The 113,985-nt window shown below is 73.4% G+C and carries 107 protein-coding genes and 1 pseudogene (1 of these 108 only partly in view); 60 read left to right on the forward strand and 48 right to left on the reverse strand.

From position 1 onward, the window contains the following. Positions 1-468: 468 nt before the first annotated feature. Positions 469-2,607 (reverse strand): aldo/keto reductase, encoded by a 2,139-nt coding sequence (locus ES689_RS00005; protein WP_146898552.1) that lies wholly within the window; start codon positions 2,605-2,607, stop codon positions 469-471. A gap of 91 nt (positions 2,608-2,698) precedes the next feature. Between ES689_RS00005 and ES689_RS00010 the strand changes: the two genes are divergently transcribed. The 10 genes from ES689_RS00010 to ES689_RS00055 all read left to right on the forward strand — a co-directional run bounded on the left by ES689_RS00010 (position 2,699) and on the right by ES689_RS00055 (position 15,858). Continuing rightward, positions 2,699-3,688, forward strand: a complete 990-nt coding sequence (locus ES689_RS00010) for a LacI family DNA-binding transcriptional regulator (RefSeq protein ID WP_146898554.1) — start codon at positions 2,699-2,701, stop codon at positions 3,686-3,688. A gap of 226 nt (positions 3,689-3,914) precedes the next feature. After that, the gene (locus tag ES689_RS00015) at positions 3,915-4,931 is read left to right on the forward strand and encodes a LacI family DNA-binding transcriptional regulator (protein ID WP_146898556.1); all 1,017 of its coding nucleotides are present in this window, start codon (positions 3,915-3,917) and stop codon (positions 4,929-4,931) included. A gap of 145 nt (positions 4,932-5,076) precedes the next feature. Continuing rightward, positions 5,077-7,146 (forward strand): beta-galactosidase, encoded by a 2,070-nt coding sequence (locus tag ES689_RS00020; RefSeq protein WP_146898558.1) that lies wholly within the window; start codon positions 5,077-5,079, stop codon positions 7,144-7,146. A 76-nt stretch (positions 7,147-7,222) separates the two neighbouring features. Beyond that, entirely contained in the window at positions 7,223-8,518 is a 1,296-nt protein-coding gene (locus ES689_RS00025) for an ABC transporter substrate-binding protein (RefSeq protein WP_146898560.1), read from the forward strand. Then, complete coding sequence (locus tag ES689_RS00030) at positions 8,511-9,485, forward strand: carbohydrate ABC transporter permease (RefSeq protein ID WP_223269293.1); 975 nt, start codon at positions 8,511-8,513, stop codon at positions 9,483-9,485. The genes ES689_RS00025 and ES689_RS00030 overlap by 8 nt, the downstream gene beginning before the upstream one ends. Next, a complete protein-coding gene (locus ES689_RS00035; protein ID WP_150007976.1) occupies positions 9,482-10,405 on the forward strand; it encodes a carbohydrate ABC transporter permease in 924 nt (307 codons plus the stop codon). Before ES689_RS00030 ends, ES689_RS00035 begins: the two co-directional genes overlap by 4 nt. Before the next feature lie 76 nt (positions 10,406-10,481). Beyond that, positions 10,482-12,701, forward strand: a complete 2,220-nt coding sequence (yicI, locus tag ES689_RS00040; RefSeq protein ID WP_146898562.1) for an alpha-xylosidase — start codon at positions 10,482-10,484, stop codon at positions 12,699-12,701. Positions 12,702-12,981: 280 nt separating this feature from the next. After that, complete coding sequence (locus tag ES689_RS00045) at positions 12,982-14,262, forward strand: ice-binding family protein (protein WP_146898564.1); 1,281 nt, start codon at positions 12,982-12,984, stop codon at positions 14,260-14,262. A gap of 218 nt (positions 14,263-14,480) precedes the next feature. Beyond that, entirely contained in the window at positions 14,481-15,524 is a 1,044-nt protein-coding gene (locus tag ES689_RS00050; protein WP_146898567.1) for a helix-turn-helix domain-containing protein, read from the forward strand. A gap of 136 nt (positions 15,525-15,660) precedes the next feature. After that, positions 15,661-15,858 (forward strand): hypothetical protein, encoded by a 198-nt coding sequence (locus ES689_RS00055; protein ID WP_146898569.1) that lies wholly within the window; start codon positions 15,661-15,663, stop codon positions 15,856-15,858. A gap of 214 nt (positions 15,859-16,072) precedes the next feature. On the opposite strand, the gene ES689_RS00060 is transcribed toward ES689_RS00055, so the two are convergent. From ES689_RS00060 to ES689_RS00070, 3 genes are all read right to left on the reverse strand, one after another. Continuing rightward, a complete protein-coding gene (locus ES689_RS00060; RefSeq protein WP_146898572.1) occupies positions 16,073-16,504 on the reverse strand; it encodes a BLUF domain-containing protein in 432 nt (143 codons plus the stop codon). A gap of 341 nt (positions 16,505-16,845) precedes the next feature. Next, the gene (locus ES689_RS00065; protein ID WP_146898575.1) at positions 16,846-17,817 is read right to left on the reverse strand and encodes a helix-turn-helix domain-containing protein; all 972 of its coding nucleotides are present in this window, start codon (positions 17,815-17,817) and stop codon (positions 16,846-16,848) included. 83 nt (positions 17,818-17,900) lie between these two features. After that, positions 17,901-18,854 (reverse strand): SDR family NAD(P)-dependent oxidoreductase, encoded by a 954-nt coding sequence (locus ES689_RS00070; RefSeq protein WP_146898578.1) that lies wholly within the window; start codon positions 18,852-18,854, stop codon positions 17,901-17,903. 189 nt (positions 18,855-19,043) lie between these two features. On the opposite strand from ES689_RS00070, the gene ES689_RS00075 reads away from it, so the two are divergent. Then, entirely contained in the window at positions 19,044-19,892 is an 849-nt protein-coding gene (locus tag ES689_RS00075; protein WP_146898581.1) for an SDR family NAD(P)-dependent oxidoreductase, read from the forward strand. 12 nt (positions 19,893-19,904) lie between these two features. On the opposite strand, the gene ES689_RS00080 is transcribed toward ES689_RS00075, so the two are convergent. Continuing rightward, positions 19,905-20,573 carry a heme oxygenase (biliverdin-producing) gene (locus ES689_RS00080; RefSeq protein WP_146898584.1) on the reverse strand — a complete coding sequence of 223 codons (669 nt, stop codon included), beginning with the start codon at positions 20,571-20,573 and terminating at the stop codon, positions 19,905-19,907. A 269-nt stretch (positions 20,574-20,842) separates the two neighbouring features. On the opposite strand from ES689_RS00080, the gene ES689_RS00085 reads away from it, so the two are divergent. Beyond that, positions 20,843-21,187: a DUF3140 domain-containing protein gene (locus tag ES689_RS00085; RefSeq protein ID WP_146898587.1), complete on the forward strand. Its 345-nt coding sequence runs from the start codon at positions 20,843-20,845 to the stop codon at positions 21,185-21,187. A gap of 127 nt (positions 21,188-21,314) precedes the next feature. Here ES689_RS00085 and ES689_RS00090 read toward each other — a convergent pair whose 3' ends face one another. From ES689_RS00090 to ES689_RS00115, 9 genes are all read right to left on the reverse strand, one after another. Continuing rightward, entirely contained in the window at positions 21,315-21,770 is a 456-nt protein-coding gene (locus ES689_RS00090) for an SRPBCC family protein (RefSeq protein ID WP_146898590.1), read from the reverse strand. A gap of 180 nt (positions 21,771-21,950) precedes the next feature. After that, the gene (locus ES689_RS15460; protein WP_191330091.1) at positions 21,951-22,100 is read right to left on the reverse strand and encodes a hypothetical protein; all 150 of its coding nucleotides are present in this window, start codon (positions 22,098-22,100) and stop codon (positions 21,951-21,953) included. Between the two features lie 93 nt (positions 22,101-22,193). Continuing rightward, entirely contained in the window at positions 22,194-23,882 is a 1,689-nt protein-coding gene (locus tag ES689_RS16030; protein WP_146898593.1) for a serine/threonine-protein kinase, read from the reverse strand. Positions 23,883-23,963: 81 nt separating this feature from the next. After that, a complete protein-coding gene (locus ES689_RS00100; protein ID WP_146898597.1) occupies positions 23,964-24,440 on the reverse strand; it encodes a MarR family winged helix-turn-helix transcriptional regulator in 477 nt (158 codons plus the stop codon). 201 nt (positions 24,441-24,641) lie between these two features. Further along, positions 24,642-24,962: a hypothetical protein gene (locus ES689_RS00105; RefSeq protein WP_146898600.1), complete on the reverse strand. Its 321-nt coding sequence runs from the start codon at positions 24,960-24,962 to the stop codon at positions 24,642-24,644. Beyond that, on the reverse strand, positions 24,959-25,081 hold the full coding sequence (locus tag ES689_RS15980) for a hypothetical protein (RefSeq protein WP_255515916.1): 123 nt from the start codon (positions 25,079-25,081) through the stop codon (positions 24,959-24,961). The genes ES689_RS00105 and ES689_RS15980 overlap by 4 nt, the downstream gene beginning before the upstream one ends. Beyond that, positions 25,078-25,221 carry a hypothetical protein gene (locus ES689_RS15465; RefSeq protein ID WP_191330093.1) on the reverse strand — a complete coding sequence of 48 codons (144 nt, stop codon included), beginning with the start codon at positions 25,219-25,221 and terminating at the stop codon, positions 25,078-25,080. The genes ES689_RS15980 and ES689_RS15465 overlap by 4 nt, the downstream gene beginning before the upstream one ends. A 178-nt stretch (positions 25,222-25,399) precedes the next feature. Further along, on the reverse strand, positions 25,400-26,743 hold the full coding sequence (locus ES689_RS00110; protein ID WP_146898603.1) for a hemolysin family protein: 1,344 nt from the start codon (positions 26,741-26,743) through the stop codon (positions 25,400-25,402). Positions 26,744-26,969: 226 nt separating this feature from the next. Next, a complete protein-coding gene (locus ES689_RS00115) occupies positions 26,970-27,338 on the reverse strand; it encodes a VOC family protein (RefSeq protein WP_146898606.1) in 369 nt (122 codons plus the stop codon). An 85-nt stretch (positions 27,339-27,423) separates the two neighbouring features. On the opposite strand from ES689_RS00115, the gene ES689_RS00120 reads away from it, so the two are divergent. Next, the gene (locus tag ES689_RS00120) at positions 27,424-27,873 is read left to right on the forward strand and encodes a MarR family winged helix-turn-helix transcriptional regulator (RefSeq protein ID WP_146898608.1); all 450 of its coding nucleotides are present in this window, start codon (positions 27,424-27,426) and stop codon (positions 27,871-27,873) included. A gap of 109 nt (positions 27,874-27,982) precedes the next feature. On the opposite strand, the gene ES689_RS15470 is transcribed toward ES689_RS00120, so the two are convergent. Further along, positions 27,983-29,341: a hypothetical protein gene (locus tag ES689_RS15470; RefSeq protein ID WP_191330095.1), complete on the reverse strand. Its 1,359-nt coding sequence runs from the start codon at positions 29,339-29,341 to the stop codon at positions 27,983-27,985. A gap of 294 nt (positions 29,342-29,635) precedes the next feature. Between ES689_RS15470 and ES689_RS00130 the strand changes: the two genes are divergently transcribed. The 5 genes from ES689_RS00130 to ES689_RS00150 all read left to right on the forward strand — a co-directional run bounded on the left by ES689_RS00130 (position 29,636) and on the right by ES689_RS00150 (position 35,793). Continuing rightward, positions 29,636-30,499 (forward strand): ABC transporter ATP-binding protein, encoded by an 864-nt coding sequence (locus ES689_RS00130; protein ID WP_191330210.1) that lies wholly within the window; start codon positions 29,636-29,638, stop codon positions 30,497-30,499. Further along, a complete protein-coding gene (locus ES689_RS00135; RefSeq protein WP_146898611.1) occupies positions 30,496-31,500 on the forward strand; it encodes an iron-siderophore ABC transporter substrate-binding protein in 1,005 nt (334 codons plus the stop codon). Before ES689_RS00130 ends, ES689_RS00135 begins: the two co-directional genes overlap by 4 nt. Before the next feature lie 4 nt (positions 31,501-31,504). Further along, positions 31,505-33,640 carry an iron ABC transporter permease gene (locus ES689_RS00140; protein WP_146898613.1) on the forward strand — a complete coding sequence of 712 codons (2,136 nt, stop codon included), beginning with the start codon at positions 31,505-31,507 and terminating at the stop codon, positions 33,638-33,640. 263 nt (positions 33,641-33,903) lie between these two features. Next, positions 33,904-35,409, forward strand: coding sequence for a cryptochrome/photolyase family protein (locus tag ES689_RS00145; protein ID WP_223269294.1), 1,506 nt, complete (start codon positions 33,904-33,906; stop codon positions 35,407-35,409). A gap of 165 nt (positions 35,410-35,574) precedes the next feature. Continuing rightward, the gene (locus tag ES689_RS00150; RefSeq protein WP_146898616.1) at positions 35,575-35,793 is read left to right on the forward strand and encodes a hypothetical protein; all 219 of its coding nucleotides are present in this window, start codon (positions 35,575-35,577) and stop codon (positions 35,791-35,793) included. Positions 35,794-35,800: 7 nt separating this feature from the next. On the opposite strand, the gene ES689_RS00155 is transcribed toward ES689_RS00150, so the two are convergent. The 3 genes from ES689_RS00155 to ES689_RS00165 form a co-directional block, all read right to left on the reverse strand. Then, the gene (locus ES689_RS00155; protein ID WP_146898619.1) at positions 35,801-36,088 is read right to left on the reverse strand and encodes a hypothetical protein; all 288 of its coding nucleotides are present in this window, start codon (positions 36,086-36,088) and stop codon (positions 35,801-35,803) included. Positions 36,089-36,416: 328 nt separating this feature from the next. Continuing rightward, positions 36,417-37,019 (reverse strand): TetR/AcrR family transcriptional regulator, encoded by a 603-nt coding sequence (locus tag ES689_RS00160; RefSeq protein WP_146898621.1) that lies wholly within the window; start codon positions 37,017-37,019, stop codon positions 36,417-36,419. Between the two features lie 171 nt (positions 37,020-37,190). Beyond that, positions 37,191-37,439, reverse strand: a complete 249-nt coding sequence (locus ES689_RS00165) for a zinc-ribbon domain-containing protein (RefSeq protein WP_146898624.1) — start codon at positions 37,437-37,439, stop codon at positions 37,191-37,193. Between the two features lie 111 nt (positions 37,440-37,550). Here ES689_RS00165 and ES689_RS00170 point away from each other — a divergent pair, with 111 nt between their 5' ends. Next, positions 37,551-38,552, forward strand: a complete 1,002-nt coding sequence (locus ES689_RS00170; RefSeq protein WP_146898627.1) for an NAD-dependent epimerase/dehydratase family protein — start codon at positions 37,551-37,553, stop codon at positions 38,550-38,552. A 101-nt stretch (positions 38,553-38,653) separates the two neighbouring features. Here ES689_RS00170 and ES689_RS00175 read toward each other — a convergent pair whose 3' ends face one another. Beyond that, positions 38,654-39,127, reverse strand: coding sequence for a hypothetical protein (locus ES689_RS00175; RefSeq protein ID WP_146898630.1), 474 nt, complete (start codon positions 39,125-39,127; stop codon positions 38,654-38,656). Positions 39,128-39,256: 129 nt separating this feature from the next. Here ES689_RS00175 and ES689_RS00180 point away from each other — a divergent pair, with 129 nt between their 5' ends. Next, positions 39,257-40,357, forward strand: a complete 1,101-nt coding sequence (locus tag ES689_RS00180) for a VanZ family protein (RefSeq protein WP_146898633.1) — start codon at positions 39,257-39,259, stop codon at positions 40,355-40,357. An 82-nt stretch (positions 40,358-40,439) separates the two neighbouring features. Here ES689_RS00180 and ES689_RS00185 read toward each other — a convergent pair. From ES689_RS00185 to ES689_RS00200, 4 genes and pseudogenes are all read right to left on the reverse strand, one after another. Then, positions 40,440-40,706: pseudogene (locus tag ES689_RS00185) on the reverse strand (cation transporter); the annotation flags it as partial. Positions 40,707-40,816: 110 nt separating this feature from the next. Beyond that, positions 40,817-42,034 carry an FAD-dependent monooxygenase gene (locus ES689_RS00190; RefSeq protein ID WP_146898636.1) on the reverse strand — a complete coding sequence of 406 codons (1,218 nt, stop codon included), beginning with the start codon at positions 42,032-42,034 and terminating at the stop codon, positions 40,817-40,819. A 174-nt stretch (positions 42,035-42,208) separates the two neighbouring features. Then, entirely contained in the window at positions 42,209-42,508 is a 300-nt protein-coding gene (locus ES689_RS00195) for a transcriptional regulator (protein ID WP_146898639.1), read from the reverse strand. After that, entirely contained in the window at positions 42,505-42,993 is a 489-nt protein-coding gene (locus ES689_RS00200) for a hypothetical protein (protein ID WP_146898642.1), read from the reverse strand. The genes ES689_RS00195 and ES689_RS00200 overlap by 4 nt, the downstream gene beginning before the upstream one ends. A 71-nt stretch (positions 42,994-43,064) precedes the next feature. Between ES689_RS00200 and ES689_RS00205 the strand changes: the two genes are divergently transcribed. From ES689_RS00205 to ES689_RS00250, 10 genes are all read left to right on the forward strand, one after another. Then, positions 43,065-43,652 carry a DUF1349 domain-containing protein gene (locus ES689_RS00205; protein WP_146898646.1) on the forward strand — a complete coding sequence of 196 codons (588 nt, stop codon included), beginning with the start codon at positions 43,065-43,067 and terminating at the stop codon, positions 43,650-43,652. A gap of 114 nt (positions 43,653-43,766) precedes the next feature. After that, complete coding sequence (locus tag ES689_RS00210) at positions 43,767-44,117, forward strand: hypothetical protein (RefSeq protein ID WP_146898649.1); 351 nt, start codon at positions 43,767-43,769, stop codon at positions 44,115-44,117. A 98-nt stretch (positions 44,118-44,215) separates the two neighbouring features. Beyond that, the gene (locus ES689_RS00215; RefSeq protein WP_146898652.1) at positions 44,216-45,175 is read left to right on the forward strand and encodes a MerR family transcriptional regulator; all 960 of its coding nucleotides are present in this window, start codon (positions 44,216-44,218) and stop codon (positions 45,173-45,175) included. 159 nt (positions 45,176-45,334) lie between these two features. Next, positions 45,335-46,273: a helix-turn-helix transcriptional regulator gene (locus ES689_RS00220; RefSeq protein WP_146898655.1), complete on the forward strand. Its 939-nt coding sequence runs from the start codon at positions 45,335-45,337 to the stop codon at positions 46,271-46,273. Beyond that, complete coding sequence (locus ES689_RS00225; RefSeq protein ID WP_146898658.1) at positions 46,270-47,238, forward strand: aldo/keto reductase; 969 nt, start codon at positions 46,270-46,272, stop codon at positions 47,236-47,238. Before ES689_RS00220 ends, ES689_RS00225 begins: the two co-directional genes overlap by 4 nt. Then, entirely contained in the window at positions 47,232-48,629 is a 1,398-nt protein-coding gene (locus tag ES689_RS00230) for an MFS transporter (protein WP_223269295.1), read from the forward strand. Before ES689_RS00225 ends, ES689_RS00230 begins: the two co-directional genes overlap by 7 nt. Positions 48,630-48,718: 89 nt before the next feature. After that, positions 48,719-48,964 carry a VOC family protein gene (locus ES689_RS00235; RefSeq protein WP_146898661.1) on the forward strand — a complete coding sequence of 82 codons (246 nt, stop codon included), beginning with the start codon at positions 48,719-48,721 and terminating at the stop codon, positions 48,962-48,964. 68 nt (positions 48,965-49,032) lie between these two features. Then, positions 49,033-49,512, forward strand: coding sequence for a nucleoside deaminase (locus ES689_RS00240; RefSeq protein ID WP_146898664.1), 480 nt, complete (start codon positions 49,033-49,035; stop codon positions 49,510-49,512). Between the two features lie 316 nt (positions 49,513-49,828). Beyond that, on the forward strand, positions 49,829-50,239 hold the full coding sequence (locus tag ES689_RS00245) for a LexA family transcriptional regulator (protein WP_223269419.1): 411 nt from the start codon (positions 49,829-49,831) through the stop codon (positions 50,237-50,239). A 28-nt stretch (positions 50,240-50,267) separates the two neighbouring features. Beyond that, positions 50,268-51,554 (forward strand): Y-family DNA polymerase, encoded by a 1,287-nt coding sequence (locus ES689_RS00250; protein ID WP_191330097.1) that lies wholly within the window; start codon positions 50,268-50,270, stop codon positions 51,552-51,554. A 259-nt stretch (positions 51,555-51,813) separates the two neighbouring features. On the opposite strand, the gene ES689_RS00255 is transcribed toward ES689_RS00250, so the two are convergent. Next, on the reverse strand, positions 51,814-56,577 hold the full coding sequence (locus ES689_RS00255; protein WP_146898673.1) for a tandem-95 repeat protein: 4,764 nt from the start codon (positions 56,575-56,577) through the stop codon (positions 51,814-51,816). A 233-nt stretch (positions 56,578-56,810) separates the two neighbouring features. Here ES689_RS00255 and ES689_RS00260 point away from each other — a divergent pair, with 233 nt between their 5' ends. Next, complete coding sequence (locus tag ES689_RS00260) at positions 56,811-57,554, forward strand: hypothetical protein (protein WP_146898678.1); 744 nt, start codon at positions 56,811-56,813, stop codon at positions 57,552-57,554. A 616-nt stretch (positions 57,555-58,170) separates the two neighbouring features. Then, positions 58,171-58,473 (forward strand): cupin domain-containing protein, encoded by a 303-nt coding sequence (locus ES689_RS00265; protein WP_223269296.1) that lies wholly within the window; start codon positions 58,171-58,173, stop codon positions 58,471-58,473. Positions 58,474-58,620: 147 nt separating this feature from the next. On the opposite strand, the gene ES689_RS00270 is transcribed toward ES689_RS00265, so the two are convergent. After that, a complete protein-coding gene (locus ES689_RS00270; protein ID WP_223269297.1) occupies positions 58,621-61,170 on the reverse strand; it encodes a beta-glucosidase in 2,550 nt (849 codons plus the stop codon). Positions 61,171-61,308: 138 nt separating this feature from the next. On the opposite strand from ES689_RS00270, the gene ES689_RS00275 reads away from it, so the two are divergent. Next, a complete protein-coding gene (locus ES689_RS00275; RefSeq protein WP_146898687.1) occupies positions 61,309-61,902 on the forward strand; it encodes a TetR/AcrR family transcriptional regulator in 594 nt (197 codons plus the stop codon). A gap of 189 nt (positions 61,903-62,091) precedes the next feature. Here the strand turns inward: ES689_RS00275 and ES689_RS00280 are convergent, their stop codons facing one another. The 4 genes from ES689_RS00280 to ES689_RS00295 form a co-directional block, all read right to left on the reverse strand. After that, positions 62,092-64,227 (reverse strand): glycogen debranching N-terminal domain-containing protein, encoded by a 2,136-nt coding sequence (locus tag ES689_RS00280; protein ID WP_146898690.1) that lies wholly within the window; start codon positions 64,225-64,227, stop codon positions 62,092-62,094. A gap of 94 nt (positions 64,228-64,321) precedes the next feature. Further along, positions 64,322-65,257: a carbohydrate ABC transporter permease gene (locus tag ES689_RS00285; protein WP_146898693.1), complete on the reverse strand. Its 936-nt coding sequence runs from the start codon at positions 65,255-65,257 to the stop codon at positions 64,322-64,324. Then, on the reverse strand, positions 65,254-66,363 hold the full coding sequence (locus ES689_RS00290; protein ID WP_223269298.1) for a carbohydrate ABC transporter permease: 1,110 nt from the start codon (positions 66,361-66,363) through the stop codon (positions 65,254-65,256). The genes ES689_RS00285 and ES689_RS00290 overlap by 4 nt, the downstream gene beginning before the upstream one ends. After that, complete coding sequence (locus ES689_RS00295) at positions 66,360-67,595, reverse strand: extracellular solute-binding protein (protein ID WP_191330213.1); 1,236 nt, start codon at positions 67,593-67,595, stop codon at positions 66,360-66,362. The genes ES689_RS00290 and ES689_RS00295 overlap by 4 nt, the downstream gene beginning before the upstream one ends. A gap of 147 nt (positions 67,596-67,742) precedes the next feature. On the opposite strand from ES689_RS00295, the gene ES689_RS00300 reads away from it, so the two are divergent. The 4 genes from ES689_RS00300 to ES689_RS00315 all read left to right on the forward strand — a co-directional run bounded on the left by ES689_RS00300 (position 67,743) and on the right by ES689_RS00315 (position 71,221). Next, on the forward strand, positions 67,743-68,852 hold the full coding sequence (locus ES689_RS00300; RefSeq protein WP_223269299.1) for a LacI family DNA-binding transcriptional regulator: 1,110 nt from the start codon (positions 67,743-67,745) through the stop codon (positions 68,850-68,852). Positions 68,853-69,303: 451 nt separating this feature from the next. Beyond that, positions 69,304-69,486, forward strand: coding sequence for a hypothetical protein (locus ES689_RS00305; protein WP_146898699.1), 183 nt, complete (start codon positions 69,304-69,306; stop codon positions 69,484-69,486). Positions 69,487-69,637: 151 nt separating this feature from the next. Beyond that, entirely contained in the window at positions 69,638-70,363 is a 726-nt protein-coding gene (locus ES689_RS00310) for a Type 1 glutamine amidotransferase-like domain-containing protein (protein ID WP_191330100.1), read from the forward strand. Between the two features lie 264 nt (positions 70,364-70,627). Beyond that, positions 70,628-71,221 carry a hypothetical protein gene (locus ES689_RS00315; RefSeq protein WP_146898705.1) on the forward strand — a complete coding sequence of 198 codons (594 nt, stop codon included), beginning with the start codon at positions 70,628-70,630 and terminating at the stop codon, positions 71,219-71,221. Between the two features lie 193 nt (positions 71,222-71,414). Here the strand turns inward: ES689_RS00315 and ES689_RS00320 are convergent, their stop codons facing one another. From ES689_RS00320 to ES689_RS00335, 4 genes are all read right to left on the reverse strand, one after another. Further along, complete coding sequence (locus ES689_RS00320; protein WP_146898708.1) at positions 71,415-72,251, reverse strand: alpha/beta fold hydrolase; 837 nt, start codon at positions 72,249-72,251, stop codon at positions 71,415-71,417. A 211-nt stretch (positions 72,252-72,462) separates the two neighbouring features. Next, positions 72,463-73,800, reverse strand: a complete 1,338-nt coding sequence (locus tag ES689_RS00325) for an MFS transporter (RefSeq protein WP_146898711.1) — start codon at positions 73,798-73,800, stop codon at positions 72,463-72,465. A gap of 112 nt (positions 73,801-73,912) precedes the next feature. Then, positions 73,913-74,356, reverse strand: coding sequence for a hypothetical protein (locus tag ES689_RS00330; protein WP_146898714.1), 444 nt, complete (start codon positions 74,354-74,356; stop codon positions 73,913-73,915). An 82-nt stretch (positions 74,357-74,438) separates the two neighbouring features. Next, entirely contained in the window at positions 74,439-75,416 is a 978-nt protein-coding gene (locus tag ES689_RS00335) for a helix-turn-helix domain-containing protein (RefSeq protein ID WP_146898717.1), read from the reverse strand. Between the two features lie 90 nt (positions 75,417-75,506). Between ES689_RS00335 and ES689_RS00340 the strand changes: the two genes are divergently transcribed. From ES689_RS00340 to ES689_RS00350, 3 genes are all read left to right on the forward strand, one after another. Beyond that, a complete protein-coding gene (locus ES689_RS00340; RefSeq protein ID WP_146898720.1) occupies positions 75,507-76,256 on the forward strand; it encodes a triacylglycerol lipase in 750 nt (249 codons plus the stop codon). Between the two features lie 207 nt (positions 76,257-76,463). Continuing rightward, entirely contained in the window at positions 76,464-77,288 is an 825-nt protein-coding gene (gene nadE / locus ES689_RS00345) for an ammonia-dependent NAD(+) synthetase (RefSeq protein ID WP_146898723.1), read from the forward strand. A gap of 41 nt (positions 77,289-77,329) precedes the next feature. Then, positions 77,330-77,641 (forward strand): putative quinol monooxygenase, encoded by a 312-nt coding sequence (locus ES689_RS00350; protein ID WP_146898745.1) that lies wholly within the window; start codon positions 77,330-77,332, stop codon positions 77,639-77,641. Between the two features lie 87 nt (positions 77,642-77,728). Here ES689_RS00350 and ES689_RS00355 read toward each other — a convergent pair whose 3' ends face one another. Continuing rightward, positions 77,729-78,550, reverse strand: a complete 822-nt coding sequence (locus ES689_RS00355; RefSeq protein WP_146898748.1) for a hypothetical protein — start codon at positions 78,548-78,550, stop codon at positions 77,729-77,731. A gap of 275 nt (positions 78,551-78,825) precedes the next feature. Here ES689_RS00355 and ES689_RS00360 point away from each other — a divergent pair, with 275 nt between their 5' ends. Together ES689_RS00360 and ES689_RS00365 are read left to right on the forward strand one after the other, a co-directional pair. After that, positions 78,826-80,229 (forward strand): hemolysin family protein, encoded by a 1,404-nt coding sequence (locus ES689_RS00360; RefSeq protein ID WP_146898751.1) that lies wholly within the window; start codon positions 78,826-78,828, stop codon positions 80,227-80,229. Next, positions 80,226-81,266, forward strand: coding sequence for a hemolysin family protein (locus ES689_RS00365; protein WP_146898754.1), 1,041 nt, complete (start codon positions 80,226-80,228; stop codon positions 81,264-81,266). The genes ES689_RS00360 and ES689_RS00365 overlap by 4 nt, the downstream gene beginning before the upstream one ends. Before the next feature lie 28 nt (positions 81,267-81,294). Here the strand turns inward: ES689_RS00365 and ES689_RS00370 are convergent, their stop codons facing one another. After that, positions 81,295-81,969, reverse strand: a complete 675-nt coding sequence (locus ES689_RS00370) for a GntR family transcriptional regulator (RefSeq protein ID WP_146898757.1) — start codon at positions 81,967-81,969, stop codon at positions 81,295-81,297. A gap of 137 nt (positions 81,970-82,106) precedes the next feature. Between ES689_RS00370 and ES689_RS00375 the strand changes: the two genes are divergently transcribed. Continuing rightward, positions 82,107-82,469: a multidrug efflux SMR transporter gene (locus tag ES689_RS00375; RefSeq protein ID WP_223269300.1), complete on the forward strand. Its 363-nt coding sequence runs from the start codon at positions 82,107-82,109 to the stop codon at positions 82,467-82,469. Next, a complete protein-coding gene (locus ES689_RS00380; protein ID WP_146898760.1) occupies positions 82,469-82,783 on the forward strand; it encodes a multidrug efflux SMR transporter in 315 nt (104 codons plus the stop codon). The genes ES689_RS00375 and ES689_RS00380 overlap by 1 nt, the downstream gene beginning before the upstream one ends. 84 nt (positions 82,784-82,867) lie before the next feature. Here the strand turns inward: ES689_RS00380 and ES689_RS00385 are convergent, their stop codons facing one another. Then, positions 82,868-84,625, reverse strand: coding sequence for a glycerol-3-phosphate dehydrogenase/oxidase (locus ES689_RS00385; protein WP_146898763.1), 1,758 nt, complete (start codon positions 84,623-84,625; stop codon positions 82,868-82,870). A gap of 132 nt (positions 84,626-84,757) precedes the next feature. Here ES689_RS00385 and ES689_RS00390 point away from each other — a divergent pair, with 132 nt between their 5' ends. The 9 genes from ES689_RS00390 (at position 84,758) to ES689_RS00430 (ending at position 94,533) form a co-directional block, all read left to right on the forward strand. Next, the gene (locus tag ES689_RS00390; RefSeq protein ID WP_146898766.1) at positions 84,758-85,720 is read left to right on the forward strand and encodes a sugar-binding transcriptional regulator; all 963 of its coding nucleotides are present in this window, start codon (positions 84,758-84,760) and stop codon (positions 85,718-85,720) included. A gap of 106 nt (positions 85,721-85,826) precedes the next feature. After that, entirely contained in the window at positions 85,827-86,405 is a 579-nt protein-coding gene (locus ES689_RS00395; protein ID WP_146898769.1) for a type 1 glutamine amidotransferase domain-containing protein, read from the forward strand. Positions 86,406-86,499: 94 nt separating this feature from the next. Continuing rightward, positions 86,500-87,288, forward strand: a complete 789-nt coding sequence (locus ES689_RS00400; RefSeq protein ID WP_146898772.1) for a hypothetical protein — start codon at positions 86,500-86,502, stop codon at positions 87,286-87,288. A gap of 139 nt (positions 87,289-87,427) precedes the next feature. Beyond that, the gene (locus tag ES689_RS00405; RefSeq protein ID WP_146898775.1) at positions 87,428-88,630 is read left to right on the forward strand and encodes a GAF domain-containing protein; all 1,203 of its coding nucleotides are present in this window, start codon (positions 87,428-87,430) and stop codon (positions 88,628-88,630) included. Positions 88,631-89,415: 785 nt separating this feature from the next. Beyond that, positions 89,416-90,249 carry a response regulator transcription factor gene (locus ES689_RS00410; protein ID WP_223269301.1) on the forward strand — a complete coding sequence of 278 codons (834 nt, stop codon included), beginning with the start codon at positions 89,416-89,418 and terminating at the stop codon, positions 90,247-90,249. Next, a complete protein-coding gene (locus ES689_RS00415) occupies positions 90,246-91,613 on the forward strand; it encodes a HAMP domain-containing sensor histidine kinase (protein WP_146898781.1) in 1,368 nt (455 codons plus the stop codon). Before ES689_RS00410 ends, ES689_RS00415 begins: the two co-directional genes overlap by 4 nt. Before the next feature lie 61 nt (positions 91,614-91,674). After that, a complete protein-coding gene (locus ES689_RS00420; protein WP_146898785.1) occupies positions 91,675-93,027 on the forward strand; it encodes a glycosyltransferase in 1,353 nt (450 codons plus the stop codon). Continuing rightward, complete coding sequence (locus tag ES689_RS00425; protein WP_146898788.1) at positions 93,024-94,010, forward strand: SDR family NAD(P)-dependent oxidoreductase; 987 nt, start codon at positions 93,024-93,026, stop codon at positions 94,008-94,010. The genes ES689_RS00420 and ES689_RS00425 overlap by 4 nt, the downstream gene beginning before the upstream one ends. 181 nt (positions 94,011-94,191) lie before the next feature. Then, positions 94,192-94,533, forward strand: coding sequence for a hypothetical protein (locus tag ES689_RS00430; protein ID WP_146898791.1), 342 nt, complete (start codon positions 94,192-94,194; stop codon positions 94,531-94,533). A 48-nt stretch (positions 94,534-94,581) separates the two neighbouring features. On the opposite strand, the gene ES689_RS00435 is transcribed toward ES689_RS00430, so the two are convergent. From ES689_RS00435 to ES689_RS00450, 4 genes are read right to left on the reverse strand one after another with little or no spacing between them, the layout of a single operon-like run. Then, entirely contained in the window at positions 94,582-94,929 is a 348-nt protein-coding gene (locus ES689_RS00435; protein ID WP_123546825.1) for a LysR family transcriptional regulator, read from the reverse strand. 57 nt (positions 94,930-94,986) lie between these two features. Then, complete coding sequence (locus tag ES689_RS00440) at positions 94,987-95,814, reverse strand: ferritin-like domain-containing protein (RefSeq protein WP_123546824.1); 828 nt, start codon at positions 95,812-95,814, stop codon at positions 94,987-94,989. Between the two features lie 23 nt (positions 95,815-95,837). Beyond that, complete coding sequence (locus ES689_RS00445; RefSeq protein ID WP_146898793.1) at positions 95,838-98,240, reverse strand: SDR family oxidoreductase; 2,403 nt, start codon at positions 98,238-98,240, stop codon at positions 95,838-95,840. Next, the gene (locus tag ES689_RS00450; protein WP_146898796.1) at positions 98,237-99,058 is read right to left on the reverse strand and encodes a hypothetical protein; all 822 of its coding nucleotides are present in this window, start codon (positions 99,056-99,058) and stop codon (positions 98,237-98,239) included. Before ES689_RS00450 ends, ES689_RS00445 begins: the two co-directional genes overlap by 4 nt. Before the next feature lie 86 nt (positions 99,059-99,144). On the opposite strand from ES689_RS00450, the gene ES689_RS00455 reads away from it, so the two are divergent. The 5 genes from ES689_RS00455 to epsC all read left to right on the forward strand — a co-directional run bounded on the left by ES689_RS00455 (position 99,145) and on the right by epsC (position 104,362). After that, positions 99,145-99,966 (forward strand): SDR family oxidoreductase, encoded by an 822-nt coding sequence (locus ES689_RS00455; protein WP_146898799.1) that lies wholly within the window; start codon positions 99,145-99,147, stop codon positions 99,964-99,966. Further along, the gene (locus ES689_RS00460) at positions 99,963-100,979 is read left to right on the forward strand and encodes a 1-acyl-sn-glycerol-3-phosphate acyltransferase (RefSeq protein ID WP_146898802.1); all 1,017 of its coding nucleotides are present in this window, start codon (positions 99,963-99,965) and stop codon (positions 100,977-100,979) included. The genes ES689_RS00455 and ES689_RS00460 overlap by 4 nt, the downstream gene beginning before the upstream one ends. After that, positions 100,976-102,682, forward strand: a complete 1,707-nt coding sequence (locus ES689_RS00465) for an FAD-binding oxidoreductase (RefSeq protein WP_370512317.1) — start codon at positions 100,976-100,978, stop codon at positions 102,680-102,682. Before ES689_RS00460 ends, ES689_RS00465 begins: the two co-directional genes overlap by 4 nt. 188 nt (positions 102,683-102,870) lie before the next feature. Beyond that, complete coding sequence (gene cysK, locus ES689_RS00470; RefSeq protein ID WP_146898805.1) at positions 102,871-103,809, forward strand: cysteine synthase A; 939 nt, start codon at positions 102,871-102,873, stop codon at positions 103,807-103,809. Position 103,810: 1 nt separating this feature from the next. Further along, positions 103,811-104,362, forward strand: a complete 552-nt coding sequence (gene epsC, locus ES689_RS00475; RefSeq protein WP_146898809.1) for a serine O-acetyltransferase EpsC — start codon at positions 103,811-103,813, stop codon at positions 104,360-104,362. A gap of 163 nt (positions 104,363-104,525) precedes the next feature. Here the strand turns inward: epsC and ES689_RS00480 are convergent, their stop codons facing one another. Continuing rightward, on the reverse strand, positions 104,526-104,879 hold the full coding sequence (locus ES689_RS00480) for an MmcQ/YjbR family DNA-binding protein (protein ID WP_146898812.1): 354 nt from the start codon (positions 104,877-104,879) through the stop codon (positions 104,526-104,528). Positions 104,880-104,989: 110 nt separating this feature from the next. Between ES689_RS00480 and ES689_RS00485 the strand changes: the two genes are divergently transcribed. Next, a complete protein-coding gene (locus tag ES689_RS00485) occupies positions 104,990-105,844 on the forward strand; it encodes a histidine phosphatase family protein (RefSeq protein ID WP_146898815.1) in 855 nt (284 codons plus the stop codon). Continuing rightward, positions 105,828-106,697 (forward strand): NAD(P)H-hydrate dehydratase, encoded by an 870-nt coding sequence (locus ES689_RS00490; protein ID WP_146898818.1) that lies wholly within the window; start codon positions 105,828-105,830, stop codon positions 106,695-106,697. The genes ES689_RS00485 and ES689_RS00490 overlap by 17 nt, the downstream gene beginning before the upstream one ends. A 33-nt stretch (positions 106,698-106,730) precedes the next feature. On the opposite strand, the gene ES689_RS00495 is transcribed toward ES689_RS00490, so the two are convergent. The 7 genes from ES689_RS00495 to ES689_RS00525 all read right to left on the reverse strand — a co-directional run. Continuing rightward, positions 106,731-107,873 (reverse strand): acyltransferase, encoded by a 1,143-nt coding sequence (locus ES689_RS00495; RefSeq protein WP_146898821.1) that lies wholly within the window; start codon positions 107,871-107,873, stop codon positions 106,731-106,733. Between the two features lie 170 nt (positions 107,874-108,043). Then, entirely contained in the window at positions 108,044-109,624 is a 1,581-nt protein-coding gene (locus ES689_RS00500) for an MFS transporter (RefSeq protein WP_146898824.1), read from the reverse strand. A 73-nt stretch (positions 109,625-109,697) separates the two neighbouring features. Beyond that, positions 109,698-110,288, reverse strand: coding sequence for a PadR family transcriptional regulator (locus ES689_RS00505; RefSeq protein ID WP_223269302.1), 591 nt, complete (start codon positions 110,286-110,288; stop codon positions 109,698-109,700). A 141-nt stretch (positions 110,289-110,429) separates the two neighbouring features. Then, positions 110,430-111,065, reverse strand: a complete 636-nt coding sequence (locus tag ES689_RS00510; protein ID WP_146898827.1) for an MOSC domain-containing protein — start codon at positions 111,063-111,065, stop codon at positions 110,430-110,432. A gap of 145 nt (positions 111,066-111,210) precedes the next feature. Further along, positions 111,211-112,311 carry a sugar kinase gene (locus ES689_RS00515; protein WP_223269303.1) on the reverse strand — a complete coding sequence of 367 codons (1,101 nt, stop codon included), beginning with the start codon at positions 112,309-112,311 and terminating at the stop codon, positions 111,211-111,213. Continuing rightward, positions 112,308-113,003, reverse strand: a complete 696-nt coding sequence (locus ES689_RS00520; RefSeq protein ID WP_146898830.1) for a bifunctional 4-hydroxy-2-oxoglutarate aldolase/2-dehydro-3-deoxy-phosphogluconate aldolase — start codon at positions 113,001-113,003, stop codon at positions 112,308-112,310. The genes ES689_RS00515 and ES689_RS00520 overlap by 4 nt, the downstream gene beginning before the upstream one ends. Beyond that, positions 113,000-113,985 carry the 3' portion of a type IV toxin-antitoxin system AbiEi family antitoxin domain-containing protein gene (locus tag ES689_RS00525; protein WP_146898833.1) on the reverse strand. Its footprint extends 169 nt past the window's final position, so the window shows 986 of its 1,155 coding nt (coding positions 170-1,155); its start codon lies off the right edge, out of view; it ends in the stop codon at positions 113,000-113,002. Before ES689_RS00525 ends, ES689_RS00520 begins: the two co-directional genes overlap by 4 nt.

Below are 113,985 nucleotides of genomic sequence, written 5' to 3' on the forward strand. Positions count from 1 at the left end.
CGAGGGGGCGGCGGAGGACGACGAGCCGGAGCCGGCGTCGGTGGAGGAGCAGGCCGCGAGGCTGAAGATGAGGGCGCCGGAGGCGACGATGCCGAAGGCGGACTTGGTGATGGTCTTGCGTGAGATGTTCACGATGTTTCTCCTTGTCTGTGGTTCCCGGTGGGGAGTTGACAGGGGTTCGCCACCCTCGCTGGATGAGATTGGTGCGTTACCTGACCGTTACCTCCAGCCAGCCAGCCAGCCAGCCAGCCGGCCAGCCGGCCAGTGCCGAGGAGGCGGTGGGCAGGTCCCGGGGACCGGCCCAGCGCCTCCTCGGCTCGATGGGTTCACGGTGCGGGTCGGCGGCAGGATTCAGGAGCCGACCGTGCACAGGTCCTGAGTCGTGCACGACTCAGGACGAATGTGTCCTGAGCTGCGGCGACTCAGGACCCATGTTCCTGAATGAGGAGAGCAAGCGAGACGGCCGGGCTAGCGCAGGTCGAGCCAGGCGACCTGCTCGTCCGACAGCGAGACGCTGAGGCCGCGCATCGACGAGCGCGCCTCCGAGATCGTGCGCGGCCCGAACAGCGGGAACGTCGGGAACGGCTGGTGCAGCACGTACGCCAAGGCGATCGCCGTCGCCGCGACGCCGTGCTCCGCTCCGAGCTGTTCCGCACGGCGCAGACGCTCGAAGTTGTCTTCGCTGTAGTAGCAACGCACGAGTTCGGCGTCGGTGAGGTCGTCGGGGCGAGCCCGCCCGGTGAAGAAGCCGCGCGCCTGGGACGACCAGGGCAGCAGCGGGATCTGGCGCTGCTCGAGCCACTGCTTCGACTCCGGGTCGGTGACGTGCTCGCAGCCGGCCCACGGCACGTCGTACGCCTCGGCGAGGCCGAAGTGGTTCGACAGCACCGAGAACTCGGCCCGGCCGTGGGCGCGGGCGTACTCGTTCGCCTCGTCGACGCGGGCCGGGGTCCAGTTCGAGCCGCCGTAGACCCGGATGCGCCCGGCCCGGCGGTGCTCGTCGAGCACGTCGACGAACTCGCCCACGGGGACGTCGGTGTTGTCCCTGTGCATCATGTAGATGTCCGCGTGGTCGGTGCCCTGCCGGTCGAGGCTCTCGAGCAGCTGGCGGGTCAGCGACTCGGGGTCGCAGTGCGGCGTGTGCGCGCCCTTCGTGATGACGACGACGTCGTCGCGGATGCCGCGGTTCGCGATCCACCGTCCGAGCCGCGCCTCCATCTCGCCGTCGCCGTAGAGCCAGCCGGTGTCGAACGTGTTGCCGCCCTGGCTGACGAAGTGGTCGAAGATCGAGGAGGCGTGGGCCAGGTCCTGCTGGTTGTCGACTCCCATGACCAGTCGCGACACCTTCTTGCCGACCCCGGCGATCTCGCCGTAGACCATCGGTGCGTCGGGGGAGACCGCGAGCGGGCGGCCGGTGACCGGCGGGATGTCGACGTCCTCGCGCTCGAACGGGTAGCGCAGGCCGATCGCGGCACGCCACTGGTCGAGCACGCGGGCGGTCCCGACGCTGTCGTCGAGGCTGATCTCGGCGGCCTCGCCGGTGCCGTCGCGCAGGGCGGCGATCGTCGCGGCGGCCTCGAGGCCGTACGGCTCCGCCCCGGGGAACGACAGGGTGCGGGTCTCGCCGTCGACGGTGCGGACGGTCAGCTCGGCGTCGTCGCCGAACCACGGGTCGGTGATCACGATGCTGCCGCGCGAGCCCGTGATCGTCGCGGCGTTGGCGTCCTCGACGCGGATCCCGCAGCGGACGGTCGCCGTCGTGCCGTCGCCGAAGTCGAGCTGGGCGAGGGTCCACTCGTCGACGCCGGTCGGGCCGAGCGTGCCCTTGGCCGTCACGGCGAGGGGCTCGGCGAACGCGCGACCGCGGGCGGCCCCGACGACGGCGCGCGCCAGCGACACCGGGTAGCCGCCCACGTCGAGGATCCCGCCGCCGGCCGTGTCGACGTCGAACAGGCGGCCCTCACGCTCGGAGGCCGCGAACGAGAAGGCCGCGTCGACGTGCACGAGCTCGCCGATCGCGCCGTCCCGGACGAGCTCGAGCAGCGCGCGGGTCTGCGGGTGGAACCGGTACATGAACGCCTCGACGAGGGTCGCGCCCGCCTGCCGTGCCTCGTCGGCCACGGCCATCGTGGTGCCGGCGTTCGGCGTCAGCGGCTTCTCGCAGAGGACGGCCTTGCCGGCCGCGACGGCGTCGAGCACGAGGCGCGCGTGGGCGGTGTGCACGGTGGCGACGTAGACGGCGTCGATCGTCGGGTCGGAGAGGACCTCGGCGTACGTCCCGGTGCGGACCGTCCCGTCCCCGTCGCCCCCGTCCGACTCGCCCCCGTCCGACTCGCCCCCGTCTGACTCGCCCCCGGCGGGGGCAGCCCCCTGCTCGGCCGCGAACGAGGCGAGCTCGGCGGCCCTGCCTGCGTCGGTGCTGCCGACCGCGGCGAGCACCCCGCCCGACGACGGCAGCTGCGAGACGAACTTCCGGGCGATCGAGCCGGCGCCGAGCACGGCCCAGCGGGCGGCGGCGCCCGGCTCGGCCGGCTGGCGGGGTGCCGTGGGGGCAGCACCAGCCGAGGAGGCGGCGGTCGCGTCGGCGGGAGGGGTCAGGGGAGACATCGGTGTCCTTCACTGGGTCTGCGGTCGCGAAGTCGTGCGAGCGACCGTGAACGTTCACGGCCAGGGTCGACGCTACCAGTAACCTCAGGGGGTGACGACTGCCGACCCCCGCCTCCCTCGCCCTGCCACGATCCTCGACGTGGCCAGGGTCGCCGGGGTCTCGCGCCAGACGGTGACCCGGTCGCTCAACGGCCTGCCCGACGTGAGCGCCGCGACGCGCGAGCGCGTGGTGCAGGCGGCCCGCGACCTGAACTACCGGCCGAACCGTGCGGCCCAGGGCCTCGTCAAGGGCCGGCAGGTGACGGTCGGGCTCGTCCTCGACGACCTCCGCAACCCGTACTACCCCGAGGTCGCGTCGGAGTTCAGCCGGGCCGCGACCGCACGCGGCTGGGGAGTGCTGCTGTGCGACCTCGGGCACGACGCCTCCGTCGCCCGCGAGAGCCTGGCGTCCCTGGTGCCGCGCGTCGACGTGCTCGTCTCGCTGATGCCGCTCGGCGACCTGCGCGACCAGGTGTCGGGAGTCCCGACGGTCGAGGTCGACACCGATCCCGACGGAGGCGCCCAGGGCGTCATCGAGATCGAGACTCGGACGGCCGTCCGCAGCGCTCTCGACCACCTCAGGGCGGCGGGCCGCAGCCGGGTCGCGATGATCGACTCCGGCGTGGAGGGCTCCGGGCGGGCCCTCGCCTACCGCGAGTACCTCGCCGATCACGACATGGCGTGGAGCACCGCCTCCGAGGTCCGGGTCGAGCAGACCCACGCCGACGGGGTGCGCGCGGTCGCCGAGCTGCTCCGCGCGTACCCGGACGCCGACGCCCTGCTGGCCTTCAACGACGTGCTCGCGATCGGCGCCCTCAAGGGGCTCGCGCGCCTCGGGGTCGCCGTGCCGGACGACGTAGCAGTGGTCGGCATGGACGGGCTCGACCTCGGCTCGCTCGTCACTCCCGAGCTGACCACCCTCTCGATCGACAAGGCCGAGCTGGCGCGCGTCGCCGTCGAGGTCGTGGCCGAGATGCTCGCCGGTGCCGAGCCGCCGCGGCGCCGCGTGGCGCGCACGCTGCTGCTCCGCGAGTCCGCGTAGCCCGTAGCGCGTAGCGCGCGCCTGCCCGCTGCCGGTCACACTCCGCACGCGAACTCTCGCCGAGGGCGCGCCACGGGCGGCGCCGTTGGCTGCGCGGCCCTTGCGTGAACGTTCACGGTGACTTAGTCTCAGGTCCGACACCGCAGTCGAAGCGCTTCGCCACGACGCCGGGACCAGAGGCACGACGCCGGGACCAGAGGCGCGACGACTCGACGAGGAGGCCGAGATGACGACGATCCACGACGTGGCGAAGGCCGCCGGGGTCTCGATCAGCACCGTCTCGTACGCGCTCAGCGGCAAGCGGTCCATCCGGGCCGACACCCGCCTCCGGATCGACGCCGCCGTCCGCGACCTCGGCTACCGCGCCAACGCCGGCGCCCGCATGCTGGCCGGCACGCGGACGAACATCCTCGCCCTCAGTGCCCCGATGCACGCCGAGACGCATCCGCCCGCGTTCATGTCGTTCGTCGTGGCGATCGCCACGGCCGCCCGGCGCCACGACTACGACATCCTGCTGCTGACCGAGGCGGACCCGCTCGAGGGCCTCCGCCGGGTGGCGTCGAGCCAGCTGGTCGACGGCGTCGTCCTGATGGACGTCGACACCGACGACGTCCGCCTCCCGCTGCTGCGCGAGCTCGACCTGCCCGCGACGGTCGTCGGCGTGCCCCGCGACACGACCGGCCTGGTCTGCGTCGACTTCGACTTCGAGGAGGCGGCACGCACGTCGGTCCGCCGGCTCGCCGACCAGGGCCACCGGTCGATCGGCATGGTCGGCCACGCCGCCGCCCTCTACGAGCACGGGTCGAACTTCGCGCCGCGGTTCCGCGACGCCTTCGTCGCGGCGATCGAGGCCGATCCCCGGGGGCTGCAGGGCGCGTTCGCCCACGCCCCGGCCGCCGGCGACCGGCGCGGGCCGATCGACGTGCTGCAGGAGGCGTTGCCCGACCTGACCGCGCTCGTCCTGAACTGCAACGAGGGGGCCCACCGCGCCGTGCTCCGATCGCTCGCCGACAGGGGGCTGCGCGTGCCTGACGACGTGTCCGTCGTCTCGGCCTGCTCGAGCTTCGACACGGCCGAGTTCGTGCCGGCGCTCGACGTCGTGCCGCTGCCCGCCGAGGAATCGGGCCGCCGCGCGGTCGAGCTCACGATGGCGCAGCTGGACGGCCGGTCGACGAATCAGGTGCAGCTGATCGCGCCGACCTGGATCACCGGGAACTCGACCGCGGAGGTCGTCGTCTCCTGACTCCTCGACGCCCCCGGCGCTCGACGATCCTTCGTCGAAGCGCTTCGACATTCCTTCACCCATCACCACGACCCACGCCACCCCACCCGCACGCACCCACCCGCACGCACCCACCCACGCACCCACCCACACCGAGAGGCCCCCGATGTCGACGCTGACGTCCCGCTCCCGCGACCTGCCCGAGCCCCGCACCTTCCCCTGGATCACCGACGGCCTCGCCCTCGGCGGCGACTGGTCGCCCGAGCAGTGGCCCGAGGAGCTCTGGGTCGACGACGTCGCCCTCATGAAGCGGGCCGGGGTGAACAGCATCAACCTCGCCGTCTTCTCCTGGGGCCTGATCGAGGTCGCCGACGGCGAGTTCGACTTCGGCTGGCTCGACCGCGCGATGGACCTGCTCGGCGACGCCGGCATCGGCGTCAACCTCGCGACCCCGACCGCGGCGCCGCCGATCTGGCTGTTCCGGGCGCACCCCGAGATCGGCCTCGTCACCGACCGCGGCGTGCGGGTCTCGCAGGGCGGCCGACTCGGCTGGTCGCCGAGCTCCGCGGTGTTCCGCCGCTACGCGCTGCGGCTGGTCGAGACCATGGCGGCCCGCTACGCCGATCACCCGGCCCTCCGCCTCTGGCACGTGAGCAACGAGCTCGGAAACGAGAACTCGCACTGCTTCAGCGACGAGACCTCCGCGGCCTTCGCGACCTGGCTGGAGGCGCGGCACGGCACGGTCGAGGAGCTGAACGCGCACTGGGGCTCGGCCTTCTGGGGCCACCGCTACACGTCGTTCGACCAGGTCGAGGCGCCGCGCTTCACCGGCACCAGCCACAACCCCGGCCTGCTGCTCGACTTCGAGCGCTTCAGCAGCGACGCGCTGCTCGGCCACTACCTCGCTGAGCGCGAGGTGCTGCGGCGCGTCACGCCCGACGTGCCGATCACGACGAACTTCATGATCCAGAACCACCCCGGGGTGCACGACTACGCCGGCTGGGCGCGCGAGGTCGACCTCGTCGCGAACGACCACTACACGATCGGCGTCGACCCCGAGCGCTGGGGCGAGCTGGCCTTCAGCGCCGACCGGACCCGCGGCATGTCGCAGGGCGAGCCGTGGCTGCTGATCGAGCACTCGACCTCGGCGGTCAACTGGCAGCCGCGCAACCGTGCCAAGTCGCCCGGCGAGCTGGCGCGCAACAGCCTGGCGCACGTCGCGCGCGGGGCCGACGGCGCCCTGTTCTTCCAGTGGCGCCAGTCGACCGCGGGCAGCGAGCAGCACCACTCGTCCGTCGTGCCGCACGCGGGTGCCGACAGCCGCGTGTACCGCGAGGTGGAGGCGCTCGGCGCGACCCTGCGCCGCATCGGCGCCGTGCGCGGGTCGACCGTCGAGCAGGCCCGCGTCGCGATCCTCTTCGACGAGATCAGCCCGAACGCGCTCCGCTCGGGGAACAACCCCAGCGTCGACGTCAGGGCCCTCGACCAGCCGCTCGCGTTCCACCGGGCGCTGACTCGCAAGGGCGTGGCGGTCGACGTGGTCGCGCCGACGAGCGACCTCTCCGGCTACGACCTCGTCGTCGTGGCGACCCTCTACCTGTGCCCCGAGGAGGCGGTGGCCGGCCTCGAGCAGGTCGTCGCCCGAGGCGGGACCGTCGTCGTCACCCCGTTCTCCGGCATCGTCGACCGGCACAACCGCGTCGTCGAGGGCGGCTACCCCGGCGTGCTGCGTGAGCTGCTCGGCGTGCGCTCGGAGGAGTTCTACCCGCTGCTGCAGGGCGTCGAGGTCGAGCTGTCCGACGGCCGCCGCGGCCGCGTCTGGAGCGAGCTCGCCGAGCCCCGCGCCTGGAGCGCCGACGGCGCCGCCGCCACGGTCACGAGCACCTACGCCACCGGCCAGCTCGCCGGCCACCCGGCGACCTTCCGCCGCGACGTCGACGGTGGCGGAGCGGCGATCTACCTGACCACGCACCTCGACGACGCGTCGCTCGCCGACCTCGTCGACGACCTCGTCGCCGAGCAGGGCATCGCGCCCACAGCGGCCGGCGACGACGGTCTCGAGCGGGTGCGCCGCACCTCCGAGGCGGGGTCGTGGCTCTTCGCGATCAACCACGGCGACGTCGACCAGCAGGTCGAGGCGACCGGGGTCGACCTCGTGTCGGGCGACCGCGCCGACGGCTCGTTCACCGTGCCCGCCGGCGCGGTCGCCGTGATCGAGGAGTCCCCGGCCCGCTGACCCGCACCCCGCACCGCACCGCACCGACCCCACCACTCGCACCCGCACCGCACCACCCGCGTCGAAGGAGATGCCGATGAGACACCCGAAGACCGTGAGGGCCGCAGCACTCGCGACCCTCCTGATCGGGGGAGCCGCGCTGAGCGGCTGCTCCGCCGCGGGCGGCGACGACGTCGTCCGCCTCGAGTACTGGGGCTGGGGGGTGGGCCAGAGCGAGCAGGTCGCGCTCTGGAACGCCGCGAACCCCGACGTCCAGGTGCGGCACACCGACGCAGGAGGCGGCACGGACTCGGCCGCGAAGCTCCTGACCTCGAGCCGGGCCGGCAACGCCCCCGACGTGGCGCTCGCCGAGTACACGACGATCCCGTCGCTGGTGATCGCCGACGTGCCGCGCGACATCACCGACCTCGTGGCCGACGTGGACGACGCCTTCACCGACGGCACCTGGGCCCAGACCACGTTCGGCGGGCAGGTCTACGCCCTGCCGCAGGACGCCGGGCCGATGGTGCTGACGTACCGGGCCGACCTGCTCGCCGAGACGGGCCAGGCCGTGCCGACGACGTGGCAGGAGTTCGGCGACGTCGCCCGCGCCGTGCACGAGCAGCGCCCCGACACGGTGCTCGCGGCCGTCCCCGCCGGCGAGCTCGGCTTCTGGGCCGGCGTCTCGGCGCAGGCCGGCGCCGACTGGTGGTCGGTCGACGAGGACGGCTGGACGGTCGGCATCGCCGACGAGCGGATGCTCGAGGTCGCCGACTTCTTCGAGCAGCTCGCCGCCGACGGCTCGATCGACACCGACCCCGTGTTGTCGCCCGAGTACAACAAGCGCGTCAACGACGGCACGATCGGCGGCTGGGCCGCGGGCATCTGGGCGCCGAGCGTGCTCGGCGGCGTCGCCCCCGACACCTCCGGCGCGTGGGAGATCACGCCGCTGCCCGAGTGGACGCCCGGCGACGCCGCGGTGCCGTTCCAGGGCGGCTCGGCGCTGATCGTCACGAAGAACAGCGAGCACCCCGAGGAGGCGGCGGCGTTCGCCAAGTGGATGAACGCGAGCACCGAGGGCAACCAGTCCCTGCTCGACGTGCGCGGGGTCTACCCCGCGTCGATCGAGGGCCAGGAGCTCGCGATCGGCAACGCGCCGCCCTCGCTGATGCCGCAGCAGACCGATTTCTACGACGTCGCCGCCGAGGTCTCGGAGGACGTCCTCCCCACCACGTGGGGCCCGAACGTCGCGCTCGCGACGACGACGCTCACCGATGAGCTCAACGCGGCGATCGGGGCCGGCACCCCGTGGCGCGACGCCTTCGCCGCGACCCAGGCCGTCGTCGTGGCCGACATGGAGGAAGTGGGATACCAGGTGACCACGAATGGCTGACACCGCGCTGCGCCCCGAGATGACGCACCCCGTGACCGCGAGCCCGGCCCCGCGCCCGGCACGCGGCCGACGCCGGAGCCCGCTGGCTCCCTACCTGTTCGTCGCGCCGGCCGTCGTGCTGTTCGTGGTGTTCATGCTGATCCCCCTCGGCTACACGATCTGGTCGAGCCTCCGGGCCTACCGGATCGAGGAAGGCGCCTCCGTGCTCGGCGTCCGCGTCGACCGCTTCGTCGGCCTCGACAACTACGTCGCCGTGCTCCAGGACGCCGAGCTGCTCGCCAGCTTCGGCCGGCTCGGCGTCTACGGCGTCATCGCGGTGCCGCTGACGCTCGGGCTGGCGCTGCTCTTCGCGCTGTTGCTCGACGTGCCCGCCGTCCGCGCCAAGCGGTTCGCGCGCACGGCGATCTTCATCCCCTACGCCGTGCCCGGCATCACCGCGGCGCTGCTCTGGGGCTTCATGTACCTGCCGAGCACCAGCCCGTTCTCGTACGTGACGAACGCGCTCGGCTGGGGCCCGATCCCGTTCCTCGAGGCCGGCGGCCTGTTCGGGTCGCTCGCCAACATCGCCATCTGGGGCGGCGTCGGCTTCAACATGATCATCATCTACACGTCGCTCCGCGGCATCCCGGCCGAGATCTACGAGTCGGCCCGCCTCGACGGCGCGAGCGAGCTGCAGGTGGCCCTGCGCATCAAGGTGCCGCTCGTCGTCCCCGCGCTCGTCCTCACCGGCGTCTTCGCGCTGATCGGCACGCTGCAGCTGTACGGCGAGCCGAACACCCTCCGTCCCCTGACCACCGAGATCACCCAGAGCTGGGCACCGCTGATGACCATCTACCGCGACGCGTTCCTGACCGACGACCTCCCGTCGGCAGCCGCCTCCTCGACCATCCTCGCGCTCGGGACGGTCGCCCTCTCGGCGGTCGTGCTCGGCGTCGCGAACCGCCGCCGGAAGGAGGGCGTCTCGTGACCGCCCTCGACACCCGCCGCGGCACGAGCTCCCGACGAGGAGGCGCGGAGGGCGACCGCAGGACGGCCCGCCCCGGCGCCTCCCGCCCCTCCCGCAAGGGCAAGCTGCTGCCCACGATCGTGCTGCTGATCGGCGCGTTCTACTGCCTCGTGCCGGTCGGCTGGGTGTTCATCGCCTCGTCGAAGTCGCCGGGCGAGCTCTTCACCTCGTTCTCGTTCGCCCCGGGCACCGGGCTGCTCGGCAACCTCGGCGACCTGTTCGCCTACGAGGGCGGCCAGTACGGCCTGTGGGCGGCGAACTCGCTGCTCTACGCGGGAGTCGGCGGCGTGCTGTCGACGCTCGTCTCGACGATGGCTGGCTACGCCCTGGCGAAGTTCGCGTTCCGCGGGCGGAACCTGATCTTCTTCATGATCCTCGCGGGCGTGCTCATCCCGGGCATCACCCTGGCGATCCCGCAGTACATCCTGCTCAGCGAGATCGGGCTGGCGGGCGGGCCGATCTCTGTGCTGCTGCCGATCATCATCAGCCCGTTCGGCATCTACCTCTCGCGGGTGTTCGCGCAGTCGGCGGTGCCGCAGGAGATCCTCGAGGCGTCGCGGATCGACGGCGCGGGCGAGTGGCGGATCTTCCGGCACATCGTGCTGCCGATCATGGTGCCCGGCATGGTGACCGTGTTCCTGCTGCAGTTCGTCGGCATCTGGAACAACTTCCTGCTGCCGTTCGTGATGCTCAGCGACCAGGCCGACTACCCGCTCACCGTCGGCCTCTACACGCTGCTGTCGAAGGGGTCGGGCGCCCCCGCGCTGTACTCGCTCGCCATCACGGGAGCTGCCGTGTCGATCGTCCCGCTGACGCTGCTCGTGCTGTTCCTGCAGCGCTTCTGGCGGCTCGACCTGATCTCGGGAGGGCTGAAGGGCTGATGACCGAGCCGATCCGCACCTCCTCGACCCCCACCTCCTCGACCGTCGGCCGCTCGCCGAGGGAAGGCAGCACCGCATGAAGTTCACCGACGGCTACTGGGAGATCCTGCCCGGCGTCACCGCCCTGTACGCCCAGGAGGCGCACGACGTCTGGGAGCAGGACGGCGGCCTGGTCGCCTACGCCCCCACGAAGCGCATCGCGGGGCGGGGCGACACCCTCAACCGGCCGATGCTCACCGTGTCGCTGTCGTCGCCGGCCGAGGGCGTCATCCGCGTCCGCATCGACCACCACCAGGGCACGCGCGGCCGCGGCGGGTTCGACCTGCCCGGCGACGACGGCTCGCGGGTCGGCGAGGTCAGCGTCGTCGACGGCGTGGGCACGCTCACCTCGGGGGCGCTCACCGCGACCGTGGGCGAGGGCGCCCCCTGGTCGCTCGAGTTCAGCTCGGGCGGCGAACGGCTGACGGGGTCGGGGCACCGCTCCGTCGGGTACGTGACGGACGCCTCCGGCCGGTCGTTCGTGCACGAGCAGCTCGACCTCGGCGTCGGCGAGCACGTCTACGGGCTGGGGGAGCGCTTCGGGCCGCTCGTCAAGAACGGGCAGACGGTCGAGATCTGGAACGCCGACGGCGGCACCTCGAGCGAGCAGTCGTACAAGAACGTGCCGTTCTACCTGACGAACAAGGGATACGGGGTGCTCGTCGACGACCCCGGCGCCGTCTCGTTCGAGGTCGGCACCGAGTCGGTCGAGCGCGTGCAGTTCTCGGTCGAGGGCGAGTCGCTCGAGTACCTCGTGATCGCCGGGCCGACGGGCAAGGACGTGCTCGAGCGCTACACCGCGCTCGCCGGACGCCCCGCCCTCGTGCCGGCCTGGAGCTACGGCCTCTGGCTGACGACGAGCTTCACGACCAGCTACGACGAGGCCACGGTGACCTCGTTCATCGACGGCTTCGCCGAGCGCGACCTGCCGCTGTCGGCGTTCCACTTCGACTCGTTCTGGATGCGCGAGTTCCAGTGGACCGACTTCGTCTGGGACGAGCGGGCGTTCCCCGACCCCCGAGCGATGCTCGCCCGCCTGCACGAGAGGGGCCTGCACACCTGCGTGTGGATCAACCCCTACATCGCGCAGCGGTCGCGCCTCTTCGCGGAGGGCGCCGCGGCCGGCTACCTGGTCACGAGGGCGAACGGCGACGTCTGGCAGTGGGACATGTGGCAGGCCGGCATGGCGCTGGTCGACTTCACGAACCCGGAGGCGGTGGCCTGGTACCAGGGCCACCTGCGGCAGCTGACCGCGCAGGGCGTCGACTCGTTCAAGACCGACTTCGGCGAGCGGATCCCCACCGACGTCGTCTGGCACGACGGCAGCCACCCCGAGGCGATGCACAACCTGTACGCGCAGCTCTACAACCGCGCGGTGCACGAGGTGCTCGTCGACGAGCGGGGCGAGCGCGACGCCGTCGTCTTCGCCCGCTCGGCGACCGTCGGCGGCCAGACGATGCCGGTGCACTGGGGCGGCGACAACTCGTCGAGCCACGTGTCGATGGCCGAGACGCTGCGCGGCGGGCTGTCGTTGTCGATGGGCGGCTTCGGCTTCTGGGCGCACGACATGGGCGGCTTCGAGGGGCTGCCCGACGCGGGCGTCTTCAAGCGCTGGCTCGCCTTCGGCCTGCTCTCGTCGCACTCGCGGCTGCACGGGTCGAGCTCGTACCGGGTGCCGTGGCTGTTCGACGACGAGGCCGTCGACGTGACCCGGGCGTTCACGAAGCTCAAGCTCTCGCTGATGCCGTACCTGTTCCAGGCGGGCGTCGAGGCACACGAGCGGGGAGTGCCGGTGATGCGGCCGATGGTGCTCGAGTTCGACCGCGACCGCGCCGTCGTGCACGTCGACACGCAGTACATGCTGGGGCCCGACCTGCTCGTCGCCCCGGTGTTCTCCGCCGACGGCACCGTCGAGGTCTACCTGCCGCACGGCCGCTGGACGAGCTGGTTCACCGGCGAGGTCGTCGAGGGCGGGTCGTGGCGCACCGAGCGGCACGGCTTCGACACCCTGCCGCTGTACGTCCGCGAGGGGGCGGTGGTGCCCGTCGGAGCCCGCGACGACCGGCCCGACTACGACTACCTGGACGGGCTGACGCTGCACGCGTTCCCCGGTCCCGACGGGGTCCGCGAGGTGACGATCACCGACCAGGCGACGGCCGTGCCGACCGTCTTCCGAGTCGAGAGACGAGGAGGCGCGGTGCAGGTGACCGGGCCCGAGGGCGCGACCCTGCCTGCCCTGGTGGTGCGCGCCTCCTAGGCCGCTCGCTCGGCTTTCGCATCACGTTCCGAGCATCGCGTCGCGCCACGACGGGACGCGACGCTCGGAACGTGATGCGACACTCGCCACCCCCGGCCGGGGGCCAGCCCGGGTACGGGGCGACGCCACCGGTCGGGGTACGGCCGGTCGCGCGCCAGCCGAGAGAACCGGCGCGGTCGTTGTGCTCGTCGTGGATCAGGCGTATATCTCAGGCAACGGGGAACACCAGCACGTCCGACACGTGTGCTCTGGTGCCTCCTCTCCGCAGTCAGGTGCCGCCATGGCCCGCACGACATCCACCCTCCCCTTCACGCGGACGGCCGTCGTGCTCGGCGTCGCCGCCGCCCTCACCCTCACGGCCGCGTTGCCGGCCCAGGCCGACACGGTCATCCCCGGGCCGGTGGGGCTCGGCTCCGCCGCGACCTACGGCGTCCTCGCGAGCTCGGCGATCACCAACACCGGCGCCAGCGTGGTCGACGGCGACATCGGAGTGAGCGCCGAGGGCGCGATCACCGGTTTCGACCCCGCGACGGGCCCCGGCGTGATCGCCACGGGAGGTGTCGTGCACGTCAACGACGCCGCCTCGGCCCAGGCGCAGGCCGACCTCACGACCGCGTACGACGTCGCGCGGTCACTGACTCCGCAAGAGTCCGGCGTCACCGAGCTGGCCGGTCGGTCGCTGACCCCCGGCGTCTACTCGGGCGGCGAGGTCGCGCTGTCGGCGAACGGCGCCCTGACCTTCGCCGGCACCGCGGAGTCGGTCTGGGTCATCCAGGCGTCGAGCAGCCTCACCATCGGCTCGGTGACGACGATGATCCTGCCGCCCGGCGCGAGTGCCTGCAACGTCTTCTGGCAGGTCGGCAGCTCGGCCACCATCGGCAGCGGGTCGCAGTTCCGGGGCACCGTCCTCGCGCAGACCTCCGTCAGCGTGAACGACGGCACGACCGTCATCGGCCGCCTGCTCGCCCGCACCGGCGCCGTGACCTTGATCAACGACGCGATCACCGTGCCCGAGGACTGCGCGGCCGGCGACGTGACCAGCAACCCGACCATCACCTCCGGGGCTCCCGGCACGGCCACGGCGGGCACTCCCTACACGTTCCCGGTGACGGCCAGCGGGTCTCCCTCGCCGACCTTCACGGTCACGGCGGGTACGCTGCCCGTCGGTCTCGGCCTCGACTCGGCCACCGGCGTCATCTCGGGCACGCCCACCACGCCCGGCTCGACGAGCGTCACCATCACCGCGTCCAACGGCGATGCCCCTGCTGACAGCGAGACCTACGTCATCACCGTCACCGCGGCGGCGGCCGTGCCGCCCGTCGTCGTGCCGCCGGTCACGGTGCCGCCGGTGACGGCCCCGCCCGTGACGCCCACCGTCCCCGTCACGCCCGTGGCCGACCGCGCCCGCGGTCAGCTCGCGGCAGGACGCCTCGCGAACACGGGCGCCGAGAACACGGTGCCCGCGCTGGTCGCCGGACTCGCGCTGATGTCCGGCATCGCCCTGGTGGCGACGGCCGCGGTGCGTCGCCGCCGCGCCCGCGGCGCCCACGTCGCCCGCTGACGTCTGTTGCGGACCCGCGGCCGAGTGCACGCGACAGGCCCGTGCTCGGGGGTGGTGACGCAGGGCGGTGCCTGCGAGATGATGACCGTGCGACACTCGACCGTGCACCTGCGTGCCCGTGACCCCGTGACGAACCGGCTCGCCGAGGCGTCCTGACAGGGTCGGGCCTGCCTCACCAGCGGTGGGCACGGGCCGGGAACGGACCAGGAGAACCAGTCATGACCACCACCGAGACGACCGCATCCACCGACTCCGTCGACGTCGAGACCCCCCTGTCCGTCGACCCGGACCACGCCGGTGCCGTCGCGCCCGAGGACGAGCCGCGCTTCGAGCGCGTCCAGTTCGCGAGCGACGACCTCGAGGAGGCGCGCAGCAGCCTCGAGAGCGTCTACGACGGCCGTCAGTTCCGGGCGCGCGCCACGGGGGAGCCGTTCGGGTTCCGGTTCGCCTCCGCGGGCGACTCCCGGCTCAGCCTGCAGACGGGCACGTTCACCGCGCACCTCCAGGGCGTCATCCCGTGGTCGCGCGACTACGCCATGTCGTGGTTCCGCTCCGGCAGCGTGACCGTCGACTACCCCGTCGGACAGCTGACGAGCCAGGGCTCGCGGCCGTTCCTGACGCCGACCGAGACGTCGTTCGCGTTCGCGATGACGCCCCACCGTCACGGCATCGTGCACGTCGACGCGGCGTTCCTCGAGGCGGTCGCGAGCGAGCGGCACGCGGGGCCTCCGCAGCGGATCGTCTTCGACTACGCGGCCGTCCCGAGCGACGAGGCGCTCGCCGCGTGGCGGACCACCCTCGGCGCAGCGACCCCGTTGATCGTCGGCGAGGAGACTCCCGCACTGGCTCGGCACGCTGCGCAGCAGTCGCTCGTCCGGGGCATGCTCGACCTGTTCCCGTGGCGGGCGATCGACGTCCCGGACACGCTCCGGACCGAGCGCACCCGCCGCCTCCGCCAGGCTGCCGAGTACGTCCACGCCTACGCCGACCAGGCCATCACCTCCGCCGACATCGCGACGGCCGCGGGGATGCACACCCGCACCTTGCAGCTGCTGATGAGCGAGCACCTCGGCTCGAGCCCCACCAACTACGTGCGGCACGTGCGCCTCGACCGTGCTCGACAAGACCTCCTCTCGTCCGAGCCCGGCTCCGTGCTCGTCTCGGAGGTCGCCCGGAAGTGGGGCTTCGGCAACCTCGGGCGGTTCTCGGCGTCGTACTCGGCACGGTTCGGCGAGTACCCGCGCGACACGCTCGCGCGCTGAGCGCTCGCGCGCTGAGCGCTCGCGCGCTGAGCGCTGCGGCGGGGCGTCCTGCGGTGCCCGGCCCACGCCTCCTCGGGTGAGCCTTTCACAGGCAGCTCGGGGTGCTCTCGCGGGGGCCGGGCGTACGGTCCGCGACATGAGCACCGACGACAAGTCCGACGAGACCATGACCAGCCCGATGATGGACGGCGCCGAGGAGGCGACGGCCGAGGAGAAGACGGACGGCCTGGCCGAGCAGGCCGACGCCGACCACCGCGACGGTGGCGGGACCGGCAGCCGCGAGGGCGACGTGCGCGAGCGCGCCGCCCAGCACGACGCGCAGTCGGACGTCTAGCCGCGAGGCCGCTGGGCCGCTGGGCCGCTGGGCCGCGGGCCGCGGGCCGCTAGCCGCGGGCCGCTGGGCCGCGGGCACGCCACCCGAGCTGCACCCCTGATCCCGCACGGCACCTCGCGTTCAGGGGGTGCGGCGCCGGTTCGGGAGTACAGCCCGTAGTCCGGTGCGGCTGCGGCTGCGGCTGCGGCTGCGCCTGCGGCGGGCGCGGGCGGGCTCAGGCGCCGGCGGGCACCGGCGCGCGGAACCAGTCGAGCAGGGCGCGCACCGCCGGGTCGAGGTCGGCCCGCCCGCGTGAATGGTCGAGCGCCGCGCCGGTGACGTCGGCGTAGCCGGGGATCGCCTCGGCGAGCTCGTCGGTGGTGGGCAGGTAGCCCATCGACCAGTCCGCGAAGCGGGGCTCGTCGATCGACTCGCGCAGCAGCTCGACCACGTCGGTGTGTCGGGGGTCGGCGGCGATGATCTCGTAGCGGGCCTGCACGACGTCGTCGGGACCCTCGAGCACCTGCACGAAGCGCCCCTGCTTGTGCATCAGGAACCCCGACAGCCCCAGCCGGCGGTTGTTCGCGCGGCTGTTCATGAGCAGGGTGGCGAGGTCGCCGTCGGTGGGGCGGACGCGCGAGGCGCTGGTGTAGACGATCGAGAGCATTCGGGCCTTCCTGGGGGTCCCTCGAGCTTGCCTGGTGCGCACCGCGCCGTCACGCCCCAGAGCGGGGGCTGCGCCCGGCCCTCGGAACGCGACCGCACGCTCGGGATCTGCGTACACCCTCGGGATCCGCGCACACCCTCGGGCGCGCGCGAGGGTGTGCGCGGGTTCGGCGGGTGTCGACGCAGGTCTGTGGGAACGCAGGGCTGCGGTCGCTCAGGGCCGCTCGGTGCGGAGGAACGTCCGCAGTGCGCTCGACCCTCCCGCACCCGCGGAACCCGCGCACACCCGTCGGCGCGCACGGGGGTGTGCGCGGGTTCCGCGGGTGTCGACACGACGCGCCGTCAGCGCGCGAGCGTGTCGCGGGGGTACTCGCCGACGTGGTCGGCGTAGCTGGCCGAGAAGCGGCCGAGGTTGCCGAAGCCCCAGCGGCGCGCGACGGCGGCGACCGTCGTCTCGTGCGGCGACGCGGCGAGCAGGTCGGCCCGCACACGGTCGAGTCGGACCTGACGCAGGTACGCCGACGGAGTCGTGCCGAGGTGCTCGCTCATCGCCAGCTGGAGGCTGCGGGTGTGCAGCCCCACCGCGGCGGCGACGTCGGAGGGGCTGATCGCCTCGGCCGCGTGCTCGTGCAGGTACTCGAGCGCGTGCCGCACCCGCACGGTGCCGGGTGTGCGGAGCGACCGCGGCACGTCGACGACCTGCCAGCGCCAGGTGCGGAGCACCGCCCTCGCCGTGCTCAGCTGCGCCTCGAGCCGGAGCAGCGGCGGGACCACCTCGCCCACCACCGCCTCCGTCGCGCCCGCCATCGTCGTCCGCCAGTCGGCGATCGCCTCGGCGCCGGGCGTGCTCGACGAGTCGAAGGCGACGCGCTGCGCGGGCCCGCCGTGCAGCTCGGTCGCGGTCTGCTCGAGGAACTCGGTGCCGAGGCGGACCAGGTTGCTCTGCCGCGGCCGGAACTCGAACTCGAACGAGTCCTCGGCGGGGATGAGGAACGGCGTCGAGCCGTCGGTGCGGTACTCCTCCGACCCACGACGGACCCTCGCCGACCCGCTGCGGAACCACATGACGAAGTGGACGTCGGGGAAGGGGATCTCGCCCTCCATGTGTCCCGTGAAGTGCGACGTCTGCAGCGCGACGCGCTCGTCGCCCGCGGTGACGTACCGGTACGAGAACGGCTCGCCGGACGGGCGCGCGTCGAACCGACGACCGCCGTGGTGGTCGGCCCTGCTGCGCAGCACCTCGTGCAGGTCGGTGCCGTGCTCGACGGCGCGGCTGTACGCCGGCACGTCGAGGCGCTCGGACTCGTCCGACATCGGGGCTCGTCTCGTCTCTGCAGGGTCTGGGCAGGAAGAGCTGAATCGTGCCACACGCCGCCGACATCCGACCTGGGGGCCGATCAGGCGCGCGAGCGCGCCTCCGCGTCGACGAGCGCGACCGAGACGTCCCACAGGCGGTCGGCCTCGGCCGGGTCGAGCGCCCAGGCACGGACGCCGTGCAGCCCGTCGACGATCTGGTCGACCACCTCGGCCTCGTGGCAGTCCTCGAAGTAGCGGCCCCGCACCTCCGCCAGCTCGGGCGCGGTGGCGAGCAGCACGGAGGTGGCCGCGCCCTGCTCGGGCGTCTTGACCGCGTCGGCCGCGGCGACCTTGGTCGCGGCGAGGACGTCCGGGTCCCAGTGCTTCTGTAGGCCCGTCCAGATGCCGCCGGGCATGCAGGAGTTCGCGGTGATGCCGTCGTCGGCCCAGCGGGCGCTCGCCCCGACGGCGAAGAGGGCGTTGGCCGTCTTCGACTGCGCGTAGGCGAGGCCGGGCTCGTAGCGCCTCCGCCGGAAGAACAGGTCGTCGAACACGACGGGCGAGCCGCCGTTGCCGCTCGACGAGACGGAGACGATCCGAGCGCGGCCCGCCGCGGCGAGGGCGCCGTGCAGGCCCTGCGCGAGGGCGAAGTGGCCGAGGTGGTTCGTCGCGAACTGGAGCTCCCACCCCGCGGACGTGTAGGTCTCGGGGGAGTCCATGACGCCGGCGTTGGCGACCAGGATGTCGAGCTGGCCGGTCCACGCGGCGGCGACGGCCTCGACCGAGGCGGGCCGGTCGAGGTGCAGCTCGACCACGTCGGGCGCGGGCCCACCGGTCGAGCGGGCGATGTCGTCGGCCACCGCACGCCCCGCGGCCACGTCGCGCACGGCCAGCGTCACCTGGGCCCCCGCGCCGGCCAGGGCACGGGCCGTCTCGACCCCGATGCCCGAGGAGGCGCCCGTCACCAGGGCGGTCCGCCCGCCGAGGTCGACGCCCTCCAGCGTCTCGTCCGCCGTCGTCCGCGCACCGAATGTGCTGATGTCGCGTGTCGTCACGTTGTCCCTCTCGCTCGTCGCCGCGACCCTACGCCGGGCTGCCGACACCGTGTCCCGTGACGGCCTGCCGCCTCCTTCGCCCGCCCGCCCGCCGCCGCCTGACCCGACTCGAAACCGACAACGCAACGCGGGGGCCCGCGGAGGTTCGTCGCTTTCACGTCGCCTCGTCGGCGGGCGCCCGCCTGGGGCATGCTGACGGGTGCGAGGAGTCGCTCCCCGCACCCGCTGACGGAAGGACCTCCCGTTCACATCGACCTCACCGGCAAGACCGCCCTCGTGACCGGCTCGACCCAGGGCATCGGCCGCGCGATCGCGCTCGGCCTGGCCCGCGCGGGCGCGACGGTCGCCGTGAACGGGCGCACCGCCTCCCGCGTGGACGAGGCGATCGCGGGCCTCCGGGGCGACGTGCCGGGCGCCTCCTTCGTCGCGGCCCCCGGCGACGTCTCGACCGACGAGGGGGCGCAGCAGGTGCTCGCCGCCGTGCCGCAGGTCGACGTGCTGACGAACAACCTGGGCATCTTCGGCTCGGCCGACCCGCTCTCGATCGACGACGACGAGTGGCGCCGCTACTTCGAGGTCAACGTGCTGTCGGCGGTGCGGCTGATCCGCACCTACCTGCCGGGCATGACCGAACGCGGCTGGGGGCGGGTGCAGAACATCGCGAGCGACTCGGCCGTCGTCATCCCGGCGGAGATGATCCACTACGGCATGTCGAAGACGTCCCTGCTCGCGGTGTCGCGCGGCTTCGCGAAGGCCGCCGCAGGCACGGGCGTCACCGTCAACTCCGTCATCGCGGGCCCGACCCACACCGCCGGCGTCGAGGACTTCGTCTACGAGCTCGTCTCGCGCGACCTGCCCTGGGAGGAGGCGCAGCACGAGTTCATGGTGCAGCACCGGCCGCAGTCGCTCATCCAGCGCCTGATCGAGCCCGACGAGATCGCGTCGATGGTCGTGTACCTGTCGTCGACTTTCGCGTCGGCGACGACGGGGGCCGCGGTGCGGGTCGACGGCGGCTACGTGGACTCGATCCTGCCCTGACCTGGTGCGCCGTCAGGCGGCGGCAGCTGCCGCGCGGCGCGACCGGCGGTCGGCCTCGAGGCCGTCGAGGAGGCGGGTGTCCAGCGAGTGGGCCAGCGCGACCTCGGCGACCACCGCCTCCTTGTCGGGGTCGGTCCACGGGGCGGCGTCGAGCTGCTCGCGGTACGTGGCCCGGAAGCACGCCGGGTCGGCCACCTCGGCGAAGACGTAGAAGCCGACCCCGTTGACGTCGAAGCCGTAGTGCTTCTGCAGCAGCGTGCTGATGAACCGCCCGCACGAGAGGTCGCCGAGGTAGCGCGTGTAGTGGTGGGCGACGAAGGCGCCGACCGAGGTCGCGGCGACGGTCTCGAGCCTCTGGACGTACTCGCGCGTCGCGGCGAGGGGCGTGACGCGGTCGCGCCAGGCGTCGCCGAGCAGGAACTCGAGGTCGGACTCGAGGGCCGGCAGCCGGGTCGTCCCGGTCGTCACGAACGGCGCGGCCACGGCGTCCCCGGCCATGGCGCCTGCGGCGTCCTCGAGCGCGCGGTACACGAACCAGTACTGCGCCACCAGCTGGGCGTAGTCGTCGACCTCGCAGGTGCCGCGCAACAGGTCGGTCATGAAGTCGGCGCCGCTGCTGGTGCCGTGACGGCTGGCCGTCCGGGCCCGCAGCAGCTCCGAGAAGGGGACGACGTCGGTCACGATGGACTCCGCTCGGTCGGACGGTGCTGCTGCCGGGGGTCGTGCACGAGGCGGCACGCCCGCCTCCTGCCCGATCGTACTTAGGTGACCCTTAGTTTGTCGAGCGCGGCGTCGGGATCTTCAGCATGCAGGACGCCGCGGCACGGAGTTCCTGATCCGTGCACAGTTCAGGATCGACGCACCCCTCACCGCGCGGATCAGGAGCGACATTCCTGAATGAGGAGAGCGAGAACAGGTCAGGGTCGCGAGACCGGGGGCAGGCTGGGGCGATGGACGACGACGAGAAGAAGAGCATCCGCGACGACTTCCACGACGCGGTGAACATGGCGCCCCACGAGCTCGAGCAGTGGCTCGAGACCGACGAGTCGAAGGAGGTGGGGCAGAAGTCCTCCGACGGCGCCGAGTCGGTGGGGCACGACAGCGGTCGCAAGATCGTGACGATCCTGCGGACGAAGCAGGCCGACCTGGGCGACGACGACTACGCGCACATGAAGAAGGTCACCGGCTACGTGCACCGGCACGCCGCGCAGGGGCCGGAGGGCGACGCGCACGACTCGAAGTGGCGCTTCTCGCTGATGAACTGGGGCAACGACCCGGAGAAGAAGGCGAAGTAGCCGCAGCGAGCAGCGAGCAGCGAGCAGCGAGCAGCGAGCGGCCGCGGCCGCAGCCGCCGACGGCCCCGTCCCTCCCGAGGAGGAACGGGGCCGTCGGCGTCGGCGGGCCGGGGCCCGAAGGTGCGGGCTACGCCTGCACGTCGCCGCGCCAGGCGCCGTCGGCCTGGCCCTTCGACTCGATGTGCTGCTTGAAGTTCGCGAGGTCCTTCTTGATCGCGCGACCGTCGGAGCCGATGGCCGCGCCGAGCTTCTCGAGCACGCCCTCGGTCGTCCAGTCGATCTGCACGGTGACGCGGGTCTCGGTGTCGCTCAGCTTGTGGAACGTGACGACGCCGGCGTGGTCGACCTCGCCGCCGGTGCTCGTCCAGGCGACGCGCTCGTCGGGGTGCTGCTCGGTGATCTCCGCCTCGAAGGTCTTCTCGACCGGTCCGACCTTGACCTTCCACACCGTGAGGGTGGGGGTGGTCTGCGTGATCGACTCGACCTCGTCGAGGAACTTCGGGAACTCCTCGAACTGGGTCCACTGGTCGTACGCGGTGCGGACGGGGACCTCGACGTCGATCGTCTCGATGGCCTGTGCCATGGTGTTCTCCTCTTGTCGTGCTGTCGTGGGGGCGAGTGAGCCCCGGTGGGGTCCGTGCCCCGTGTGGACTGCGACCCGCCGACGTGAACGGTAGGAGGCGCGGGTCGGCTCCGTCCACGTCCAGAGGCGATGGTCAGGTGGCGGGTGACGCCGCGTCCCGACAGGGCGAGTGCGGCGCGGCTAGAGGAGGCCGAACACCGTCAGCAGTCCCGCCGCCGCCGTGGCGCCCGCGGCGATCGCGGAGCCGACGATCACGAGGAGCGTCACGCGGCGCTCCCGGTCGCCGACGGGGCCGGCAGAGGAGACGCGCTGCGGATCGGGGTACGTCACGGGAGCCTCCTCTGGTCGGGCCCGGTCGAGCCGGGCGCGCCCAGCATGGCCCTGACTCGGCCGCGGCGCACCCACCCGTCCGGGGCGCGTCGCTCAGCGGCCAGCGGGTCCGTTCCCGAGACCGCCGTCGGACCCGGCGCCGTCGATCACGGCTTCGGCGTCGGGAGCAGCAGCGGGGCCGCCGGCGTCTGTGCCCGCGCCGCTCCCGACTCCGTTGCCGTTGCCGGCCCCGGCTCCGGCTCCGTTGCCGTTGCCGTTGCCGTTGCCGTTGCCGTTACCACCGTTCCCGTTCCCGTTCCCGGGCACGACCGGCTCGACAGGCTCGACAGGCTCGCTCGGCGCAGGCTCCTCCTCGACGGGGGCGCTCGGCTCGGGCGCGGGAGCCTCGGAGCTCGTCTCGTCGGTCGGCTCGGACGTGGACGGCGCGGGTGCGGGTTCTTCCTCCTCCTCGGGGGAGGACGACGGGGTGTCCTCCGGCCCCGTCTCGACCGGCGCCGTCTCGGACGGGACGGGAGCGTCGCTCGTCGCCGGCGCGACGGGCTCGCCGTCGCCCTGAGTGACCGCGAAGCCGATCAGCGCCGCGGCCCCGAGGGCGAGCGCCACGACGCCGGTGATCACGGCGCCGCGACGGCTGCGTCTCTCGGGCGGGGCAGCGGGGGAGCCGCCCGGGCCGGCTGCCGCGCCCGCCCCGACCCGGGCACCCGCACCGGGGCCGCCGTCGACGGCGCCGAACCGCTCGGTCGCCGCCTCGGCCGCACCCGACCCGGCCAGGGCGCCGACGCCGGCCGCGCCGACGCCGGCCGCGCCGACGCCGGCCGCGCCGAGTCCCGCAGCGCCCGCCGGCAGGCGTCGGGTCGCGGCGTCAGCGTCCGCACTCGGCATCAACGCCGTGGCCGCTCCGGTGCGGGCGTCGTCGGCGCGTCCGCCTCCCGCGGCCAGCGCCTCCGCCCGGGTGTGCACCTCGAAGGCGGTCGGCCGCGCGTCGGCCTCGCGCGCCGTCATGGCGCGCAGGAGGGAGGCCCACCCCGGTCCCAGCGCATCGGGGACGACAGGGTCGCGGTGCAGGCGACCCGTCAGCGACTCCATCATCGAGCCGGGGAAGGCCCGTTCGCCCGTCAGGGCCTCGAGCACGACGAGGCCCAGCGAGTAGACGTCCGAGGCCGGTCCGACCCTCGTCCCGAGGGCCTGCTCGGGGCTCAGGTAGGCGGCGGTGCCGAGGACGGCGCCCGTGGCGGTCACGCGAGTCGAGTCGACGAGCGAGGCGATGCCGAAGTCGGCGAGCTTGGGCGACCACCGACGACCCGGCACGGGCGAGGGGGCGAGCAGCACGTTGCTCGGCTTGACGTCGCGGTGGACGATGCCGGCGGCCTGGACGACGTGCAGCGCCCCCGCGAGGTCCACGAGCAGCTGTGCCGCGTCGGTCGGGTCGAGGGGGCCCTCGGCCAGGCGAGCCGACAGCGACGGTCCGTCGACGAGCTCCATCGCCAGCCAACCGGGCCCGCGGGCCGGGGCGACGTCGGCGTCGTAGAGGGTGACGAGGGCAGGGTGGCTCAGCGACGCGAGCACGGCGACCTCGTTCTGGGCGCGCTGGGCGTCAGCAGCGTCGGAGCCCTGGGCGCTGAGCAGCTTGACGGCGATCGTCCGGCCGAGCAGCTGGTCGTCGGCACGGTGCACCGTCGACATGCCGCCGCGCCCGAGGACGTCGCCGAGGAGGTAGCGGCCGGCGAGGAGGCGCGGTGCGTCCCGGTCGTCCACGGTCGCGTCGTCGTCCCGGTCGTCCATGACCCCGAGGGTACCCGGCGGCTGCGGGGGAAGCGGCCGGGGGCCCCAGGGCGGCCTGCGCGCCCGGCCTTGCAGACGCGCCTAGCGCGCCGCGACCGGCGCCGAGGTCGGGGCCGGGGTCTGCTGCGCGGCGATGACCGAGCTGAGCTCGTCCAGGAACGCGCTGACCGCCTCCGCCTGCTCTGCCGGGACGCCCATCAGGAACTTGCGGACGTGCGGAGCGCTCGTCACCGTGTCACAGGCGTCGCGCCCGGACTCGGTCGTCGTGACGATCTTGCGGCGTCCGTCGGCCGGGTCGGGGGTGCAGGTGATCAGCTCGGCGTCCTGGAGGCGGTGCAGCAGGTTCGAGACGGCGGGCGTCGAGAAGCCCAGGGTGGTGGCCAGCGTGCTCGGCGTCATCGGCTCGTCGGTCTGCTCGGCTGCGAGCACCAGGGCCAGCGCGTCACGCTCGGTGCGCGGCAGCGTGCCTGCCGAACCTCGGCGGTCGAGTCGCTGCTCGGTGATGCGCCAGGCCTCGAGGGCGGCATGCAGGCGGGCTGCCTGTATCTTCTGCGGCATGTAGGGCGGGTGTCCTCTGAGTGGTCAGGTCGTCGGGTCGGGTCGGGTCGGGTCTGGTCGATCGGTGCTGGCCAGGGAGCAGCCAGCCGACGTGCGTTTTCTCGCTGCGGGAGGATCAGTCGAGGTCGTCGTCGTCGATGGAGGTGTCGAAGTAGGAGACGTGGTCGGCCGCCACGGCGCCGAGGATGCGGTCGGCGAAGGTCACGAGGCGACCGCCATCTCACGGTCGTCCCTGGCCGAGGCCGCCTCGGGCTCGACGAAGAAGCTCGCGTAGCTGACCTCGAGCGGGCGGGCGGGCTGCACGGCCAGCGTGGCCGACTCGACCGACTCGGCCATCGACGCGACGACGTCGCGGACCCGACGGCGACGCGGGTAGGTGTCGATGCGGGCCGCGGGGACGGAGCGCTCGCGGACGTAGAAGCTGTCGAGCTCGGCCGCGGTGGGGCGCACGGCGGCGCCGACACGACCGCCGACCGCGGCCACGAGGCCCTCGTGCGTGAGCCGGCGCAGGTCGACGCTCATCGGAGCGCCTCGGAGTCGAAGAGCTCGGCGAGGTCGAGGGGCTGGGTCTCGGCGAGGAGGTGGTGGCCGTCGACCCGGGGCGTGGTCGCCGTGTGCGTGGGAGCCGTCGACGCGGTCATGCGCCTGCGCCCATCGCGAAGAGCATGCCCGCGATCAGCGTGCCGCAGGCGGCGAGGGCGGAGGTGGCGACGACGAAGAGCGTGAGCTGACGGTCGGCGTCGCGGATCTCGGTGAAGGGGGAGTGCTGCGTGGTGGTCATGTCCTGCTCGTTCCTGTCAGCCCTGCGCTGACCTCGAGGTGCATGTCTCTCGTGTCTCGTGCCGCCGTGAACCGGCACACGAGAATGGTTACACAGTCTCGCTAGTCGCTCTAACTAGATGACCTAGAGAGTTCGCAGAACGGACATGCCTCGAGGCCGAGAGACCTCGACCCGGCCCCTACGGGCCCGTCGGGGCGGTCGGCACCGAGGTCGCGGGCGACTCCGCATGGTGCTCCAGGGGCGTCACGCGCACCGTCGCGATGCGGTAGCCCTCCATGCGGACCACCTCCAGCACGGCGCCGTCGACAGCGATGGTGTCGCCGACGACCGCCAGTCGCCCGAGCGCGTCGAACACGTAGCCGCCGACGGTCTCGTACGGGCCGTCCGGCAGCGAGACGCCGGTCTCCTCCTCGAGCTCCTCGACGATCAGTCCGCCCTCGACCTCGCGGGTCTCGCCCGCCTCCAGCGTGCCCTCGCCGCGGTCGCCGGTGTCGTACTCGTCGTAGATCTCGCCGACGAGCTCCTCGAGCAGGTCCTCCAGGGTGACGATGCCGTCGGTGCCGCCGTACTCGTCGATGACGACCGCGATCTGGTGCCCGTCGTCGCGCATCGTGCTGAGCGCCGCCAGCACCTTGGTCGTGCCGGGCAGCGCGAGGATCGGCCGCGTGATGTCGGCGACGGTCGTCGCCTGCTCGCCGCCCGCCGCGGGCACGGACGCCATCAGGTCGCGGACGTGCACGAAGCCGAGCACGTCGTCGCGGCTGACGCCGACCACGGGGTAGCGCGAGTGCGGCAGGGCCAGCACGGTGCGGTACCCGTCGCTGACGGACGAGTCGCCGGCGAGGAACGACACGTCCGGCCGCGGCCTCATCACCTCGGCGACGCGGCGGTCGTCGGCGTCGAGCACGTCGGCGAGGATGCTGCGGCTGTCGCGGTCGATCTCGCTCGTGTTCGAGATGATGTCGCGCACCTCGTCGGCCGAGACCTCGTCCTCCTTGCGGTCGGGGTCGAGCCCGAGGAGGCGCCCCACGGCGTTCGTGGACACCGACAGCAGCCAGATGACCGGCCGCATCAGCCGGGCGAGGGCGTTCAGCGGCGGCGCGAGCGTCTTCGTGAACGCGACGGACTTCTGCATCGCGAGCCGCTTCGGCACCAGCTCGCCGAACACGAGCGAGAGGTACGCGACCACGAGCGTCATGCCGATCAGGGCGACGGTCGACGCGACGCTCTCGGTCAGGCCGAGGGCCACGAGGCCCGGCACGAGGTCGGGCGCGATCGTCGAGGCGCCGTAGGCGGACGAGAAGAAGCCGGCCAGGGTGACGCCGATCTGCACCGCCGAGAGGAACGTGTTCGGGTTGCGGACGAGCTGCCCGATCTTGCGGCCGCGGTCGCCGCCGGCCTCGATCGCCCGCACCTGGCTGTCGCGGAGGGTCACGATCGCCATCTCGGTGCCCGCGAACACCCCGCCGATCAGCACGAAGACGACGACGAGGCCGATGTTGAGCAGGGTGTCCGTGTCCATGCGCCAGATTCTGTCGGCGCAGGCCGGGAGATCACCTCGAACGTGCGCGAGGTGCAGGGTCTGCACGCTGTGTGCGTCTGTGGGTCGCGAGGCGCGCCTCCTCGGCCAGGTCTGTCGCCCTAGGCGACGCGAAGGCGACGAACCGACGTGATCTTCCGCGTCGGTTCGTCGCCCTCGCGTCGGGACCCGGCCCGAGTCGGCGAGGAGGCGCGGGAGAGGAGGCGCGTCAGGCTCGGTCGTGCAGGGTCACGTGGTACCCGTCGGGGTCGGCGAACGTGAAGGTGCGGCCGAAGGGACCGTCGATCGGCTCGGCGACGACGGGGACGCCCGCCTCGACCAGTGCGTCGTGGATCGACTGCACGTCGGTGGCGTGCAGCCAGAGCGCGACGCCGAGGCCGGGCTGGGCGACGGAGTCGAGGTCGGTGCCCGGCAGGAGGCCGCGCAGCGCGAAGGCGATCGGCGTCGTGGTGAACACGACGGCGTGCGGCGGGCCGGCGGGCGAGCGGACGAGGCCGAGGTGCGTCTCGTAGAACGCCCGGGAGGCGTCGAGATCGCGGACCTGGAGGGAGACGAAGTCGGGGCCGGTGACGGGCATGGGAGCTCCTGTGGGGATCGATGGTGAGGGAGGTGGTCGTTGTGTCAGTCTTCTGACATCGCTGACGGTATGTCAAGATGCTGACATGAGTCAAGGCATCGACCTCGAGACGTCGCTCGGCTACCTGCTCAAGGAGGCGTCCAGCGCCCTGCGGTCGGCGATGGAGGAGGTGCTCCGACCGCTCGGCATGACGGTCACGCACTACTCGTGCCTCGAGCTGCTCGCGCAGCGCCCCGGCCTGTCGAACTCGGAGCTCGCCCGCGGGGCCTTCGTCACCCGGCAGTCGATGAACGTCCTGCTCCAGGCGCTGGAGCGAGAGGGGTCGGTGACGCGGCCGTCGGAGGCGCCGGTCGGCAAGGCCCTGCCCGCTCGCCTGACGCCCGCGGGTCGACGGCGTCTCGCGGCGGCGACCGCGGCGGTGCGCGGCGTCGAGCTGCGGATGCTCTCGGGCATGAGCGAGGCCGACCGGCCCGTCGCCCGCAGGCTGCTCCGCAGCATGGTCGAGTCGCTGCGCGAGTCGACGCGCGACGCTTGAATCTCCCGTCCTGACCAGGACCCCGCGCCGAACGACGCGAGAGCGACGAACCTCCGTGATGTTCCGGGGAGGTTCGTCGCTCTCGCGTCGGTGAGGCTCGTGCCGAGGGTCAGACCCGGCGTCGGAGGCGCGCAGCCGTCGCGAGGACCCCGCCGAGGAGCAGCGCCAGGGCGGCGATCCCGGCGGGCAGTGCGGACTCCGTGCCCGTGTAGGCGAGCGACCCGCCCCGGGTCGCGACCACGGTGTTGACCGGGGCCCCGGTCGGCCCGGCGGGCGTCACGACCGGCGCTGCGGCCGCGGCGGCCGAGACGGTGAAGGGCACGACGTCGGCGGGCACGGAGGTGTCGGACGTCTCGGTGTCGATCACGACGGCCGTGGTGCCGAAGTCGCCGGCGGGCAGCACGAAGCGGGCCGAGAAGGTGCCGTCGGCGGCGATCGGCACGAGCGCCGAGGCAGGTCCCTCCGAGGCCGTGTACTCGACCGGCTCCCGGTCGAAGAAGTCCTCGTCGGGGGCGGCCTCGGCCTGCTCCGCCGTCGTGACGAGCGAGGTCAGGTCGGCTGCCGCCTCCTCGGCAGGTGCGTCGGCAGCCGCGTCGGACGACGACTGGCCGGTGCCGAACGCGAAGCCGAAGCCGACCTCGACGTCGTCCGGTGCGCCGACGACCACGACGGCTGCCTGCCCGGGCACCCCGCCGGAGCCCGAGACTGTCACGATGCCGGCGGTGGCGCCGACGGGAGCGACGACGACCGGGGCCGGGATCGGGTCCGTGACGGCCACCTCCGTGCTGCTGGCGTTGCCGTGCGCGTCGGTCACCGTCACCGTCAGGGTGCCGAGGGGGAGGTCGGCCGGGACCTCGACGTCGAAGTACGCCGTGCCGCTGGTGTCGAAGACGAACGGCAGCTGGCTCGGGTAGACGGTGAAGACGTCGTCGGTCGAGACCGCGTCGCCGTCGACGCGCGCCGAGACGGCGTCTCCGGCCGTGAAGCCCTGCGTGAAGACGGAGAACGCCGAGCCGGGGTGGGCGGCGCCGGGGTAGACCTCGACGCTCGGCTCGACCTCGGGAGCGACGACCACGACGGTGCCGGCTCCCTGGGTCGTCGGGGCGGAGGCGTCGGGGGCGGCGGCGGAGCCGGGCTGGGCGGCGGCGGCCGTCGGGGCGGGACGCTGGCCGACCGCCGTGTTGCCCGTCGCGGTGCCGGAGGTCGGGCTCAGGGGCGATGCAGGAGCCGGGGTGGCGGGATCGGCCGGCGTCGCAGCCGCGTCCGTGCCGGACGGGTCAGCGGCGGGCGTCGGGTCGGCGCCGACGACCGGGGCCGTGGTGTCGGCGGCCACGGTCGGCGCGGAGGCGGCGGGGGCGGCGGGGGCGGCGGGGGCGTCGTCGGCGAAGGCGGCTGCGGGCACGAGGACGAGCGCGGCGGTGAGGGCTGCGGCGCCCGCGGACGTGCGGAGGCGGTGGGACGTGGTCATGTGGTCTTCCCCAGGGAGCAGGACGCCTCGGGCGGGCGCCGTCTCGCTGACAGTAGGGTGCACCGACCCGTCGGCACGGGCCCCCGAACGAGCCGGAGCGGTCGCCGTGACCAGATCGTTGCAGGAACGTCCCCCGTCCCTGCGGCCGCGGGGGACGTGTCTCGGTGTCGAGCCATCGGGTTGCGGTCTCCTGCTAAGGGTAGGCTAACCTCAATTCTCGTGACCTCGACCGATGTGGCCCTCGTGCCGCCCGCCTCCTCGGCCCAGCCTGCCGACGCGCAGGCCGCCCCGTCGCTGCCGGGCGCGCAGGCTGAGCCGACCGCCCTCGTGGCCGACGGGGTCACGGTCTCGTACGGCGCCTCCGACGTGGTGCACGACGCCCGGCTCGAGCTGCGGCCCGGCCGGGTCACCGCCCTCGTCGGGCCCAACGGCAGCGGCAAGTCGACGCTGCTCCGCACCGCCGCCCGGCTGCAGCGGGCTCGTGCGGGGACCCTGTCGCTCGAGCACCCGCAGCAGCAGCAGCCCGGCACGGCGCAGCCGACCGACGGCCTCGCCCTCTCGGTGCGCGATTTCGCCCGACACGTCGCCCTCCTCACGCAGGGCCGCCCGGTGCCGAGCGGCCTGAGCGTGCGCGACGTCGTCGAGTTCGGCCGCTACCCGCACCGCGGTCGCTGGGGCAGGGCCGACCAGGGAGGCGCGGCGGCCGTCGACCGGGCACTGCAGCTCACCGGGGTGGCCGACCTCGCCGAGCGCGGCGTCGACCAGCTCTCGGGCGGACAGCTGCAACGGGTCTGGCTCGCCAGCTGCCTCGCCCAGCAGACCGGCGTGCTGCTGCTCGACGAGCCCACCACCTACCTCGACCTCCGCTACCAGGTCGAGCTGCTCGACCTGGTGCGCGATCTCGCCGACGAGTCGCAGATCGCCGTGGGCGTCGTGCTGCACGACCTCGACCAGGCCGCGGCGCTCGCCGACACGGTCGTGCTGCTGCACGAGGGCCGCGTCCGCGCGACGGGCACCCCGGCCGAGGTGCTGACGCCCCGCCTCCTCTCCGAGGTCTGGGGCATCGACGTCGAGGTCGACACCGATCCCTCCACCGGCCGGCTCCGCACCCGCGCGGTCGCTCGCCACCACACCAGAACCGAGAGGCTCCACCCATGACCAGCAGACGACGCGTCCTCGCCGTCACCGCCCTCGCCGCCTCGGCGGCCCTCGCACTCGCCGGCTGCGGCACCACCGAGGAGGCGGCCGGCGGCTCGACCACCGGCTCCGGCTCCGGCTCGGCCTCGGGCGAGCAGATCACCGTCACGGACGGCACGGGCACCGAGGTCACGCTCGACGGCCCGGCGACGAAGGTCGTCGGCACCGAGTGGAACGTCGTCGGCGACCTCGTCTCGCTCGGCGTCGAGCCCGTGGGCGTCGCCGACGTCGAGGGCTACGAGGCGTGGTCCTCGGCCGTGCCGCTGACGGGGGACCCGACCGACATCGGGACCCGGGGCGAGCCCAGCGTCGAGACCGTCGCCTCCTTGGCTCCCGACCTGATCGTCGCGACCACCGACCTGCCCGCGGACGCCGTCGAGCAGCTGCGCGACATCGCCCCGGTGCTGCAGGTCGTCTCGGCGGACGCGTCCGACCAGCTCGGCCAGATGACGACGAACTTCGAGATGATCGCCACGGCGACGGGCACCGAGGACGCCGCCCAGCAGGTGCTCGCCGACTACGAGCAGGCCGTGGCCGACGGCACGAAGGCGCTCGCCGACGCCGGGCTCGCCGGGACGCAGTTCGCCTTCGCCGACGGGTACGTCGACGCCGGCCAGGTGAGCATCCGCCCGTACGCGGCAGGCTCGTTGATCAGCGACGTCACGACCGAGCTCGGCCTGGTCAACGCCTGGGCGCTCGAGGGCGACCCGGCCTACGGCCTCGCCTCCACCGACGTCGAGGGCCTCACGCAGCTGCCCGCCGACACGCAGTTCCTGTACTTCTCGAACGCCGTCGACGGCGACCCGTTCGCCGACACGCTGTCGTCGAACGCCGTGTGGCAGTCGCTGCCGTTCGTGCAGTCGGGCGACGTGCACCGCCTGCCCGACGGCGTGTGGGTCTTCGGCGGACCTGCCTCGATGACGGCCTACGTGGACGCGCTCGTCGAGACCCTGACGGCCTGACCCGGTGACCGTCACGGAGCCGGCGGCCGCCGCCGACGCGCGGCCCGTCGCCGACGCGTCGCCCGTCGCCGTAGGCCCGCAGGAGGCGCGGCTCACCGCCCCGCCCCGTGCCGGCCTCGGCGCCGTGGTCGTCGTCTTCGCGCTGGCGGCGGTCGTCGTGCTCCTCGCCCTCGTCGACGTCACGCAGGGCACCGCGGCCGTCGGTCCGCGCGAGGTGTGGCGGGCCCTGACCGGCTCCGCGGCTGCCGGTGACGCCTCCGTCGTCGTGGCGTCGCGCCTGCCGCGGATGGCGGCGGCGATCCTCGTCGGCGTGGCCCTGGGCGCCGCAGGCGCGGCGTTGCAGACGGTCAGCCGCAACGTGCTTGCGTCGCCCGACACCCTGGCGGTGAACGCGGGCGCGTACGCGGCCCTCGCCGTCGCGTCGGTGACCGGTCTCTCGTTGCCGCTGGTCGCCTCCTCGGGGGTCGCCTTCGTCGGCGGGCTGCTCGCCGCGGGCGTCGTCCTCGCCCTGTCGGGGCTCGGCTCGGGATCGGTGCGGCTCGTGCTCGCGGGCAGCGCCCTGGCGCTCGGCCTGGCCAGCGTGACGAGCGCGCTGCTGCTGCTGTTCCCGCGCGAGACCGCGGGGCTCTACCAGTGGGGCCAGGGCAGCGTCGGGCAGAACGGCTTCTCGTCGGTGGCCCAGATGGCCCCGGTCGTGCTGGTCGGCCTCGCCGTCGTGCTGCTCATGACGCGCCGGCTCGACGCGCTCGGCCTCGGCGACGACGCGGCCCGGAGCGTCGGGGTCGACGTGCGGACCACGCGCGTCGTCACCGTCGTCGCGTCGGTGCTGCTCTCGGCCGGGGCGGTCACCGTCGCCGGGCCGATCGGCTTCGTCGGGCTCTGCGCGCCCGCGTTCGTGCGGCCGCTGCGTCGGCTCGTGCCGAGCGTCCGCCGCACGTGGGTCTTCGTGTCGCTCGCCGGGCTCGCCGGCGCCGCCGTGGTGCTCGCGTCGGACGTGCTGCTGCGCGCCGCGGTGGGGGCGGAGGCGTCGGTCCAGGTGCCGACCGGGATCGTCACGTCGATCGTCGGCGCGCTCGTGCTGGTGGCGCTGGCCTTCCGGGCCGCGGACCACGGCGGGTCGGCCCCGACCGAGCAGCACCGCGTCGTCTCGCGCCGCCGCGTCGTGCTGGTGCTCTCGGCGCTCGGAGTCGTGCTGGTCGGGGTGGCCGTCGCGGGCGTGCTGCTGGGCGACGCCGTGCTGCTGCTCGGCGACGTCGCGAACTGGGCCACCGGGCGTGCGGGGCCGGTCGTCGGCTACGTGCTCGACACCCGGGTGCCGCGCGTCGTCGCGGCGCTGCTGGCCGGGGCGGCGCTCGCCCTCGCCGGCGGACTCGTGCAGTCGGTGACGCGCAACCCGCTGGCCGAGCCGAGCATCCTCGGCGTCTCGGGGGGAGCCGGGCTCGGCGCCGTCGTCGCCGTGACCACCGTGCCCGCGATCTCGGGCTGGGGCGTCGCCGGCGCCGCGTTCGCCGGGGCCGTCGTCGCCGCGGTGGTCGTCTTCGGCCTCGCCTCGCGCGGGGGGTTCCCGCAGAACAGGCTCGTGCTGATCGGCGTCGGAGTCGCCGCCGCGACCGCCGCGGCCATCAGCCTGCTGATCGTCCTCACCGACCCCTTCAACGGCGCGAAGGCCCTGACCTGGCTGTCGGGCTCCACCTACGGACGCTCGTTCGCGGACTCGGTCCCGGTCGCTCTCGTGCTGGTCGTCGGCCTGGTCGTCGCCGGTGCGAGCCACCGTCGCCTCGACCTCGTCGCCCTCGACGACGACACCCCTCGGCTGCTCGGCGTCTCGCTCTCGCGATCGCGCCTCCTCTTCTTGTCGCTTGCCGTGCTCCTCACCGCCGCCGCGGTCGCCGCCGTCGGCGTGGTCGGGTTCGTCGGGCTGGTCGCCCCGCACGCCGCCCGCGCCCTCGTCGGGGCCCGGCACGCCCGCGTGCTGCCCGTCGCCGTCGTGCTCGGCGCGGCCCTCGTCGGCCTCGCGGACGTGCTCGGCCGCACCGTCATCGCCCCGGCGCAGCTGGGCGCGGGGCTGCTCACGGCCCTCATCGGCACGCCGTACTTCGTGTGGCTGCTCTGGCGTGGCCGCGCCGCCCGCCAGCGCTGACACGCTCTCTCTCCGCCTCCTGTCCCTCCTCCCGTCTCTGTCACCACCCAGTGGTCCCAATTGGGCCCTGCCGGTCGTCTGGACGACAGTTCCTGACCACTCGGCCGGGCTGGGCGTCGAGACGCCCGACGGCGGCTAGCCGAGTGGTCCGAATTCGGCCCTGCCGGTCCTCTCGCCGACAGATGCTGACCACTCGGCGAGGCGGCGGCGTCAGACGGCGCACAGCCGGGGGCGTTGTCGGAGGTGGAGCGTAGGTTCCGGGCATGTCCGAGATGCATGCCGCCGACGTCCCACCCCGCGCACGGCTGATCCTGCCCGGGCAGTACGGCGACGAGTTCGACGACGGCGGCCCCGTCGTCGTGGTCGAGGCGCGCGACGCCTTCACCCGTCGGCCGATGCACCGCGCCAAGGCGCACCTCTGGCTCTCTGCGCTGCGGCACCGGGTCGCCGCGCTCGGCGACCGGGCGACGCACCTGCAGGTCGAGAGCCTCGACGAGGTGCTCGACGACGCTGCCGGGGTCGGCCCGTTCGAGGTCGTCGACCCGCCCGACCGTCAGTTCCGGGCGGCCGTCCGTCGAGAGGGCCGTGACGTCCGCGTGCTGCCGAGCCGCGGGTTCGTGACGAGCGAGGAGGAGTTCGCGGCCTGGGCGGCGTCCCGCAAGGGGCGCCTCCTGATGGAGAACCACTACGAGACCGTCCGTCGCCGCGAAGACTGGCTCATCGAGGGCGACGGCCCCGCGGGCGGCAAGTTCAGCCTCGACGAGCAGAACCGCAACCCGCCGCCGAAGGGCGCGACGACGCTCGGCCTGCCCGACCCGGTCTGGCCCGACGAGGACGAGATCGACGAGGCGGTCCGTGCCGACCTCGACGCGTGGGTCGCCGACGGCAGCGTCGTGTTCGTCGGTGCCGACGACCGGCGCCGCTTCGCGGTCACGCCGGCCGAGGCCGAAGCCGCCCTCGAGGACTTCCTCGAGACCCGGCTGGGCGACTTCGGCCCCTTCGAGGACGCGATGCTCTCGAACGACTGGACGATGTCGCACTCCCTGCTCAGCGTCCCGATGAACCTCGGTGTGCTCGATCCCCGCCACGTGATCGAGCGCGTGCTCGAGGTCCACGCCTCAGGAGGCGCGCCCCTGGCGAGCGTCGAGGGCTTCGTCCGGCAGATCGCCGGCTGGCGCGACTACGTCTGGCACCTGTACTGGCACCTGGGCGAGTCGTACACGACCGACAACAACGCCCTCGGCGCCACCGAGCCGCTGCCGCGCTGGTGGCGGGAGGTCGACGCGACCGAGGTGCAGGCCGAGTGCCTCCGCAGCACGCTCGAGACGGTGCACCAGCACGGCTGGACGCACCACATCCAGCGGCTGATGATCCTCGGCAACTGGGCACTGCAGCGCGGCTACCAGCCGGCCGAGCTCACCGACTGGTTCACCGACGTCTTCGTCGACGGCACCGAGTGGGTGATGCCGGCGAACATCGTCGGCATGTCGCAGCACGCCGACGGGGGAGTGGTGGCGACCAAGCCCTACGCCGCCGGGGGCCGCTACATCCACTCGATGAGCGACCACTGTGGCTCGTGTCCGTTCTCGCCGACCGTGCGGGTCGGGCCGACGGCCTGCCCGTTCACGGCGGGCTACTGGGCGTTCCTCGACCGGGTCGAGCCGGCGCTGCAGGGCAACCCGCGGATGATGCGTCCGCTCCAGGGGCTCCGTCGACTCGACGACCTCGACGACGTGGTCGCGCAGGAGGCGGCCCGGACGACCCCCTGACGGTCGCGTCCCGCTCGGCTCGCGCCGCGTCTCGCCGTACGTCGACTCCGTACGGCTCCCTGGCCGTCGAACGAATCACCAGAACTGGGGGCGTCCTCGATTCCCTCCCCAGGGCCCCGGGCTGCGAACATCGTGCAGACCCGATGCGACCCCGAGGAGGCCACGATGACCGAGCACGAACGACGCCGACCGCTGTTCGTCGACGACGTGACCGACCCCGGAGTGTGGGAGGCCGCCGCCGAGCGACGTGCTCTCGCCGCCTCGGCCCGCCGCTCGTTCGCCCGTCGCACGGCCGACCACCTCGGCGAGGCGCTCGGCGTGACGGCCGCCCCGAGGGTGCTGCTCGACGCGGCGGACGACGACGCGAAGGTCCCCGCCCTCTGAGCCGGAGTCAGCTGGCGGGCGCTCCCGCCGCCTCCTCGTCGTCCGTGACGAGCTCGCTCTCGTCCAGGTCGTCGAGCTCGTCGTTGCCGGCCGCCTCGATCCAGTCGGTGGCGTCGTCCGAGAGGTAGAAGTCCTCGGCGTCAACGTCGGCGGCCCAGTCATCGTCGGCAGTCGGCTCGCCCGTGACGGCGGTGATCTGCTCGAGCACCCAGGCGGGGACGACGTCGCCCGCGTTGTCGATCAGCCACTGCCGGGTCGAGGGGACGAGCTCGGACCACCATTCGTCGATGCGCATGCTCCGAGCCTGACACGTCCGGGGTCCTCGGCGCTTGTCCGCGCCTCCTCGTGTCGACGATTCAGGTGTCGACGTCGCGACGCGGCCCCGGCACCGGGCCGTCGGAGGCGCGACGACGCGCACACCTGATTCCTCGACACGTCGTGTCGCGGCCGCGCCCGCGCTCGCGTCTCACGCCACGCAGATCGCGCCCGCAGCGCAACTCAGGAGGCGGCGGTCGCAGATTCCTGAACCGTGCACGACTCAGGATCCCGGCGCACCCCCTCGCGCAACGCAGGACAGATCTTCCTGAATGAGGAGAGGCCGACGGCTCGGGGGCGCCCGGGGGTCACCAGCCGCGCGTGAGCCCCTCGAGCCCGAGGTCGAACGCGACGACGACGTCGTGGTCGGGCTGGAGCAGCATCTGCAGCTGCAGCCCCATGTACAGCGCGACGACGCTGGTCGAGAGCGCGGCGACGTCGGTGCCCGCGGGGATCTCGCCCTGGCTGAGGTCGAACGCGAGCCCCTGGAACACCATCGCGTGGAAGTCGCGGTAGCTGTCGCGGACGAACCGTCCGGAGAGGTCGCCCGCGTCGGCCGAGCCGATCGAGAGGGTCATGAGCGAGCGCGACAGCCCACGGTGCACGTTGCTGTGCGCGATGAGTCCCCGCACGAAGCCGAGCGTCGCCGCGCCCGCCGTCTCGCGGGCGACCTGCTCGAAGCGGTCGAGGTTCCACCGGTCGACGGCGGCGAGCACGAGTCCCTCCCACGACGGGAAGTGCCGCTCGACGCACGCAGGCGACATGCCCGCGGTCCGGGCCACGGCGGAGACGTCGGTCGCGTCCCAGCCGACGGCGTCGAGCGTCTCGACGGTGGCGGCGACGATGCGCTTGCGGTCCGCGACGCTCGTCTCGAACGCGCTCGGTTCGTGGTGCGCGGTGATCGTGCTCACGCGGTCTCCTCGGTGGCTGGCGTCCGCGGCGGGTGGGTGAGTCCCCGCCTGTCGTCCGTGTCCCCAGCTTGGAGCAGCCGGCCGGTCCCGACCACCCCCTCCGCGCCCCCAACCCGGGTGCCACGCCGCCGGCCTCGAGGAGGCGCGGAGCGAGCCCCGAGGAGGCGTCCGTCAGCCCTGCCGAGCCGCCCGGTCCTGCGAGTGCTCGGCCTGCTCCCGAGTGAGGTCGGTGACGCCGCCGCAGTTCGTGCACTGCACGTGGTACCGCTTCGACACCGTGAACAGCGGCACGAAGAACAGGGTGAAGCGCGTCGAGCGCCGCGCGACCTGCTGCTCGACGGTGCGTCCGCAGAACCGGCAGGCGAAGACGACGACGGTCAGCAGAGCCTGGCGGACGGAGGTGCCGAAGAGCAGGAACATCCCCCGACGCTACCGAGACGGCCGAGTCGGACGCTCAGCCGGCGAGGACTCCGAGCCAGGGGCGGAGCGAGCAGACTGGCACAGCCCTCCCACGAAGAAAGAAGACCCCTCATGTCAGCGTTGACAGTCCTGTTCATCGGCGGCACCGGCATCATCAGCTCGGCGGCCGCGGCCCGAGCCGTCGAGCTCGGCCACGACGTCACCGTCCTCAACCGCGGGGCGTCGTCGACCCGGCCCACGCCTCCTGGGGTCGAGGTGCTGACGGGGGACGTCTCCGACCCGGCGTCGATCCGCCGGGCCCTCGGCGACCGGTCGTTCGACGTCGTCGTCGACTTCGTCGCGTTCACCCCGGACCAGGTCCGGGCCGACATCGACCTCTTCACCGGACGAGCCGGCCAGTACGTCTTCATCAGCTCGGCGTCGGCCTACCAGAAGCCCGTCGCCGCGCTGCCGATCCGCGAGTCCTCTCCGCTCCGCAACCCGTTCTGGCAGTACTCCCGAGACAAGATCGCCTGCGAGGACCTGCTCGTCGGCGCCTACCGGGAGCGCGGCTTCCCCGTCACGATCGTCAGGCCGTCACACACGTACGACCGCACCACGATCCCGGTCACCGGCGGATGGGCCGTCGTCGACCGCATGCGACGCGGCCTCGAGGTGGTCGTCCCCGGCGACGGGACGTCGCTCTGGACGCTGACCCACCACGCCGACTTCGCCCGTGCCTTCGTCGGGCTCCTCGGCCTGCCGGCCGCCGTCGGCGACGTCTTCCACATCACCTCCGACGAGGCCCTGCCGTGGGACCAGATCTACACGACCCTCGCGGCCGCGGCGGGCGTCGACGACCCGGCGCTGGTGCACGTGGCGAGCGAGAGCGTGGCCCTCGTCGAGCCCGAGTGGGGCCCGGGGCTCCTGGGCGACAAGGCGCACTCGGTCGTGTTCGACAACGCGAAGGTGAAGGCCTTCGTCCCCGGCTGGCAGGCGACGACGTCCTGGGCCACGGGTGCTCGGGAGATCGTCGAGTGGTACGACGCAGAGGCCTCTCGTCGGGAGGCCGACCCTGCGACGGAGGCTGCCTTCGAGCGCCTCCTCGCCGGTGCGCGCGCCTTCGGCGCCTGACCGGGACGGCGCAGCGACCGGGCCCGCGCCTCCTCGGGTCGTCCCCTAGTTGAAGGCCGGGGTGTCGATCGCGCACCGCGCCCGCCTCCTCGGGCCGTCCCCTAGTCGAAGGCCGGGGTGTCGATCGCGCACTGCGCCGGCTCGCCGGGGCTCGCGGAGGTCGCGGTCGCGATCTCTCGCGTGCCGTCGAGGAGGATGCGGCAGGTCGCCGTCGCGCCCGGCGAGGGCGTCGCCGTGACCGCGGCCCGTCCGCCGGCGAGGACGATCGTCTCGCCCTCCCACGAGGAGCCGCCGCTCTGCTCGGTCGCCGTCGTGGCGCTGCCGACCTCGTGCGTCGAGGGGCTGTCGCCGCGCTCGTCGGCGCCCTCGAACGAGACCCCGGTGAGCTCGGCGCCGGTCGGCTGGTCGACCGAGACCTCGTACGTGACGCTCCAGGCGTCGCCGACGTGCTGCTGCACGAAGGCGCAGCCCGACGAGAGGAGGGCGATGCTCAGGGCGGTGACGGCGACGGCCGCCGTCCTGACACGGACAGGGACACGGACACGGACACGGGCTGGGGCGGTGTGGTTCTGCATGTCCTCAGTCTCGAGACGCGCGAGCCCCGGGTCGTCCCCCCGGGGGACCGACGTCCCGGCACCGGGGGTCCACTCGGACGGTCCCGTGGGACCACGCGCGAGCGCCCGCCGGCCCGGTACCGTCCTTGCATGGGAAACGTTCTGCCGGGAGTCTTCGCCTTCGCGATCGGCTCCGTGCTGGCCGTCGGCGCCCTCGTGCCGTGGACTGCGGCCGAGTACCGCAGGCACGGCAAGCTCGGCGTCCGACGGAGCCTGGTCGCCTTCGGCACCCTGGTCTACGCCCTGGCGCTCGTCACCTACACGCTGCTTCCCCTGCCTGCCGACGTCGCGACGATGTGCGCCACGCCGGCCTCGGCGCAGCTGAGCCCGTTCGCGTTCGTCGGCGACGTCGCGAAGGAAGGCGGCATCGCCGGGCCGCGGTCGCTGCTGACGAACCCGGCGATCGCGCAGGTCCTCTTCAACGTGCTGCTCTTCGTCCCGCTCGGAGCCCTCGCCCGGCACGCCGTCGCCCGGCGGCGAGTCGTCCCCGGCCTCCTGGTCGGCCTCGGGGCCGGGTTCGTCGTCTCGCTGCTCATCGAGCTGACGCAGCTCACCGGCGACTGGTTCCTCTACCCCTGCGCGTACCGCCTGTTCGACGTCGACGACCTGCTGGCGAACACCGCCGGTGCCGTCGTCGGCACTCTGCTGGCGCCCCTCGTCGGGCTGCTGGCCGGGTCCGGGGACCCCGTCGACGCCGACAGTCCTCGACCCGTCACCGCCGCCCGCCGCTTCTCGGGCATGCTGTCCGACGTCCTGGCCGTCTGGTTGCTCTCGGGCGTGCTGAGCGTCGGCACCACGCTGGCCTGGGTGCTGACGGACCGCGACCCCGACGACCCTGTCCTGGCGTCCCTCGTCACGGTCGGCGCACTCGTGGCGCCGGCGGTGCAGCTCGTCGTCGTCCTCGTCTCGGGTCGCACCCTCGGCGAGCACGTCGTCCGACTCCGGCCGACGCCGGCTCCCGGGGCGGGCGGGCGCGTGCTGCGCTGGGCGCTCGGCTCCGGCGGGTGGGCGACGCTGCTCGCCCTCGACCTCCCCGTGTTCGCGTTCGTCGCCTCCCTGCTCGCGGTGGTGTCCGTCATCGCGGTGTGGTCGACGCGGGGGAGGCGCGGCCTGGCTCTCGCAGTCCTGCGCCTGGACGTCGAGGACGACCGGACCGCACGGGAAGGGTCTGCAGCACAGCGCGACGCATGAGTCGTCATCGCGGCACGGACGTCGTGCCGTCAGGGGCGGTCCGGCTCGGGTCTGGGTTGTCGGACTGGCTGGGCGGGGCGTGTCAGCAGCAGTCGCAGGCCTCGACCTGTCGCTCGCCCGTCAGGGCCGACACCGGCGTCGTGCACGCGTCGCCGCGCCAGGCCTCGAGGCCCTCGCGCACGGCGAAGACGACGATGACGAGCCCGGCCACGGGGTCGGCCCAGCTCCAGCCGAACGCGAGGTTGAGCACGAGGCCGACGAGCACGGCCGCCGACAGGTACGAGCGGATCAGCGTCTGCCTGGAGTCGGCCACCGCCGATGCCGAGCCCAGCTCGGTGCCGGTGCGACGGCGAGGTGTCGCATCACCTTCCGAGCATCGCGTCGCGTCGCGGCCGGACGCGATGCTCAGAACCCGATGCGACACGGTCGCAGGCGGAGGCCCGGGCTGGCCGGGCCGCCTCAGCGGACGAGATGCGAGTAGTCGGGCAGGTCGACGGCGTCGGCCGGGGGAGAGAAGAGCTTGCCGCCGACCGCGCTGAACGCCCGGCTGGCGCCGATCCTCGCGGCGGTGTTCAGCAGGGCGATCCCGGCACGGGTCCTCGGGTTCGCGAGGCGGGGGGCCCCGGGCGGGAGCTGCTGGGCCTGCGCGACGTAGGGGCGCATGATCCGCTCGTAGCCGCGGAACGCGTCGCGGTGGTCGACGTGGGCGGCGATCTCCCCGGCGAGGACGTAGGCGCCGACGAGGGCGAGGCTCGTGCCCATGCCGCTGATCGGTGACGCACACCAGGCCGCGTCGCCGAGCAGGGCCACGCGTCCCGCGGTCCAGGCGGGCGCGTGCACCTGGCCGATGTGCTCGAAGTAGAGGTCGCCCTCCTGCTCGAGCCCGTCGAGGATGCGCCGCGCCTCCCAGCCGGCGTCGGCGAACTTCTCGCGGAGCAGGTCCTTCTGTTCGTCCGGACCGAGGCCGGCGTGAGCACCCGGCGTCGACAGGAACGACAGCGTGGCCCGGATCGTGCCCTTGGTGTCGGGTCGCAGGGTCATCGTGCGCCCGCCGGGGGCGTTGTGCCAGCGCGCCCAGTCGCTGTCGCGCTCCGTCCGCGGGATCGTCAGGTACGAGGTGTCCAGGCCCAGCGGTCGGATGGTCGGGGCGCTGCCGAACACGAGTCGACGGGTGCGCGAGCCCATCCCGTCCGCGATCACGACGAGGTCGACGTCGCGGTCGCCTCCGTGCTCGAACGACACCCGGACGTGGTCGGGCTGGTCGTCGATCGCGGCGATGCTGTCGCCGAAGACGTACTCGACGGCACCCGCAGGCCCAGGGCCGAGGGAGGCGTCGACCAGCAGGCGGGCGAGGTCGCCTCGCAGGATCTCCAGCTCGGCCGTCGCGCCGCTCGTGTCGGAGGTGCCGGCCGGGAACCGCGCGACGGCGCTGCCGTCCGACCGGACGAACTCCGTGCCGAGCTCGCCGGTCGTGGCGTCGCGGATGCCGTCCTCGACTCCCATGCGACGGGCCACCGTACGGCCTGCGCCGCGGACGTCGATGTTCTGCCCGCCGTCGCGGAGCTCGGGCGCACGTTCGACGACGGTGACCTGCCACCCGTAGGCGGCGAGCCAGTAGGCGAGCGCTGGCCCGGCGATGCTGGCGCCGGAGACGACGGCGGTCTTGGCAGGGCTCATGGTCGTTCCGTTCGTTGGTAATCAATTAGACCCCGACCGAGCTCGCGCGCCGCCTCGGCATCTCGACGGCTGCGACGACGCTGATCGAGTCCCGGGGGGAGTCCGAGCGCGCAGTCGTCGAGGACTTCGTCCGGGGCCTGCTCGCCGCCTGCGACGACGCGACCCCGGCACGGCCTACGGCGCGAGGCTCTGCAGGAACGCGAAGTGGCCGCGCAGCGCCTGCGACCCTGGCGGGGTGAGCGTCACCCACGTCCGTGCCTGGCCCTTGGCCCGCTGGACGCGCCGGAGATCGACGTAGCCTGCCTCGGTCAGGGTGCGGAGGTGCTTGCTGAGGGTCGCGTCGGAGACGTCGAGCCCCTCGCGGAGCACCCCGAACTCGACCTCGCCGCCGCGCGCGAGCATGGCGCAGATCTGCAGCCGCTGGGGCGCGTGCACGACGGCGTCGAACACCGGCTCGGGGGCGGCTCCGGTCACCGGGCGTTCCCGGTGCCGAGCTCGCCGCCCAGTCGACGGCGGGCGGACGCGTCGGCCGCGGGTCCGAGGGCGAGGGTCACGACCCCGGCGGCGCCGGCGGCGGTGCCGACCTGCCAGAGCGGCTCGTCCTGGGCGATGACGACGAACGCCAGGGCCGAGACCGTCACGACCAGGGCGATGACCGCCCAGGGTGCCCCCAGCGCGAGGAACCGCCACCGTTCGGTGTTCGCCCGGGCGACGCCCACGTCGCGGACGCGGCGGCGGGAGAGGGCGACGAGGCCGACGACGCCGAGCAGCATCCACCCGGTGCTGTCGGGGGCGCCGAGGCCGTAGACCGTCGCCGCGACGAGCAGCCCGCGGAGGACGTGCACCCACCAGGGCGAGCGGACCCTCGCGGCCATGCGGGCCTGGGCGTCGTTCGCGACCCGGAAGGCGGCGACCGGGTCGACGGGCTGGGACGAGTTGTCGTTCGAATGGCTTTCCATGTCGGCAACACTAAGTGTTTCCGAGATGGAAAGTCAACAGGGTGGTCGCGCCGCGTGGGAAGCTCCGCACCATGACCGACATCGACTGGAACTCCGGCACCTGGACGACGGCCCCCGCACAGGTGGACGTCGCGTCCGACGGCCTGCACGTCACGGCCGTCGAGGGGAGCGACGCGTGGCGCACCACCTCCTACGGCTTCGTGCACGACACCGAGCACGCGCTGCTCGTCCCGTTCGAGCAGGACACGGCCCAGGAGGTGACGTTCCGGCTGGACTTCACCGCCCAGTTCGACCAGGCGGGCATCTTCGTCAAGGTCGACGAGACGACCTGGACCAAGGCCGGCGTCGAGCGGAGCGACGGGGAGGAGAGCCTGGGTGCCGTCGTCACGCGCGGCATGTCCGACTGGTCGCTCTCGCCGGTCCCCGGGTGGCACGGCCGCGAGGTCACCATCCGGGCGAGCCGCTCGGGCGACGCGCTGACCGTTCGCGCCCGCGTGGACGACGAGCCGTGGCGACTCGTGCGGGTGGCGCCGCTCGACCCCGCCTCCCGGGTCTCGGCAGGGCCGATGTGCTGCGCCCCGTCGCGCGGCGACCTCACCGTGCACTTCACCTCGTGGACGACGGGCCCGGCCGACGCGAGCCTGCACCCCGAGGACTGAGGAGGCGCCGCGAGGGTCGCAGGAGGCGCCCGCGCGGTCGCCGAGGCGGCGAGCCGACGGCTCGTCGGTCGCGGAGACGGTAGACAGGAGTCCCCGCACAGCGACAGGAGCACCATGACCGACCCCGACGAGCTCGGTGGCTCCGCCGCGGATCGCCGCTTCCGCGAAGCCCTCCGCGAGGGCCTGGCGGCCGCCGAGCGCGAGAGCCGGGCCGAGAACCAGGCCGAGAACCAGGCCGAGAGCCGGGCCGAGAGCCAGGCCGAGAGCCGGGCCGGCGGACCCGACGGCGATGCGCCCGTCGTGCCCCGGGCGGGCGGGCCCGAGCGTGCTTCCCGGAAGCCTCCCCGATCCCGTTCCGAGGTGTTCATGGACTGGGCGCCCCTCGCCGTGGCCGTGCTCGCGATCGGCGCCGTGATCGGCATCGCCCTCTACGGGATCAACGGCGGCGACCTCGGCCCCTGGTGAGCGCAGGTCCCCGCGGCCCCTTGCACCTGACGCGACGTCACGTGGTCTGGTGGAGTCACGTCACAGACCGACCGTCAGCCCCGCAGGAAGGCCCCACCGTGTTCTCGTCCTTCATCCCGCCTCGTCAGGTCGCCATCGGCGACGCCGCCTCGTTCGTCGGCACGACGCCGAGGGCGATCCGTCACTACCACTCGCTGGGGCTGCTGCCCGAGCCCGAGCGCGACGGTGGCGGACGTCGTCGCTACGACTACGACGCCATGATCCGCCTGCTCTGGATCCGCAAGATGACCGACGCGGGCATCGCCCTCGGCGACATCCGCGACGCCTTCGCGGGCCTGCCTGCGTCCGGCGCCGCCGCCTCAGGTGCTGCCGCCCCGGTCTCGCCGCACGGCGCCGCAGCCGGTGAGGCCGACGTCGCCGACGTGCTCGAGAAGCTGGAGGCGACCCTCGAGGCCAAGGAGGCGGAGCTGCAGCGCCAGCGCGCGGCCGTCAGCCGCATGCGCGCCCTGGGCAGCCGCACCGGTCTGCTCGACGAGTTCGTCTCCCAGCGCCTCGCCGGTCTGCCCGAGGGCTCGCTCCGCCAGGACGACCTCGACGCCCTGCTCGTCACCGAGCGGATCTTCGGCCCGCTCGGCGCCGCCGTGCAGGCCGGCCGGTTCGTCGCGCTCGCCACCAGCCAGGAGCTCCGGGCCGAGTCCGATCGCGTCGAGGCGGCCGAGGCGGCGCTCGACGACACGGTCGCGGTCGACGACCCCCGCGTGGCCGAGGTGGCCGCCGAGCGGCACGCCTTCGAGGAGGCGCTGCTCGCGGTCATCGAGGAGTCCGGCCAGGACGCCGAGGACGACGCGCTCCTCGCGGCCTGGGACGCGCTGCACCCGGAGGGGGTCGACCCCGACCCCGGCGCCGGCACCGGGCCGCGTCGGCGCGGCCGGTCGAGGAGCCTCGCGGACGCCGCCGGCATGATGCCCTACGACTTCTCCCCGGCCCGGGCCCGCTGCGTCGAGCTCACCCTGGAGCTCTCCCTGGCGGACGCCGTCGACGAGTCGCTCTCTCGCTGAATCGACACGACGTGCCCTGACGCGGGCGGGGCAGAGCGTCCACCGCCGGTTCCCCCGGCCTGCTCGGGGTGAGCGGCCCCCGATCGACCTGCGAGGGCAGCAGACACGTGCCCCACCGGAGCACCCCTCGGGCCGCCCCGGCGTCGTACGGTCGATGCCATGGACAACAAGAGCGAGGTGCGGGACTTCCTCACCACCAGGCGCGCCCGTGTGACGCCGGAGCAGGTCGAGCTGCCCGGCGGCCCCGGGCGTCGGGTGCCGGGCCTGCGACGGACCGAGGTGGCGATGCTCGCCGGCGTCAGCGTCGAGTACTACTCGCGGCTCGAGCGCGGCGACCTCGGCGGCGTCTCGGAGGCGGTGCTCGAGGCGGTCGGCACCGCCCTGCTGCTCGACGACGCCGAGCACGCGCACCTGGCCGACCTCGCCCGGGCGGCGAACGAGTCGCCGGTCCGCAGCCGCGCGCGGGCCAGGTCCCGGCCGGTCGGCATCTCCCGTGCCCTGCAGCTCGCCCTCGACTCCGTGACGGCCGGCCCGGCCTTCGTCCGGAACGGCCGGATGGACGTGCTCGGCGAGAACGCGCTCTTCCGCGCCCTCTACTCCGACCTGTACGCGCTGCCCGAGCGACCCGTCAACCTGGCCCGCTTCGTCTTCCTGCACCGGGAGCTGGCCGAGGCCTTCTACCCGTCCTGGTCGATCGCCGCCGACATCAACGTCGCCATCCTCCGCACCGAGGCGGGCCGCGACCCCCACGACAAGGCGCTGCACGACCTCGTCGGCGAGCTGTCCACCCGCAGCGACGAGTTCCGCGCGCGGTGGGGCGCGCACGAGGTCCGGCACCACGCGTCGGGGAACAAGTCGTTCCGGCACCCCGTCGTCGGCGACCTCGAGCTCGTCTACGAGGCCATGGAGCCGATGGGGCAGCGTGGGCTGAACTTCTTGATCTACAGCGCCGAGCCGGGCACGCCGACCGAGGAGCGCCTCCGCCTCCTCGCCAGCTGGGGCGCGACCCCTGCCACCCAGGAGGCGCGGGAGACCAGGCAGACCGCCGGCCGGCACCCGACGAACGACGACGCACGACGAGAGGACACCACACGATGAAGTACGGACGACTCGGCACCACGGGCCTGCGAGTGAGCAGGATCGGCCTCGGCTGCATGAGCTACGGCGACCCCACGCGGGGCCTGCACACCTGGACCCTCGACGAAGAGGCCTCCGCGCCCTTCTTCCGCCAGGCGGTCGAGCTCGGCGTGACGTTCTGGGACACCGCGAACGTCTACCAGCAGGGCACCGGCGAGGAGTTCGTCGGGCGTGCCGTGCGCGAGTACTCGCGGCGCGAGGAGATCGTGCTCGCCACCAAGGTCAGCGGGAAGGTGCACGAGGGCCCCGGCGGCTCGGGGCTGTCGCGGGCCGCGATCCACGAGCAGGTCGACGCGTCGCTGCGACGCCTCGGCACGGACTACATCGACCTGTACCAGATCCACCGTTTCGACGACGAGACGCCGGTCGAGGAGACGATGGAGGCGCTGCACGACCTCGTGCGCGCCGGCAAGGTCCGGTACACGGGTGCGTCGAGCATGTTCGCGTGGCAGTTCGCGAAGCTGCAGACGGCCGCCGCCGTGCACGGCTGGGCGCCGTTCGCGTCGATGCAGGACCAGTACAACCTCCTGAAGCGCGAGGAGGAGCGGGAGATGATCCCGCTCTGCGCCGACCTCGGCGTCGGGCTCGTCCCGTACTCGCCGCAGGGCAAGGGGCGGCTGACGAGGCCGCGCGACGTGACGACCGACCGCTCGGCCGTCGACGAGGTCGCGAAGGCGTTCGACACCGACGCCGACGGGCCGATCATCGACGCCGTCGAGCAGGTCGCCGCCGAGCACGAGGTGTCGATGGCCCAGGTCGCGGTCGCCTGGGTGCTGCGGAACCCGGTCGTCTCGGCCCCGATCGTCGGCGCGACGAAGCCGCACCACCTCGCCGACGCCGTGGCCGCGCTCGACGTCGAGCTGACCGACGACGACGTCCGCCGACTCGAGGAGCACTACGTGCCGCAGGCGCCGTTCTGGTGGTGACGGGGCAGGGCGCCCGGAGCGCCGGCACCGGGCGGCCGGCCGGGCCTGCTCCGGCCGCGGCACGGCGTGCGCTGTTCCTGGCGTCGCTCGCGTTCTTCCTGATCACCCTCGACATCCTCATCGTCAACGTCGCGCTCACCCGGATCGGCGACGAGCTGGGCGGCGGGCCCACGGCGCAGCAGTGGGTGATCGACGGCTACACGCTCATGTTCGCGGCGCTGCTGCTGTCGGCCGGCAACCTCTCCGACCGGATCGGCGCCAAGCGCACCCTCGGCGTCGGCATCGCGCTCTTCCTGTTGTCTTCGGTCGCCTGTGCGGCGGCGCCGACGGTCGGCGCGCTGATCGCGGCCCGGTTCGTGCAGGGCGTCGCCGCGGCGGCGATGCTGCCCGCGTCGATGGCGCTGATCCGCGAGGGGTTCCCCGACGCCCGCCAGCGGGCCCGCGCCCTGGGGATCTGGGCCGTGGGCGGCGCCGTCGCGACCGCGGTCGGCCCGCTCCTCGGCGGGCTGCTCACGACGATCGACTGGCGGCTCGTCTTCCTGATCAACCTGCCCGTCTGCGTGCTGATGCTCGTGCTCCTCCGTGCGGTCGCGCCGTCGTCGACGGTGTCGACGCCGTTCGACGGCGCGGGCCAGGCGCTGTCGCTGGTCGCCCTCGTCGCCCTGATGTACGGACTGATCGAAGGAGGCGCGGCGGGCTTCGCCGAGCCGGTGGTCGTCGCGGCGCTCGCCGTCGCCCTCGTCGGAGTGGCCGCGTTCCTCGTCGTGCAGTCGCGCGTCGCGCACCCGATGATGCCGCCGGTGCTTTTCCGCAGCCGCGAGATGCGCATCTCGCTCGGGGTCGGCTTCGCGTTCATGGTCGGCAACTTCGGCTCGGTCTACGTGGTCAGCCTGTACCTGCAACAGCACCTGGGGCTGTCGCCGCTGCTCGCCGGGCTGGTCTTCCTGCCCTCCGCGGCGTTCGCCGTGGCCGGGAACATCGTCAGCGGCGGCCTCTCGAACCGCTTCGGGCCGCGGGTGCCGGTGGCGGCCGGGCTGACCTCGATGGCCGTCGGCCTCCTCGCCATGGCGGCCACCGCCTCCCTCGGCTCGCCCTGGCTGTTCGCCGGGCTGCTCGTCCTGACGGGCCTGGGCGGCTCGGTCGCGATGCCGCCCGTGACGTCGGTCGTGCTGGCCTCGGCGCCGGCTGAGCGCGCGAGCACGGCGAGCGCGGTCTTCAACACGTTCCGGCAGGTCGGCGGGGCCGTGGCGATCGCCGTGCTGGGCGGCCTGCTGGCCGGGGCGTCGTCGTTCGTGCCGGGGCTGCAGGTCAGCTTCGTCGTCGCGGCCGGCGTCGTCGTGGTGGCCGCCGGGGCCGCGCTGTTCATCCGGCAGCGGCCCGAGCACGCCTGACGCACGCCTGACGCGTGCCTGACGCGCGCCTGGCGCGTCCGGGACGTTGGCCCCTTGACGGCAGGTCTGCCCGGGACGAGTGTGTGCGCATGACCCTCTTCATCAGCTGTCCCGTCGCGGACGTCGAGCGCGCGACCGCCTTCTACGCCGCGCTCGGCTGGGAGCTGCAGGCGGCGATGTCGGGCCCCGAGTCGTCGTGCTTCGCGATCGCGCCCGACCAGAACGTCATGCTGACGAGCCGTGCGATGCGGCAGTTCGACGACCTCGACGGGTACCACTGGTCGCCGTTCTGGATGAAGCCGGACACCGAGGCGGGCGCGACCGCTTCCGCGTAGCCGCCCACCGCCTCCCTGGCTCTTGTCTGCCTGGACGCCCGCGTGTGCGCGGGGTGCACTCTCGGGGCATGACCGAACGAGACGACACCTTCACCGCCCTCACCGTCCAGCGCGCCCAGGAGAACGTGGACGTCGGGGGCAAGCCCTTCGCGTGCCTGCTCGTCCGTGACGGCGAGGTCGTCGTCGAGGCGAGCAACCACGTCGCCCAGACCGGCGACCCGACCGCGCACGCGGAGATCCTCGCCATCCGCCAGGCCGCCGAGCAGGGCATCACCGACCTGCGCGGCTTCGACGCCTACGTGACGGCGTACCCGTGCCCGATGTGCCTCGGGGCGCTCTACTACGCACAGCCCGACCGCGTGGTCTACGCGGTGAGCCGCGAGGAGGAGGGCGAGCACTACGAGGACGGCAACCGCCTGATGAGCCTCGCCACCTTCTACGACGAGTACGCGAAGGCCCCCGAGGACCGCGCCCTGGCGGCCGAGCAGGGGCACGTCGATGGTGCGACGGCGCCCTTCGCGGACTGGACCGCTCGACACTCGTCGTGACGCCTCCTCGACGGGTGCGTCGCGACGCCCCTCGACAGGTGCGCTCCCCCTTCTTCGAGTCTCCTCATTCAGGAACATGGGTCCTGATCTGCGCGAGAGCTAGACCCCTCGTCCTGAGTCGTGCAGGGTTCAGGACGGTGTGCCTGCCACTTCCTGAAAGAGCTAGAAGATGTTCGCGCACCAGAGTGGCCTGAGCACGGGCCACGGCGTGAGCGAGCGGCGGTACGCGAAACCGCCGGCGCGGCAGTGTCGGCGGCCGGTGCTACCGTCCGGGCATGACGTGGGAGGAGCGACCGTGACCGAGGTGATCGGCGCGGTGGGCGGCGAGCCACGGCCCGACCACCTGCTCCCGCAGCAGGCCGCCGAGGCCGTGCACGCCGGTTTCCCTTCGCCTGCGCAGGGGTACTACAACGGGCCCGTCGACCTGAACCGGCACCTGATGCGCGACCCGACGGCGACCTTCCTGGTGCGGGTCAGCGGCGACAGCATGACCGGCGCCGGCATCTTCGACGGCGACGAGCTCGTCGTCGACCGCGGGCTCGACGCGCGCGACGGGCACGTCGTCGTCGCAGTCGTCAACGCCGAGCTGACCGTCAAGCGCCTGTCGTGGCGCGACGGGCAGATGGTGCTCAGCCCCGAGAACCCGGCCTACCCCGAGATCGTGCTGTCCGAGCTCGACGAGGCGACCGTCTGGGGCGTCGTGACGAGGTGCCTGCACCGTGTCTGAGCATCTCGTGCCTGCGTCTGCGCCTCGTGTGTCCGATCGCAGCATCGCGATCGTCGACGCGAACAACTTCTACGTGTCGTGCGAGCGGGTGTTCGACCCGGCCCTCGAGGGGCGTCCGGTGGTCGTCCTGTCGAACAACGACGGCTGCGTCATCGCCCGGTCCGAAGAGGCGAAGGCGCTGAACGTCGACATGGCCGCGCCCTGGCACAGCATCGCGCCCATCGCCGAGATGCAGGGCGTCGTGGCCGTCTCGAGCAACTACGAGCTCTACGGGGACATGTCGGCCCGGTCGGCCGAGGTCCTCAGCCGCTACACGAGCAGCCAAGAGGTCTACTCGATCGACGAGTCGTTCATCGAGCTGACCGGCACGCTCGACGAGACGATCGCGCAGGCCCGCGAGATCCGTCGGGCCGTGCGCAAGCTGATCGGCCTGCCCGTGAGCATCGGCATCGCCCCCAGCAAGACCCTCGCGAAGCTCGCGAACCGCGGCTCGAAGCAGAACAGGGCACTGGGAGGCGTCTGTCACCTGGGCAGCTACGCCCCCGACCGGCAGACCGCCATCCTCGCCAGCGTCGACGTCGGCGACGTCTGGGGCATCGGGCGCCGCACCGCGAAGAAGCTCGCGCCGCTCGGCGTCCACACGGCAGCCGACCTCCGCGACGCCGATGCGGCACGGATCCGCGCGCGGTTCGGGGTCGTGCAGGCCCGCGTCGTGCACGAGCTGCGCGGCGTCGACTGCCTCCCCATCGAAGAGGTCCAGCCCGAGCGCGAGCAGATCTACCACTCGCGGTCGTTCGCGGTGCCCGTCACCACGGTGACCGAGCTCGAGGAGGTGCTGTCCGTGTACACGCAGCGGGCTGCGGCTCGGCTGCGGAGGCAGGGCTCGCTGGCGCGGATGATGCGCTGCTTCGCGGCGACCTCCCCGTTCTCCGACAGCGCCGCGCACACGAACCACTCGGTGTCGGTGGCGTTCCCCGAGCCCACCGACGACGCGGCGACCCTCTCCCGGGCGGCCATCGCCGCGCTCGGCCCGCAGCTCGAGCCCGGCAAGCGCTACGTGCGCGCTGGCGTGACGCTGATGGAGCTGACCCCGCGCGACGAGCACGCCAGCCTCGACGTGTTCGACCTCGAGGGCGCCGCGCCGCCGGCCTACGGCGCCGTGATCGACCGCATCGCGGGCAAGTTCGGCGAGGAGACCCTGGGCCTCGGGGTCGCCGGCCTGCGTCACCGCCGCGGATGGTCGATGAAGCGCGACATGGTCTCGCCTCGGGCGACCACCCACTGGGACGAGCTCGCCACCGTCAAGGCGAACTGACCCGCGTCACCGGCTGAGCCTCGGCTCAGCGCGGCGTGGCGTCCCCGTCGTCGGAGGCGTCGCCGCCGGGGGGAGACGCGCCCTCGGTCCGATCGCCGTCGGCCGAGGGAGGTGCGGGTGCGGTCGGTGCCTGAGGTGCAGTCGGCGCCGGGGGTGCGGCGCCTCCTCGACGACGGAGGAGGCGCACGGCGGGTGCCGTGCGCCTCCTCAGCTCACCGGGTCGGGCAGCTCAGTGCTCCCGGCCAGTGCCCCGCGCCGATCAGTGTCGGCGTGCCGGCTTCCGGCGGCGGACCACCAGCAGGCTCCCGCCCGCGACGAGCAACAGCACCGCCATGCTCGCGGGCACCGCGAGCTCCGTGCCGGTGAAGGCGAGGCTGCCGCCGCCGGGTGCGGTCACGACCACGCCGCCTCCTTCAGCTGCCGGGGTGACGGCGATGCCGGGCGTGGCGGGCACCGGGGCGGCGGGCACCGTGACGGCGAGCTCGGCGATCGAGCGGCTGCCGTCCTCGTCGGCGACCGAGTAGGCGACGGTCGCGGTTCCGGCGAAAGTCGCCTCGGGGGTGAAGGTGATCGTGCCGTCGGTGCCGACCGTGAAGGTGCCCGTGCCGGGGACGGTCACGGACGAGACGAGCTCACCGGTCGCCGGGTCGACGAGCTGCACCGAGCGCGGGTCGAGCGCGGTGGAGCCCGAGCTGTCGTTGCCCGTCACCGTGACGGTCACGGGCGTGCCCGGGGTCGTCGAGCTGCGGTCGTCCACAGCGGTCGGGGGAGTGCCCACGGTCACCGTGACGGTCGAGCGGGCGGTGCCGCCGTCGACGTCGCCGACGACGTAGGGCACGGTCACCGTGCCGGTGTAGCCGGCCTCGGGGGCGAAGGTGATGCGTCCCGTCGTGGTGTCCACGGTGAACGTCCCGGTGCCGGCGATCGCGACGACCGTGACCGGCGAGCCGGCCCCGTCGAGCAGCCGGACGGACGTCGGGGCCAGCGGGGTGCCGGCGTTGCCCGGCGCGTCGTTCGCCACGGGGTCGATCGTCACGGGGGTCCTGGCCGGCGTCTGCGCGCTGTCCGGGGCGGCCGTCGGGACGACCGAGGTGACGGTGACGACGACGGTGGCCGTCGCGGTCAGCCCACGAGCGTCGGTGACCTGGTAGGTGACGGGTGCCGTGGAGCCGACGAAGGCCTTGGCCGGCGTGAAGACGACCGAGCCCTTCGCGGGGTCGATCCGCAGCACGCCGACGCCCGGCAGGGTGAGCGTCTTCCCGCCGTCGGCCAGCAGCGCTCCTGCCGGCTGGCCGGTCGTCGTGAACAGGACGGAGGTCGGGTCGACGGCCGCGCCGCCGCGGACGCCGGCGGCGTCGTTGGCGAGGAGGTCGATCGTGACCGGCGTGTTCTGCGGCGTGCTCGCCTGGTCGTCGACGGCGCGGGGGGCGACCGGGGTCACCGTGACCGTCGCGACGGCGGTGCTCGTGGCTCCTCCGGCGTCGGCGATCCGGTAGGTGACCGGAGTCGTGGTCCCGGCGAAGCCGTCGGCCGGCGTGAAGGTCACGACGCCCGACGTGCGGTCGACGGTCCAGACGCCCTGCGACGGGACGGTCAGCTTCCGGCCGCCGTCGGAGACGACGGCGTCCTTCGGCTGGCCCGCCGAGGTGAAGACCACGGTGCTCGGGTCGACCATCGTGCCGCCCGCGACGCCGGGAGCGTCGTTCTGCGGGAGATCGATCGTGACGGGCGTGTTCTGCGGCGTGCTCGCCGTGTCGTCCTGGGCCCTCGGCCCGACCGCGCGCACCGTGACGGTGAGCGTCGCCGTGGTCGCGGTGCGGTCGACGTCGGAGACGCCGTAGACCACCGGCGACGCCGTGCCGCGCAGGCCGGCGACGGGGGTGAAGGTGATCGCGCCGGTGGCCGGGTCGATCGTGTAGCTGCCCTGGTCGGCGACCGTCAGGGTGCGGCCGTCGGTCGAGACGACGGCCCCCGTGGGCTGGCCCGCCGAGGGGAACACGACCGAGGTCGGCTCGACGGCGGTCCGGGCGTTGCCGCCACGGTCGTTGTCGACGACGTCGACCGTCACCGGGGTGCCCTGACGGGTCTCGGCCGTGTCGTCGGTCGCGGTCGGCGTGACGGGCGCCACGGTCACCGTGATGCTGCCGGTGCCCTGGGCGCCGCCGGTGTCGGCGACCTGGTACACGACGGGGCTCGTCGTGCCGGTGGCGCCCTGAGCGGGCGTGTAGGTGACCCCGCCGGTGGCCGGGTCGGCCGTCCAGGTGCCCTGGCCGGGGACGGTCAGGGTGCGGCCGTCGGTCGAGACCGTTGCGCCCGAGGGCTGGCCGGCGGTCGGGAAGACCACGGTGGTCGGGTCGAGCGGGGTGCCGCCCTCCACGCCGGGGGCGTCGTTCGAGGTCACGTCGATCAGGACGGGCGTGTTCTGGCTCGTCGCGTCCGTGTCGTCGGCGGGTGCCGGGCCCACCGGGGTGACGGTGACCGTGACGGTCGTCACGGACGACTCGCCGTCGCTGTCGGCGACCCAGTAGCTGACCGGGGTGGCCTCGCCGCGGAACGCGGGCTCGGGCGTGAAGCTGATCTCGCCCGTCCCCGGGTCGATCTCGTAGACGCCCTGGTCGGGCACGGTCAGCGTGCGGCCGTCCTTCGACACGGTCGCGTCGGCGGGCTGGCCGGGGGTGGTGAACGACACGCTGGTCGGGTCGATCGGGGTCTGCTCGTTGCCGGCGTCGTCGTTGTCGAGCACGTCGGTCACGACAGGGCGTCCCTGCGTGGTGGTCGGGCGGTCGGGGTTCGCGGTCGGGGCGACCGTGTTCACGGTCACCTCGATGGTGGCCGTGTCCGTCAGGCCGCTGGTGTCCGACACCTGGTACGTGACGATGGCCACGTCGCCGGCGTAGCCGGGCGCCGGGGTGAAGGTCACGACGCCGGTGAGGGGGTCGGCCCGGTAGGTGCCCTGGTCGGCGACGGTCGCGGTGCGGCCGTCGTCCGAGACCGTGACCCCGACGGGCTGGCCCGCGGCGGGGAACACGACGGTGGTCGGGTCGACCGGGGTGCCGCCGGTCACGCCGGGGGCGTCGTTGGCGGTCACGTCGATCGTGACGGGGGCGTTCTGGCCGGTCGTCGCGATGTCGTCCGTGGCCCGGGGGGCGAGCGCGGTGACCGAGACGGAGACCGGAGCCGTGGAGGCGGTGCCGTCGGCGTCCAGGGCACGGTACGTCACCGGGGCGGCGTCGCCACGGAACGCCGGGTCGGGCGTGAAGGTGATCGTGCCGGTGGTCGCCGAGGCGGTCCAGGTTCCCTGGCCGGGCACCGTCATCGTGCGTCCGTCGTCCGAGACGACGGCGCCGGCGGGCTGGCCGCTCGCGGGGAAGGTCACCGACGTGCGGTCGATGCGGCCTCGGTCGTTGCCGAGCACGTCGATCTCGACGGCGGAGCCCTGGCTGGTCGTCGCGGCGTCGGCGACGGCGGTGCCGGCGAAGGCGACGGTGATCGCGGCCGAGCCGCGCTTGCCGCGGACGTCGTCGACGGTGTAGCCGACGGGGGTCGGGGTCAGGGTGGTCGGGTCACCGGCCGTGCCGGCAGCGGGCGTGAAGGTCACGCGGCCCGTGGTCGGGTCGACGGTCCAGGTGCCCTCTCCGGGGACGACGAGGGTGCGGCCGTCGCTCGAGAGCTGCGCGCCGGTGACGCCGGTCGCGAGGAGGCGCACGGTCGTGGCGTCGAGGTCGCCGGAGTCGTTGGCGAGCACGTCGACGGTGACCGGGCGGCCCTCGGCGTTGCCGCGTGAGGTGTCGTCCTGGGCGGTCGGGCCGGCGAGCGGGTTCGTGAAGGCGCACTTCACGTTGCTGCCGTTGGCCGAGGGCACCGTGAACGCGGCGGTGCTGCCGGTGCCCTCCGAGACGACGGCGCCGGTGCCCAGGTCGGTGCACTGGTAGGCCGTGGCGTAGTCCGCCGGGTTCGTCTTGTCGTTGGCGGGCGTCTGCGTCGCCGTGTACGACTGGCCCGGCAGCAGGATGACGGGACCCGCGGTCGCCGACGTGCCCGTGTCGATCGTGCTCGCGGTGGCCGGCTTCGGGATGTCCCCGCCGCCGACGGCGACGGTGAACTGGTCGTCCGTGTCGTGGCGCCCCTCGGAGAGCGTCGTCGACGCCTGGCCGGTCGAGGGGTACTGGCGTGTGCCCATGTCGGTCAGGGCGGAGCGAGGGGAGCGCCGCTCGAGGATGGCACCCGTGACGGGGTTCACCTTGAGGAAGCTGTTCGCCCCGGTCCCGGAGATGTACAGGTAGCCGTCGTCGGCGAAGGCCAGCGAGGTGAGGGCCGACGGAGGGGCGATGGAGGGGCCCACCGGGGTCGCCTTCGTGGTGCCCCCGTCCAGGGCCGCGGCGTCGACGCGGAAGACCTGGGCGGTGCCGGTGCCCCCGTTCGACACGTTGCTGCTCGAGATGAAGTACATGTTCCCGAGTCGGTCGAACGCGAGGTCGCCGTTGGTCCCGGGAGCCGAGAGGGTCTTGACCGTCGTCGAGGTGCCGGCGATGGTGTTCGTGGCCGGGTCGTAGCTGGTGAAGGTGAACGTGGCCTCGTCGGCCGTCGACGCGGAGAAGCCGCCGAACCAGAACTTGTCGGTCCGCGGGTCGACGCCGCCCATCTGCGTGGCCACGGCGGCGGCGGTGCCCGACCGGGGGGTGACCTCCCAGGTGCCGCTCGACGCCGTGTACTCGAAGATGCTCTTGTCGTTGGTCATGAGCAGCTTGTCGCCGTCGTTCGTGAAGCCGAGCTGGTTCAGCGCGGTCGCGCCGGTCGGCTCGGTGAGGACCGTGGCCGTCGCGCCGGTGGCCCGGTCGATCGACACCACCGAGGAGGAGCCGGAGACGGTCCCGTAGATCGCCGCGGTCGAGAACTTCTCCGCCGCGGAGGCCATCTGGGGCGCGAGCAGGGCCGAGCCGCCGGCGACGAGCGCGATGACGCAGCTGCCTGCCAGCAATCGGAGTTGAGGGCGCGCTGATCGAGCGCGGTGCTTGGTGGGCACGGCGGAGCCTTTCGTCGGGTGGTGCCCGGCGACGGGGGATCGCGGAGCTGTCAGAGTCAAGCGCCCGCAAGGCCCTCCTCCGTCCGGTGGTCCTCATATGTGCCGTCAAGTGGGGTACCCCGACGCGGTCGGGGAGAGTGCGCCACTCGTTCTGCGGACAGCGCAGGAGGTGCGGGTGCGCTGAGCGGATCAGCCGCGTCGACACGGGCGGGCGACCGGGTACGGTCGCGAGCATGGAGGCGACGGAGCTGGTGCGGTGGTTCCTGCGTCCCGTGCTGCGCCTCCGGCTGGCCTGGTTCCGGCACCTCGTCCGCGGCGGGACGTTCCCGCCCGCGCCGACGGGAGCGGCGCGGCGGGCGGCCGTTGAGGCCCGGGCCGACGTGTCGGCAGACCGGGTCGGCTGGCTCGGCAGCCCCGCCGCCGCCCGCTTCGGCGTGCTGCACGACGACCTCACCACCCTCGCCCGCGTCGCCGCGCTCGTCGAGGCCCACCGCGCCCGGCCCCTGGTGTGGATCGAGGCCGGGTCGGCCTTCCTGACGGTCCGTGACGCCGCCGACCACGCGTCGACGGCCCTGGCCGACGTGGACGCGGTCGTCGTCGCGTTCGGCTACAGCGACGTCCTGCTGATGACCTCGGCCACGGCCTGGACGCGCGACCTCGACCGGCTCCTCGACAGGGCCCGTCGACCCGGTCGCGTGCTCAGCCCGGTGATCGTGGGCGGGATCCCGCCGATGGACCGCTTCACCGAGAGCGCCTGGATGGGCCGCGGCATGATCCGAGCCCAGATCGAGCGCCTCGACGCCGCGACGATCGAGCTCGTGCGGCGTCGCGGCGACTGCGTCTTCGTGCCGTTCCCCGACCTCGACGCGGGGGCCGCGCAGGTGCGTGGCCGGCTCTGGTCGTGGTCACGGGTGCACCAGCTCTGGGCCGCTGCCCTCGCGCCCGAGCTCGCGCGCCTCCTCGACGAGGACGCCTAGCCCGCGCCTCCTCGTCCTGCCCCGTGTCTCCTCATTCAGGAACGTGAGTCCTGACTTGGCATCGCGCAGGAGTCCCGCTCCTGATCCGTGCACGATCCAGGACCCGTCCGCTCCGACTTCCTGAATCCCGCCCGCGTTGGTCGGCCCCTGCCCCGCGCACCTGCCGCGATCGTGCCGAGGGCGGGTCCTCTCGGTCGAGGGCGGGTCGCCGCGGACCCGCCCTCGACCCGGATCACCCGCCCTCGAGCCGCAGCGCGCGCAGTTCGGGCGGCCCAGCGAGCAGGCGAGCCCGCGCGCACCGCGTCGGCTGCGAATTCAGGAGGTGGGGGCCCGGTCGTCCTGAGTCGTGCACGATTCCGGAGCGCGCCTCCTGCGTACTGCGATCTCAGGACTGATCGTCCTGAATGGGGAGGCCGGAACTGCTGCCGGGGTGCGTGGGCGGCCGTGGATCCGTGTGCAGACGGGAGGTGCGGTCAGCCGGTCTGGGCGCGCCTGCGCGACCGGACAGGGGAGACCGCACGGCAGGATGGCCCCATGACGAACATCGCCGGCATCGACATCGCCCCACGAGCTCGGCCAGGTCGAGGCGCACTGGACCCCTCGGGTCGTGGGGCAGGTGAACGACCAGTACGTGAAGGTCGCGAAGCTGCTGGGCGAGCTCGTCTGGCACGCCCACGACGCCGAGGACGAGATGTTCCTCGTCGTCTCCGGCCGCCTCCGCATCCAGCTGCCGGGCGACCAGGAGGTGGTGCTTGGCCCCGGCCAGTTCCACGTCGTGCCGCGAGGGGTGCAGCACAACCCGATCGCCGACGAGGAGGTGGAGATCGTCCTGATCGAGACGGTCACGACCGCACACACCGGCGACGTGGTCGTCGAGGGGACGGTGCCGGTCGAGCGCCAGCTCGGCGAATTCCGCTAACGCGGAGCGCAGGTCGGCGTCGCCTAGGCCCCGGGGTGGGCGGGCGGGCGGGCGCAGCCCGACGGCGGGCAGCACCACGCCGTCGACGAGCCCGAGGAGGAACTCCCGGTCGACCGGCTGCCCGCGGGTGCGAGCCGGGACGGCGGCCTAGCCGACGACCCGCGTCGTCGTCGCCAGCGGCAGCTCGGCGACCGAGGTGCCGACGTGCAGCGTGAACTCGCCGGGCTCGTGCGCCCAGGCGCCGTCGCGCCAGTCCGCGAAGGCCCGCGCAGGCACCGTGACCTCGACGGTGGTCGAGGCGCCGGCCTCGAGCTGCACGGGGACGAAGCCGACCAGCCAGAGGGCCGGACGGTCCACCGCGGAGTCGGGGCGGGACGCGTAGACCTGCACCACGTGCTTGCCGGCGCGGGTGCCGGTGTTCGCGACCTCGACGGAGACCGTGACCGCGCCTCCTGCGCTCACCGTGTCGGAGACGACGAGGCCCGACTGCTGCCAGGTCGTGTAGCCGAGGCCGTGCCCGAACGGCCAGGCGGGCGTCGCCCCGGCGCGGAGCCAGGCGCGGTAGCCGACGTGGATCCCCTCGTCGTAGCGGACCACGCCGTCGACCGGCGTCACGTCGAGGACGGGCACGTCGGCGGTGGCGGCCGGCCAGGTCGTGGGCAGGCGGCCGCCGGGCTCGGCGAGGCCGGTGAGCAGGTCGGTCAGGGCGTGGCCGTACTCCTGCCCGCCGAACCAGGTGAGCAGCACCGCCGCGGCGTCGTCGCGCCAGGGCAGCTCGACTGGCGAGCCGGCGTTGACGACGGCGACCGTGCGGGGGTTCACCGCGAGCACGGCCCGGGCGAGGTCGTCCTGGCGGCCGGGCAGCGCGAGGGTCGCGCGGTCGAAGCCCTCCGACTCGACCTTGCTGTTGGTGCCGACGACGAGCACGACGAGGTCGGCCGCTGCGGCCTCGGCGGCGGCCGCGTCGATCAGCACCTGCGGGTCGGAGTCGTCGGCGTCGAGGCCGAAGGTGAACATCATCGCTCCGTCGAACGACTCGCCGCTGGCCTTCGCCCGGCGGAACCGGACGGTCAGGTCGACCGTCTGCCCTGCCTCGACGTCGAGCGGGTGCGACTCGCTCGGAGGCGCGAGCAGCGCCGCGCCCAGCTCGTCGCCCTCGGCGGCGACCGAGGCCGTGAACAGCTCGTCGCCGTCGACGACGAAGGTCGCCTCGCCGATCGAGGCGAAGCCGAGCCGCACGCGGCCGGTGGCCGAGGGCGTCCAGGTGGTCGTCGCGACGAACTCGCCGAGGCGGGTGACGGGGGCGTCGCCGCCGATGTAGACGAACGAGGTCGCTCGGCGCTCCTCGGTGAAGATCTCCGCGCCTCCCGCGTCGAGGAACGACACGTGCACGCCGGGCTCGCCCGTGACGGGGTTGGTCAGCTCGGCGAGGGGCAGCTCGGCGACGCCCTCCTGCACGACCGCGCCGACCGACCAGGTCACCTCGGCGTCGGGGAACGCCTCGCGGATCCCCTCGATCGGGCTGACGACCGACTGGGGCACGACGGTGGCGCTGCCGCCGCCCTGCGTGCGGGCCCGGTCGGCGTTGTCGCCGATCACCGCGATCGTGCGCACCGAGCCGGGCGAGATCGGCAGGATCCCGTCGTTGGCGACGAGCACGGCACCGGCGGCCTCGGCCTCGCGCGCGAACGCGACGCCGTCCTCGACGAACCCGGGCTGCACGCCCTCGAAGCTCTCGAGGGCGCCGACGCGAGCGGCCAGGGTCAGGACGCGCAGCACCTTCCGGTCGACCGCCTCCTCGGGCACCTCGCCCGACCGGACGGCCGCGACGAGCGCGTCGCCCCAGGCGCCGACCGGCCCGGGCATCGCCATGTCCTGCGAGGCCCTCGCGCTGTCGACCGAGCGGACGCCCGTCCAGTCGCTGATGACGACGCCGTCGAAGCCCCACTCGCTGTTCAGCGGCGTCTCGAGCAGGTCGTTCTCGGAGGCGGTGGTCCCGTTGATCGAGTTGTAGGCGCTCATGACCAGCCAGGCCCGCGCCTCCACGACGCTCTTCTCGAAGGCGGCCAGGTAGAGCTCGCGCAGCGCTCGGTCGCTGACGACGACGTCCGCGGTGAAGCGCTCGGTCTCGAAATCGTTGGCGACGTAGTGCTTCGGGGTCGCGCCGACGCCGTTCTCCTGCACGCCCGCGACGTAGGCGGCGGCGAGGTCGGCGGTGAGCAGCGGATCCTCGCTGAAGCCCTCGAAGTGACGGCCGCCGAGGGGGGACCGGTGCAGGTTGATGGTCGGGCCGAGCACGACGTCGACGCCCTTGCGGCGGGCCTCGACGGCCGAGGCGTGGCCGTAGCGACGCGCGATCGACGTGTCCCACGCGGCCGACAGGGCGGTGCCGCTGGGCAGGTTCAGCGACGGGCTGCGCTCGTCCCAGGTCTCGCCGCGGACGCCGGAGGGGCCGTCAGAGAACAGCATCCGGCGGAGGCCGATCTCGTCGATCGGCCAGCTGGTCCAGAAGTCGCGGCCGGTGAGCAGCTGCACCTTCTGCTCGAGCGAGAGCCGGTCGACGAGGCCGAGGAGGCGCGGGTCGGCGGGCGTGACCGCCGGCGCGTCGGGCGCGGAGCCGGCCTGGCTCGCGTGCTCGGCGTCGACGCCGTCGGTCGCGTGCTCGGCGTCGGTCGGGGTGGTGGTGTCGTCGGCCACGGTGCCTCCTGAGATCGGGGCGGGCCTCCGTCGGCGCCCCCTCCTCGACGTTAGCACTTGCGACTGAACGTCACTAGGTATTCGAGGCGCAGGCGGCATCGGCGGCATCGCCCGGACCGCACCGGATAGCCTGGCCGCATGGCACGTCGGGGTTCGTACGCGAAGGGCGTGGCCAAGCGCGAGGAGATCCTCCGCACAGCCCTCGAGGTCGTCGACCGGAACGGCATGCGCGGCACCTCGGTGCGTGAGCTGGCCGACGCGGTCGACCTCACCCAGGCGGGCCTGCTGCACCACTTCGGCAGCAAGGAAGAGCTCTTCCTGGCGATCCTGACCGTCCGTGACGACGAGGACGCCCAGTGCATGGCTGGCCTCGACATCATCGACCAGTTCCTGCTGGTCATCGAGCACAACGCGAAGACCCCGGGGATGGTGCAGCTCTTCACGAGCCTGTCGGCCGCCGCGACGAGCGATCCGTCGCACCCGGCGCACGCGTGGTTCGCCGAGCGCTACGTCCGCTTCCGCACCCTGCTGACCGAGACGATGCGCGAGCGCCAGGCCAGCGGCGAGATGCCCGCCGACGTCGACGTCGAGAAGCTCGCCGCCGTGATGATGGCGGTCAGCGACGGCATGCAGCTGCAGTGGATGCTCGACCCGTCGACCGACATGGCCGCGCACGTCCGGCTCGTCTGGGACCTCGCGCTGCGGAGCGCACCGCGGACCGTCGCGAGCTGAGCCTCAGGAGCTGAGCGACCCGTCGGCGGAAGTCGGCGGGTTCCCGTAGCCCGCGGCGGGTCGTTGCCCGAGGTCGGCGGGTTCCCGTAGCCCGCGGCGGGTGGGCGCTGACCCGCCGCGGACGACAGGAACCCGCCGAACCCACCACACAGAGCAGAACTGGACCCGAAGGAGGCGGTGGCCGCGTCCCTAGGAGCCAGCTCGGCCGGCCTCGCCCGCCCCGCCCGCCCCGCGGGCACCGCCGGCCTCAGCGGCAGCGCCGTCGCCCGCGTCGCCGCACGCGCACGCGCGCGACGTCGCGGCCCACACGGCGACCGCCGCGGCCGCCGCCCACGCCTGCGGCCGGCACGACGCCGGGTACGGCACCGGCGCGGGCACGTCGGCCGCGGCGTCGCCCCCGTGCAGCTCGGGCATGCGGTAGCCGAACCACGGCGCCGCGGCGAGCAGCCCCTCGGACAGCAGCCGCGCCTCCTCGTGGTGGTGGGTCGCGGCGAGGCCGGCGATCGCGACGGCGGTGTCGTGGGTCCACACGGTGCCGAGGTGGTAGCCGAGGGGCCAGAAGCCGGCCGCGTCCGAGCTGAGCGTGCGGAGGCCGAAGCCGCTCGCGAGCTCGGGGCCGACGAGGCGGGCGGCGACCAGCGCCTCCTCGTCGGCGTCGAGCAGTCCGGTGCCGAGCAGGTGGCCGATGTTGCTCGTGACCGTGTCGACGGCGCGCTTGTCGGCGTCGAGGGCGACGGCAGGGAACCGGCCGCGCGCATCGGTGACCCAGAACCGCTCGCGGAACGCCGTCCGCAGCCGGTCGGCCCAGCCGCGCCACTCGTCGGCCCCCGGCCGGTCGAACGCGTCGAGCAGGTCGGCACCGTGCACCGCGGCCTCGTGCGCGTACGCCTGCACCTCGCAGAGCGCGATGGGGCCGTCGGCGAGTCGTCCGTCGCTCCACTGGACGCTGTCGCCGGAGTCCTTCCAGCCCTGGTTCGAGAGGCCGTGGCCGGTCTCGTCGACGTACTCGAGCAGCCCGTCGCCGTCGCTGTCGCCGTGGTCGCGCATCCAGGCGAGCGCCGCCTCGAGGTGCGGCAGCAGCGACCGCACCTCGTCGTCCGGCAGGCCGGCCCGCCAGGCGTCGTGCAGCAGGCAGACCCACAGCGCCGTCGCGTCGACCGTGCCGTAGTAGAGGGGAGCGAGCGTCACGCCCTCGCCGTGGATCTCGAGCGGCCGCTGGCGGAGCTCGTGCATGATCTTGCCGGGCTGCTCGGCGCTCGCCGCGACCTCCCGCGTGCCCTGCAGGCCGGCGAGCACGCGCAGGGTGCCGGCGGCGATGCCCCGGCCGGTGCCGAGGTCCGGGTCGAGCGGCAGGGCGAGGCGCGCGGCCCAGAGCGAGTCGCGGCCGAAGAGGGTGAAGAACCAGGGTGCCCCGGCGGCGAAGAACACGTCGTCGGGGCGCTCGATCGTGGTCATGCGCAGGGCCGACAGGTCGCCGAGCGCCTGGTCGAGCCAGCGGGCCAGACGGTCGTCGTGCGGCGCAGGGTCGAGCGCGCCCCAGCGCTGGTCGCCCTCGACGCCGGACACGACCGCGCCGTCGAGCACCGTCGCGAGCTCGAGCCCGGCCGAGGCGGCACCCCGGGCCGGCACGCGCAGGTGCCAGGTCAGCCGCAGCTCGTCCCTCTCGGCCTGCACCGCGCCTCCGTCGTCCCCGCCTGCCGCGCCCCCTGCGTCGGCACCGCCCGCCGCGCCGGTCAGCGTCAGCGTCGTCACGGCATCGCCGCCCGACCAGGAGGCGCGCGCCCCGTCGACCTGCAGGTCGCGCGGCGGCACGGCCGGCAGCCCCGCCTTGACCTCGTCCATCGACGACGCGTCGGGCCGCACGGCCACGGTCAGCACGACGTCGAGCTCGCGAGCCAGGCGCGAGGTCACCGTCAGCGTCTCCCGGACCCCGCGGGTGCCGACCTCGCGCAGCAGCGACAGCCGCACGTCGGGGTCGGCCCCGTGGTCGTCGAGGCCGCGCAGCAGCGACTCGAACCGGATCGAGGAGGCGCCGAGCGGCACCGCCGCGATGGTCTCGACCCTGCTGCCCCCGACCTCGACCCGGTGCCCGCGCAGCACGCGGGTGTCGCCGGCCCAGACGCCGTGGATCGCGGCGGCGCCCATCGCGCCGGTGGCGTCGGACCAGGCCTGTGCGGGCGCCTTGAGCACGACGGTCTCGGCGGCGAGGAACGGCTGGAGCGGCCCGGCCGCCGAGGCCGCCGAGGCTGACGTGGCGGCGGCGGCGGCGGCTGCGGCGTCTGCAGCGGCGGCGGCGGTCGTGGGTCGTGACGTGGTGTCGGTCATGACGAGAGTGGTCCTTGCGCTGGGGGCGTGCGGGGGAGGTGCTGCGGGCGTGGGCGGGACCGAGCCGGCCCCGGTGGGGGGCCGGCTCCGGACCTCACTCCTTCACGGCCCCGTCGCTGCTGTTCATGATCTGGCGCTGGAACACGAAGAAGATCACGGCCACGGGGATGGTCATCACGACCGCCGCCGCGAGCTTCACCGGGTACTGGCTGCCCTGGCTGAGCTGTCCGGAGGCGAGCCCCGCGACGCCCTTCGTGAGGGTGGTCAGCTCGGGCGACTGGGTCGAGATGATGAAGTGCGAGAGCTCGTTCCACGACCCCTGGAACGACAGGATGATGATCGTGATCAGCGCGGGCCGGGCCATCGGCAGCACGATCGACCAGAACACGCGGAAGGTGCCGGCGCCGTCGATGCGGGCCTGCTCCTCGACGCTCGGCGGGATCGACTCGAAGAAGTTCTTCATGATGAACACCCCGGCCGCGTCGACGAGCAGCGGGATGATCATGCCGGCGTACGAGTCGTAGATGCCGAGCTGGTTGATCACCAGGAACTTCGGGATCAGCAGCACCACGCTCGGCACCGCCATCACGCCGATCAGCGCGGCGAAGACGACGCCCCGCCCGCGGAACCGCAGCCGGGCCAGCGCGTAGCCCGCGAGCGAGTCGAAGAACACCCGGCCGGCGGTGACGAACACCGCCACGATCGCGCTGTTCGTCGCCCAGGTCGGGAAGTCGCTGTTGACGAAGAGCGTCTGGAACGCGGCCGTGGTCCAGGTCGCGGGCACCAGCGAGAGCGGGTCGGCCGCGGCGTCCGCGTCGGTCTTGAACGACGTCGCGACGCTCACCAGGAACGGCACGATGTACACGAGCGCCAGCGCGACCAGCGCCGCGTAGAGCACCGACGACGACACCGTCGAGGAGGTGCGGCGCGGCGGCCGAGGCCCCCTGCGGTCCGCAGCAGACGACGACGGGGGAGGCCCGGCGGTTCGGCCCGTGCCGACCAGGTCGGTGACGGGGGCAGTGGCGGTCATCGGCGCGCCTCCTTCTGCTTCGTGGCCGTCGGTTCGTACAGCGACATGCGTCGTCGGGAGACCGGCCGCTCGCGCAGCACCGCGCGCTGCACGATCGTGAGCACGACGATGATCGCGAAGAGCACGAACGCGATGGCCGCGCCGCGGCCCCAGTCCTGCCCGGCGAAGGCCGACGTGTACGAGAGGTACGAGGGCGTCAGCGTCGTCTTGGCCGGACCGCCCTGCGTGCCCGTGTAGATCTGGTCGAAGACCTGCCAGGTGCCGATCAGGCCGAGCGTCAGCACGGTGAACAGCGTCGGCCGCAGCTGCGGCAGGGTGACGCGCCAGAAGCGCTGCCAGGCGTTCGCGCCGTCCATCATCGCCGCCTCCTGCACGTCGCCGCCGAGGTTCTGCAGCGCCGCGATGAACAGCAGCATGAAGGTGCCGCTGGTGGTGAAGACGGCCATCAGCACGAAGGCGCTCATGGCGACGGAGGGGCCGGCGAACCAGTCCCACCAGCTCACGCCGAGCAGGTCGTGGTCGGTGAGGAACGCCGGGCCCGTGATGCCCACGGCGCCGAGGGCGTTGTGGACGACGCCGCTCGGGTCCTGGAACCACGCGGGCCCCTCGATCCCGAGCCACGACAGGGCGCGGTTCACGGCGCCGGTCTGGGTGAAGAGGAACAGCCAGACGACGGTGATGGCGACCGAGCTCGTCACCGACGGGAAGTAGAAGGCGGTGCGGAAGAAGCCCCGGCCGCGCAGCACCTGCCGGTTGACCAGCACCGCGAGGAACAGCGACACCGCGGTCTGGATCGGGACGACGAAGACGACGTACCAGGCGTTGTTGCGCAGCGAGATGCCGAAGTCGCGGGCCGCCAGCCCGCCTCCGTTCACGAGGTCGTCGTAGTTCTGCAGGCCGACGAAGCCGACGGAGGAGCTGAAGGGCGAGCCGCGACCGCTCCAGTCGGAGACGCTGACCCACAGGGCCATCACCATCGGCACGAGCAGGAACAGCCCGAGGATCACGATGGTCGGGGTGACGAAGAGCCAGCCCGAGGTGGCCTCGCCCCGCGAGGCGGTGCCGGGGCGGGCCCTGCGTCCGACGCGGGGCGAGACGGTGCTCACGGCAGGATCGCCGCGTAGTTCGACTGGAACGACTCGAGCAGGTCGGCCGGCTCGGCCGAGCTGAGGCCCTCGAGCTGCGAGTTGAAGTCGGCGATCACGTCGGCCGCGCCCTGCTGCGTCGGCACGCCGACGGCGAAGTCGGCCGAGTCGAGGAACGCGGCGGAGTCGGGGTTGTCCGTCTTCCACTGGTCGGCGGCCGACTGCACGCTCGGCATCACGCCGAACGCGTCGGCGAAGGCGAGCTGCTGGTCGGTGCTGACGAGCTGCTCGACGAGCTCGAGCGCGGCCTGCTGGTTGGGGCTGTCCGCGGCGATGCCCCAGCAGTTGGTGAACTGCAGGGTGCCCTGGCCACCGGGGCCGGCGGGCATCTCGGCGACGCGGTAGTCGACGTCGGGGTAGTCGGCGTTCATCGCGCCGGCGATCCAGTTGCCCTCGACCGTCATCGCGGCCTTGCCGGTGCCGAAGGCCTCGCCGCCCCAGCCGGCGCCGAGGTCGGCGGCGAACGCGGCGTTCCCGCTCGTGATGAGGTCCTTCACGTAGGTCAGGCCCTCGACGTTCTCGTCGGAGTCGACCGTCGCCTCCGTGCCGTCCTCGTTCGTCAGCGAGCCGCCGGCCTCGGCCATGAAGGCGCCGACCCTGGCGTACTCGGCCCCGAAGGCGAGGCCGACGTGGTCGGGAGTGGTGAGCTTCGCGGCGACGTCGGACAGGCCGTCCCAGTCGGTGGGCACGTCTGCGTCGGTGAGGCCCGCCTCCTGCCACATCTGCTCGTTGATCACGAGGCCGAGGGTCGAGAAGTCCTTGGGGGCGCACCAGAACTGGTCGTCGTAGGTGAAGCTGTCGACGAGCGTGGGGAAGAAGTCGTCGGTCTCGCTGAGCTGGTCGCCGTACGCGAGCAGGCTGCCGTTCTCGGCGAAGCCGGCGAGGGCGTCGGTCGAGAGGTAGAAGACGTCGGCGGGCGAGCCGGAGGCGAAGCCCTGGCTGAGCTGCTGCGGCAGGTCGCTGGCGACGCTCACCTCGGCGTCGGTGCCGCTGTCGCCCGACCAGCTCGCGACGGCGTCGCGGACGGCGGCGGCCTCGGCGTCGCCGCTCGAGGCGATCAGCACGGTGAGCGAGTCGTCGCTCGAGGTGAGGGCGCCGTCGGAGCTCGCGCCGTCGCCGCCTCCCTCGCTGAAGCCGGAGCCGCACGCGGTGAGCGCGAGCCCGGTCACGGTGGCGATGGCGCCGAAGGCCATCAGGCGGCGGATGCGTCGTTGCACGGTGTCTCCTCGTCGAGAACGGTCGTCCCGGTCGTCCTGTCGGTTCGGGTTTGAACGATCAAAACCGGGTGGTCGCTAGAGTAGGCACCTGCTCGCGCGGCTGTCAATCGAGACCGCGGCGGCGTGCGCTCCGCGGACGACGCGCCGCGACGACACGGGCTGACGACGACGAACGAGACGAGGTGGGCGGTGCCGAGTGTCGAGTCGCCGCGCCTGCCCACGGTCGTGGACGTCGCCAAGGAGGCGGGCGTCTCGCGCCAGACCGTCTCCAACGTGCTGAACACGCCCGACATCGTCGCTCCCGCCACGCGCTCCCGGGTCGAGCAGGCGATCGCCTCGCTCGCCTACCGCCCACACGCCTCGGCGCGGCGTCTGCGGACCCGCAAGAGCTCGACGATCGGGGTGCGGCTCGACCCGGTCGCCAACGGCATCTCGGGGGCGGTGCTCGACCGGTTCCTGCACGCCCTGACCGAGCGGGCCGACCAGCACGGCCTCCGCGTGCTGCTCTTCACCGCCAAGGACCCGCTCGACGAGGTCGCCCAGTTCCGCCGCCTCCTCGACGGGGCCGACGTCGACTCGTTCGTGCTCACGTCCACCTCGTACGACGACCCCCGCACCGACTGGCTGCTGCGTGCCGAGGCGGACTTCGTCTCGTTCGGCCGGCCGTGGGGCAGCGACGTGGCCGACCCGGCCCGGCGCTGGGTCGACGTCGACGGGCACCGCGGCGTCGCCGAGGCGACCCGCGCCCTGCTCGACGGGGGAGCGCGGCGCGTCGTGTTCCTCGGCTGGCCGTCGACCTCGGGCATCGGCACCGAGCGCCGGCAGGGCTGGCGCGACACGATGCTCGCCCACGGCGGGCTCGACCCCGCGGAGCTCGACGAGGTCGACCTGACCGTCGACGACCAGGTCTCGCTCGCCTCCGACCGGATCCGGCAGCTCGCCGCGACGCTGGCCGAGACCGGCCGCACGATCGACGCCGTCGTCTGCGCCAGCGACTCGCTCGCCCTCGGAGCGTTCATGGTGCTCGGCCGCTCCGTGCCCGTGGTCGGCTACGACGACACGCCCGTCGCTGCGGCGCTCGGCCTGTCGAGCGTGCACCAGCCCGTCGAGGAGGTGGCCCACGCCACCCTCGACCTCCTGCTGCACCAGGGTCCCGCGTCCCGTGTCGCGACGCCCGGCTCGGCCGCCGATCCGCGGCATCGCCTCCTCGTCCCCCGTCTGGTCCTCCGCTAGCCTCCCGCCCCCGCCCCGCGTCGCTCCTCATTCAGGAAGATGAGTCCTGACCCGCGCAACTCGGGTCCGAACGGTCCTGATCCGTGCACAACTCAGGAGGCGCGGGCACGGTGTTCCTGAGAACGACCAGCTCGCAGGCGCAGCGGCGCGACAGCGCGGCACGGCAGAGCACCGCAGTCCGCGTCGGTGGCCACGCCGCGGCCCTGGACGTGACGCCCGCGACGTGCCAGGGTCGGCACATGATCTGGTGGGTGGCGCCGCTCGCCGCGGCAGCGGGGTTCGCGGGGCTGTGCGTCGTGCTGCGCGACGAGCAACGGCAACGGCGCGCGACGCGTGCAGCCCGAACGTCCGGGCAGGGGCAGGGGCAGGTCCAGGGGCAGCTGCAGGAGGCGCGGCGAGGGTCGTCGACCGCGGTCCGGCCCCCGAAGGGCCAGGCTGGGGAGGAGGCATCGTGACGAGTCCTGTGGGTCGGGGCCGCCGCCTCCTGCGCGTGCTCGGCGAGGTCGTGCGGGTGCTGCTGGTCGGCGTCCGGACGGCGCTCTCGGCGATGGCCGTGCTCAGCAGCGACGGCGCGCAGAAACCGCACCCGGGCCCGATGCCGGACGTCGACAAGCGTCCCGAGTACCGGCCCTGAGCCCGTCCTCTCTGCCGGATCCGAGTCCGGACCAGCGCCCGCAGCAGGCACTCGACGCGGGCGTGCGGGTCGGGCAGGATGACCGCATGCGCACCAGGGGGACACTGCTCGTGACCATGCTCTGCGAGAACTCGACCGTCGCGCCCGCACCGTGAGGGGCAGGGTCCACCTCGGCGGCGGAGGCTCCGAGGTCGACGAGGCCGCACTGTGGGCCGAAGCGTTCCCGTCGGGTTCCCGGGTCGCGGTCTGGCCCTTCGCCCACCGCGTCGACGACGACCGTCGATCGGCCGGAGCCTGGGCGACCGAGGCGCTCCTCGCCGTGGGCGTGGCCGACGTCGACGTGTGGGTCACGACCGAGCGCGGCCCCGCCCGGCGAGGCCCCGGCCGGCGCGGCCTCGGCCAGCCCGACGTCCGTGGGCATCGCTCGCTCGACGGCGTCGACGTGGTCGCCGTCCTCGGCGGCAACACCTTCGACCTGCTGCACGCGCTGCGGGAGGCGGGCCTCCACGACCTGCTCCACGCGCACCTCCTCGGCGGCGGCTCGCTCTACGGCGGCAGCGCCGGCGCCGTGCTCGCGGGGGCCGACGTCGATCTCGCCCGTGTGGCCGACCCCGACGACGTGGGCACGACCGACACGCGCGGCCTCGATCTCGTGCACGGCCACGACGTGCTGCCGCACTGGACCGACAGCCAGGAGGCGGTGGCCAGGAGGCACGCGCGCGCGAGCGGCCGCCCGGTCCTCGCGATCCCGGAGCGCGGCGGGGTCGTCGTCGCCCCCGACGGAACGGCCCGGTCGGTCGGCCCGGACGACGCGCACGTCATCACCCTCGAGCGCACCGTCCGGCGGGCCGTCGGCGAGGCCTGGTCGCTGCGCTGAGAGGTCGTCGCCGAGCGCTGCGCTCGCCCGAGGGACCCGCGGCGTCCGCACCCGCGGGAGCCGCGCAGACCCGCACTCGCGCCGACGGGTGCGCGCGGGTCCGAGGGGTGCGGCGACGCCCGGCGGCACGGGTCGCGGCATGCGCAGCGTGCACGCGCAGCCGAGGAGGCGGTCCTAGGCTGGCGGGATCAGCCCGGCACGCAGACGTCCGGGCCGCCGCCGCGGGGCAGGGCCCCCGACGGCGACGACCACGAGGGGGACATCGTGACCGATCCGCAGCGACACGACCGGCTCCTCGGGGGCGCGACCGACGCCTCCTCGTCGCGACCGGTCGTGCCACAGCCCGCCGCGCCGGCCGCCGCGCCGGCCGCCGTGCCGCAGGCCGCCGCACCCGCCGCCGAGCCCCGGCCGCCCGTGACGGGACAGCAGATCGGCGCGACCCCGTACGTGGCCGCCCTCGCGCTCTCGCCGATCGTCACGCTCGTCGTGGCCGCGGTCGAGATCCGGCGGTCGGTCGAGCTCCTCGCGCCGGGCAGCACCGGCGTGCAGCAGGGCGACTACACGCTCGCGATGGTCGTCAGCCTCGTCGTCGGCATCGGCCTGGTCGTTCTCTCCTGGCTCGACCGGCGGACGCTGCAGACGCGCGGCGTCGAGCGGCCGTTCCACTGGGCCTGGTCGATCCTCAGCGTGCTGATCTACCTGATCGGCCGCAGCGTCGTCCTGCGGCGCCGCGTGGGCCGGAGCGCCGCGCCGCTCTGGCTGTTCCTCGGCCTCTCGGTGCTCGGCGGTGCGATCGCGATCATCATCGGCATCTCGTCGGGAGTCGCCACCATGGACCGCCCGCCGGTCGACTTCTAGCCGCACGAGCGCCCGCACCCGCGGGACCCGCGCACACCCGGGCTCGCGCCGGCGGGTCCGCGCGGGTTCGACGGGCGTGGACGCCGCCGCCACGAACTACACCCCCGATCCGGCAGAACACCCTCGGAACGAGGGGCGTAGTGCCGGATCAGGGGTGTAGCTCACGCGCGCAGATCGCAGCGCACGGGCAGGCTCAGCGCGCGAGGAACTCCAGCACCACGCGGTTGAACTCGTCCGCGTCGCTCACGTTCGCGCCGTGCGGCGCGCCCGCGATCACGTGCAGCTCCGAGCCGGCGATCGCCGCGTGCGTGCGAGCGCCCGAGCCCTCGTAGGGCACGGTCGCGTCGCCGTCGCCGTGGATGACCAGCGTCGGCACGGTGACCTTCGTCAGGTCCTCGCGGAAGTCGGTCGTCGCGAACGAGTTCATCGCCTCGAGGGCGGCGGCCTTGTCCGCCTGCTTCGCGAGGCGCAGCGCGTCCTGGCGGTCCGCCTCCGACACCTTGAGCTCGCCGTCGACCGAGAAGAAGCCGGTGGTGAAGTCGTCGTAGAACGAGTCCTCGTCCTTGGTGAGGCCGGCGGTCATCTCGGCAGCCGCCTCCTTCGTGAGGGGGCCGTCGGGGTTGTCGTCGGTCTTCATCAGGTACGGGGGCACGGCCGACGCGAAGACGACGCTGTGCAGGCGCTCGGTGCCGTACTTGCTGAAGTAGCGGGCGACCTCGCCGCCGCCCATCGAGAAGCCGACGAGGGTGACGTCGTTCAGGTCGAGCTCGGTGAGGACGGTGTGCAGGTCCTCGGTGAGGTGGTCGTAGTCGTAGCCGGTCTTGGGCTTGTCGCTGCGTCCGAAGCCGCGGCGGTCGTACGTGACGACGCGGTAGCCGGCCTCGACGAACGCGGGGACCTGCTTGCTCCACGACTCGCCCGAGAGGGGCCAGCCGTGGATGAGGACGACGGTGCGCCCGCTGCCGCCGAAATCGTCGACGTGGAGGTTCGTGTCCTTGAAGAGCCCGTGGTGGGCGGTGATCTCGGTCATGGTTCCTGCCTTCCTCGGCCGCACCTGCGGCCTGTCCCCTCGTTCGTACCCGCGCCTCCTGGCGGTTTGCCCGAGGGCCCGTCCCCCTGGTTCGCGCATCGGACAGCTCACGTCGAGAAGTGGTGGCCCAGGGCGAGGGGCCGAGGGAGGTGCGCACCCGCTGCCGCTGCGCAGGTCACTTCCGCAGCTGGATCACTTCCGCAGCTGGGCGTCAGCCGCGCGGCTGCGGGCGCGGGTGGCGCTGGCGCCCGGCGAGCACGCCCGACAGGGCCAGCACGACGAGCCCGACGGCGGGGATGAGCAGCAGCCCGACCCGCAGTGAACTCGCGTCGGCGACGGCGCCGATCAGCGGCGGCGCCGCGAGGAACCCGAGTCGCATCAGCCAGCTGACGAGAGTGAGCCCCGTGCCCTGCCGGAACCCGGGCAGCGTGTCGGCCGCGTGCATGGCGGCGGGGATCAGCGTCGCGACGCCGAAGCCGGCCAGGGCGAAGCCGAGGATGGTCGTCCCCACGGACGGGAACGCCAGCGCCTGCCCCATCCCGACGAAGACCAGGGCGCCGCCGACCCGGGCGACGGCACGCTGGCCGAAGCGGTCGACGAGTCGGTCGCCGAGGATCCGTCCGACGAACTGGGCGCCCTGCAACGCCACGAAGCCGAGCGCGGCGACGGTCACGCCGGCGCCGAGCGAGCCCGAGAGATAGAGGGCGGCCCAGGTGTTGCCCGCGTCCTCGACGACCGTGCCGGAGGCGGCGATCAGCACGAGCGCGATCAGCACGCCCCAGGTGCCCAGCTTCACGGCCGAGCGGCGCACGCGTCCACCGTCGGAGCCGGAGCCGGAGCCGGAGTCGGAGTCGGAGCCGGCACCGGCCACGGGCACCGGGGCGGACGTCGACGACGACGCGACCCCCTCGGTCGGCGTGGCGGGCGCCTCCTCGAGCTCGGAGGCGGGCTCCGGCCCTTGGAGCATCAGCCGGTACGAGACGATCGCGACCACGCCGAAGACGACGCCGGAGATCGCCAGGTGCACGCCGATCGGCACGCCGAGACCGGCGGCCGCGCCGCCCATCAGGCCGCCGGTGACGGCGCCCACGCTCCAGATCGCGTGGAACGAGTTGAGGATGGAGCGCCCGTAGCGCCGCTGCACGCGCAGGCCGTGCGAGTTCTGGGCGACGTCGACGATCGCGTCGAGCGCACCGGCCACGAACAGCGCGGCGGCGAACAGCGCGCCGACGGGGGAGAGGCCGGCCAGCAGCACCACGACGGCGGTCACGACCGTGCCGACGACGGCGACGCGCGACGACCGGAAGCGGCGGATCAGCCAGCTCGCCGCGAGCCCGGCGACGATCGCGCCGACCGGCCCGGCGGCGACGGCCAGGCCGAAGGAGGCGTTCGACAGGTCGAGCGCGTCCTTGATCGCCGGGTAGCGGGGCAGCAGGTTCGAGAACAGCGCGCCGTTCGTGAGGAACAGCAGCGCGACGGCCAGCCGCGCCCGTCGGGTCTCGTGGTCGGGTGCGGCAGGCGTGCCGGGTCGGGGGGACGTCGTCGACATCGTCGGGTCTCTCGGCTGGGGGAAGGAAACGGATCGAATCGATTCGATCACGCGACGATGCTAGTCGAGCCGAGACCGTGACGGCAACGCGCCGCGCGGACCGGGCCCGACCTCAGCCGGCCGGCCCGAGCAGGACGGCGAGCATCGTCGCCGCCGAGCCGACCAGGAAGCTGAAGGTGCCGAGCTGCATGGTGCGTGTCTTGTTGCGGTCGGCGACGGGCACGCTCACCTCGAGGATCGGGCAGCCCGACCAGCCGATCAGGCCGAGGCTCAGGGCCACGACGGAGGCGCCGATCCAGAACAGCGTCTCGACCGGCGTCGAGAGGACGTCGGGCCGCCAGCCCGAGACGAGCACGGCGCCGAGGGCGAGTGCCACGGCGACCACCGCCGCCGCGAACCAGAGGGTCCCGGTCCACATGATGCGGGTGAGGTTCTCGACCGGGCCCATCAGGTCGCGGCCGTCCTGCTGCCGGGCGTGCGAGGCGTCGTCGACGGTGCCCGTCCGTCCGCGTCCGGGTCGTGCAGCGGTGTCTGAGGTGCTCTGGTGGTCGGTCACCCTGCCACGTTGCCACCATCGGGCCCACCCTGCCCGCCGATGTCCGGTCGGCGCGCCTCTGCCGTGCGCTCGGCCGTGCGCCTCAGCCGCGCAGCGTGACGCTCGGGTGCTCGCCGAACCGCTCGTGGTACGACGCCGAGAACCGCCCGAGGTGGGCGAACCCCCAACGTCGCGCCACGGCGCCGACCGTGGTCGTCTCGGGCGTCGCGACGGTGAGGTCGGCGTGCACGCGGTCGAGCCGGATCTGCCGCAACAGCGCGGTGGGGCTGACGTCGAGGGCGCGGTGCAGGGCCACCTGCAGCCCCCGCACGCTGAGGTCGGCGGCCCGGGCGACCTCGGCGACGCCGATCGGCTCGTGGGCGTGCTCGTGCAGGAACTCGACGGCGAGGGCCACGCGTCTGCCCCCCGGGGCGACGGAGGCGAGAGCCACGGACGAGGCCGGCCCGACCGCGTGCGGGAACGTCTCGAGCACCGCCAGGGCGAGCCGCCTGTTCGCCGCGGCCCGCAGCAGGGGAGGCGCGGCGAGGTCGAGCAGCACCGGCGTCGTCTCCGAGATGACGGCTCGCCACCGCTGCAGCGCCGACTCCGCGACCGGGGCGGCGTGGAAGAAGGTGACGGGCCCGGACGCGACGTCCCCGCGCTCCGCCGCCAGCCGCTCGAGGTGCGCCGCGCCGATGTGCACGAGCCGCTGCCGGTAGTCGGCGAAGTCGAACGAGTAGGCCCGGGTCGGTGCGATCCTCGGCACGAGCGGCTTCAGGGCGACCTCGTCGCGGCCGACGTCGACGGTGCCGCGACCGTCGACCAGCCACGACACGACGTACTCGGGCACGGCGTCGGCCGTGCCGCGGGCCGACCCGTGGAACTCGGAGGTGCGGAGCGACACGTCGCCGTCGCCGACCGCCGCGTAGCGGTAGTCGAACGGACGATCGAGCTGGTCGAGCCGGAACCCCTCGCCCGGGTACTGGGCCTCGTAGAGCTCGCGGGCCGCGTCGAGGTCGTCGCCGTGCACGGCACCGCGGAACGGCGGCGGTGTCGCCTCGGTGCCGACCTCTTCGTCCATCGTCGACATCTTCACACGCAGGAGGCGCCGGTCGCGTCCGCGACGCCGGGGCCGGACAGCCGCCGCCCGGCCCCCTACTGTGCAGGGACCATGCCGCACGCCCCCGCCGCGCCTCCTCGGCCGCCCCGCCCGACGCTCCGTCGGGCGCTGCGGCACGGCGTCTGGTGGCTGGAGGACTACGCGTTCGCCGCTTGGTGGCAGCTCCGCGCGGTGCTGTCGCCCCGCGGCTCCGACGACTACCTCTCGGGCGACGGCCGGCCGGTGCTCGTGCTGCCGGGCATCTGGGAGACCTGGGCGTTCCTCCGTCCGCTGATCGAGCGGGTGCACGACGAGGGGCACCCGGTGCACGTGATCGCGTCGCTCGGGCGGAACGGCCGACCCGTGGAGGCGACCGCGCGCGACGTCGCCGCCTACGTGCTCGAGCACGACCTGCACGACGTCGTGGTCGTCGCGCACAGCAAGGGCGGGCTGGTCGGCAAGTACCTGATGGCGCTGCTCGACGACACCCGTCGGGTCGACCGGATGGTCGCCGTCTGCACGCCCTTCAGCGGCTCCCGGTACGCCGCCTGGCTGGTGCTGCCGAGCCTGCGGGCCTTCTCGCCCCGTGACGCGACGACCGTGATGCTGTCGCGCGACCAGGCCGTCAACGAGCGCATCACCTCGATCTACGGCGAGTTCGACCCGCACATCCCCGAGAGCAGCGTGCTGGTCGGCGCCGACAACGTGCTGCTGCCGACCGGCGGGCACTTCCGGGTGCTGGCGCACCCGCGCACCGTGGCGACGGTGCTCGCGGTCGCCGGTCGGCCCGCGCCCGACGCCGACCGGTCAGCCGCGGTCTGAGAGGATGGGGTCCCGTCACCTCGACCAGGCAGGAGCCTCCCATGGCCGAATTCTTCATCGGACTCGTCAGCGCGATCACCCTCGTCGGCCTCGGGCTGACCGTCGCCGCCTTCGTGGCCCTCTCGACGTCGAAGTAGTCCCGCCCCGGAGCCCGATCCGCCGGGGCCGGCAGGTGCCGGCCGGGCGGCGCGTGGCTAGAGTCGTCGCATGAGAGCGCTGCAGGCCACCATCATCTCCGAGCTCGCCGTCCGCCCCGAGATCGACCCGGCCTCCGAGGTCGAGCGACGGGTCGCCTTCCTCCGCGACTACCTCGAGACGACCGGTGCCGGCGGCTTCGTGCTCGCCGTCAGCGGCGGCCAGGACAGCACGCTCGCCGGGCGCCTCTGCCAGCTCGCAGTCGAGGGGGTCCGCCGCGACGGCGGCACCGCCGAGCTCGTCACCGTGCGGATGCCGTACAAGGTGCAGGCCGACGAAGAAGACGCCCAGCTCGCCCTGCGGTTCGTCGACGGCGCCGAGGGGCTCGTCGTCAACATCCAGCACGGCGTCGACGGAACGGCGCAGGACGTCGCCGAGGCGACCGGCGTTCCCCTCAGCGACTTCGCCAAGGGCAACGTCAAGGCGCGCACCCGCATGGTCGCCCAGTACGCGATCGCGAGCGAGCGCGGCCTGCTCGTCGTCGGGACCGACCACGCCGCCGAGGCGCTGACCGGCTTCTTCACGAAGTACGGCGACGGCGGGGTCGACCTCGTCCCGCTCACGGGCCTGAGCAAGCGCCAGGGCAAGGCGCTGCTCGCCCACCTCGGCGCACCTGCGCGGCTGTACGAGAAGGCGCCGACGGCCGACCTGCTCGACGAGACCCCCGGCCAGACCGACGAGGCGAACCTCGGCCTCACCTACGCCGACATCGACGACTACCTCGAGGGCGGCGACGTCGACGACGCGATCGCCGAGCTGATCGAGGCCCGCTACCTCGCGACCGAGCACAAGCGCCGTGTGCCGGCCAGCCCGGTCGACGAGTGGTGGCGCGCCTGACACGCGTCCCGCTGTCGGTCGCCCGGTGTTGACTGCGACCCATGATCATCGTGACCGGCCACCTGCTCGTCGACCCTGAGCTGCGCGACGACTACCTCGCCTCGTGCGTGAGCCTCGTCGAGGCCGGTCGCGAAGCGCCAGGCTGCCTCGACTTCGCGCTGTCGCCCGACATCGTCGACCCCGGCCGCATCAACGTCGCCGAGCGCTGGGTCTCGCAGAACGCCCTCGACGACTTCCGCGGCTCCGGCCCGACCGACGAGCAGGAGGCGGAGATCCGGCACAGCGACGTGCACGACTACCAGCTCACCGGCCCCGAGGAGCCCTCGCTGTCCGAGTCGGGCGACCTCGTCTGAGCTGAGCTGAGCTGAGCCGAGCCGAGCCGAGCTGAGGCGGGCTGAGCTGGGCTGAACGGCGGGGTCCGCCCAACGAGGTCGAACGGGTCAGTCGATCCCGTCGATGCCGCCGAGGCGCTCGAGCACGCCGGTGAGGATGGTGCCGGCGGGGTCGGGCAGCACGTGGTGGTTCAGGTAGATGCCCTCGAGCCACGGCAGCACCTCGTCGGCGGGCATGCCGACGGCCGTCCAGTCGACGCCCGGCAGGGCCCGGGTGACGGTCTGCTCGGTGCCCGGGGCGAGCCACGCCTCGGCGATCGGCTGGTCGGGCGCACGGTGCTCGTCGGCGGCCCAGAGCAGGGCGATCGGGTGCTCCCGCACGTCGTCCGGCGCCTCGTCGACGTGGTCGTGCTCGACGTGCCCGGCGCCGAGCCAGGGAAGCGTGAGCAGCTCGCCCTCGATGTCGACCTCGACCAGGTCGAGGTGCGTCGGCTCCTCGACCTCGCAGACCCAGAGGTCGAGACCGGCGTCGTGCCAGGCCGCGGCGTCGTCGACGTCGTCGATCAGGTCGGGCATCAGGGCCTGCAGGTCGGTCAGCAACGCCGTCGCCCAGGCGACGACCTGGGCGGTGTCGCCCGGGCCCCAGGGGCTGGTGTCGGTGTCGTCGCCCGCGGCGTCGTGGAAGTGGTGCTCGACCCCGCCGACCTCGCCGACCCCGCCGACCCCGCCGCCGCCGACGGCGTCGAGGTGCACCTGGCCCGTGCCGAAGCCCACGTACAGGCTGCTGAGCTCGGTCTCGTCGTCCCACTCGCCGAAGAGGTTGGGCTTGCCGAGGGCGGTGGGCAGCGGAAGCGTCGCCGCGTGGCGCGTGCCCAGCGCGAACACCGCGCGGAATCGCCTGGTCGGCAGCCGGAGGCTCATGTCAGTCACTGGGGGTGTCTCCGATCGATCGCCTCCCAGCGTAGGGGCTGCGACCGACGCCCACTGCCCCGGTGCCGAGTGGTCACGAACGGTCGCTCAGCGGGCCGCCCGGAGCAGAAGTCGACCACTCGGCCGCGAGAGCGACCTGCACGCACTGCAGGTTCACAGCATCGTCGCGGCGTCCCTCCTTACCATCACCGCATGGACGACCCTCCCTCTCACATGCCGACGCCCTTCCGCGCCCTGACACCGCACGGTGTCTCTGACGAGCGGGGAGGGGCTCAGTGAACGAGTGGGCCATGCTCGCCGTCGGTCTGGTCCTGACCGTCGGCACCGGCTTCTTCGTGGCGTCCGAGTTCTCGCTCGTCAACCTCGACCGGAACGACCTCGAGGCCCGCCAGGCCCGGGGCGAGAAGCGCCTCGCGCCGACGATCAAGGCGCTGCGCATCACCTCGACCCACCTCTCGGGAGCGCAGCTCGGCATCACGCTCACCACGCTGCTCACCGGCTACACCTTCGAGCCCGCGATCAGCTCGCTGCTGGCCGCGCCGCTCGGCGACCTCGGCGTGCCCGCGGCTGTCATCCCGGGCATCGGCGCGGTGGTCGGCATCGTGATCGCGACGCTCTTCTCCATGGTCGTCGGCGAGCTCGTCCCCAAGAACTTCGCGCTCGCCCTGCCGCTCGCGACGGCCAAGTTCGTCGTGCCGTTCATGGCGACCTTCACGACCGTGTTCAAGCCGGTCATCCTGCTCTTCAACAACACCGCCAACGCCGCGATCCGCAGGATGGGCATCGAGCCGAAGGAGGAGCTGTCCGGCTCCCGGTCGGCGGAGGAGCTCAGCTCGCTGGTGCGACGCTCGGCGCTCGAGGGCATGCTGGACGACGACCACGCGACCCTCCTGGGCCGCACCCTGCGGTTCTCCGAGCACGCGGCGGTCGACGTCATGACCCCCCGGGTCCGCATGACCACCGTCCGCTCCACGGACACGGCCGCCGACGTCGTCGAGACGGCACTGGCGAGCGGCTTCTCGCGGTTCCCGGTGATCGGCGACGACAGCGACGACATCGTGGGCGTCGTGCACGTCAAGCAGGCGTTCGCGCTGCCCGCCGAGGAGCGGGCGTCCGTCCCGGTCGCCGGCCTCGTCTCGGACGCACGCTTCGTGCCCGAGTCGATGGGCATCGACACGCTGCTCGGCCTGCTGCGTCGCGAGGGCTTCCAGATCGCCGTCGTCGCCGACGAGTTCGGCGGCACGGCGGGCCTCGTCACCCTGGAGGACCTGGTGGAGGAGCTGGTCGGCGAGCTCGAGGACGAGCACGACCGCGCGAAGGCCGGCATCGTGCGGTCGTCGGGCACCGTCGTCTTCGACGCCGCCCTCCGCCCCGACGAGCTCTGGGACCGCGCCACGGTGCGGGTGCCCGACGACGGCGACTACGAGACCGTCGGGGGCTTCGTCGCCGAGCAGCTCGACCGTCTGCCCGAGGTGGGCGACGAGGTCGAGCTCGAGGGCGGCACGCTGCGCGTCGAGCGGGTGGTCGGGCAGAGGCTCGAGCGCCTGCGGTTCGTGCCGTCGCCGGCCGAGCTGCCGACCGCCTCCGGCGCTGCCCTGCCCGCGACGCACGGCAGCCAGCCTGCTCCCACCGACCACGACCGGGTCGTCGCCGGACTGCGAGAGGACCTGACCCGATGAACGAGTACCTGCCCGGCATCATCTGGCTGTTCGTGCTGCTGATCGTCAACGGCTTCTTCGTCGGCGCCGAGTTCGCCGTCATCTCTGCCCGCCGCTCGCAGATCGAGCCCCGCGCCGAGGCCGGCAGCACCGCTGCGAAGAAGACGCTGTGGGCGATGGAGCACGCCACGCTCATGCTCGCGACGAGCCAGCTCGGCATCACGGTCTGCTCGCTCGTCATCCTCAACGTCTCCGAGCCGGCGATCCACCACCTGCTCGAGATCCCGCTGGCCGCGACGCCCCTGACGCCCGAGGCCATCGGCGTCGTCGCGTTCGTCATCGCGCTGGTGCTGGTCACCTTCCTGCACGTGGTGGTGGGCGAGATGATCCCCAAGAACCTGTCGTTCTCGGTGCCCGACAAGGCGGCTCTGCTGCTCGCGCCTCCGCTGGTGTTCGTCGCGACCGTGTTCAAGCCCGTCATCTGGTCGCTGAACGGCATCGCGAACGCGGTGCTGCGCCTGTTCCGCGTCGAGCCGAAGGACGAGGCGACGAGCACCTACACGCTCGACGAGGTCGCCACCATCGTGCAGCAGTCGACCCGCGAGGGCGTGCTGTCGGACGCGTCGGGCACGCTGTCGGCGGCGTTCGAGTTCACCACGCGCAAGGTGCGGGACGTCGAGGTGCCGGTGGCCGAGATGGTCCGGCTCACGCCCCACGCCACCCCGCGCGACGTGCAGCTCGCCGTCGCGGAGCACGGCTACTCGCGCTACGTGCTGACCGACGGCGACGGCCAGCCGACCGGCTACCTGCACCTCAAGGACGTCATGGACCTGACGTCGGCCGAGGCGCTCGACGTGCCCGTGCCGGCGAAGCGGGTCCGGCGCCTCGGCGCGGTGCCCCACGACGCCGATCTCGAGGACGCACTGGCGTCGATGCGCCGCAGCGGCGCCCACGTGGCCCGAGCCGTCTCGGTGATGGGCGAGACGACCGGCGTGCTGTTCCTGGAGGACATCATCGAGGAGCTGGTGGGCGAGGTCGACGACGCGACGACCGTCTAGTCGCCGAGCGCTCGACGGCGGTCTCCGGTCAGCTCGAGCGCTCGGGCGAGAGCGGCCTCTCGCCGGGGAGCTCGTGCACGGCCTCGGCGGCGAGCTCGGCCCTGATCGGGTCGCGGTCGCGCGTCGCCTGCTCGAGGGCGACGAGCGCGGCGCCCATCTCGCTCCAGTTCAGCACCTGGACGATGTTCGGCACGCGCAGCGAGTACGCGAGGCCGTCCGTGACGTCGCGGCAGACCTTCTGGAGCGCGCTGTTGCCGCAGTGCTCGACGTAGGTGTCGAAGAGGGCGACGGCGTGGGCGTTGAGGGCCGGGCCGTCTTCTCGCTCGATGTCGCCGACGCAGACCGCGACGGCCGAGCTGATCTGCGTCACGACGGCCTGGGGGAGGCGCGGCACGGCCAGGCGGACGGCCCCGCCGAACAGCACGCCCAGGGTCTGGACGGCCTCGACGGCCTGGCCGGCGTCCGGAGTCGCCACCCGCGTCCAGCGGTTCGGCGCCATCTCGACCAGCCCGGCACGGACGAGGTCGCTCAGCGCCTCGCGGATCGGGGTGCGCGACACCTGCAGCCAGGCGACGAGCTCGTCGTCGTGCAGTCGCTCGCCGGGCTCGAGCGTGCCGTCGAGGATGGCCTCTCGGAGGCGGCTCCGCACGGTGTCGCGCAGCAGCTGCCGCTCGGTCGTGGGGGCAGAGGTGGGGACGGGCACAGGAGTCTCCGATCGTGGGCGGGCAGGGGCGAGGCCCCGTGACCGAGGATACCGGGGAAATGTCCCGTGTGGCGGGTGATGCGCCGGAGTTGATGTACCGGCCCCCGACGTGGCCGGCCGTCCGTAGACTCGCCGTCGTGACCTCCCTCGCGACCTGGCTGTGGCTGGCGGGCGCGATCGTGGTCGAGGTCACCGCCTCCTTGTCCCTGCAGGCCGCCGTCGAGAGCCCCGGCTGGTACGCCCTCGTCGTCGCCGGCTACCTGACCGCCTTCGTCTGCTTGTCCAGGGTGCTGCGGGGCGGCATGGCGATCGGCGTCGCCTACGGCATCTGGGGAGCCTCGGGCGTCGCGCTCACCGCGGTCATGGCGGCCGTGCTCTTCGGGCAGTCGCTGACCGGCGTGACGGTCGTCGGGCTCGTGCTCGTGATCGCGGGGGTGCTGCTCGTCGAGCTCGGCTCGCAGCGGGCCCACGCCGCCCGGGCGCGCGGGGACGCCGCCTGATGGGCTGGCTGCTGCTCGCGATCGCGATCGTCTGCGAGGTCGGCGCGACGATCAGCCTCAAGCTCGCCACGGACGGCCGGAGGCGCTGGTACGCGCCCGTGGCCGTCGGCTACGTCACGGCGTTCTCGCTGCTGGCCGGGGCCCTCGCCCTCGGGCTGCCGATCGGCGTCGCCTACGGGGTCTGGGCAGCGACCGGCGTCGCCCTGACCGCCGTGCTCGGACGCCTGCTCTTCAAGGACCCGCTGACGCTCACCATGGCCGTCGGCATCGTCCTCATCGTCGCGGGCGTCGTCCTGATCGAGGTCGGGCACTAGTCCCGACGCGCGGCGTGCCCCGGACGCACGAGACCCGCCCGGCCCCGAGGGGCGGGCGGGTCTCGTGACCGCAGGAGGCGCCTCCTACGAGGCGGGCGTGGTCACGACGGGCGTGCCGGCCGGCACGTGCTGCGACGACACCTCGACGCCGTGCGAGGTGCGCAGCACGTCGAGGGTGGCCTCGATCTCGGCCTCGCGCTCGTCGGCCGTCCAGCCGAGGCTCGACGCCAGGACGTCGGCGATCTCGCTGAGCAGCTCGATCGTGACGCCGCCGACGAAGGCCAGGTTCGTGCGACGCAGGACGACGTCGGCGAGGTGCACCGCGTCCTCGTGATCGGCGAAGTAGGCGATCTCGGCCGTGGTGAGGCTCGGGTCGCTCGCCAGTGCCTCGGACGGCTGGTCGAGCAGCACCTCGATGACGCTCTCGGCACGCGTGCCGTAGCGGGTGAGGAGGCGGTCGACGTGCTCGCTGCTGAGGCCGTCGGCGTGCGCCGCGACCCAGGTGGTGCGGGCCGCGTCGGTGGTCGGGAAGTCCTTGCCGCCGCCGATCGCCATGCCCGTCGTGTCGACCGTGCGGGTCACGCCGAGACGGTTCGTCGCCTCGGTCGACAAGTGGGCCGAGAGCGCGCGGAAGGTCGTCCACTTGCCGCCCACGAGGCTGAGCACCTTGCTGGTCGGCAGCTCGGCGACCTCGGTCTCGACGATGCGGTAGTCGCGCGACACGAAGCCCGCGGCGAGGTCGTCGTGCTTCGGCAGCGGGCGGACGCCCGAGTAGCGGTAGACGATGTGGTCGCGCGTGATCTCGATGTCGGGGTAGACGTGCTTGACGAGGTCGAAGAAGTAGTCCACCTCCTCCTCGGTGCAGACCGCGGGCTCGGCCATGTCGGCCTCGAGGTCGGTCGTGCCGATCAGCACGCGGCCCTTCAGCGGGTAGATCAGCACGATGCGGCCGTCGTTGTTCTCGAAGAAGATCTCGCGACCGTTCGTCGCCTCGAGCAGCTCGGGGCTGTCGACGACGATGTGCGAGCCCTTGGTGCCGCCCATGTACTGCGACTCGGCGCCGAGCGCCGCGTTCGTCAGGTCGGTCCAGGGGCCGGAGGCGTTGACGACCACGTCGGCCGTCACGGTGAACTCCGTGCCGGTGACGACGTCGCGCAGCACGACCCCGCCGTCGGCGGTGCCGGCGGCCTCGAGGTAGTTCGCGCTGCGGGCGTGGTCGCCGGCGGCGAGGCCGTCCTTGAGAACGTCGAGCGCGAGGCGCTCGGGCTCGTGCACGGAGGCGTCGTAGTAGGTGCCCGTGTACTTCAGGTCCTTGTTCAGGTGCGGCATCTCGGCCAGCGCGGCCTTGCGGCCGAGGAACTTGTGGCGGGGCACGGAGCCGCCGTCGCGCGAGAACGAGTCGTACATCGTCATGCCGACCTTGATGAGGAGCGCGCCGCGCTCCTTCGTGCTGCGCTGCTTGTGCGTGAGCATGCGGAGCGGGGCGTTCAGGATGCCGGAGAACGTCGAGAAGATCGGCATCGTCGTCTGCAGCGGCTTGACGTAGTGGGGGGCGATCTTGAGGAGGCCGTTGCGCTCCTCCACGCTCTCGCGGACGAGGCGGAACTCGCCGTTCTCGAGGTAGCGGATGCCGCCGTGGATCATGTGCGACGAGGCAGCCGAGGCGCCCGACGCGTAGTCGGCACGCTCGACGAGGACGACGTCGACGCCCTGGAGGGCGAGGTCGCGGAACGTGGCGATGCCGTTGATGCCCCCTCCGACGACGAGCACCTGGGCGTGGGGGCGGTCGGCGATGCGCGACACGTTGGCGCGCATCGTCCCTGTCTTCTTCGACTCGGTCACAGTGGAGCTTCTTTCCCGTTGCGTTCGGTGAGCGGTGGGGTCGTGCGCCGGTTGCTCTGGCCGGTAGTGTCCATGATCGACCCCTCCTGACGAGGGTGCAACGTATCTGCACAGATGTGCACGGAGGTGCCCATGGCCGAGGCGACGACGTCCGAGAAGACCCACGACGCGCTCCGTGCGGCGCACCTGTACTACATGCAGGACCTGACGATGGAGGCGATCGCCTCGGAGCTGAACACGTCCCGCTCGTCGGTCTCGCGCCTCCTCAAGGCCGCTCGCGAGACTGGTCTCGTCGAGATCCAGATCAAGTCGCCGCTCGACCAGGCGACCCGGTCGGCCGCCGCGCTGCACGACCGGTTCGGCGTCGTCGCGCACGTCGTGCCCGTGCCCGACCAGATCAGCGACATCGACCGGCTCGAGCGGGTCGCCCTGTCGGCGGCCCGCACCATCACGCCCTACGTCGACTCGAACATGGTGGTCGGCGTCGCGTGGGGGGCGACCCTCAGCGCCGTCAGCCGGTCGTTGGTGCCCCGGGCGACGCACAACTCCGTCGTCGTGCAGCTCAACGGCGCCGCGAACACGCGCACGACGGGCATCGAGTACGCGAGCGAGATCCTCCGGCGCTTCGGCGCGGCGTACTCGGCGGCCGTGCAGCAGTTCCCGGTGCCCGCGTTCTTCGACGACCCCGCCACCAAGCGGGCGCTCTGGCGCGAGAGCAGCACCAAGCGGGTGCTCGAGCTGCAGGCCTCGATGGACCTGGTCGTCTTCGGCGTCGGCTCCCGCGACGCCCGCGTGCCGAGCCACGTGTGGTCGGGAGGCTACCTCGAGAAGAGCGACCAGCTGAGCCTCGACCGCGACGGCGTCGTCGGCGACGTCGCGACGGTGTTCTACCGCGAGGACGGCTCGTCGGCCGACATCGCGATGAACGCGCGCGGCACGGGCCCGGACCTCGAGACCATCCGGCGTGCGCCGCGACGGGTCTGCATCGTGGCGGGCGAGGCCAAGGTCGCCGGCGTGCGCGGCGCCCTCGCCGCGGGGCTCGCCACCGACCTGATCCTCGACGAGGGGACCGCGCGGGCGCTGCTCGCGAGCTGAGCCGCAGGCTGGGGGACAGCCTCCCGAACGCCCCTCCAGCCCCGCGGCGTAGACCGGTGGGCGACATCGATCGGCCCGCCCCGCGGGCCCGGAGGAGGAGAGCCCCATGGCCACCACCGATCTGACCGGACGACGCGTGCTCGCGGTCGTCACCAACTACGGCGTCGAGCAGGACGAGCTCGTCGTCCCTGCCCGCGCCCTGCGCGAGGCCGGCGCGACCGTCGTCGTCGCCGCGCAGTCGACCGAGCCGATCCAGACGCTCGTCGGCGACAAGGACCCCGGCGAGACCGTGCGCCCCGACACCACCATCGACGAGGCCGACGCGGCCGACTTCGACCTGCTGCTCGTGCCCGGCGGCACCATCAACGCCGACACGATCCGCCAGGACGACGGCGCGGTCTCGGTGCTCAAGGCCTTCGCGTCGGCCGGCAAGCCCGTCGCCGCCATCTGCCACGGCCCCTGGCTGCTCGTGGAGGCGGACCTCCTGAAGGGCAAGGAGCTCACCTCCTTCGCCTCTCTCGAGACCGATGTGAGGAACGCCGGAGGCGCCTGGGTCGACCGCTCGGTCGTCACCGACGTCGAGGGCGGCTTCACCCTCGTCACGTCGCGCGACCCCGACGACCTCGACGACTTCGTCGGCGCCGTCAAGGACGCCCTCGTGACCGCGGGCGGCGAGCAGGGCTGACGGCTCGCCGCGCCCGGCGCGGCGCTCTCGACCCGGTGCCGGGACCGACGATTCGTCGCGGTCCCGGCACCGGGTCTTTAATCAGGGAGGCGCCGTGTCAGGACGGCCCGGTCGACGAGGAGCAGGTCATGGCAGCGGCAGCAGCACAGGCGGCAGCAGCACCGGCGACGACAGCACCGGCGACGACGGCGGGGCAGGCGTCGTGAGGTGGCGCAGCACCCGCGGCAGCGCCGGCCCCGCGAGCCCGGACCCGGCGCCCGTCGACCCTGCGGCGCTCGAGCGCTCGGTCGTCGAGGGGCTGCTCATCGCTCGCGCCGCCGCGGTCGTGTCGGTCGCCAACCGCATCGTCGTCCGGGCGCTGCGCGACGACGCCGTGTTCGAGCACGACGAGACCGCCGCCTCCGTCCGCCGCACGCTGCACCGGCTCGCCGAGGAGCAGCGCTACCAGAACCGTCGCATCGGGGAAGCGCGCCAGAAGGCACTCCGGTCCAAGGGCCGCTCCCGGCACCAGCACGACTACCGCAAGGGCGACGACCAGACCCTGTGGTTCCGCGAGAAGACCTACACGGCCGTCGCCGACCGGCTGGACGCCCTGCGCGACGATGCCGAGTACGTGGACGACATCGTCCAGACGGCGGTCGCGCGGGCGTGGGGCGACGTCGGCGCGGCCGTCGTCACCCGGGTGCGGGCCGCCTCCGTCGTGGTCGACGCCGCCTACGGCGAGGCCAGGGCCGAACGGCTCGCCGGGCTGGACGACGACCTCGCCGAGCTCCGGGCCCGGGCGGCCTCCCGGCCTGCTGCGCCCACCGGCCCCGGCCCCGGCCCCGGCACCGGCCCCGGCACCGGCCCTGCGTCCCCGGCCGATCCCCACCCTGTCCCCTGACGGGGTCGGCCCCGCCCCGAGCGGGGGCTTGTCCGGGGGCCGCCGGCACGAGCATCATCGACTCACCCACTCGTCACGCCCCGGCGTCCACCGCCAGGGCTCCCTCGATCACGCCCGTCGACCGGGTCGGAGCACCCGCATGCGCAGCCTCCCCCTCCTCCTCGTCCGTGCCTGGGTCCGCACGCGCTACCGGGTCGTCGACGAGCTGCTGTCGACGCCGTGCCCGGACGACCACCCGAGCGGCCACGCGCCCGGCACCGATCCCGACCGCGTCCTCGTTCTCGGCAACGGCCCGGCCGTCGGCTGGGGCGTGCGCAGCCACGACCTCGCCCTGCCCGGCACGCTGGCACGCGCCCTGTCGGCGCTGACCGGCCGCGGCGCCGACGTCGACGCACTGGCCGACGCCGACGTGGCCGTCGCGACCGCCGCCTCCTTCGTGACGGGTCGCGACCTCGGCCGCTACGACGCCGTCGTCGTGGTGCTGGGCATGAGCGACGCGCTGCGGCTCGTCCCGCGGTCGCGCTGGGCCTCAGGGCTCGCCGCGCTGCTCGACACCCTCGAGGAGGCGGTCGACCCGTCGTGCGAGATCGTCGTGACGGGCATCCAGCCGCCGAGCTCGGTGCCGAAGTTCGCCCTGCGCCGCGGCGGCGTGGTGGACGCCCACGCCGACGAGCTCAACCGCGTGACCGCGGAGCTCTGCGCGGCCAGGGCCCGGGTGTCGATGGTGTGCCCGCCCGTCGCCGCGCCCGAGGGCCTCGGGGAGCCGGCCCGCGCCTCCGTCCCCTACCCGGCCTGGGCCGCCGCCCTCGCCGCCGTGGTCGCGCCGCTGGTCGACGCCGCGCTCGCCGCGGGGAGCACGGCTCGGACCGCCCGCGAGGCGCCCCAGACCGACGAGACGCGCATCGCCGCCGTCCGCGCCCTCGGGCTGCTCGACACCCCGGCCGAGAAGCGGTTCGACGACATCGTCGAGCGGGCCCGCGTGCTGCTCGGCGCCCAGGGGGCCGCGTTCTCGCTCATCGACGACGGGCGGCACTGGAACAAGTCGATCGCCGGGTCGTCACAGGTGGAGGTGCCCATCGCGTCGTCGTTCTGCTCGCAGACCGTGCGGACCGGCACCGCGATGGTCGTGCCCGACGCCTGGCGCGACGACCGCTTCGTCTCGCACCCGAGCGTGCGGTTCTACGCGGGGCACCCCGTCGAGAGCCCGGACGGCGTGCGGATCGGCGCGCTCTGCGTCGTCGACGCCGAGCCGCGGAGCGCCGAGAGCGTCGACCTCGTGCTGCTGCGCGAGCTCGCCCTGCAGGTGCAGCGCGAGCTGCGGGCGGCGCCTGTCGGCGGCTGAGCCCGGGCGCTCGACCCGCGTCTCGACCGCGCCTGGACCTGCGCCTCGACCCGCGTCGAGGACTCAGGAGACGTCGGTCGTACCCGCCCCCGCAGCCGAGACGTCGGGACGCCGACGACGCCCGTGCCTGATTCCTCGACGCGGGCCGACGCCGGTCGCCGAGCAGCCGTTGCTGCCGCTGTCGCCGAGCAGCCGCTGCTGCCGCTGCTGCTGCGGACGCCGAGCGCGCTCAGGACCACTGCTCGCGCACGAAGGGCGCGCGTGGTGTCCCGGCGAGGGCCCGCCGTGCCCGCGACACCCGCACGAGGTCGTCGGGCGAGTCGATCTCGTGCAGGCGGCACGGGCCGACCCTGCTCGACCAGTCGGCCGCGAAGGCCTCCGCGTCGGCGCGACGCCGACCGATCTGCGAGCCGGTCGACGAGCTCGCGCGCGTTCGGGTGCAGCGCCGCGGCGAGCAGCTCCGGGTCCTCGCGGGCCAGCTGACGACGCATCGCCCGCGACCGGCGGGCGACCCCGGCGCGGTGCTCGTCCGGGTTCGAGGACCGCAGCTCGGCGATCCACCGGGCCGCCGCCTCCTTGTCTCGACCGCCGGCGACGAGCTCGCGCGTCCAGGCCTCGACTAGCCGCTAGCCGGTCGCCGCTAGCGCTGGCCGCGCGATCAGCCCGCACCGACATGTCTCATGCGATGCTGGCGGTGCGGCTCGTCCGCCCGGCGAGGTCGGCCAGCCGGACCCGGACCGAGGCACGAGCACGGACACGCACACGACGGGGACAGGAGGCGGCGGGTGGCACGAGGCGACCGCGACACGACACGGCAGGCGACGGTGCTGGTCGTCGACGACGACCCGAACGTGCTGCTCGGGGTCCGGGTGGCCCTCGAGACGGACGGGCACCGCGTCGTGACCGCGGCGGACGGGCGGTCGGCGCTGCTCGCCGTCGCCGAGCACGACCCCGACGCGGTCGTGCTCGACCTGGCCATGCCGTTCCTCGACGGGGCCGCCGTCTGCCGGACACTGCGCGCGGCCGGCGACGGCGTGCCCGTCCTGGTGCTCACGGCCCACCACCGGCCCGCCGAGCGGGTCGCCGGGCTCGACGCCGGCGCCGACGACTACCTCGGCAAGCCGTTCGACGTCGACGAGCTGCGCGCCCGCGTCCGTGCCCTGCTGCGGCGGACGCCCGGCGGCTGGGACGGTCCGCCGGACCAGGCAGGAGCAGGAGTCGCGGCCGGTGCGGGGACGCGAGCCGGTGCCTGGCCTCGGTGGCGCGGGGTCGTGCTCGACGAGACAGGGCAGCGGCTGGTGCGGGAGGACGCGACCTGCACCGCGGCAGGCACGCCGGCCTCCGTCGAGCTGACCCGGATCGAGGCGGGCCTCGCCGGGCTGCTCTTCCGCGACCCCGGGCGCGTCCGCACCCGAGACGAGCTCGTCGACGTCGTCTGGGCCGACCGGCCGCCGCCCGCGTCGAACGCCCTCGACGTCGCCGTCAGCTCGCTGCGCCGCAAGCTCGCCGGGCTCGTGCGCGGGCCGGTCGACGGCGGGGCGGACGAGACTCCAGGCGGCTCGGCCGCCCGCCCCGTCGTCCGCGCCGTGCGCGGCCTCGGCTACCGGCTCGAGCCGTGACCGCGCGACGCGGTTCGCTCCGGCGCCGGGTCGCCGTCCTCGTCGCCGGGTCGGTGGCCGTCGCGGTGGTGCTCGTCGCCGTCCTGACCTGGCTCGTCGTCTCGAGCCAGGTCCGCGCCTCCCTCGACACGGCTCTCGACCGCGAGGCGACCCGCGTGCAGCGCCTCGTCAGGGTCGACGCCGACTGGACCGGCGAGGGCAGCGAGCAGTGCCGCTGGGCGGCGGAGCCCGCCTGTGTCCGGCTGGTCGAGTTCGCCGACGGGCTGGGCACCGGCACGGGGCCCCTGCGGACGACGGAGGCGGCCCTCGCGGTCGCCCGCGGGGACCAGCCGCGGGCGCGCTGGACGGCGGGTCCGGTCCGGGTGGTGGCCGTCCCGGCCCGGCCGGGCGAGGCCGCCCTCGTCGGCGTCCCGACGCGCCAGGCCGACCTGGCCCTCACCCGGACGGCCGTCGCCCTCACCGCGACGGGCGGAGCCGGCGTCGGCCTCGCGGGCCTGCTCGGCTGGGCCGCGGCGACCGTCGGGCTGCGCCCGGTGCGGCGCCTCGACGAGGCCGTCCGGCGCGTGAGCGACAGCGCCGACCCGCACGACCACGTCGACCTCTCGTCGACCTCGCCCGACGACGAGCTCGGCCGGCTCGCCGTCGCCGTCGACTCCATGCTCGTCGAGCTCGCCGCGGCCGACGACGCCCAGCGTGCCTTCGTGGCCGACGCCTCCCACGAACTGCGAACGCCCCTCACGACCCTCCGCACGAACGTCCAGCTGCTCACCGCTGACCGTCCGCTCCGACCCGAGACGCGGGCAGCCCTCGGGGCGGCGCTCGGCGAGGAGGTGGCGGCGATGACGCGCACCGTGGACGACCTCGTGGAGCTCGCGGGCGACGACCGCGCGCGGACGGCCGAGCTGGTCGTCGAGGACGTCGTCGCGGCCGCCCGTGCGGCGGTGGCGGCCGTGTCGCGTCGTGCGCCCGGCGTGGAGCTGCGGACGGAGCTGCCGGACGCGCCGACGGGCGTGCGCGTCCCCCCGGGGCGGCTGGGGCGCCTCCTCGACGTCGTGCTCGACAACGCCGTCAAGTACGGGGCCGGGGGCGCGATCGAGGTGCGCGTCGTCCGCGAGACGCCGGCGGCGGTCGCCGACGTCGTCGTCACGGTGTCCGACCACGGCGTCGGCATCCCCGCCGACGAGCGGCAGCGGGTGTTCGACCGGTTCCACCGGGCACCGGCCGCCCGCGGGCTGCCCGGGTCGGGGCTCGGGCTCGCCATCGCGGCGCAGGTCGTCGCGCGGGCCGGCGGCGCGATCACCGCCGAGGCTCGCTCGGACGGCGGCGCGGGCACGACCATCCGGCTGGTGCTCCGCGAGGGCTGACCTGGTCGCCTCGGCAGCCGCACTTCACCTTCACCTCACGCAGGGGCCCGACCCTTGCGGCATGACAACCACCACCTCGAGACGCACCCGCTCGGCCCGGCCGGTCGACCGCCTCCGCGTCGTCGTCGCCGCCGGGGGCACCGGCGGCCACGTGTTCCCCGGCATCGCCGTCGCCGCGGCGCTGCAGCGACAGGCGCCGGAGGCGGTCGTCACCTTCGCCGGCACCGCAGACCGGCTGGAGGCGACCCTCGTCCCGGCGGCCGGCTACGAGCTCGACACGACGCCGATGGTCGCCTTCCCCCGGCGACCGGGCCTCTCGGCCCTGATGTTCCCGGCGCGGTTCGTCCGCTGCGTGCTCGTCGCGCGTCGCCAACTGCGGCGACGGCGCGCGCAGGTCGTCGTCGGGGTGGGCGGCTACCCCAGCGTGCCGGCCGTCGTCGCGGGCTGGTCCCTGGGCCTGCCCGTGGTCGTGCACGAGTCGAACGCGGCGCCGGGGCTCGCGAACCGTCTCGCGGCTCGGCTGTCAGGGCGCGTCGCCTGCGCCTTCGACCCCGCGTCGGCCGGGCTCGCCGGCGGGGCGGAGGTGCGGCGGGTCGGCATCCCGATCCTGCCTGCCCTGGCGGCGTGCGACCGGGAGTCGCTTCGGGGGCCGACCCGCGCCTCCTGGGGCGTCGACGACGACGAGCTGCTCGTCGTGGTCTCGGGCGGCAGCCTGGGGGCGGCGTCGCTCGACCGTGCCGCGGTCGAGCTCGCGTGCACGTCGGCCGCGCGGGCAGCGGAGGGCGGCGTCGAGAAGGTCGGCGCCCTGCTCGGCCGACGGCTCCGGCTCGTCGTCAAGGCGAGCCCGGCCCACGTCGCGAGCCTGCGCCGCGCACTGGCTCAGGGCGGCGGCGACCGGGTGGCCGAGGTCGTCGAGCACATCGACGACATGGCGGCCGCCTACTCGGCGGCGGACGTCGTCGTCGTCCGGGGCGGAGCGTGCACCGTGGCCGAGGTCGAGCACCTCGGCGTCCCCGCGGTCGTCGTGCCCCTGCCCGGCGCGACGGACGACCACCAGACCGCCAACGCGGAGGCGCTGGCCGCGTCGGGTCGGGCACCCGTCGTCGTCGTGCGCGACGGCGACCTCGACGGCGAGACGCTGGCGGCGTCACTGACCAGGGCGGTCGAGCTCGCCGAGGTCGCCCCGGCCGCCCCGCCTGCCAGACCGGCGGGCCCGTCGCCCCACGCCGGCGCCGCCGACGCCGTGGCCGGCTGGGTGATCGAGCTCGCGCCCCCGGCCTGTCGCGTCGCCTCCGCGGCCTCGCCCTCCGGCACCTCCTCGATCGGCACCTCCTCGATCGGCACCTCCTCGATCCGCGCCTCCTCGTTCTCCACCTCCACCTCCACCAGCTCGACCGAAGGGACCACCTCATGAACGACTCCACCTGGCAGGGCCGCACCGTCCTCGTGACCGGAGCGGAGGGCTTCATCGGCTCGGCGCTCGTCGACGAGCTCGTCGCGCGGGGGGCCAGGGTGCGGGCCCTGTGCCACTACAAGCCCTACGGCGCGGCGGGAGCCCTCGCCCGGTACGCGTCCGACCACCGCGTCGAGCTGCTCGCGGGCGACGTCCGCGACCCGTTCGTGGTCGACGAGGCCGTGGCCGGGGTCGAGGTCGTGTTCCACCTCGCGGCCCTGATCGGCATCCCGTACTCGTACGTCGCCCCGGAGTCGTACGTCCAGACCAACGTCGTCGGGTCGCACGCCGTGGTCGCGGCCTGCCGTCGGCACGGCGCCCGCATGGTGCACACCTCGACCTCCGAGACCTACGGCAGCGCGCTCAGGGTGCCGATGGACGAGAGCCACCCGGCACAGCCCCAGTCGCCCTACGCCGCCTCCAAGATCGCGGCCGACGCCCTCGTGCTCTCGTACCACGCGTCGTTCGGCACCGAGGTGGCCGTCTGCCGCCCGTTCAACACGTACGGCCCGCGGCAGAGCGCACGGGCCGTCATCCCGGCGATCCTGCGGCAGCTCGCCGACGGCGCCGACGAGATCCGGCTCGGGTCGACGGCGCCGACCCGTGACTTCACCCACGTCTCGGACACGGTCGCCGGGTTCCTCACGGTCGGGTCGTCGGACGCCGCGCTCGGGCGCGCGGTCAACCTCGGCACCGGCCAGGAGATCAGCATCGGGGCGCTCGCCGAGCTGCTCGTCCGGGTCAGCGGTCGGGACGCGCGGGTCGTCGTCGACGAGTCGCGGCTCCGGCCCGACGCGAGCGAGGTCGACCGCCTCCTGTCCGACAACGGGTTCGCGCGGCAGCTCGGCTGGGAGCCGTCGACGAGCCTCGAGGACGGCCTCCGCGACACCTGGCGGTGGGTGCTCGGCAGCGACGAGCCGGGCGCCACGCGGTACGTCGTCTAGCCGGAGTCGAGCGGCGTCGAGCGGCGTCGGGCGGCGTCGAGCTCTCAGGAGACGGCGTCGTCGACGCGTCGGACGACGGCAGCTCGGGGCGGGGATCGACGCGGTCGCCTGAGTCCTCGACGCGACCCGACCCGGAGCCCGCAACGGCCCGGCGCTGCCCGGCGCGCGGCAGACTGGGCCGATGGCCGACGCACCCGCACCCCTCGTCACTCCGGACGGCCGGTACCTCGTCGTGCGGGGGCGTCTCTGGCGCCGCACGGACCCGTCGCTGCCCGAGCAGCGCCGGGCCGAGTTGGTGCACGAGCTGATGGAGGCGCGGCGCGCGAAGAAGAGCGCTCTCGCCGACGACGACCCCCAGGCCCGCGAGGCCGCCCGAGCCCGCGTCGACGCCGCGAAGACGGCGCTCGGAGAGCGGGGCCCGGTCTGGTGGGACGACGACGCCCCGGACGAGACCCGCCGCATGGCCGAGAACACCCGCTACGCGGACTGGTTCGCGGAGGCGAGCGGAGGCGAGGCCGGCTAGCGCCCCTGGCGCCCTGTGACCGCCGACGCCCCTGGCGCCCTGGCGTCCCTAGCGCCCCTGCCGCTTCTTGAACGGCTTGGGCTGCCCCTTGACCGCCGGGGTGCGCCCCTTGCCCTTCGACGCCTTGGCCTTGCCGCCGGCCGGGGGAGCAGGCGGCGCAGGCGGCGTCGAGGGGCTGGCCAGCTCCTCCTCGGCGACGACGACGGCTGCGCGGCCCGCCTTGGTCAGGCGGTAGGGGGAGGCGTCGCGGTCGAACAGCTTCTGCCCGAACTCGAGCTCGAGCGCCTCGATCGACGACTCGAGCTTCTGCCGCGAGATGCCGAGCTTGTCGGCCGCGACGGGGAAGTGCAGCACCTCGGCCGCGACGAGGAAGTGCCTCAGGTGGCTCGTCTTCACGTGGTGTCGCCTCTCGCTGGTCGGCCGGGTGCCCGACCGCCCCAGACTAACGGAGCCTCAGGCGACGCTGACCGAGCCGCCCGCGGCGGGCCCGTGCGTGACGCCGAGTCCGTCGAGCGCCTTCTGGAAGATCGTCAGCCCCGACATGCCGGGCAGGTTCGAGATGTTGGCGTCGAGCTTCTCGGCGGCCTTGCGGCCCTCTTCGCCGCTCATCAGCTGGCCGAAGACGAACTTCACGTCGTCGAGCTCCATGATCGACGAGCCGACGGGCGCCCAGACCTTCTGGAGCAGGAAGCGGGTCAGCTTCTGCGCCTTCTTGCTCTTGAGCAGGCGCTCGCGGGCCTGGGAGACGTAGAACGCGACGTGGCGCGACTCCTGGCGGGCGATGCGGACGAGCAGCTCGGCGAGCACGGGATCTTTCTCGAGGGCGGCCATGCGCTTGTACGCGGCGACGGCGGAGTACTCGTTCGCGGCACCCCACGACATGTGAACGGCGACGAAGTCGGAGCCGACGAACTTGCCGAGCAGGCCCTGCTTGACCGGGTCGAGCTTGTCGCGCCAGCCGAGCTTGAGGCGGTTCGCGCGCAGCTGGTCGTAGTCGACCTTCTCGCCGTGCACCTCGAGGATCGCGGCGAGGGCCTCGCCGTGCCAGAACTCCTCGCGGTTCCACATCGTCATGAAGGTCGAGACGTCGCCCTCCTTGTGCGAGGGGGTCGTCAGCAGGTCGCGGGTGTAGCAGACCGTGTGGTACTCGACGTCGGCCATGTAGCGGAGCGTGCGGAGGGAGTCCGGGCTGAGCGGGTTCTCCTTGAAGTGGTCCAGGTCGAGGTCGTCCCAGGTGATGCGCTCGCTGGTGGCGGCGAACTTGTCGATGTCGAATGCCATGTGGCGTGAGGAGGCGCGGGTCGTCAGACCCTGTCTCCTTCTCCTTTCGAGGTGGTGCCGACGGCGGGAGCCGTCGATGTTCCGGACGCGGACGAACCGCGGGCACGCGACCAATCTCGGATGCTCCATCTTCTTCGGAGCGCCTCGCGTGCGAGATTGGCGTCGGGGTTGACGGCTGAGGGGTTGCCGAGCATCTCGAGCCACGCCAGGTCGGCGTGGCTGTCACCGTAGCCGTACGAGCCCGAGAGATCGATTCCCTCTTCGAGGGCCCACTGCGCGAGCCACGCGGCGCGGGCCTCGTCGACGAGCGGCGGCTGGGCGAGGTAGCCCGTGAGGACCCCGTCGCGCTCGTGCATCGTGCTCGCGACGACCTCGTCGAAGAGGTGCGCGATGGGGGTGGCCAGGGTGCCGATCGAGCCCGTCACGAGCACGGTGCGGTGCCCGGCCGCGCGGTGCTCCGCGATGCGCGCGAGCGCCTCGGGCAGTGTGTGCCGGCGGACCGTCTCGGCGTAGCCGGCCGAGCGGACGACGCCCTTCAGCCGCGAGACGGGCATGCCGGCGTAGCGGCGGAGGAACGCCCGGATGAACTCGCCCCGGTCGCGCCCCTCGGCGCGCAGGTAGGCAGGCAGGCCTGTGAGCAGGGAGGCGACCTCGGCGGGCCAGGCCGCCTTGCGGAAGCCGTTCGAGCGCACCCAGAGGTACTGCTCGACGATGTTCGAGTCGAGCACGGTGCCCTCGAGGTCGAAGACGGCGACGACGTCGGTGCGGTGCGGGAGGGCCCTGGCGTCGAGCACGGCGCCGGCCGCGGCGGGACGCACCGAGAACGCCCGCGTCATCGCGGTGATCGACGGGAAGTGCACGGTCTGGAAGTAGTCCTCCCAGTCGATGTCCGTGACGTCGAAGCCGATGTCGGCGGGCGCCTCCTCGGGGAGGCCGTCGTGCAGGGCCCGGGTGCGACGGTCGTCGAAGATGATCTCGGACTGCACGTAGTGCCGGTACAGGTCGGTGAGGCTCTGCAGCGACTCGAGGTCGGCCCGCCTCGTCTGCACGTCGGTCAGGCTCGTGCGGGTGCGGGCCGTCGACGGCAGGCGGACGAGCACGCGCTCGCGCCAGTCGTTGGTGCGCTGAGCGGTCCGGATCGCGCCCTCGACCTTGCGCACGCCGGGGAAGTTCCAGGTCGGCACGGGGATGCTCGTGTGCTCGTCGCGCGGCAGCGGGTTCGCCGTGAAGAACGTCTTGAGGTTGTCGAACATCCGCAGGATGGGGAACGGGTTGCTGTTGCCCGACGCGACGTGGAAGTACTGCGGCTCGGGGGCCGGGGCCGAGGTGACCGCGTCGACGTCACCGGCAGCAGTGCCGGCACCGGCAGCAGCCGAGGAGGCGTCGGCCGGGTTCGCCGCGACGGCCAGGATCACGTTCACCACGTAGTCCACCGGCACGATGTCGAGCACGCTGTCGGGCACCCCGGGGAACTCGGGCAGCAGGCCGCGGGCGTACGACATGATCAGCGGGTCGGCGACCTTGAAGCCGTCGATCCAGCCCGGGTAGGGGTGGCGCAGGGCGCTCTCGACGATCGCGGGGCGGACGACGGAGAGCCGGTGGCCCTCGGCCGCCCAGATCTGCTCGGCGGCTCGCTCGGCGAAGGCCTTGGTCAGCGTGTAGACGTCGGTCCAGCCGAGGGTCTCGGCGCGGGTGCGCCCGTAGTCGACGAGACGGGCGGCCACCCAGGCGACCCGCGCCTCCTCGGCTGCCGCCGCGACCGCCTGCGGTCCGGTCTTGCCGTGGCCCGCCCGGCCCTCGGCCAGGAACCCGCGGAGCGTCTCCGGCTGGCGCGACGCCGCCTCGACGCGGGCACGGGCGTCGCGGGCTGCCGCGTGCTCGGCGCGCCAGTCGACGTCGTGGCGGAGCGCCGCCTCGGGGAAGACGCCCTTGCGGATGCCCCCGACGTACGCCGTCGACACGTGCACGACATGGGGGTCGCCGCCCGCCGCGACGAGAGCCTCGTACAGGCCGACGGCGCCGCCCACGTTCGTGTCGAACGCCTGGTCGATCGGCGGGTCGAACGACACGGTCGACGCGCTGTGGATGACGACGTCGAGGTCGCTCGGCAGGGCGGGCAGCGCGCCGAGGGAGCTCTCGACGACCCGCAGCCGCTCGGTCAGCGCGCGCTCGACCTCGTCCGTGCCGACGCGCTCGCGCCACGACGCGAACACGGGCTTCTTGAGGAGGTGCCGCAGGCGGGCCAGGGCCGACGTGCCGGCCTTCGGGCGGATCAGCAGCGTGATGGTCGTGTCGGGGTGCGACGACAGCAGCCGCTCGAGGATCGCCTGGCCGACGAAGCCGGTGCCGCCGGTCAGCAGCACGTGCGACGAGCCGAGGCTGGTCACGGTCGAGCCCGGGACGGAGGAGGGGGCAGGGGCGGTCATGCGATGAGCTTTCGTGTCACGGCGGCGCCCACGGAGGCGTCGAGTCCTGGCAGGGCGGCGACGCGGTCGCCGACGGCGTCCGCACGCAGGTGGCCGGCGGCGCCGCCCCACACCGCGGCGTCGAAGAAGGTGCGCTCGGCGTCGGAGCGCTCGACGGCGCCCAGCGGCCAGACGGCGGTCGCCAAGGAGGCGCGGGTCTGCGTCACGGCACGGGCCGAGTCCTCGAGGCGCCAGCGGGCCTCGACGTCGAAGAACTCCTCGTGTCGCGCCTTGACGGTGCGGAGGCGCTCGACGATCGCCGTCAGCGCGGGGCTGTCGGCCCGCTCGACGAGGACGTCGTACGCGTGCCGCATCACCCACTCGTCGACGAGGCCGGTGGTCATGTGCACGGCGACGATGGGCACGCCGCGTCCGATCGCCTCGATCGCGCGGGTGATCGGGCCTCGCCGCTCGACGGCCTCGGCGGGGCTGTGTCGGCGGGGCCCCTCCTCGACGTCCTTGAGGCGCGGCTCGCCGTTCGCCTCGAGCACGGCGTCGACGGCGTCGGCGATCCAGTACTTCTCGAACGCCCAGGTCACGAGGAACGCGGTGACCCGAGCGTCTTTGTGGGTGGCGGTGACGAGCAGGTTGCGCAGGTGCTCCATCGTCGCGCTCTCGAGACGACCGAGGTGGCGCAGGAGGCGGAGCTCGTCAGGGCCGAGCGGCGCGGCCTCGAATGGGGCCAGGTCGAGCTCGGCGCGGAGCGTGCCCTGGGCGGTCAGGGTGAACTCGCGGATGTCGAAGGTGCTCGAGTCGTAGGGGTCGCGATCGGTCGTCATGGCTGTGTTCCTCCGGGGGACCTCATCGCGGTGGTGAACGGGACACGATGCACGCAGTTTCCCGACAAGACCGTATCGTAAGCGGCATGGCAACAGCGCTCGTCACCGGGGGCACGTCCGGCATCGGAGCCGAATTCGCCCGCCAACTCGCCGCCCGCGGCTGGGACCTCGTCCTGGTCGCCCGCGACCCCGCCCGACTCGACCTGACCGCCCTCGAGCTGAGGGCCCTCGGACGCGACGTCGAGGTGCTCTCCGCCGACCTCGGCGACCGTGCCGACGTCGACCGGGTGGCCGCCCGGCTCGCCGAGGTCGACCGCCCCGTCGACCTGCTCGTCAACAACGCCGGCTTCGGCGTGCACGAGCCGCTGACGAGCACGGACACGGCCGTGCACGACCGCGCGTTCGAGGTGATGGTGCGGAGCGTGCTGGTGCTGTCCGCGTCCGCGGGGCGCGCCATGCGCCTCCGCGGCTCGGGCCACATCGTGAACGTCGGCAGCGTCGCGGGCTTCATGGCGATGGGCAGCTACTCGTCGATCAAGGCCTGGGTCAACTCGTTCAGCGAGGGCCTCGCGGTCGAGCTTAAGGGCAGCGGAGTGGGCGTCACGGTGCTGCAGCCGGGGTGGGTGCGCACGGAGTTCCATCAGCGCGCCGGCATCAGGTCGTCGTCCATACCCAACTCGATGTGGCTCAGCGCCGAACGACTGGTGTCCGCGTGCCTGCGCGACGTCGAGAGAGGCAAGGTGGTGTCCATGCCCACGCTTCGGTACAAGGTGCTGATCGGCTTGGTCAAGCACGCCCCGGGCAGCGCCGTGCGCGCCGTGTCCGGCGCCATCTCGTCGAGCCGCCGTGCGCCCGCGGACGCCGTCGCCGGCGGTGCTGCCGGCACGGACGCTCCGGTGGAGCGGTGACGGTGGCCCGCGACGAGCGACCCGACGAGACCGCGCAGCCTGCCGGGTCGGAGTCCTCCTCCTCGGCCTCGTCGTCCTCGTCCGCCTCGTCGTCCTCCGACGCTCGTGCCGCTCGTCCTCGCCGCGACGCCGTCGCGCGTGCCGCCGTCGACGTCACGGACCGCTTCAGCTCACGCGGCCACGCCATGGCCCGCTACGTCGCCCAGCGCGTCGTGCTCAAGCCCACCATCTGGTCGATCACGAGCGTCACCGTCATCGACCGCGACCGGCTCAAGGGCGTCGAGGGGGGCTTCATCGTGGTCGCGAACCACTCCAGCCACCTCGACGCGCCCCTCATCCTCGGAGCGCTGCCCCGCCGCCTGGCCCGCTACCTCGCGACGGGCGCCGCCGCGGACTACTTCTTCGACGTGCCGTGGCGCCGCAAGCTGACCGAGCTGTTCTTCAACGCCTTCCCCGTGCAGCGCGGGTCGTCGACCGCGACGCCCGCGGGCACGCCGGGCTCGTCGACGCCCCAGGCTCCGGGCGCGGTCGCCGCGGCGGCAGCAGCGGCCGCGCACCCGTCGACGGGCGCGACGGCCGTCCCGTCCGCGGCGCGGCGCAAGGCCGCCGCCAAGGCCGCCGCCCGCCGCCGCGCCGGCCAGCCGACCGTCAGCGCCCGTTCGCTGCTCGAGCGCGGCTACCCGGTACTGGTGTTCCCGGAGGGCACCCGGTCCAAGGACGGCACCGTCGCCTCCTTCAAGCCCGGTGCCGCGGCGCTCGCCGCCGCCTGCGACGTGCCGATCATCCCGCTCGCGCTGATCGGCGCGCACATCGCGCACCCGCGCGGCTCGAGCTGGCCGCGCCCCGGTCGGCTGCCCGTCGGAGTCGCGTTCGGCGACCCGATGCGCCCCGAGCCCGGCGAGACGCCCCTCGACTTCTCCGCTCGGCTCCGCGCCGAGATCCTGCGTCTCAAGGACGCGAACACCGCCCGCATCCTGGGCCCAGAACACCCCTCTGAAGGAGCACGACCGTGACCGACGTCCAGAACAAGCCCCAGACCACGGCCGCCGACCACGGCGTCGCGCACATGAAGTGGTGGGGCTGGGGCGTCGAGGGCGTCGCGTTCCACCACGAGGACAAGCCCGGGTTCGCCCCGTTCGTGAAGAAGATCGTGGGCGTCGAGCTGACCCAGGGCCAGCACGACACGGGCCTCGACTTCGCTCAGCTGACCGTCCCGGCCTCGCGCGCCTCGGCCGAGGTGCTCGACTCGCTCGTGCAGATCGTCGGCTCCGAGCACGTCGACCAGGGCGACCACGACCGCGTCGTGCACACCTACGGCAAGAGCATCCGCGACCTGATCCGCATCCGCGCGGGCATCCTCGAGCGCGTGCCGGACCTCGTCGTCTACCCCGCCGACGAGGCGGAGGTGCAGCAGATCGTCGACCTCGCCGTCGCGAGCGACGTCGTGCTGATCCCCTTCGGCGGCGGCAGCAACATCGTGGGCAGCCTCGAGCCGATGCCGGCCGAGGAGCGCACCGTCGTCTCGCTCGACATGGGCCGCCTGTCGAAGGTGCTCGACATCGACGAGGACGGCGGGCTCGCCCGCATCCAGGCCGGCGGCCAGGGCCCCGACCTCGAAGAACAGCTCAACGCCCGCGGCTGGACCCTCGGCCACTTCCCCGACAGCTTCACGCACTCGACGATGGGGGGCTGGGTCGCGACCCGCTCCTCCGGCATGCAGAGCGACAAGTACGGCGACATCGCCGACATCACCAAGGGGCTGCGCGTCGTGCGCCCCGGGGGAGTCCTGGCGATCCGCGCGGTGCCCAGCGCCTCCACCGGGCCGTCGCTCCGCGAGATGATCATCGGCTCGGAGGGGCGCCTCGGCGTCATCACGGAGGTCACCGCCCAGGTGCACCGCCTGCCCGAGAAGCGCGAGATCCTCGCCTACCTGTTCCCGTCGTGGCACGACGGCCTCGCCGCCATGCAGGCGATCGCCGAGAGCGACGCGCGCCCGTCGGTGACCCGCGTCTCGGACGCGCACGAGACGGCGTTCTCGTTCGCGACCTCGAAGGCGAGCACGGGCATCGCGAAGGTCGTGAACGACGCGCTGCCGAAGGTGCTCAAGGCGAAGGGCTGGGACGTCGATGCGATGTGCCTGTCGTTCATCGGCTACGAGGGCAGCCCCGAGCACGTCGCCCACACCCAGAAGGCGGTCGCCAAGATCGTCAAGGCGAACAAGGGCATGGGCGTCGGCAAGGGCCCGGGCAAGCTCTACGACCAGAAGAAGTTCGACACGCCCTACCTGCGCGACTTCTTCATGGACCACGGAGGCGCCGCCGACGTCTCCGAGACCGCGGCGCCCTGGTCGAAGCTGCGCGCCGTCTCGTCGCGCGTCTACGCCGCCGCCAACCAGGCGTTCGACCAGATCGGCGTGCAGGGCTGGATCATGGGCCACCTGTCGCACTCGTACCACTCGGGCGCGTGCCTCTACTTCACCTTCGCGTTCGAGCACGGCGAGCAGGCCGAGGCGGAGTACGACGTCGTGAAGCACGCCATCCAGCAGGCGTTCATCGACACCGGTGCGACCGTGTCGCACCACCACGGCGTCGGCCTCGAGCACCAGCCGTGGCTCGCGCAGGACGTCTCGCCCGAGGGCGTCGCCGTCATGCAGGGGCTGTTCGACTCGGCCGACCCCGGGCGCGTGTTCAACCCGGGCAAGGTCACCGGCGCGTAGCCGGCCGGCTCCTGGCGTCGACGATTCAGGTACCGGCGTCGCCGGGTGCCTGCGGTCCTCGGCGAGCCGGCCCGCACCTCCTTCGTCGCCTGAATCGTCGACGGCGTCATCTGCGGCGGCGGCGCAGGCCCGCTGCCTACACTGAGATCTGTTCGTACGTACCGACCCACCTCACGGAAGAGACGCGCATGCCCGGCATCCACGACGACATCACCTCCGCCTTCGGCGACACGCCCCTCGTGCGCCTCAACCGGCTGGCGGTGCCGGGCGGCGCCGAGGTCGTCGTGAAGCTCGAGTTCTACAACCCCGGTGCGAGCGTCAAGGACCGTCTCGGTGTCGCCATCGTGGACGCGGCCGAGGCGTCGGGCCAGCTGCAGCCCGGCGGCACGATCGTCGAGGGGTCGAGCGGCAACACCGGTATCGCGCTCGCGCTCGTGGGGGCCGCCCGCGGCTACCGCGTCGTGATCACCATGCCCGAGACGATGAGCGTCGAGCGCCGCACCCTGATCAAGGCGTACGGCGCCGAGGTCGTCCTCACGCCGGGCGGCGAGGGCATGCGCGGCGCGGTCGAGCGGGCGAAGCAGATCGTCGACGAGACCGAGGGCGCGATCTGGGCCCAGCAGTTCGAGACGCTGGCGAACGCCGAGATCCACCGCCGCACGACGGCGCGCGAGATCATCCGCGACACCGACGGCGCGATCGACTTCTTCGTCGCGGGCGTGGGCACCGGCGGGACGATCACGGGCGTGGGCCAGGTGCTGCACGAGGAGGTCCCCGGGGTGAAGGTCGTCGCCGTCGAGCCCGCCGACTCGCCGCTGCTCAGCGAGGGCAAGGCCGGGCCGCACAAGATCCAGGGCATCGGCGCCAACTTCGTGCCCGAGGTGCTCGACCGGTCGCAGATCGACGAGGTGTTCCCCGTGCAGCTCGACGACGCGCTGCGCGTGGCTCGCGACCTCGGCACGAAGGAGGGCATCCTCTCCGGCATCTCGTCCGGGGCCATCGTGCACGCGGCGCTCGAGATCGCGGCACGACCCGAGAACGCCGGCAAGCGCATCGTCGCGATCGTCTGCGACACGGGGGAGCGCTACCTCTCGACGGTGCTGTTCCAGGACCTCGCGGACGCCTAGCGTGCGGCTGGTCGCTCGGCTGCGCGAGGACCTCGCGACCGTCCGGCGACGTGACCCCGCTGCCCGCGGGCGGCTCGAGACGGCACTCGTCTACTCGGGGCTGCACGCGGTCTGGGCGCACCGCCTGACCAGTCGGCTGTGGCGTGCGGAAGGGGTGCCGCGCCTCCTCGGCTCGCGGTTCGTCGCGCGGGTCCTGTCGCAGGTCGCCCGGACGGCGACCGGTGTGGAGATCCACCCTGGGGCGCTGCTCGGGCGGCGACTGTTCATCGACCACGGGATGGGGACGGTCGTCGGCGAGACGGCGGTCGTCGGGGACGACTGCACCCTGTTCCACGGCGTGACCCTCGGGGGCAAGGGGGGCCGCGGGGTCGCCGGGCGGCGGCACCCGACGCTCGAGCGCGGCGTCACGGTCGGCGCGGGCGCTGCCGTGCTCGGCGGGGTCGTGGTCGGCGCGGACAGCGTCGTCGGCGCGGGGGCGGTCGTCACTCACGACGTGCCGCCCGGGTCGGTCGCGGTGGGCGTGCCCGCGGTCGCCCGGCCGCGGCGCCGCTGACGCGCCTCGGTCGTCACGTCGTCGCGTCGTCGCGTCGACGAATCAGGTGCCGGCGGCGGCTGCTGCGCGGAGTGCGGCGCCGGGCTGTCGGGCACGACGCCGTCGCCTGAGTCCTCGACCGCGCTGCCGCGCGAGCGGTCGAGCGGGCGAGCGGTCGGCCGGGCTAGGCGAGCGGGCGCCGCGACTTCGGCATGCCCGCGACCACGCGGTCGTACGAGTTGCCCACGAGGTCCTCGACCATGGTCGCGGGCAGGTCGCCCGACAGGTCGAGCGTGATCCAGTGCCGCTTGTTCAGGTGCCAGCCCGGCGTGATCTCCGGGTGCTCGGCCCGCAGCTGCTCGGCGTGCTCCGGCACCGCCTTGAGCGACACGCTCGGCGTCTCGGCCTCGACCGGCACGAGCGCGAAGATCTTGCCGCGCACCTTGTAGACCGCGATCTCGAGCCCGAACGGGAACGTCAGCTCGGCGGAGGGCTGCTCGGCGCAGATCGCCTGCACCTGCTCGGTCGTCGTCGGCATGGCACCGGGATGCCAGGCGCCTCCGACACGCGACGAGGAGGCGTCGGTCCGGTCGCGCGGGACGCGAGCGGACCGGTCGTCGTCCCGGGCGACGGCCTACCGTCGTCGGCATGATCAGGGAACTCCTCCTCGTCCGCCACGGCGAGAGCACCGCGAACGTCGCCGCCAGCGCCGCCGAGGCGGCGGGCGACGAGACGATCGACGTCGCCGAGCGCGACGCCGACGTGCCCCTCAGCGAGAAGGGGGTCGAGCAGGCGCGTGCCCTCGCCTCCTGGCTGGACGGCCTGGACCTCGGTCGCAGTGCCCACCCCGCCCACCCCGCCGACCCCGCCGACCCCGGCGACCCCGCCGACCCCGGCGACCCCGGCGACCCCGCCGACGACGCAGGCACCGTCACCGGCGTCCGCGGGGGCACCGCTTTCTGGTGCTCGCCCTACCTCCGCGCCCGGCAGACGATCGGCACGGCCCTCGACGAGGCCGGCGTCGAGGCGAGCGTCCGGGTGGACGAGCGGCTGCGCGACCGCGAGCTCGGCGTGCTCGACCTGCTGACCCGCCGTGGGGTCGAGGCGCGCCACCCCGACGAGGCGGCGCGACGCCACCGGCTCGGCAAGTTCTACCACCGGCCGCCCGGAGGAGAGTCCTGGGCCGACGTCGCCCTCCGCGTCCGGTCGCTGCTGCGCGACCTCGACGAGCCGACCGCCGCAGGCGACGTCGACCGCGTGGTCCTCACCGCCCACGACGCCGTCATCATGCTGGTCGTCTCCGTCTGCACGGGGCTGAGCGAGGCCGACCTGCTCGAGTTCGCCCGGGGCAACGCCGTCACGAACGCGTCCGTGACGACCCTCAGGCGCGAGACCGGCGCCTCCTGGTGGACCCTCGACCGCTTCGCGGACGTCGACCACCTCGCCGAGGAGGACGCGCCCGTCACCGTCCACGAGGGAGACCCCGATGTCCGACCGCACTGAGCACGTGATCACTCCCGACCTGCTGCGCGAGTGGCCCCTGCCGAGCGCCGGCGACGGCAAGTACTCGCGCGGTCAGGTCGTCGTCGTGGGGGGAGCCGCACGCACGCCGGGCGCCGCGATGCTCGGCGCGCTCGCGGCGCTGCGCGTCGGCGCCGGGCGACTGACGCTCGCCGTCGCAGGATCGGTCGCGCCGCACGTCGCGGTGGCCCTGCCGGAGGCGGGGGTCGTCCCCCTGGGGGAGACCGCGGCCGGCCACGTGGTCGGCTCCTCCCTCGAGGCGGCGGCCTCCGACCTCGCGGGCGCCGACGCCGTGCTCGCCGGGTCGGGGCTCGACGACGCGGACGAGGCCGAGGCCCTGGTGCGCCTCCTTCCCGACCTCGTGGGGCACGAGACGATCGTCGTCCTCGACGCGTTCGCGCTCGGGGTGCTGCCGCGCTGCGGCGACACGCTCGACCGGCTGCGCGGCCGCCTCGTCCTCACCCCGAACACGAGCGAGGCCGGCCGGCTGCTCGACCGCGACGTCGACGACCTCGCGAGCGACCTGCTCGAGATCGCAGCCCGGTGGGAGGCGGTCGTCGCCTGCCAGAGCCTCGTCGCCTCGCCCCACGGCCGGCTCCGGCGATCGGGCGCGGGCCACCCCGGCCTCGGCACGTCGGGCAGCGGCGACGTCCTGGCGGGGGCCGTCGCCGGCCTCGCCGCCCGCGGGGCGACACCGGCCCAGGCGGCGACGTGGGCGACCCACGCCCACGCGTCGGCGGGCGATCGCCTGGCCGTCGGGGTCGGGCCCCTCGGGTTCCTCGCGAGCGAGCTGCTGGCCGAGCTGCCGCGGGTGCTCGTCGAGGTCGGCGGCTAGGCCGGCGTCGAGGCCGGTTGCCGGGTCGGCGGGTCAGGCGTTCGTGAGCTCGCGGTCTGCCGGAGTCGTGCCCCGCGCCTCCTGGGCAGACGTCCCGAACCGCTCCTTGAGGCGGAGGGCGGGGCCCTCGACGAAGCGATGCGACAGGTACGCCGTCACGATCGACGCCGCGATGACGGCCACCATGCCGAGGGCGCCGGGGACGACGGGCGTGATGAGCGCGATGAAGACCACGTGCCAGAGGTAGATCGGGTACGACAGCGCCCGGCCGGCCCAGGCCACGGGGCCGAGGGAGAGCACGCGTGCGAGCAGCGACGGACGCGAGACGAGGCCGCCGATCAGCAGCGCGGACGCGACCGCGACGCCGGGCAGCATCACCGTGAAGGTCGTCACGCTCTGCTGCCAGCCGCTGCCGATCGCTGCCAGGGAGCCGACGACGCCGGCGAGGCCGACCCAGGTGGCGGCGGTGCCGAGGCGGCCCTGGAACAGGGTGCGCCCCTTGTCGGAGCCCATGACGAGCGCGAGCCCACAGCCGAGCAGCAGCGGCGCGACGTTCAGCACCGGGCTGAAGTAGATGTTGGGGGTGGATCCGCCGCCGGGGGCCTCGAAGAGCAGGCCCGAGGCGACCACCGACGCCACGACGAGGGCGCCGAGCACCGCGACCATGACCCGGCGGGTGGCGACGACCGCGATCAGCAGCATGATGAGAGGCGGCCAGACGATGTAGAACTGCTCCTCCATCGAGAGGCTCCACATCGGCGAGAAGACGCCCTGGGACTCTCCGAGGAACGAGCGGGCGATGTTGCCCGTGTACGTGAGGGCGACCGCGGCGGCGCCGAGCGCGCTCATGGTCGAGCCCTGGTAGTCGCCGATCAGCCACCAGAGGGCCGTGCCGACCACCACCACCGCGAGCAGCGTCGGGTACAGACGAAGGATGCGCCGTACCCAGAAGCGTCCGAGGCGGATGCGCCCGGTGCGAGCGTGCTCGCCGAGGAGCAGCGTCGTGATGAGGTAGCCGGAGAGCACGAAGAAGACGTTCACCCCGACGAACCCGCTGCCGAATCCGGGCACGTGCAGGTGGTACAGCACCACGAAGGCGATGGCGATCGTGCGCAGGCCGTCGAGCGGCAGAACGCGGTCGCGCCGCGTCGAAGTCGTCGGAGGGGCGAGGGGCATCGGACCAGTGTGCCTGGCCGACCTCCGATCTGCCCGGGTGTGGCCGTGCCGGGTGTCGTCGAGGACTCAGGCGACGGTGGCGCCGCCCGCCGACCGACCTGCCGGGACGAGCGGAGGGCGTCGACGACTCCTGAGTCGTCGACGCCCTGAGCGGCACACGCGGCTCGGCGTCAGGCCGACGGCGCCTCGGCGCGCGTGCCCGAATCGTCGCGGTCGTCCGCGCGGTGGCTTCCCGCCCCCGCTCCCGCCCCCGCGGCTGCGCCCGCACCCGGGGGGCGGCCGTGGCCGACCCGGCGCGGCAGCGCGAACACCAACGCGAACGCGACGAGCGCGAACGCCGCGCTCACGCCCATGGCCGCAGCCGAGGCGTCGGTGAAGCCGGCGGCGCGACCGGCCGCCGTCGCCAGCTCGCGGCCGCCGGGCAGCGACCCGAAGAGCACGCTCCCGATGATGGCGATGCCCACCGCCGAGCCGATGCGCTGGATCGCGGAGATCACGGCGCTGGCCGAGCCGGCGTCCTGCGGGTCGACCGTGGCCACGATGAACTGGACGTTCGGGGCGATGAAGAAGCCGTTCCCGAGCCCGGCGACCAAGAGCGGCACGAGCAGGAGCCAGTTGGTGAGCTCGGCGGGCTCGACGACCACGAGGATGATCCACATGGCACCGAGGCCGACCGTGACGAGCGCCGTCCCGAGCACGAGCACGTTGCGGCCGAGCTTCTGCGCGAGCTGGTTGCTCTGCGAGGACGAGATGATGCTGCCGACCGCGAACGGGATGGCGACGGCGCCGGAGGCGAGCGCGCTGTTCCCGAGGCCCGACTGCCAGAGCAGCGAGATGGTGAAGAAGATGCTGGTGAACGCCGCGAAGTAGACGAGCGCCAGGACGACGCCGCCGGTGAACTGCGGGTGCGAGAAGAGCTTGGGAGGCACGAGGGGGGTGCGTCCACGACGCGTGTACGCCACCTCCCAGACGCCGAAGAGCGCGAGCAGGACGAGGCCGCCGGCGATGCTCAGGTACGTCCAGAGGGGCCAGCCCTCGTCCTGTCCCTGGATCAGCGGGACGAGCAGAGCGACGAACGCGGCCGAGACGAGCAGCAGGCCGAACCAGTCGAGGCCGCGGTCGGGGCGCGGCACGGACTCGTCACGACGGGGCAGCAGCACGGCCGCGGCGATGAGCGTGATGATGCCGAAGGGCAGGTTCACGAAGAAGACGAGCCGCCAGCCGTGCTCGTCGCCGAACGCCTGGATCAGGAGTCCGCCGATGATCGGCCCGAGGGCCGACGAGACGCCGATGACGGCGCCCATGATCGCGAACGCCTTGCCTCGGGCCCGCCCCGGGAACAGCAGCTGGATGAACGCGGTGACGGCCGGCACGAAGATGCCGCCCGCGAGGCCCTGGACGACTCGGAAAACGACGAGCTGGTGGTCGCTCGTCGCCACGCCGCAGGCCAGGCTGGCGAGCGTGAAGAGCAGCACGCCCGAGAAGTACACCCACTTGTGGCCGATCCGGTCGCCGATGCGGCCGGCGGGGATCAGCGTCAGGCCGAAGGCGAGCGCGTAGCCGGAGATGATCCACGAGAGCGTCGACTCGGAGGCGTCGAGGTTCGTGCGGATGGTCGGCAGCGCGACGTTGACGATCGTCGTGTCGAGCAGCGCGATGAACATGCCGAGCAGCAGCGCCGACAGGGCCAGCCACGACTGGCGGGGGATGGCGGGCGCCGGGGCGGCTGCCCGAGCGGTGGCGTCGGTCATGGGAGTGCCTTTCGTGGGGCAGGTCGGGGTGCCCGGCGGTGGCCGGAAGGGAGGGGAGTCGAGGAGGCGGTCGCTACCGACCGGAGGAGCCGGGAGTCAGTGCGTGCCTGGCCCCCGCCTCCTCGTCGGCGACTATCTCGGGGAGCGCGTCGATCAGCGTGTCGTGCCAGGTCAGCTCGGCGCGGAGTCGGTGCTCGCGATGTGCCATCGCGTGCTTCTCGGCGACCGACAGCCAAGGACTGGCCCGACGGTGGTGCTCGATCTCGTCGTCGAGCAGGCGACGGACCGACTCGCGACGCGCGTGCACGGTCCCGACGAGCTCGCCGACGGCGTCGGGGTCGACACGGGTCAGCGCGAGGTCGAACGGGTCGGGCCGCAGCACGACGGTCTCCAGCGCGTGTCGGCGCGACTCGGCGAGGGCCGCGCGCCCGGCGTCGGTGATCGCCCAGACCTGTCGCTCGGGGAAGTTGCCCTCGCGCTCGGTGCGGACGGGGGCGAGGAGGCCCTCGGCGGCGAGGCGCTTGAGGGCGCCGTAGAGGCCGCCGACCGAGATGTCGGTCCACTGGTGGACGTGTTCCTGCTCGGCCAGGAGCTTGAGCTGGTGCCCGTGCATATCGCCGTGGCGCGCGAACGAGTCGAGCACGAAGAGGCGGATGGAGGACACCGAGGTACTCTCGCACGAGTAGTCGCTCGAGTCAAATATCGTGCAGCGAGCGCAAGACGCTCCGTGGTAGGGAATGACGGGGCGGTCGAGGGGCCGCGTCGCGGACGACTGACGGGACGGCGTCCGCTCGCGGTCGAGAACTCAGGCGCGGGACGCGGCGAGCTCCGCGACCTCCCGCATCACGGGGGCGAGCGGAGACGACTCCTGATCGCTCAACAGCAGCGCGGCGCGCTCGGGGGCGAGCCCGGCGAAGCACTCCCCGACGGTGACGCCGTGATCGGGGCGCGAGACGACTCGGAGGGCGGCACCGGCCGAGACCTCGCCGCCGACCACGACCTTGAGGTAGGCGCCCGGCCTGCCCTCTTCCTGGAACCGCCGCACCCAGCCTCGCTCACCGAGCCGGCGAGCGAACGTGGCGCACGGTGTCCGCGGCATGGTCACCTCCAGGACGAGCTCCTCGCCGACCGACCACCTCTCGCCGATGACGGCGCCGGTCACGTCCAGGCCCGACGTGCGGAGGTTCTCCCCGAACGAGCCCGGGAGGACCTCGCGGGCGAGGAGGTCCGCGAAGTGGTCGGCGTCCTCGTCCGCGAAGGCGTAGACGGCCTTGTCCTCGCCGCCGTGGTGCGCGCGACTTGCCTGGACGTCACCCCGCAGGCCGAGCTTGCGGACGGGTACCGGCCCCTCGACCGGCCGCTTGTCGATCGCCGTCACCCCGACGCTGCCGGAGTCGTCGAGCAGGGCGTGGACGCGGCAGACCGCGGTGACGAGGGGCATGGGCCCATCGTGCCCGAGAGCACGAGACCCGACAAGGCAGCATCCTCCTCGTTGGGGGACTGAGGACAGCGGGCGGCCGGACCGCCGCACGGCACCGGTGCGCCGAGCGCGGACTTGTCAGCGCGGACCCGTCAGCGCGGACCTTTCAGCGCGTGACTGCCTCGCGGGCGTGGAGCAGACCCAGTTCGGACCGCCGGGGCAGACCCTCCCAGTCGCCAGCCGCCAAGCAGACGAACGCCCCGACCGTCGTGGCCGTCTGCAGGCGGGCCGACGCGTCGCTCCCTGCTGCCAGCTCGGCGAGGTAGCCGGCGACGAACGCGTCGCCGGCCCCGACCGTGTCGTGCGCCACGATCGGCACGGCCTGCTGGGTCAGGAGCCGGCCGTCGATCACCGCCACCGCGCCCGCGGCCCCGCACTTGACGACAGCCTGACGGGGCCCGAGCCCTGCGAGTCCACGTGCCAGCGAGGCGGCCACCCCGGCTGCCTGGGCTGCCCGAGCCTCCTGGGCTGCCCGAGCCTCCTGGGCTGCCCGAGCCTCCTGGCCGGCCGGTCCGTCAGCCTCGGAGGGTGCCGCACCTGCCTGCTCGGGCTGCTCGGGCAGCCCGAGCAGCATCGCGGCCTCGTCCTCGCCCGCGAAGAGGACGTCGCAGCGAGAGGCGAACTCCCGGCAGAACGCCCCGGCGTCCTCCCTCGACCAGAGCGCCCGGCGGTAGTTGACGTCGAACGACACCGAGGTCCCTGCCGCGCGTGCGACGTCGGCGGCTCGACGAACGGCCTCGGCGGCCGACTCGGAGAGCGCCGGTGTGATGCCCGTCACGTGCAGCACGTCCGCCGTGGCGATGGTGTCCTCGTCGAGGTCTGCGACCGACAGGCGCGACCCTGCGCTGCTCGCCCGGTAGTAGGTGACGCTCTGCGACGTCGAGGTCCGTCGTTCCTTGATCATCAGGCCGGTCGTCGCGGCGTCGTCGATCGTGACCCGCGCGTCGACGCCCTCCGCCCGGATCTCCCGTGCCACGAGGCGCCCGACCGAGTCGTCGCCGACTCGCCCGAACCAGATCGCGTCCACGCCGAGCCGGCTCAGCCCGATGGCGACGTTGGACTCTGACCCGCCGATGCCGAGCTGCATCGTGCTCGCGTGCGCGAGGGGACCCGGCAGCGTGTTCGAGAGCAGTCCCATGGTCTCGCCGAGCGTGACGACCCGTGGTCGCCGGGACGGGGTCGAGGAGGCGCCGGTCGCGCCCGTCACCGCGCCTCCTCGGCCTCGAGGGCCAGCCCGACGACGCGGCGGGCGCGCTCCTCGAGTGCGCTCCTGGCGCCTCCTTCGAAGGCGTCGCGGAGGAGCGGGCCGCCGAGGCTCACGGCGAGCGAGCCGGCGCGGATCCAGGCCGGGACCTCGTCGAGCTCGATGCCGCCCGACGGGACGACCCGGAGATCGGGGAAGGGGCCGCGCAGCTGCCCGAGGTAGCCAGGCCCGACCGTCGAGGCGGGGAAGAGCTTGACGGCCGTGGCCCCGGACGTCCAGCTGGACCACAGCTCTGAGGGAGTGAGGCCACCTGGGTAGAAGGGCACGTGGCGACTGGTCACGGCGGCCGCGATCTCCGTCGACGTGATCGGCGTGACGACGTAGGCCGCACCGTGGTCGACGGCCGCCACGGCCTGCTCGACGGTGGTGACGGTCCCGAGGCCGATCTCGGCGACTCCGGCGAACCGAGCGACGAGCTCGGGCAGCACGTCGAGGGCCCCTGGCGTCGTCAGCGTCAGCTCGATGCTGCGGATGCCGCCGCTGACGAGGGCCTCGACCACGGGCTCGAGCTCGTCGGCCCTCGACGCGCGGAGGACGGCGATGACGTGCGACTCTCGGACCGCAGCCGAGGGAGGCGTCCGTGCGTCGGCTCCGGCCAGGGCCGGAGGGGATGCGGGCAAGCTGCTGACGGTCATCGTGAGTCCTTCGCGCCGGTGCGGTGGTCATGACCAGTATGACCCGGTGCGGCGGCCGGGTCGTGTCGGGTCAGCGCTCGGGTCGACGTGCGCGACCGGGCCGGGGGTCGGGGCGTCGCAGTGAGCTCCGTCCGCCGGGACCAGCTGTGGCTGACCTGATCGGGCATGCGTCGTGGCAGGCGCCATCGTCGTCCGGCTCGCAGGGGTGCACGTCTTGCGCGCACCGAGCCTCGACCTCGACCTGACGTCCTCCCGGCCGAGCGGTCCTCCCGGACGCGGAGGCGGGCCGGCGGCACGGGTCCCGCGGCTGTCCCGTCGCGGTGCATGAGGACCGCGGCCTCGATCGCGGCCTGGACGGTGTCCCAGTGCCCCGTGATCAGCTCGTAGCTCAGGTGCACGGGTATGCGCCGGCGGATGAAGGTCGCCATGTCCTTGCTCACGTCGGCGTCGAACCGGTCTGCGTGCCACTTGCGCCCGTCCGTCTCGATGCCGAGCACCCCGTTCACGACCAGGTCGGTGTGTCGACCGAAGCCGACGGGCACCTGAGAAGTCACGTGGAAGCCCGCCTTCCGGAGGCGGGTTCGAACGACGCTCTCGAGGATGCTGTCGCTGTCGGCGTCGACCCAGTCGGCGATGCGGCGCGCGTCCGCCGGCAGAAGTGCGATCACGTCCGCGAACTCGTCGGCCGAGATGCGCTCGTGACTGAGGGCCCAGTCGCACAGGGCCACGGCGATCTCGAAGTCCTCCTCGAGGACCGCTCTGACGAGGGCGTCGGCGACGGTGACGACGGCTGTCCCGCCCCGCTCGCGGACGGCGACCGGGTCCCACACGACTCGCGACCGCCGACAGCGGCGGAGCCTCGCGGCGTGGGGCGCGACGGAGACGCAGACCGTGCCGGGGCGCGCCCACATCCAGCCGCCGAGGTGGAACAGGGCGGATGCGCCCGTCAGGCGCCCGCCGACCCGGACGGCCGTGACCCTGT

This window comes from Frigoribacterium sp. ACAM 257 (assembly GCF_007954365.1).
Classification (GTDB): Bacteria; Actinomycetota; Actinomycetes; order Actinomycetales; family Microbacteriaceae; genus Frigoribacterium.

Coding starts and splice junctions, on each gene's coding strand:
- ES689_RS00395 (WP_146898769.1), top strand. CDS start 85,827: ATGGCCACCACCGATCTGACCGGACGACGCGTGCTCGCGGTCGTCACC.
- ES689_RS00175 (WP_146898630.1), bottom strand. CDS start 39,127: ATGCAGAACCACACCGCCCCAGCCCGTGTCCGTGTCCGTGTCCCTGTC.
- ES689_RS00405 (WP_146898775.1), top strand. CDS start 87,428: ATGCGCAGCCTCCCCCTCCTCCTCGTCCGTGCCTGGGTCCGCACGCGC.
- ES689_RS00075 (WP_146898581.1), top strand. CDS start 19,044: ATGCTGACGGGTGCGAGGAGTCGCTCCCCGCACCCGCTGACGGAAGGA.
- ES689_RS00340 (WP_146898720.1), top strand. CDS start 75,507: ATGCCGCACGCCCCCGCCGCGCCTCCTCGGCCGCCCCGCCCGACGCTC.
- ES689_RS00350 (WP_146898745.1), top strand. CDS start 77,330: ATGATCATCGTGACCGGCCACCTGCTCGTCGACCCTGAGCTGCGCGAC.
- ES689_RS00445 (WP_146898793.1), bottom strand. CDS start 98,240: ATGACCGCCCCTGCCCCCTCCTCCGTCCCGGGCTCGACCGTGACCAGC.
- ES689_RS00105 (WP_146898600.1), bottom strand. CDS start 24,962: ATGAGCGTCGACCTGCGCCGGCTCACGCACGAGGGCCTCGTGGCCGCG.
- ES689_RS00145 (WP_223269294.1), top strand. CDS start 33,904: ATGTCCGAGATGCATGCCGCCGACGTCCCACCCCGCGCACGGCTGATC.
- ES689_RS00225 (WP_146898658.1), top strand. CDS start 46,270: ATGAAGTACGGACGACTCGGCACCACGGGCCTGCGAGTGAGCAGGATC.
- ES689_RS00055 (WP_146898569.1), top strand. CDS start 15,661: ATGAGCACCGACGACAAGTCCGACGAGACCATGACCAGCCCGATGATG.
- ES689_RS00150 (WP_146898616.1), top strand. CDS start 35,575: ATGACCGAGCACGAACGACGCCGACCGCTGTTCGTCGACGACGTGACC.
- ES689_RS00135 (WP_146898611.1), top strand. CDS start 30,496: ATGACCAGCAGACGACGCGTCCTCGCCGTCACCGCCCTCGCCGCCTCG.
- ES689_RS00325 (WP_146898711.1), bottom strand. CDS start 73,800: ATGTCGACGACGTCCCCCCGACCCGGCACGCCTGCCGCACCCGACCAC.
- ES689_RS00100 (WP_146898597.1), bottom strand. CDS start 24,440: ATGCCGCAGAAGATACAGGCAGCCCGCCTGCATGCCGCCCTCGAGGCC.
- ES689_RS00015 (WP_146898556.1), top strand. CDS start 3,915: ATGACGACGATCCACGACGTGGCGAAGGCCGCCGGGGTCTCGATCAGC.
- ES689_RS00275 (WP_146898687.1), top strand. CDS start 61,309: ATGGCACGTCGGGGTTCGTACGCGAAGGGCGTGGCCAAGCGCGAGGAG.
- ES689_RS00110 (WP_146898603.1), bottom strand. CDS start 26,743: ATGGACACGGACACCCTGCTCAACATCGGCCTCGTCGTCGTCTTCGTG.
- ES689_RS00495 (WP_146898821.1), bottom strand. CDS start 107,873: ATGCCCCTCGCCCCTCCGACGACTTCGACGCGGCGCGACCGCGTTCTG.
- ES689_RS00190 (WP_146898636.1), bottom strand. CDS start 42,034: ATGAGCCCTGCCAAGACCGCCGTCGTCTCCGGCGCCAGCATCGCCGGG.
- ES689_RS00440 (WP_123546824.1), bottom strand. CDS start 95,814: ATGGCATTCGACATCGACAAGTTCGCCGCCACCAGCGAGCGCATCACC.
- ES689_RS00090 (WP_146898590.1), bottom strand. CDS start 21,770: ATGGCACAGGCCATCGAGACGATCGACGTCGAGGTCCCCGTCCGCACC.
- ES689_RS00320 (WP_146898708.1), bottom strand. CDS start 72,251: ATGACCGAGATCACCGCCCACCACGGGCTCTTCAAGGACACGAACCTC.
- ES689_RS00365 (WP_146898754.1), top strand. CDS start 80,226: ATGAACGAGTACCTGCCCGGCATCATCTGGCTGTTCGTGCTGCTGATC.
- yicI (WP_146898562.1), top strand. CDS start 10,482: ATGAAGTTCACCGACGGCTACTGGGAGATCCTGCCCGGCGTCACCGCC.
- ES689_RS00240 (WP_146898664.1), top strand. CDS start 49,033: ATGACCGAACGAGACGACACCTTCACCGCCCTCACCGTCCAGCGCGCC.
- ES689_RS00205 (WP_146898646.1), top strand. CDS start 43,065: ATGACCGACATCGACTGGAACTCCGGCACCTGGACGACGGCCCCCGCA.
- ES689_RS00030 (WP_223269293.1), top strand. CDS start 8,511: ATGGCTGACACCGCGCTGCGCCCCGAGATGACGCACCCCGTGACCGCG.
- ES689_RS00280 (WP_146898690.1), bottom strand. CDS start 64,227: ATGACCGACACCACGTCACGACCCACGACCGCCGCCGCCGCTGCAGAC.
- ES689_RS00220 (WP_146898655.1), top strand. CDS start 45,335: ATGGACAACAAGAGCGAGGTGCGGGACTTCCTCACCACCAGGCGCGCC.
- ES689_RS00060 (WP_146898572.1), bottom strand. CDS start 16,504: ATGCTCTCGATCGTCTACACCAGCGCCTCGCGCGTCCGCCCCACCGAC.
- ES689_RS00235 (WP_146898661.1), top strand. CDS start 48,719: ATGACCCTCTTCATCAGCTGTCCCGTCGCGGACGTCGAGCGCGCGACC.
- ES689_RS00115 (WP_146898606.1), bottom strand. CDS start 27,338: ATGCCCGTCACCGGCCCCGACTTCGTCTCCCTCCAGGTCCGCGATCTC.
- ES689_RS00050 (WP_146898567.1), top strand. CDS start 14,481: ATGACCACCACCGAGACGACCGCATCCACCGACTCCGTCGACGTCGAG.
- ES689_RS00200 (WP_146898642.1), bottom strand. CDS start 42,993: ATGGAAAGCCATTCGAACGACAACTCGTCCCAGCCCGTCGACCCGGTC.
- ES689_RS00295 (WP_191330213.1), bottom strand. CDS start 67,595: ATGGCCTTCGGCGCCATCGCCACCGTGACCGGGCTCGCGCTCACCGCG.
- ES689_RS00450 (WP_146898796.1), bottom strand. CDS start 99,058: ATGACGACCGATCGCGACCCCTACGACTCGAGCACCTTCGACATCCGC.
- ES689_RS00260 (WP_146898678.1), top strand. CDS start 56,811: ATGGAGGCGACGGAGCTGGTGCGGTGGTTCCTGCGTCCCGTGCTGCGC.
- ES689_RS15470 (WP_191330095.1), bottom strand. CDS start 29,341: ATGACCACGTCCCACCGCCTCCGCACGTCCGCGGGCGCCGCAGCCCTC.
- ES689_RS00005 (WP_146898552.1), bottom strand. CDS start 2,607: ATGTCTCCCCTGACCCCTCCCGCCGACGCGACCGCCGCCTCCTCGGCT.
- ES689_RS15980 (WP_255515916.1), bottom strand. CDS start 25,081: ATGACCGCGTCGACGGCTCCCACGCACACGGCGACCACGCCCCGGGTC.
- ES689_RS00490 (WP_146898818.1), top strand. CDS start 105,828: ATGTCCGACCGCACTGAGCACGTGATCACTCCCGACCTGCTGCGCGAG.
- ES689_RS00155 (WP_146898619.1), bottom strand. CDS start 36,088: ATGCGCATCGACGAATGGTGGTCCGAGCTCGTCCCCTCGACCCGGCAG.
- ES689_RS00455 (WP_146898799.1), top strand. CDS start 99,145: ATGGCAACAGCGCTCGTCACCGGGGGCACGTCCGGCATCGGAGCCGAA.
- ES689_RS00120 (WP_146898608.1), top strand. CDS start 27,424: ATGAGTCAAGGCATCGACCTCGAGACGTCGCTCGGCTACCTGCTCAAG.
- ES689_RS00520 (WP_146898830.1), bottom strand. CDS start 113,003: ATGACCGTCAGCAGCTTGCCCGCATCCCCTCCGGCCCTGGCCGGAGCC.
- ES689_RS00045 (WP_146898564.1), top strand. CDS start 12,982: ATGGCCCGCACGACATCCACCCTCCCCTTCACGCGGACGGCCGTCGTG.
- nadE (WP_146898723.1), top strand. CDS start 76,464: ATGAGAGCGCTGCAGGCCACCATCATCTCCGAGCTCGCCGTCCGCCCC.
- ES689_RS00085 (WP_146898587.1), top strand. CDS start 20,843: ATGGACGACGACGAGAAGAAGAGCATCCGCGACGACTTCCACGACGCG.
- ES689_RS00165 (WP_146898624.1), bottom strand. CDS start 37,439: ATGTTCCTGCTCTTCGGCACCTCCGTCCGCCAGGCTCTGCTGACCGTC.
- ES689_RS00020 (WP_146898558.1), top strand. CDS start 5,077: ATGTCGACGCTGACGTCCCGCTCCCGCGACCTGCCCGAGCCCCGCACC.
- ES689_RS00285 (WP_146898693.1), bottom strand. CDS start 65,257: ATGACCGCCACTGCCCCCGTCACCGACCTGGTCGGCACGGGCCGAACC.
- ES689_RS00390 (WP_146898766.1), top strand. CDS start 84,758: ATGGCCGAGGCGACGACGTCCGAGAAGACCCACGACGCGCTCCGTGCG.
- ES689_RS00380 (WP_146898760.1), top strand. CDS start 82,469: ATGGGCTGGCTGCTGCTCGCGATCGCGATCGTCTGCGAGGTCGGCGCG.
- ES689_RS00500 (WP_146898824.1), bottom strand. CDS start 109,624: ATGACCGACGCCACCGCTCGGGCAGCCGCCCCGGCGCCCGCCATCCCC.
- ES689_RS16030 (WP_146898593.1), bottom strand. CDS start 23,882: ATGGACGACCGGGACGACGACGCGACCGTGGACGACCGGGACGCACCG.
- ES689_RS00485 (WP_146898815.1), top strand. CDS start 104,990: ATGATCAGGGAACTCCTCCTCGTCCGCCACGGCGAGAGCACCGCGAAC.
- ES689_RS00425 (WP_146898788.1), top strand. CDS start 93,024: ATGAACGACTCCACCTGGCAGGGCCGCACCGTCCTCGTGACCGGAGCG.
- ES689_RS00480 (WP_146898812.1), bottom strand. CDS start 104,879: ATGCCGACGACGACCGAGCAGGTGCAGGCGATCTGCGCCGAGCAGCCC.
- ES689_RS00430 (WP_146898791.1), top strand. CDS start 94,192: ATGGCCGACGCACCCGCACCCCTCGTCACTCCGGACGGCCGGTACCTC.
- ES689_RS00170 (WP_146898627.1), top strand. CDS start 37,551: ATGTCAGCGTTGACAGTCCTGTTCATCGGCGGCACCGGCATCATCAGC.
- ES689_RS00065 (WP_146898575.1), bottom strand. CDS start 17,817: ATGTCGGACGAGTCCGAGCGCCTCGACGTGCCGGCGTACAGCCGCGCC.
- ES689_RS00180 (WP_146898633.1), top strand. CDS start 39,257: ATGGGAAACGTTCTGCCGGGAGTCTTCGCCTTCGCGATCGGCTCCGTG.
- ES689_RS00025 (WP_146898560.1), top strand. CDS start 7,223: ATGAGACACCCGAAGACCGTGAGGGCCGCAGCACTCGCGACCCTCCTG.
- cysK (WP_146898805.1), top strand. CDS start 102,871: ATGCCCGGCATCCACGACGACATCACCTCCGCCTTCGGCGACACGCCC.
- ES689_RS15465 (WP_191330093.1), bottom strand. CDS start 25,221: ATGACCACCACGCAGCACTCCCCCTTCACCGAGATCCGCGACGCCGAC.
- ES689_RS00510 (WP_146898827.1), bottom strand. CDS start 111,065: ATGCCCCTCGTCACCGCGGTCTGCCGCGTCCACGCCCTGCTCGACGAC.
- ES689_RS00420 (WP_146898785.1), top strand. CDS start 91,675: ATGACAACCACCACCTCGAGACGCACCCGCTCGGCCCGGCCGGTCGAC.
- ES689_RS00210 (WP_146898649.1), top strand. CDS start 43,767: ATGACCGACCCCGACGAGCTCGGTGGCTCCGCCGCGGATCGCCGCTTC.
- ES689_RS00335 (WP_146898717.1), bottom strand. CDS start 75,416: ATGGACGAAGAGGTCGGCACCGAGGCGACACCGCCGCCGTTCCGCGGT.